The following is a 113,390-nucleotide window of genomic DNA, read 5'->3' on the forward strand; positions in this document are numbered from 1 at the left end:
GTCCACGATGCGTCACCGGCGGGGGCCGGACTCGGTGCTCGGGCTGCCCGACGGGCAGGCGTGGCTGTTCGTGGACCTCGACGGGGACGACCCGGATTCGGTCAGCGCTCAGGCGGACCGGCTGCTGGAGCGGCTCGGCGAGAACGGCCGACTCGTGCAGGGCCGCAAGGCCGCCGACCCCGCGGAACGTGCGTCGCTGTGGCGGGTTCGCGAGGACGGCGCCGGGCTTTCCTCCCGGCTGGCGTCCGGCGGCGAGTCGTGGCCGGGATGGGAGGACGCGGCCGTCGCACCGGAAGGGCTCGCCGACTACCTGGCCGATCTGCGCGAGTTGCTGGACTCCCACGGGCTGACCGGGGTGATGTACGGGCACTTCGGCGCCGGCTGCATGCACATCCGCATCACCTACGACCTGCGCACCGAAGAGGGCCGCGCGGTGTTCCGGGAGTTCACCCGGCAGGCCGCGGAACTCGTGGTGCGGCACGGCGGTTCGCTCTCCGGTGAGCACGGCGACGGACGCGCTCGATCGGAGATGCTGTCCATCATGTACTCGCCGGAGGTGCTGGCCGCCTTCGCCGAGTGCCGCCGGTTGTGGGACCCCGCAGGCATTTTGAACCCGGGGTCGGTGACGGACCCGGATCCGATCGACGCGCATCTCGCGCTCGCGGGCGTGCCGGATCGGGAGTGGCGCACGAGTTTCGACCTGAGCCCTGCGTCGTCGGAGCGGGATCCGTGGGTGCACGCGGTGCAGGGGTGCATCGGCGTGGGCCGGTGCCGCGCGGACAGCGGTGGCGTGATGTGCCCGAGCTACCGGGCCACGCGCGATGAGAAGGACTCGACGCGGGGACGCGCCCGGGTGTTGCAGGACGTGGTCCGGGGTGCGCGCACGGTCGAGGAGGGCTGGCGGTCCGAGGAGGTCCGAGAAGCGCTGGACCTGTGCCTGTCGTGCAAGGCGTGCGCGACGGATTGCCCGACCGGCGTGGACATGGCCACCTACAAGTCGGAGTTCTTCGACCACTACTACCGCGGCAGGATCCGGCCGCGGTCGCACTACTCGCTCGGCTGGCTGCCGCGCGTGCTGAAGCTGACCGGACGTCTGTCGGGCGTGGTCAACGCCGTGCTGGCGACCAAGGTGGGCAAGGTCGCTGCGGCCGCGGGCGGCCTCACGACCAAGCGCGCGCTGCCGCGCTTCGCCGGTGCGGGGGAGTGGCGCCGCGAGGTCGCGGCCGAGGACCGCGCGGACGGCTCGGCGGTGCTGTTCGTGGACACCTTCACGCGCGGCTTCCGGCCCGAGGTCGCGGGCGCGGCCTCCCGCGTCCTGCGTGATGCGGGCGACACCGTCTCCTGCACGGCCGACGCCTGCTGCGGCCTGACCTGGATCTCCACCGGTCAGCTCGGCACCGCCAAGCGCCTGCTGGCGAAGGCGGCCGAGACCCTGGACGACGGGACGGATCGGCCGATCGTCGTGGTCGAGCCGAGCTGCGCCGCCGCGCTGCGCAAGGACCTGCCCGAGCTCGTGCACACCGAGCAGGCCAAGCGCGTCGCCTCCCGCGTGCGCAGCTTCGCCTCGCACGTCGCCGACCGCGTCTCGGCGGGCTGGAAGCCGTCCCCGGCCGAGCCCGCTCCCGCACGCGCCGTCCTGCAGACGCACTGCCACGAGCACTCGGTGTTCGGCGCGTCGGCGCAGCGCAAGGCGCTGGAAGCAGCCGGCGTCCGCGACGTCGTGGACGCCACCGGGTGCTGCGGTGTCGCGGGCAACTTCGGCTTCGAAGCCGAGCACTACGACGTGAGCATGCAGGTGGCGGAGAACGCCCTGGCCCCGGCCTTGCGCTCCACCGGGCACAAGGAGGCCGTGCTCACCGACGGCTTCTCCTGCGCCAGGCAGGTCGACCAGCTCGCCCCTTCCAGGCCGGGCCTGCACCTCGCTCAGCTCCTCGACCCGGGAACCGCTGGGCGGGAACGGGGTTCGCGCGGCTGAGAACCGGCCTCAGGACGTGGTGTCGGCGACGCGGCAGGCGGTCATGCGCCTGCCGCGGTCGATGGGTTCGGTGCTGCGGGTGAACCTCGAGTGGGCGACCGCTCCGTCCCAGATGAGCTGGAACTGGCGCTGAGGTGATCCGGCGTCAGGACGCGGGTGGTCGCGGGTAGTGGGCCGCGGTCGTCCCGCCGAGCGGAGTGGGGTCGAGACCGAGCTTGCGGTGGTCCCAGGAGCGGGTGCGCTGCACGTCCAGGCGGACCGCCACGCGCTTGTGGAGCATGTACTCCACGAGCGGCTTCACCTCGTCGGTGTAGGGGCCGTGGTAGCGCTCCCACATGTTGACGCCTACGGCCCACAGCGCGTCCGGGTCCTCGACGATCTCCGCGCGTCCTTCCAAGGAGACGCCGCGCAGCGTGTCGTAGGTGAGTCCGTCCTCGATCAGGACCGTGACCCGCGGATCGCGGCGGATGTTGACCGCCTTCTGCGCCTTCGCCTTGGTCTCGAACCAGATGACGCCGTCGAGGAGCGCGAACCACATCGCGACGGTGTGCGGGTGCCCGGTGCCGCTCAGCGACGTCAGCGTCGCGGTGCGGCGGGTGGCCATGAACTCCGAGATCTCCTCGGACGTCATCTCGACCTGTGCTCGTTGCTTCGCCATCGACCTTCCTTCTCGTGCTGGAGCGGTGACACCGCGTGCTGATGCCGGGGCGGGGGAGGGCCGGGCGCCGGGCTCCCCCGCGACCGGAAGCTCACTTGATCAGCGGATCGCGGGGGAGTCCGAGGATGCGCTCACCGATCTGGTTGCGCTTGATCTCGCTGGTGCCGCCCGCGATGGACAGGCCGCGGTGCAGCAGCGCCAGAGCGCCGCTGAACGCGCCCGGACCGTCCAGGTAGACGGAGTCCGCTCCGCCCAGCGCGTTCATGATGACCGCGGCCTCGTGCCCCAGCTCGGAGAGCACGAGCTTGGTGATCGCCCCTTCCGGCCCGGGTTCGGCGCCCTCGACGGCGCGGTGCGCCGAGCGCACGTTGAGCATCTCCATGGCGTGGTGTTCAGCGGCGTACCGGCCGATCCTGGCGGCTCCGCCGGTGAGCCTGCCGGGGTGGGCGTCCAGCTGCGGCACCATCGCCGAGGCCGGGGTGGACATCGTCCCCTGACCGCCCCCGATGCTGACGCTCTCGTTGCCGAGCGTGGCGCGCGCGACGGTCCAGCCGCCGTTGATCGGCCCGACCACGTCGTCATCGGGCACGAAGACGTCCTCGAAGAAGACCTCGTTGAACTCCGATGCGCCCGAGGGCATCTTGATGGGGCGGACTTCGACGCCCTCGGCCTGCATGTCGATGACCATCATCGTGATGCCCTGGTGCTTGGGCACTTCCGGGTCGGTCCGCACGGTCGCGAAGCCCTTCCCCGCCTTGTGCGCACCGCTCGTCCACACCTTCTGGCCGTTGACGAGCCAGCCGCCGTCGACGCGGGTGGCCTTCGTCTTCACGCCCGCGGCATCCGATCCCGCGGCGGGCTCGCTGAACAGCTGGCACCAGATCACGTCCTGGCGCAGTGCCGGTCCGACCCAGCGCGACACCTGCTCCTCGGTCCCGTGCTGGATGAGGGTCAGGATGACCCAGCCGGTGATCCCGTACGAAGGACGTTTCACCTCTGCCGCGGCGAACTCCTGCTCGACGACCAGCTGCTCGATGGCTCCGGCCGCCCGGCCGTAGGGCTTCGGCCAGTGCGGCATCACGTAGCCGGTCTCGATCAACCGCGCCTTCTGCTGGTCTTCGGGCAGCGCGGCCACTTCGTCAGCGATGGCTCGCACTTCCCGGCGCACGTTCTCGGCTTCGGGCGGCAGCTCGACGGTCCGCGCTCTGGCGACCCCGTCGCGGGTCAGGGCCGTGAGCTCCTCGGCCGCGTCATCGCCCGACAGCAGCGTCAGCAGTGTCGTCGCCCGACGCACGTAGAGGTGCGCGTCGTGCTCCCAGGTGATGGCGATACCGCCGTGCACCTGGGTGTTGAGGTTGGCGCACAGGTCCGCGGCCGGGCCGGCGAGGGCCGCGCTCGCAGCAGCGGCGAAGGTGAGCTGATCACCACCGGTGGGAACGGCTCGGGCGGCGTCCCAGACGGCGCTGGTCGCGAGCTCGGTGGCCACGGCCATGTTGGCGCAGTGGTGCTTGACCGCCTGGTACGTGCCGATCACGCGGCCGAACTGCTCGCGCTCCTTGGCGTACGCGGCGGCCTGCTCGGTGCATTCCCGGGCGACTCCGACCGCCTCCGCGGACAGGATCACCCGCGCCAGGTCGATCAGCGCTCGACGGCCGCCGGTGAGCACCGTGGCCGGTGCGCCCTCCAGGGTGAAGCGGGCCGAGCGGCGGGACTGGTCGAGGTTCGGCGGGACCTCGACGGTGGTGCCCTGACCGACCTCGACGATCACGGCGTCGTCACCGCCCGGCAGCACCAGCAGCTGCGCCAGCCCGCCGCCGACCACGGCGGGAGCCGAACCCGACACGGTGCCGCCCGAGACCTCCAGCTCGGCTTCGAGAGCGATGCCCGCGGGCACCGAACCGTCCGCGAGGCCGGGCAGAAGTCGTTTCCTGGTCGCGTCATCACCAGCGGCGTCGATCACCGCCGAAGCGATCACGGTCGGGGCGAACGGTCCCGGTGCCACCGCCCGTCCCAGCTGCTCCGCGACGACCACCGCTTCGGCGAGCCCGAACCCCGCGCCGCCGGACTCCTCGGGCAGGTGGAGTCCCAGCCAGCCCAGATCGGCTGCCTCGCGCCAGAAGGCCGGGAGGGATTCGGCGTCGGAATCCAGCAGTGCCCGGCTGGCGGCGCGGGCTTCGCGCTGCGCGAGGAGATCGGACACGGTCTGGCCGAGAAGCCGGTGATCTTCGTTGATCGCGATCGACATGACCGCAGCGTATGTTCCCAGAGCTGTTCAGCCCAGCGCGGAGAAGACCTGATCTCGCGCGGGCCGGGCCGGTGGGTGCGACCCGACCGGAGCGCGGAGGTGAATCGTCGCAGCCGAGCCCGGGTTCCACCTGCCCGATCCTCCGCCCGCGAAGGCCCGCGGTGATCCAGGTCTCAGTCCGCTCGAACCGCCACGGCGGGCTGATCATCAACGGGAGGCTGGGAGCGACGGGTGTGAGACGCGCGTTCTCCGGGCTGGTGCGAGATGCGGAGGCGTGCGGCTTCGCGGATGCACCGCCTGCGAAGCTCGATCCACGCCGTTGGTTTCTCGTGCCACAGGACCAGCGTTCGTCAGGAGGATCGCATGGACTTCGGCGTCTTCATCCCGATCGGCAACAACGGTTGGCTGATCTCGGAGAACTCACCTCAGTACAAGCCCTCGTTCGAGTTGAACAAGCGCGTCGTGCTGGAGGCGGAACGGCAGGGCTTCGCCTTCGCGCTGTCGATGATCAAGCTCCGCGGATTCGGCGGCAAGACCGAGTTCTGGGACCACAACCTCGAATCGTTCACGCTGATGGCGGGTCTGGCCGCGATCACCGAGCGCATCAAGCTCTACGCCTCCACAGCGGTGCTGACGCTGCCGCCCGCGCTCGTGGCCAGGATGGCCACCACCATCGACTCGATCGCCCCCGGCCGCTTCGGCATCAACATCGTGTCCGGGTGGGCCAAGGCCGAGTACGAGCAGATGGGGTTGTGGCCGGGCGACGACTACTTCGGCCACCGCTACGACTACGCCACCGAGTACGTCCGCGTCATGCGCGATCTGTGGGAGCACGGGACCTCGACGCTGGACGGCCGGTTCTTCCAGATGGACGACTGCCGCCTCGAACCCCGCCCGTCGAGCCCGATCGACATCGTCTGCGCCGGGCAGTCGGATCGCGGGATGCGGTTCTGCGCGGAGGTGGGCGATTACAACTTCGTCCTCAACCCGGGCGTCAACGCGCCGGGGGCCTACGAGGAGCCGGTCCGGCGGCTGGCGGAGCAGTCCGCCCGCACCGGGCGCGACGTCGGCTCGCTGCCGCTGTTCATGCTCATCATGGACGACACCGACGAGGCCGCGCGGGCGAAGTGGGAGTCCTACCACGCGGGCGCGGACGTCGCGGCGCTCGGATACATGTCGGACCAGGGAGCCCAGGACACCACCGCGGACTCGACCGGCACCGCGCGCACCATCACCCTGCCCGAGGGCGCGGTCAACCTGAACATGGCGACGCTGGTGGGCTCCTACGAGACCGTCGCCCGCCACCTCGACGAGGTCGCGAGGATTCCCGGTGTGGAGGGCCTGATGTTCACCTTCGACGACTTCGAGCGCGGAGTCCACGACTTCGGCGAGAAGGTCAAGCCCCTCCTGGGATGAACGCCGGTGCGGCGGGGGCGGTTTCGCCGAGTTCGCCCGTTGAGCGTTCCGTTCGTGGGGTGGGAAGTTTTCATGAAAACGTCCCACCCCACGACGTCACCCCGCCGAGTCGGTCAGAGCCGTTCGATGAGCGTCGCGTTGGCCATCCCGCCGCCTTCGCACATGGTCTGCAGCCCGTAGCGGCCCCCGGTGGTGGTCAGGTGGTTGACCAGCGTCGTGAGCAGGCGCGTGCCGGAGGCGCCGAGCGGGTGTCCCAGCGCGATCGCGCCGCCGCGCGGGTTGAGCCGGGCCGGGTCCGCGTCGAACTCGCGCTGCCACAGCAGCGGCACCGGCGCGAACGCCTCGTTGACCTCGTAGGCGTCGATGTCGTCGATGGACACGCCGGAGCGCTCCAGCAGCTTGCGGGTGGCGGGAAGGACGCCGGTGAGCATGAGCAGCGGATCGCTGCCGGTGACGGCGAAGCTGTGGAACCGGGCCTTCGGCCGCAGTCCGAGCGCGCGAGCCTTGGCCTCGCTCATGATCAGCACGGCCGAGGCGCCGTCGGTCAGCGGCGAGGAGTTGCCCGGCGTGATCCGCCAGTCGATCTCCGGGAACCGCTCGGCCAGCGCCTCGTCGGCGAACGACGCGCGCAGTCCCGCGAGCCCTTCGGCGGTGGTGGACGCGCGCACGGTCTCGTCGGTGGTGGCCGCGCGCTCGGCGCCGTCCTCGCCGGTGACCGCGATCGGCAGGATCTCGTCGTCGAAGGCGCCGCCCGCGGCGCTCAGCGCGGCGCGGGCGTGGGAGCGGGCGGAGAACTCGTCGAGCTCGTCGCGGCCGAACTTCCACCTCGCGGCGATCAGCTCCGCCGAAACGCCTTGGTTGATCAGCCCTTCGGGATAGCGGGCGGCCACCGAAGGGCCGCCGGGGCTGGTGCCCATGGGTGCTGTTCCCATCGGAACCCGGCTCATCGATTCCACGCCGCAGGCGATCACCGCGTCGTAGGCGCCCGCGAGGACGCCCTGCGCGGCGAAGTGCGCGGCCTGCTGGCTCGAACCGCACTGCCGGTCGATGGTCGTGGCGGGCACCGATTCCGGGAAACCGGCTCCCAGCACCGCGTTCCGGGCGATGTTGCGCGCCTGCTCCCCGGCTTGGCCGACGCATCCGCCGATGACGTCGTCCACCTCGCCCGGGTCGATGCCGGTCCGCTCGACGAGTCCGCGCAGCGTGCGCGCGAGCAGCTCGGCGGGATGGACCCCGGACAGCTGCCCTCCTGGTTTTCCCTTGCCCGACGGGGTTCTGATCGCGTCGACGATGACGGCGTCCATTGCTCCTCCTTCGACGGCGTACTGAACGATCGCTAAGCGACGCCGGGGTGTCAACACGGTGACGAGCGACGTGCGGGTCTTGGTTACTTATCGCTCGCTCAGTATGCTGCGACGCGGTCGATATCTGAGGAGGCGGAAGTGGACATCAAGGGTGCTGTCGCGCTCGTGACCGGGGGTGCGTCCGGGCTGGGCCTGGCGACGGTGAAGGAGCTCCACGGGCAGGGCGCGCAGGTCGTCATCGTGGACCTGCCGTCGTCGCAGGGTGAGGCCGTGGCCGACGAACTCGGCGACGGTGTCGTGTTCGCCGGCGCCGACGTCACCGACGAGGAGCAGGTCACCGCAGCTCTCGACGCCGCCGAGGCGCTGGGGCCGCTCCGGATCGCGGTGAACTGCGCCGGCATCGGCAACGCCGCCAAGACCGTGGGCAAGCAGGGCGCTTTCCCGCTCGCGGACTTCACGAAGGTCATCAACATCAACCTCATCGGCACGTTCAACGTGCTGCGGCTGGCGGCCGAGCGGATCTCCCAGACCGAACCGGTCGGCGAGGAGTGCGGCGTCATCGTCAACACGGCGTCGGTCGCCGCGTTCGACGGCCAGGTCGGGCAGGCCGCGTACTCGGCGTCCAAGGGCGGCATCGTCGGCATGACGCTGCCGATCGCCCGCGACCTGGCGAACCTGAAGATCCGGGTCTCGACCATCGCGCCCGGCCTGTTCCACACCCCGCTCTTCGCCACGCTGCCCGAGGAGGCGATCGACTCGCTGGGCGCGCAGGTCCCGCACCCGTCGCGGCTCGGCGACCCCACCGAGTACGGCTCGCTGGTGCGGCACATCGTCGAGAACCCGATGCTCAACGGGGAGACCATCAGGCTGGACGGCGCCATTCGGATGGCGCCTCGCTGAGGCGATCACCGAACCGGCCGGCGCGCGGCGCCGGCCGGTATGGTCGCCGCAGGCGGGGAGAGGAAGAGACGTGATGGCTCAGGCGAGCGCGGCGGAGCCGGACACCGAGTCCGGGTGGCGGGAGTTCGGTCCGCTCGGACTGACGCCCATCCTCGACGCTGCGCTGGACGAGTTCCGCGAGAGCGGGTTCCACGGTGCGACCGTGCGGCAGATCGCCCGGCGCGTCGGCATGACCGTTCCCGCGCTGTACTACCACCACGAGAACAAGGAGGGGCTGCTCGTCGCGCTCCTAGAGCTGGGCACCGGTGAGGTCGCGTGGCGCGTGCGCGCCGCCGCTCGCGAGGCCCAGGGGAATCCGCGCGAGCAGTTCGTGAGCGTCATCGAGGCCGTCGTGCTGCACATGGCCTACCGGTTCCGGCTGGCCGTGATCGACAGCGAGATGCGCTACCTGTCGCCGAGCAACCGCCGCCGCTACGGCGCGCGCCGCAAGACCGTCGAGAACGTGCTCACCGAGGTGATCGAAACCGGGAGCGCCGACGGCACTTTCCGCATCGCCGACGCTGCCGAGACCTCGCGCGCGCTGCTCGGGATGTGCCAGTCCGTCGCCCGCTGGTACCACCCGGACGGGCCGTTGAGTCCCGAGGACCTCGCGGCCCGCTACGTCGACATCACCCTGATGGCCGTCGGCGCCCACCCGCGCCTGCGTCGCTGATCCAGCCCGCCCTGTTCGGCACGAGTTCCGCCGAGTGCCGTTGCGGCGCAGTGCGATTCCGCTCCCACCGCGCGCCCGGTGAGCCACGCTGAAACCTTCTTTCACTAATTGGCTAGTGTTTTGTGCTAGGGTTCGGGCTGGGTCGCGGACGAGAGGGTGGCAGATGTTCTGGGTGGCGTGGCGGCAGCAGTGGGTTCAACTGCTGGTCCTGGCATCCCTGCTGGTGGTGGGGGCGATCGCGATGGTGCTGCTGCGCCTCGACGCCGAAGCGGCGATCGTCGAGCGCGGAATCGCGCATTGCCTGGTCGACAAGTGGTTCGTCGAACCCGGTTGCCGGCAGTCGGTTCAGGACTTCCAGGAAGTGCACTACGACCGGATCAAGTACGCCGAGCTGGTGCTGAGCTCGATGCCCCTGCTGCTCGGCGTCTTCTGCGCCGCGCCGCTGCTGGCGCGCGAGCTGGAGAGCGGCACGCACGTGCTGGCGCTGAGCCAGTCGGTCGGCCGGATGCGGTGGCTGGCCGTCAAGCTCGCGGTCGCGCTGGTCCCCGCCGTCGCGGTGCTCGCCGGGTTGAGCGCGGTGCTGCAGCAGTGGCTCGCCTCCGTCGGCTGGCTCGGGCCCGCCAAGGAAGGCCTCTACGCCGCGCTGAACTTCGACAACAACGGCGTTCTCCCGGTCGTCTACACCGTTTTCGCGTACCTGCTGGGGGTGTGGGCGGGAGTCGCCACGCGGCGCACCGTGCCGGCGATGCTGATCGCCGGAGCCGGCTACGTCGTCTTGCGCTTCGCCGGGGTGGTGCTGCTGCGCCGGCAGCTCGCGACCGGGCTGGGTGGCGAGGAGGGCCATTCGTACACGACGTTGCTCGCGCCCGAGCACTTCTGGTCCATGCAGTCGGTCGAGGCGGTCGTGTTCGTCGTGGTCGCCGGAGCTCTCCTGGCGGACGCGGTTCGGCGGCTCCGCGGCAACGCGATGATGCGCTAGGGGAGGGTCGTGACGTGATCGAGTTCCGGATCGACCGCCGCTCGGGTGTCGCCACCTACGTGCAGATCGTCCAGCAGACCAAGCAGGCCCTGCGGCTGGGCCTGCTGTCCGAGGGCGATCGGTTGCCGACCGCGCGGGAAGTCGTCGAAGCCACCGCGATCAACCCCAACACGGTCCTCAAGGCCTACCGCGAGCTGGAGCGGGAAGGGCTGGTGGAGGGCAAGCGCGGCCAGGGCACGTTCGTGCGCAAGTCGCTGGCCAACAGTCAGACCACCAGCGATTCACCGCTGAGGCTGGAGCTCTCGGCGTGGATGGACCGGGCGATCGAGGCCGGCCTCGGGGCCGATGACGTCGACGCCCTCCTCAACGACGTCCGCAACGCGAAGTTTCCGCACACCGACTCCCCGGGGCAGGGATGATGACCACGCAGATCCAGACGACCGCGTTGAGCGTGAACGGACTGACCAAGACCTATCGGACCGGTCGGGCTCTCGACGACGCCTCCTTCTCGCTCCCGCAGGGCGCCATCGCGGCGCTCGTCGGAGCCAACGGTTCGGGCAAGTCCACACTGCTGTCGCTGCTCGCCGGCCTGCTCGCACCGGATGCCGGGACGGTGTCGGTCTTCGGCGACGACCTCGGCGCGGGTACCCACACCCACCCGCGTGTGGCGTTCCTGGCGCAGCGGCGCCCTCTCTACGCCGACATGACGGTGCGGGACAACCTGCGCATCGTCGGAGCGCTCAACGACCGCTGGAACGACGATCGGGCACGCGAGGTCCTCGACAAGGGGCGCATCCGGCTCGACGCCAAGGTGCGGACCCTCTCGGAGGGACAGCGGGCCCTGGTCGGCGCCGCGCTGGCGCTCTCGCGCGAACCCGACCTGCTGCTGCTCGACGAGCCCCTGGCCGGCCTCGACCCGCTCGCCCGCGAGGACCTGCTGCGGATCCTGATGGCCGACGTCGCCGACCGCGGCACGACGCTGCTGATGTCCGCGCACGTGCTCAGCGACCTCGAAGCCATCTGCGATCACCTGGTCCTGCTGGAGGACGGCTGCGTGCGGCTGTGCGGGGGGATCGACGACCTCCTCGCCGACCACCAGTTCCTAGTCGGGGCCAACGACGTGACCGGCCCGGTGCCCGCGGAGGCGGTCGTCGACGAACGCCGGACCGATCGTCAGGCCACGCTGCTGGTCAGGGGAGAGACCGACGCCGCGGGTTGGGACGTCGAGCGCCCGAGCTTGGAAGCCTTGGTGATCGGCTACCTGCGCGCGGGTCGCGAACGCTCCTGAGACAGCGATGAGATGGCGGTGCGGGAAGGCGGTGGAGTAAGTTAGGCTGACCTAACTACCTGTGAACGTGTTGAGGAGTTCGATGGCGACCTACCTGACCGTGACCGATGCGGAGATGGTGACTCCCCGGGTGCGGCGCCTGTGGTTCCGGAGTGACGACCTGTCGGCCTTCGCCGAGAGCGTGCACACCGACCGCTACGTGAAGCTGGTGTTCCCCAAGGCGGGCGTGCACTACCCGGAACCGCTGGACGTCAAGGCGATGCGCGGCAGCTTCCCGGCTGAGGACATGCCCACCGTGCGCACGTTCACGGCGCTGTTCCCGGACGTCGAGCGCGGCACCATGGCGATCGACTTCGTCATGCACGGCGACCGGGGGGTCGCCGGCCCGTGGGCCGCGAACGCCGCGCCGGGAGACCGGCTGATCGTCAACGGTCCCGGCGGTGCGTACCGGCCTGATCCGGAGGCCGACTGGCACCTGCTCGCCGGGGACGAGTCGGCGCTGCCCGCGATCTCCGCGGCGCTGGCCGCGATGCCCGCCGACGCCGTGGTGCGCGTGGCCATGCTCTTCGACTCCCCGGCCGAGGCTCCGGAGCTGACGCTGCCCGCGGGCGGCGAGGCCACCTTCGCCTACCGGTCGGAGGTCGGCGAGGACGGTGCCCTGGAGAAGGTGGTGCGCGAGCTGGAGTGGCTCCCGGGCCGCGTGCACGCGTTCGTCCACGGCGAGGCCCAGGAGGTCATGCGCCGGATCCGCCCGTACCTGTTCCGCGAGTGCGGAGTGGCGCGCGACCAGGTGTCGGTCTCCGGCTACTGGCGGCACGGCCGCACCGAGGAGTCCTTCCGCGAGTGGAAGGCCGAGTTCGCCAAGGCCGAGGCCGCAACTCGCTGAGACGGGTTGCCGTCACGCGGCGTTGGCGCTGCGCAGCGTCCGCATCGCCTCGGCGAGCCGCTGCGACTGCTGCTCGCCGAGCGGCTCCAGGATGCGGCTGCGCAGGATCTCGGCGCAGACCGCGCGAGCCTTCGCGGCGACCTCCAGTCCGTGCTCGGTGAGCACCGCGTAGACGACGCGGCGGTCTTCGGCGGAGGGTTCCCTGCGGATGAGGTCGGCCTTGGCCAGCCGGTCCGCGACCTTGGTGAACCCGCCGCTGCTGAGCGCGGCCTCCACGGCCAGCCGGGTCATCGGCAGCCGGTGACCGGGGGAGCGCAGGAGCCTGATCAGGATGTCGAACGAGCCGGGGGCCAGCTCCACGTGCTTGCTGATCTCGCTCATCAGCAGGTTGTGGGTGCTGTGGTAGCCCTCGATGACCAGACCCCACCAGGTCACGGTCTCGTCATCGTCGGGCAGGTTCCCCTCGCGGGGCACGGTGTCGGTTCCCTTCTCAGGACTCATCGGGTCTCCCGTTCTCGCCGACGTGGTGACGGCTCCGGCCCACAATCTTACACGCAATCATCTTGTGCGAGAGATATTCATCCGGTGGCCTTCCCGAGGCCGCGCCCGGGGCCCCGAGCGCCGCCGGTTCGCTCTCCAGGGGCGGGGCGGTGTGCACTGTGGAGTGATCACCGCGCTCTGACCTGCCGTTAGCGGCGTCACAAACTCGCCACCCGGGTGCGTGCGGAGTGATCTGCGTGCGAGCATCCTCCGAACCCAACATCGCGTCGCGCCCGGCAGCGGCGGTTCGAGGAAAGGCTGATTCCTGGTGCAGGTCTTGTGGGGCATCGGCGGCATGATCGTCGTACTGCTGCTGGCGTTCGCGATGTCGACCAACCGGCGCGCGATCAACCTCCGCACCGTGCTCGGCGCGCTGGCCATCCAGCTCGTCTTCGCGGTCGTGGTGCTTCGCTGGCCGCTCGGCCAGCAGGCGCTGACGGCGCTGGCCGCCGGCGTCACCAAGGTCATCGAGTCGTCCAAGGAGGGCATCGACTTCCTGGTGGGGCCGATCATGCCCTCCGAAGGCACGGTCGTGGCGTTCCAGGTCCTGCCGATCATCATCTTCGTGTCGTCGCTGACCGCGGTGCTCTACCACCTGCACGTCCTGCAGTGGGTGGTGCGCATCATCGGTGGCGCGCTGCAGAAGGCCCTGGGCACCACGCGAGCGGAATCGCTCAACGCCACCGGCAACATCTTCCTGGGGCAGACCGAAGCGCCGCTGCTGGTGCGCCCCTACCTGTCGAGCATGAGCCGCTCCGAGTTCTTCGCGGTCATGGTCGGCGGCCTGGCCACCGTGGCGGGCACCGTGATGGTCGGCTACGCGATGCTCGGCGCGAAGCTGGAGAACCTGATCGCCGCGAGCTTCATGGCCGCTCCCGCCGGTCTGCTGATGGCCAAGCTGATCATGCCCGCGACCGCCGACGAGCCGGGTTCCGACGCCGGCTCCGCGGCCGAGGACGACAAGGCGGCCGAGGAGGAAGCGACCCAGAAGGTGGCGCCGGGAACGGCGGCACCCGCGCTGGACGAGAAGCCGCGCAACGTCATCGACGCGGCCGCCACCGGGGCATCCGACGGTCTGAAGCTGGCGCTCAACGTCGGCGCCATGCTCTTCGCGTTCGTCTCGCTGATCGCGCTGCTGAACCTCATCGTCGGCGCGCTCGGCGGCCTCGTCGGCCTGCCGGACCTGACCCTGCAGCAGATCCTCGGCTACGTCTTCTCGCCGCTGATGTGGGTGATCGGCGTGCCGTGGCACGAGGCGGTCGCCGCGGGCGGCTTCGTCGGCGAGAAGCTGGTGATCAACGAGTTCGTGGCGTTCACCGACTTCGGCCCCCAGGCGGGCAGCTTCAGCGAGAAGACCACCACGATCGTCACCTTCGCGCTGACCGGTTTCGCCAACCTCGGTTCGCTGGCGATCCTGCTGGGCGGGCTCGGCGGCTTGGTGCCCAGCCGGCGCGGCTGGATCGCCAAGGACGGCATCCGCGCGGTGCTGGCTGCCACCCTGGCCAACCTCCTGAGCGCGACCATCGCGGGCATGTTCGTCTGATCCCGCAAGGGCTGCGGTGCGCAGCCCTTCGATTTCGGTGCGGGACGTCCCGTGCGGCCACGGCCACGATCGCCATCCCGGTGGCGATCGTGGCCGTAGTCGTTGTTCGGGGTGTGGTGGCGGGCGAGATCGGCTCGTGCCTGACCAAGCGATTGTTTGGTACGGTGCCTCTGCTGTCCGAGGTGGGGCGCGGGAGGCGCGATGCTGATCAGCGACGTGGTGGGTCTGGCCGCGGGGCGCGAGCCCGAAGCGCCCGCCTTGGTCTTCGGGGGCGCGACCTGGACGTTCGGTCAAGTGCACGCCGAGGTCTGCCAACTCGCCCACGGGCTGCGGGAGATCGCGCGCGCTGGTGACCGGATCGCGGTGCTCACCGAGAACAGCCACGAGTACGTCCTGAGCTACTACGCGGTCCCGCTCGCCGGGATGGTGCTGCTCCCGCTGAACTACCGGCTCACGCCCCGCGAGATCGCCGACCTGCTCACCGATGCGGCGCCGACGGTGCTGATCACCGAGGCGAAGTACCTCGACACCGCGCGGCACGCCGCGGACACCGTTCCGTCGGTCCGCACGGTCATCACCATCGATGACGTCGCGGGCACCACGCCGTTCCGCGAGGTGGTCGAGGGCCGGCCGGAGACCGAACCCGAGCGTCCCGACGAGAACGCGGCGGGCTGGCTGATCTACACCTCCGGCACCACCGGCCGGGCGAAGGGCGCCGTTCTCACCCACCGCAACGTGGTCGCCGGTGCGCTCAACGCGGCGCTGAGCTGGCCGCGCGCGGTGGAGGACCGCCCGGTCTCGCTGATCCCGTGGCCGCTGTGCCACATCGCCGGGTACAACGTGCTCGTCGCCCACCTGGCGGCCGAGACCGTGGTGCTGCTGCGCCGCTACAGCGCGGAGCGCTTCTTGGAAGCCGTGCAGCACCACGGCGTCACCACCACCACGGTCGCGCCGACGATGCTGGCGATGCTGCTGCGGCATCCCGCGCTCGACTCGTGCGACACCTCCTCGATCACCCGCATCGGGTACGGCTCGGCGCCGATGCCGGTGGAAACCCTGCGCGAGGCCATGACGCGGTTCCCCAACGCCGGGTTCCGCGCCGGGTTCGGCATGACCGAGCTCGCCGGGAACGCCCTCGCGCACGGTCCCGACGGGCATCGCGAGGCGGCGGCCGGGCGCCCGGAACTGCTGGCGTCGGCGGGCAAGCCGATGCTGCTGTCCTCCGCGCGCATCGTCGACGACGGCGGAGCTGAGCTCGGCCCGGATCAGGTGGGCGAGCTGGAGATTCGCGGCGACCAGGTCTTCTCCGAGTACTGGAAGCGTCCGGAGGCGACTGCGGAGGCCTTCCGAGAGGGGTGGTTCCGCACCGGCGACCTCGCCCGGCGGGATGCGGAAGGCCGGTTCGCGATCGTCGACCGGCGCAAGGACATGATCTTGACCGGCGGCGAGAACGTCTACTCCCGCGAGGTCGAGGACGTCCTGCACCAGCACCCGGCCGTGGCGGCAGCGGCCGTCGTCGGGACTCCCGACGAGCTGTGGGGAGAGCGCGTCGTCGCCGTCGTCGAACCGGTCGGCGACCGGCATCCCACCGAGGACGAGATCCGCGAGTTCTGCGCCGATCGCCTAGCGGGCTACAAGTGCCCGAGGCAGCTGCTGGTCGTGGACGAACTGCCGCGCAACACCGCGGGCAAGGTCCTCAAGCGCGAGATCCGGGAACGGGTTCGCTGACCCCAACGAGGAGGAACACCAGTGGAGATCAACGGCAAGAGGGCGGTCGTGTTCGGCGGAGCGTCGGGCATGGGCCGGGCGAGCGCGGAACTGCTGGCGGCGCAGGGCGCTTCGGTCGCGATCGCCGACCTCGCCGGCTCGGCAGGCAAGGACGTCGCCGAGCAGCTGGGCGGCACGTTCCACGAGGTCGACGTCACCGACTTCGACGGAGTGGAGCGCGTGCTGGACGCGGCCGTGGCCGAGCTGGGCGGGCTGCACATCACCGTCACCACCGCCGGTGGCGGTCTCGCCCAGCGCACGCTCGGCAAGAAGGGCCCGCACGATCTCGACGCGTTCCGCCGAATCCTCGACCTCAACACGGTCGGCACGTTCAACATCAGCCGGCTGGCGGCGGCGCACATGAACAACAACGAGCCCGAGGACGGAGAGCGCGGGGTCATCATCAACACCTCGTCGATCGCCGCGTTCGAGGGCCAGATCGGCCAGGTGGCCTACACCGCGGCCAAGTCCGCGATCGCCGGGATGTGCCTGACCATGGCTCGTGACCTCGGCTCGATGGGCATCCGGGTGCTGGCCATCGCGCCGAGCCTGTTCGAAACCGGCCTGCTGAAGGGCGCACCGGAGGACATGAAGGAGGCGCTGGTCAAGGACGCGGCGTTCCCGCGCCGGATGGGGCGTCCGGAGGAGTACGCGAAGCTCGTGCGCGCCATCGTGGACAACCCCATGCTCAACGGCCAGTGCCTGCGCCTGGACGCGGGCCAGCGTTTCGCTCCGAAGTGAGCCTTGGCAGCGTGAGCTGATCGGGTAGCCTGCCCGAGTTGATGAAGGTGAAGTCACTTCACATTCTCGGAGGAGCAGGTCATGCCCGTAGCCAGGAGGCAGGTGCTGGCCGCGGCCGCTGCCGCGCCGCTCGCCGCCACGATGTTCGGCGCCACCCCCGCGTCGGCTCAGGGATCGACCGGGCACCTGGTCGGGCGCGGGGTCGCCGACGTGACCGGCCCTGCCGCGGAGAACGGCATGATGGGCTACTCCATGCCGCAGCAGCAGACGGCCGGCATCCACCTGCGCACCCTCGCCCGAGCGTTCGTCGTCGACGACGGCGCCCACCGCGTGGTGTTCGTGACCGCCGAGCTGGGCGCCTTGTTCCAGTCGGTCCACCAAGAAGTGCTGCGTCGCCTGGGCGAGACCTACGGCGAGCTGTACGCCGAGCACAACGTCCTGCTCAACGCCACGCACACGCACGCGGCCTGCGGCGGCGACTCGCACCACGCCGCCTACGACCTGGCGACCATGGGGTTCCAGGAGCAGACCTTCAACGCCGTGGTCGAGGGGATCGTCGAGGCGATCGGCCGGGCGCACGACGACCTCAAGCCCGGCAGCCTCTCGCTCGGGCGGGCTGAGCTCACCGACGCCAGCGTGAACCGCTCGCGCAGCGCCTTCGACCTCAACCCGGCCCAGGACACCGAGCACTTCCCGCAGGCCATCGACCCCGCGGTCACGGTGTTGCGCTTCTCCCAGGGCGGTCGCGACGTCGGCGCGATCACCTGGTTCGCCACTCACGGCACGTCGATGACCAACGGCAACCACCTGATCAGCTCCGACAACAAGGGGTACGCGGCGTTCGCCTGGGAGCGCGACGACGCCGAGTTCGTCGCCTGCTTCTCGCAGACCAACTCCGGTGACATGTCGCCGAACCTGAACCTGGAGCCCGGTTCCGGTCCGACCGACGACGAGTTCGACAACACCGAGATCATCGGCCGGCGCCAGTTCGACGCCGCCAAGCGGGCTTTCGGCTCCGCCCGCGCTCCGATGAACGGCCCGGTCGACTCCCGGCTGTGCTACGTCGACCTGTCCGACGTCACAGTGGACGGACGATTCACCCCGGACGGGCGGGAACATCGCACGTGCACCGGCGCCATCGGACTGTCCATGTTGGCCGGGAGCACAGAGGACGGTCCGGGAATCCCGATCGGTGAGGGGATCCGCAACCCGCTGCTCGACTGGCTCGGTGGGGCGGACGTCCCGATCCCGCCGGAGCTCGCCGACGAGCAGGCGCCCAAGCCCGTGGCGGTGCCCTTCGGCGCCATGAAACCCCACCCGTGGTGCCCGCAGATCCTGCCGTTGCAGCTGATGCGCATCGGCGAGCTGTACCTGGTCGCAGGGCCCGCGGAGTTCACGATCGTCGCCGGCCTGCGGATCCGGCGCAGCGTCGCGGCCGAGCTCGGCGTACCGCTGGAGAACGTGCTGATGCAGGGCTACTCGAACGCCTACAGCCAGTACGTCACCACGCCCGAGGAATACGACGCGCAGCAGTACGAAGGCGCATCGACGCTGTTCGGCCGCTACACCCAGCCCGCCTACCAGCAGGAGTTCACCAGGCTGGCCGCCGCGATGCGGGCAGGGCGTCCGGTCCCGCACGGGCCGACGCCGCCGGACCTGAGCGGCACGCTGCCGAACTTCCAGCCGGGCGTGGTCTTCGACGCCCCGCCGCCCGGCCGCGCCTTCGGCGACGTGATCGCCGAGCCCGCGAGCGGCTATCGGCGGGGTGAGCAGGTCGCGGTGGAGTTCGTCACCGGGCACCCGAAGAACGACCTCCGCCGCGGAGGCACCTATGTCGAGGTCCAGCGCCTGCTGGACGGCCGCTGGGTGCCGGTGGCCGACGACCGCCACTGGTCGACCAAGTACCATTGGAAGCGCAGTGGTGTCGCCTCGTCCACGGCGACCATCACGTGGGACGTCCCGGCAGGTTCGCCGACCGGTCGTTATCGGATCGTCCACAACGGAGATTGGAAAGCGCCCGGATCGGGCGAAATCACGCCGTTCACCGGATCGAGTCGTGACTTCCTGGTGGCCTAGAACGGCGGAGATCCTTCGCGTGGTCGAATCGTAATGTCGGAGCGTGGGAAAAACGCCTTCGGGAGTTCGACACGGGTGGAACTCAACGGCGTGGTCGCGTACACCTGGGGACAGCACTTGACAAGTCCGAACCAGGAAGGTGTTCATGACCTCTTCGCCGAACGAGCCCGGCCAGAGCGGCTCCGAGAAGAAGCCCGCTGAGGAGCCTGAGGCCTCGGCAGCGGAGCAGTCGGAGAGCTCGAGCGCCGCCGGCCACGGCGACGCCGAGACCGGCGCGGAAAAGTCGGGTGCCGAGCAGACTGGTGCCGGGCAGGACGAGTCCGGGACGAAGCCGGCCGAGGCCGAGCAGGCCGAAAAGGTCCAGCCGGTGGCCGAAACGCCTGAGACCGCTGACGCTTCCGGGACCGCCGAGACGTCCGGGGCGGACGCGACGTCGGAAACCGCTGCGCCTGCTGGGGCTTCCGAGCCCGATGCGTCCTCTGAGGCCGCTGGGACTTCTGAGGCCGGTGAGCAGCCCGCCAAGAAGAAGAGCAAGGTCGGCATGATCATCGCGGTGGCCGCCTCGGTGCTGGTCCTCGCCGCAGTGGCCGTCGGTGCCTACTTGTTCTTCAGCGCAGGCACCGCTCAGTCGGCCGCCGATGATTACGCGGCGCTGTCGAGCAAGGAGACGCAGGACCCGCGCAGCGTGAGCGTCGACGACTACCGCGAGGTCGTCTGCAGCAAGGCGATGCCGCAGATCGAGGAACTGCAGAAGCAGAAGGAGGAGTTCCTCAAGGTCGCGAAGCCGCAGGACTTCGAACAGCTCAAGCAGGTCAAGACCTCGGTCAAGTCCGTGCAGGAGCAGGGCGAGTCGGGCACCGTGCAGATGGAGTCCTCGGTTCCCGGTTCGCCGCCGGAGACCGCGCAGCTCCAGCTGGTCAAGGAAGACGGCAAGTGGAAGGTCTGCGCCTGAGCGGTTTCGCTCGGCCCACCTGAGCTCATCTCGCTGGGGGTGGCGGTTTCAGCCGAAACCGCCACCCCCAGCGACGTTCAGGCCACGGCCAGCTGAGGCTGACGGCGCAGCGCTCGACCGAGGGCCAAGGCGCCGGGCCCGGTGCAGGCGAGCAGGAGGAACGACCAGGCGAACAGCGCTGCCTGCTCGCCCTGGTTCTGCAGGGGCAGCAGGCCGTCGGGCTGGTGCACCGCGAAGTAGGCGTAGGCCATCGAGCCGGAGGCCAGCACGGCGGCTCCGCGGTGCAGCACGCCGAAGGCCACGAGCAGGCCGCAGACGAGCTGGATGACGGCGGCCCACCAGGAGGGCCACGCGCCGAGGGTCACGGTGCCGCCCGACCCCGGTGCCCCGCCGAACACCCCGAACAGCGATGCCACGCCGTGGCTGGCGAACAGAGCTCCCACGACGATGCGGAACACGCCGAGGGCGTAGGGCGCGAGGGTGGCTTCTTTCCTGTCAAGACTGGACATTCGCGACTCCCTGGGTGCAAGTGGACACCCTCGAGCTTTGAATTAGGGTAGCCTAATGTCAAGGTGATGATCCTGACTGTCCAGAAGGCGAAACGGCCCTGACTGCGAACGGCCGACCCGGTGCGAGCCGCTGGCCCTGCCGCGATTCCGCTGGTCAGAGGCTCACCGCAAGCTGGTAAACGGCAACGGGTCAGCCGGTGTACTTCCGGCCGATGTACTCCTCGCCCGCGAGGGTCGGCAGCCGCGTCCACCCGGCCCGGTCGTGGTGCCGGTACCCGATGTCGAACCTGCCCGGTTCCAGTCCGTAGAGGACGCGGTCCACCGTTCCCCAGGGCGGCGTCTCCGGGCCGCCCGGCAGCGCTGAGGCGACGCGCACGAAGGTGGCGGTGTGCGTGCTGGTGCCGAAGTTGCCGCCCCAGTCGGTGAAGGTCGAGTTGGACAGCACGCCCTGATCGATGTTCTCGGCCGCGCTGACCCGCACCGTCGGCGGGGTGGTGATGCCGTGCGCGACGGTCGCCTGCTCGACGTCCGGCCACAGCATCGCGGAGAGCTGGTCGGCGAACACCGTCTCGCCGTCGGTGATCGTCGTGACGGGCCGGATCTTCGTGAGGCGCGGTTCGCCGACCGCCAGCCAGGTTCCCCGCTGCGCCGCGACGACGCGGATGGCCCGTGCGGACGGCGGCAGGCCGACCGCGAGCTCCTGCCAGTGGCGGGCGCCCAAGGCGGCGTCGGGGCTCAGCGGGAGCTCGACGACGCCTGAGGCCGTGTCGGCCTGCACCGCGAGCCGGTGAGCGGTCAGCGCTTCACCGAGCACGGGAACCGTCACGTGGGTGCCGTCGCCGTGGGCGGGCACGGAGTACCAGCCGGTGACCAGCGTGCCGCGTCCGGTCGGCGTGGAGGTGTAGCTGTGCCACACCGGCCCCGGCGCCGAGGGCGGTACGGGGAGCGGCCGGGCGGAGGCGAAGTCGCCGCGCACCACGGCCGGCTGCGCCGGAGCCGCCGGTTGCGCCTCGGCGTTGCCGAGCACCTGGACGTGATCGGCGAGCCCGGCCGTGGTGCCGCTGGTGGCGAACTCGAAGCCGCCGCTGGCGACCGTCCAGCCCGGTGCCTGCCGGAACGGGGCGTAGGCGAAGACCGCGAACATGCCGGTGACCAGGAGCAGCGCGGTGGCGATCAGCACTCCGCGCTCCGGGCGGAGCAGGACGCCCAGGTGGTTGCGGCGGCGCCAGAGGCCGAACGCGGCGATGACCACCGCCAGGCCGACCCACAGCTTCGCGTCGCGCAGGAACACGTCCCCGACGTGCGGCGCGGTCATGCTCAACTCGATCTTCGACAGCGACGCGGGCAGGTGGTTGCCGAAGGACTGGCCGCGATCGCTGAAGGGCTTCCAGATGTTCGGCCCGGAGAACCCGGCCGCGGCCACCGCGATCAGCACGCCGGTGCCCGCGATGCTCGCGATCGCACCGGTGGTGCGGGGGAGCGGCGAGCGCAGCAGGGCGGTGGTGAGCAGCACGATGGCCGGAGCGGCCAGCGCGCCGAAGTGCAGCACCCACTTCGTGGGGCTCAGCGCCAGGAACGCCATGGCCAGCGCGGTGATCACGGCGCTGGTGAGCATGAGCCAGCGGACGGTGTCCGGTGCGGTGCGCCGCCCGCGGCCCAGCGCCACCAGCAGGCCCACGCCGAGGGTCATCAGCACCGGCAGGCGCAGCGCCCAAGGGCCGGCCATCAGGGTGTCGATGTGCCGCCACTCCTCGTACCAGGCGAACGCGCCGTAGTACCAGCGGTGCACCTTCGTCGCCTCGATCACGTCGCCGAAGGTCGCGTCGGCGAAAGCGACCGGAACGAGGGCGGTTCCAGCCGCCACCAGCACTGAAGCCGCCGCCGCGCGCGACTTCCACGTCCGGTCCCGCAGCCATCGCCACAACCACGGCAGGGCCGGGACCAGCGGCGCCCACGCCACCAGGCCCGAGGGTGAGCAGCTCAGGGCGAGCGCTGCGGCCAGGGTCGCCGCTGCGGCCGCCGGGATGCTCTCGCGGCGGCGGGCGGTGTCGGCGAGCAGCATCGACACCGCGGTCAGGCACATGATCAGCGGCTCGGGACGCAGGGACATCCCGTAGGGCAGCCACCAAGCAAGGAACGCCAGTCCCAGCGCCCACGGCACCCACCGGTGGCTCGCGGTGCGGCGGCCGAGCGCGGTGATCAGCAGCGTGCGCAGCGCCCACCAGGTGATCAGCCCGTAGGCGAGGGGCAGCAGCCGCAGCCACCACAGCGAGAACTCGCCGATCTGGCCCCAGAACTGCATCAGGTACTGGCTGAGCACGAACGGGTTCTCGGTGGCGTTGAACATGTAGATGTAGTTGCCGAGGTATCCGGAAGCGCCGGCGTTGCGGGACATCAGGACGTACCAGGCGTCGTCGTACTGCACCGGTCCGAGCAGCACCCACGCCCCGGTGGTGAGGCCGACGAGCAGATCGACCCAGCGCGGCCGTGCTCTCGGGAGCCGGACCGGGCCCCAGAGTCGCCACGCCAGCACGGCGGTGGCCGTCAGAGCGCCCAGATGTGCCAGCAGCAGAAAGGTTTTCAGCCCGTTCGGCTGCGAGTTGTAGCGGTCGTCGGTGTGCAAGGTGACCGCGAGCCCACCGCTCTGCGGCAGTCCCTCGGCCGCGGTGCTTAGCGCCGACACCACGGGCACCGGAGTGCCGGGGAAGGCCGCGAGAGGGGTGGAGTCCCGGGCGATCGAGAGCCCGCCTGCGTTGCCCTCCACGCGGTAGTCGCAGCCTCCGGCGGGGATCGGTTCGTCGAGGAGCCGGGTGTTGCCCGCGAGCACCGAGACCCGGCCCGCGGCGGCGGTCACCGTCAGTCCGGTCGTCGGGTTCGCCCCGGCCGGAACGGTGCGCAGGACGTCGCCGGTGCCGACGGCCCGCAGCGCGGCGCACGGGATCGTCGCCCGCAGCGACAGAGGCCGGGGCGGGCTCAACGGCAGCGCCGTGGAGGCGGGCAAGCTGCCCGCCTGCGGCCACGACACGACCGGATCCGACGCGGTGACCGGAGCGAACGGGATCGCGACGCCCAGCAGCACGGTGACCGCCGCCAGCACGCCGCACCACCACGCGCGCCGATCGGGCGGAAGCGGCCGGGCGGGCGCGCCGCGCGTGGGGGGAGCTTCGCTCAGTTCGAGGGGTGATTGCGAGACGACCACGCGCTAGTAATCGACAGCCTTCGGCGTCCACTGCAGTACCCGATCGAGTGTGTGCGGAAATTCCGAAGTTTCGCCGATGACGATGGTGAGAGCGAGAGTGGCGATGGGAGTTCAGGTTTTCACTCGTCGGCGGATTGTGCGCGAGCGGGCGGTGGACGGACGATCGATCGACTCGCAGAATCCGACGGATTTTCGGGAGTGCGCCGATGACAGCGGAGAATTCGCGGTTCACGATCAGTCGACGACGCGCGTTGCAGGCGGGAACCGGTGCGGCGGCGGCATTCGCGCTCGCACCTCGCGGGCACGTCCGCGCGGCGGGTGCCGAGGTGACGCTGCGGCAGGGGACCAACCTCTGCGCTGCCGCCGCTCCTGACGGGCGCATCGCGTTCGACCTGGTCAGCGCGATCTGGGTGCTCGAACCCGGTGGCGGCGCGGCGCGCAGGCTCACCGATGAGCTGCAGGACGCCACACAACCGGACTTCTCCCCGGACGGCGCGAGCCTGGTGTTCCAGTCGTACCGGGACGGCAACTTCCACCTGTGGACGATGAGCGCCGACGGATCCGGGCTGCGGCAGCTGACCGCGGGTGGGCGCGACCACCGGGAGCCGCGGTTCTCCCCGGACGGCCGGACTCTCGCGTTCACCTCGGACCGGGCCGGCGGCAGTTATCAGGTCTTCGTGATGGACCTCGCGTCCGGCGTCATCACCCAGGTCACCCGCGACCGGCCGGACGTGTCGATGCCCAGCTGGTCACCGGACGGCGGTGCGCTCGTCTACGTCGCCGGGGACACCGCCATCGAGCGGATCGAGCTGTCCTCCGGACGGATCAGCACGATGGTCGACGGAGGAGCCGAGAGCACGCTCTACGGGCCGAGTCTCGGTCCCGATGGCCGGCTCGCGCACGTGCGGCTCGTCGGGTCGCGGCGAGATCTCGTGGTCGGCGAGAGTGCCGTGACCGAAGGTGAGGACGTCTTCGGTTTCGCCCCGCGCTGGACAGCTCCCGCCGAACTGCTTTACACCGCGGACGGCGTCGTGCGCCGACGCAGCCTCGCGGGAGGTCGCAGCGAGGTTCCGTTCGCCGCAGCGGTTCCGGTGCTGGCCCGGCGCGATTTCCCGCAGCGACGACCGGGAGTGCGCGGGCCGGAGGTCACCGGCATCGCGAGCCCGGTGTGCTCCGCGGACGGGCAGCACGTCGCCTTCCGCGCGTTGAACGCGCTGTGGGTGATGCCGATCGGCGGTGAACCCCGGAAGGTGGTCGGTGACGGGTACTTCGCCTCCGACCCCGACTTCTCGCCGGACGGGCGGCAGCTGCTCTACAGCAGCGACCGCGCCGGGACCGCTGATCTCTGGTCGCACGACCTGGAAACCGGCGCGGAGCAGCGCATCACCGACGTGGAGGGCGCGGCGCTCACGGCCCGTTTCGCGCCGGACGGCAGGCGGATCGCCTACCAGGACGAGGACGGCGCGACGTGGATCGCGGACCTCGGCGGGGGAGAGCCGCGCCGGCTGACCTCGCCGATGTTCCAGCCCGGCCGCCCGGACTGGTCGCCGGACGGCAGGACGCTGGTGCTCGCCGCGGTCAAGCCCTACGGCACCCGGTTCCGCGAGGGGACCAGCCAGGTGTTGCGGGTGGACGTGGAGACCGGGGCGCTGCACTACACCGAGGTGCTGCCGTTCCGGTCGCTGGCGACCCGGGGCGACGACGGGCCGGTGTGGTCGCCGGACGGGCGGCACCTCGCGTTCGTCGTGGAGTCGACGGCGTGGGTCGTCCCGGTCGACACCGCAGGCGCGTTCACCGGAGCGCCCCGGCAGGTCACCACCGAGCTGACCGACTCGCCGAGCTGGCGCGACGCCGAGCACCTGCTGTTCCTCAACGGCGGTGAGCTGCGCTCGGTGCACATCGGCACCGGCGAGGTCTCCGCGATCCCGCTGGAGCTGCGCTGGACACCCGCCGAGGTCGTGGAGAACCGAATCGTGCGCGCCGGGGCGATGTGGGACGGGGCGTCCCCGCAGCTGCGCCGCGACGTCGACATCGTGCTGGCGGGGGAACGCATCGCCGCCGTGCTCCCGGCGCAGGACGGCCGCGCGAACCTCGACGCCCGGGAGCTGACCGCGATGCCCGGCCTGATCGATGCCCACGTGCACTGGCACCTGCGCGGCAGGCAGTGGGGCGATCGGCAGGGACGCGCGTGGCTGGCGTACGGGATCACGACCACCCGCTCACCGGGCGACCCGGCGTACCAGATGCAGGAGACGCGGTAGGCGCTGACCTCGGGCGACCGCGTCGGACCGCGCTTGTTCGGCACCGGTGAGGCGATCGACGGCGGGCGCACCTACTACAACTTCATGCGGTGCACCCTCAGCGAGCAGCAGCTGGCGCTGGAGATGCGGCGGGCCTCCGCGCTCGACTACGACATGGTGAAGACCTACGTGCGGCTGCCGGTCGCGTTGCAGCGGGCCGCCATCGCGCAGGCGCACGCGCAGGGCAGACCGCTGAGCTCGCACTACGTCTACCCGGCCGCCAACCTGGGCATGGACGGCATGGAGCACACCGGCGCCACCAACCGCCTCGGCTACTCCCACACCTGCGACGATCTCGGCAACTCCTACGATGACGCGGTGTCGCTGTTCACGGCCAGCGGGATGTCGCTGACCCCGACTCTGTTCAGCTCCTCGGGCATGTACGACGCGGATCGATCGCTGATCGAGGACCGGCGCACGCGGGTGCTGTTCCCGCCGTGGGAGTACCAGCGGTTGCTCGGTGAAGCCGAGGACGCGGCGGGTCCTCATGGCGTGATCAGGCGTGCTCAGCTGGCGGGGCAGGTCGACATGCTGCTGCGCGTGCAGCGCGGCGGCGGGTTCATCATCGCGGGCACGGACTCCCCGCTGGACAACATCGCGGTCTCGCTGCACATGAACCTCCGCGCCATGGTCGCCCACGGCTTCACGCCGCACGAAGCGCTCACCACCGCCACCCGCAATCCCGCTCGCTGGCTGGGGCTGGCCGGGGAGCTCGGCGAGATCCGCGAGGGCGCCTACGCCGATCTCGTGCTGGTGTCCGGCGATCCGCTGTCGGACATCACCGCCGCGGCGGCGGTCCGCACGGTCATCAGGGGCGGCCTCGTGCACACCCCGGACTCGCTGCTGGCCCCGTTCGAATCGCCCCGCTCCGAGGTCGCCGCCGCGGTCACCGGGACCCATCGGGCGAGGCCGGAGAACGACGCGGCGTTCTGGTGGCACGAACCGGAGTGGGCGCATCGGGCCTGCTGCGAGCACCCCCGCTTCGCCTGAGTCGCGGGACGCGGCCGAATGGGCGAATCGGAGCCGACCCGCGGGTAGGTACGCTGGAAAGGTTGCGTTCGTCCGCGTGGGAGGTGCCGTGCTGCCGGAGCCGAAGCCGACGGGCGCCCAGGTCGATGTCGACCGCCCGAACTCGGCGCGGATGTACGACTACTACCTGGGCGGCTCGACCAACTTCGCGGTCGACCGCGAAGCCGCCGAAGCCGGTCTGGAGGCCATGCCCCACGCCCGGGACTACGCGGTCGCCAACCGCGCCTTCCTGCGCCGCGCGGTGAGCTACCTGGTGCGCCAGGGCGTCGACCAGTTCATCGACCTGGGCTCGGGCATCCCGACCGTCGGCAACGTCCACGAGATCGCGCACCAGCACAACCCGCAGGCGCGCATCGCCTACGTGGACCACGAGCCGGTGGCCGTCGCGCACGCCCGGGCGCTGCTCGGCGAGAACCCGATGGTGTCCATCGACGAGGCCGACATCCGCGATCCCGAGGCGGTGCTGGACTCCAACGGCGTCGCCAAGATCGACTTCGACCGGCCGGTGGCCGTGCTGGCGGTGGCGATCCTGCCGTTCGTGCCCGACCAGGACGAGGCCACCGCGCTGACCGCCGCCTACCGGGACATGTGCGGGCCCGGAAGCTACCTGGCCATCACCCACATCTCGCAGCTCGCCGCCAGCGATGAGCAGGTGGTCGCCGCGGAGGAGGTCATGGCCCGCACGCCGACGCCCGTTCGCTGGCGTCCGCCGGAGGAGATCGCGGAGCTGTTCGACGGCTACGAACTCGTTCCGCCGGGCTTGGTCCCCACGCCCTCGTGGCACCCGGACCGCGTGCCGAGCGCGGACGACATCGCGCGCTCCAACGCCTACGCCGGGATCGGCCGCCGGGTTTAACCGGTCGCACCACCTGGGGACCCTCCGGGACACGGCCTTCGCGAAGCGGAGGCGAGTCGTGGAGCAGAACAGGGTGATGTGGCCGTGGAGATGGAATCCCTCCAGCGCGTCTACGAACGTCCCGGGCCCTTCGTGACCGCGTACCTGGACACCTCGGGGGATGCCGAAGACGCCGACAAGGCCATCGAGCTGCGTTGGCGAGCGATCCACGAGAGCCTGCGTGAACAGGGCGCCGACGACGCCACGGTGGAGGCGATCGGAGCGCACGTGCGGGAGCACCGCGCGCAGACCGGCCAGCGCGGGCAGGTGCTCGTCGGCGAAGGCGGGGACGTGGTGCTGCAGGACGAACTGCCCGAGCCGCCCACCGACCTGCCGGCCGAGGACCAGGCCCACGTCGGCCCGCTCCCGCACCTGCTGCCTTACCTGCGGCGATGCCGGACGCGGGTGGCGTTCGTGGCCGCGGACGTGGATCACGAAGGCGCGGACCTGCTGCTCTTCCACGGACCTGGCAAGGCCGAGGAGGTCCGGGTCGACGGCGAAGCGCATCCGGTGCACAAGGCGCATTCGGGCAAGCAGGAGAACCAGCAGCGCGGGCACATGGCCGTCGAGGAGCAGTGGAAGCGCAACGCCGAGGCGGTGGCCGGTGAGATCACCGAGCGGGTCGGCAAGTTGAAGGCCGAGGCCATCGTGCTCACCGGTGAGGACCAGCAGCGCTCCATGGTGCGCTCGCTGCTGGGCGAGGCGCAGCACCTGGTGCTCGATACCGGCTCCCGGACGGAGTCGGCGGAGGACCTGCGGCACGAGGTCACGCTCAGCGTGCACGAGGCGCAGGTGGCCGATGCGGTCGAGGAGTTCCAGCGGGAGAGCGGTCGAGGCGCACGCGCGGTGGAGGGTTGGCCGGACACCGTCGACGCGCTTCGCCAGGGCCAGGTGCAGACCTTGTTGTGGACCGCTGATGACCACGCCGGTGACCTGCGCGTCGGTGCTGGTGCGACCGAACTCTCCGCCGACGAGCGGACTTTGAAGGACCTGGGCGGTGAGGGCGTCGGCGACGCGCCGGCCAGTGCCGCGGTCGTTCGGGCCCTGGCCGGGACCAGCGCGGAGTTGGTGATCACCGATCCCGGCACGGTCGATCTGACCGGCGGCATCGGCGCCGTCCTCCGCTACGCCGCGTGACGCGGGCGAGCTGCGCCCGCCTCGGCGTGCATGTCGCGCCCGCCGGCCGGGTAGGCCGACGGGAGACCCGTGTGGGATTGGAGAACGTCCCGTGTCGAATGCGAATCTGAAGGCGCTCAACGATCTCGGTGTGTCGATCTGGCTGGACGATCTCTCGCGCAGGCGGATCGTCTCCGGTGGGTTCGGCGAGCTCATCGAGGGCTACGGCCTGGTCGGCGCGACCAGCAACCCGACGATCTTCGCCAACGCGCTGTCGAAGGAGTCCGAGTACGACCGGCAGTTCGAGGAGCTCGCGAAGGCGGGCACGAGCGTTGATCGCGCGGTGCGCACGATCACCACCGACGACGTTCGGGATGCTGCGGACGTGTTCCGCAACGTCTACGAGCGGACCGGTGGTGTGGACGGCCGGGTGTCGTTGGAGGTCGACCCGCGCCTGGCGCACGACACCGACAAGTCGGTGGCCGAGGCGATCGATCTGTGGAAGGCCGTGGATCGTCCGAACCTGATGGTCAAGATCCCGGCCACGCTGGCGGGTCTGCCGGCGATCACGAAGGCGTTGGGTGAGGGCATCAGCGTGAACGTGACGCTGATCTTCTCGGTGGAGCGCTACGAGCAGGTCATGGACGCGTTCCTGGCGGGCTTGGAGCTGGCCAAGGCCAACGGCCACGATCTGGCGAGCATCGAGTCGGTGGCGTCGTTCTTCGTCTCCCGCGTGGATGCCGAGATCGACAAGCGGCTGGACGCGATGCAGGAGGGCCATCCGCTGCGCGGCAAGGCCGCGATCGCCAACGCGCGGCTGGCCTACGCCGCCTACGAGCGCGTGTTCGCCACCGACCGCTGGAACGCGCTGAAGGCCGAGGGCGCTCGGGCGCAGCGCCCGCTGTGGGCCTCGACCGGGGTGAAGGACAAGTCCTACTCCGACACCCGCTACGTCGACGAGCTCGCCGCGCCGAACACGGTCAACACCATGCCGGAATCGACGCTGCAGGCCACCGCCGACCACGCCGACGTGCGCGGCGACCTGGTCTCGGGCAAGGCCGCCGAGTCGCAGCAGGTCTTCGACGACCTCGCCGCGGCCGGCATCGACCTCGACGACGTCTTCAAGCACCTGGAGACCGACGGCGTCGACAAGTTCGAGAAGTCCTGGACCGAACTGCTCGACACCGTCGCGGAACGACTCGGATAGCCGAGGAGGATCGGATGTCTGACCCGGTGGACGCGTCCACGCCCAGCCCGAACGAGACCGAACCCGACCCGCAGGACCTGGAGGACCCGGCCAACCTGCAGTCGGCGGAAGACCTCGACGAGGACGAGCTCGGCACCGACCCGCTGGAGCGCGGTGTCGAGCCGCCCGAGAGCTGGTCGGCCACGACGAAGGACCGCCCCACCCCGCGCGAGGAACGCGAGGGCCGCTCGCTGGACGAGCGGATCGCCGAGGAACGCCCGGAAACCGATTGAGCGGACGGCTGTCGGTGCCGCGTGGACAATGGCTGACGTGGGCGAGGACGTGGGGGAGTGGCGGTTCGTCGACGGCGGACGGCTGTTGCCCGAGGCCGTCGTCTCGGCGGTGGGCTACAGCTCGAAGCTCGAACGGCCCTGCACGCACCGGGGTCTGCCGTCGCCGGCACTGACCCTGGTGCTGACCTTCGACGAGCCGGTCATCTCGGGTTTCGAACTCTCGGGGCAGGACTCCAGCACCAGTCACCTGGTGCTCGGCGGCCTGCACACCCGCCCCGCCTACATCTCCCAGCCGAAGGCGCAGAGTGGGATCCAGCTGGCCGTGCGCCCGCTGGCGTTGCGGCAGCTGTTCGGCGTTCCCGCGTCCGAGCTGCGGGAACAGGCGATCGACGCGCGCGACGTGTTCGGCGCGGGTGTCGAGCGGTTGCGCGAGCAGCTGGCCGATCTGCCCACGTGGCCGGAGCGCTTCGCCGCGCTCGGCGCCTACCTCCGCGAGAACACCGCCGAGGTGACCTCGGGCCCACGCCCGGACGTCGTCGAGGCGTGGAAGTGGATCGCCTGGCACCGGGGCACGGGCTCGATGAGCGCCTTGGCCCGCCACGTGCACCTGGGAGAGCGCCAGCTGACGTCGGTGTTCAAGGCCGAGCTCGGTGTGTCGCCGAAGGCGGTGTCGAGGTTGATGCGCTTCGAGCACGCGCGCCAGCGCATCGTTCGTGCCGTGAGCGCGGGTGCTCCGCTGGATCTGGCGGCGGTGGCGCACAGCTCCGGCTACTACGACCACTCGCACCTGGTGCGCGATTTCAGGCAGTACGCGGGATCGAGCCCGAGCAGCTGGATCGCGGAGGAGCTCCGAAATCTCCAAGCCGGTGCGGGGCAGCCGGCGGAAGAATTCCCGGTATGACGACGACGAACACGAGGCCCGCACCCACCGTGTGGGGCACCCTCCAAGCACAGGACGCACCCGGACTCATCGATTTCCTGGTGAACAAGGTCGGTTTCATCAAGACCGCCGCCTATTCCGATGGAGGTCTCATCGCTCACGCCCAGCTCGACTGGCCCGAGGGCGGCGGCATCATGCTCGGCTCGTACAAGCCCGGGCATGACTGGTCCCGCAAGCCGGGCACGGCGGGGATGTACGTGGTGACCGACGATCCCGACGCCCTCCACCAGCGGCTGCGCGCCCACGGCGTCGAGATGATCCGCGACATCGCCGACCAGGAGTACGGCAACCGCGAGTTCACCATCCGCGACCCGGAGGGCAACCTCTGGTCCTTCGGCTACTACCGAGGCGAACCGCGCCCTTGAGAACCCGCGCGGTGTGCGGGGAAAAGGCGTCTCCACCAGCGTGATTCGTTGGTGGAGACGCCTTTTCATGTCCGCGCCCGTCCCGGTCGGGGGAAGGCGGACCGGGCGCGGTGGTCTAGCGGCTCTTGAGGCGGGAGTTGCACTCGGCGCAGGTGGGGAAGTAGATCCAGTCGACCTCGCTGGGCTGCGCCAGCGCGACGTGTTTTCCGCACACGGAATCGGCCGACGGCAGCCCGTCCCAACGCGGTCCCGGGAAGGCGTGGCGCACGCCGCCGGGCACCTTCTCGTTCGGGACGGGTAGCCAGAAGTGCCGTTGTGCCTGCTCGGTTCGCATCCCCAGTCCTCTCGCTCGTGATCGGCTTGACTGCAAGGTAGCGAACTGCAATTGCAATTGGCGATTGCCCAAAAGGGTCATGTGCTTGATCGGCGGGTTCGGGCTGGTGCAAGATCCTGAGTCATGTCGAAGACGTGGCCGGCGGTCCGGCGGGTGCAGGTCGGGTTGATGCTCCGCGCGTTGCGCGACAGGTCGGGCGTGAAGTCCAAGGAGATCAACGAGACGCTCGACTGGTACGTCGGCAAGATCCAGAAGGTCGAGTCCGGGAACCTCACGGTCTCCGCGGCCGAGGTCAACGAGCTCATCCGCCTGTTCGGGGTCGAAGACCAGGACGAGGCCGACCGCCTCCGCGCCCTCGCCAAGGAGGCCCGCCGCCGAGACCAACCTGCCCGCGTCCCCGACTGGGCAGCAACCTACGTCGCCCTCGAAGGCGCAGCCACGGAGATCAAGTACTACGACCCCGAAGTGATTCCCCCTGTGCTGCAAACTGAACACACGGCGCGTGCTGCATTGTCGAACCCGCTCGACGACACGCAAGATGTCGAACCGGCTGTTGCTGAGCGAGTGCGCCGAGCTGATCGAATGCTCGCTGACGATTCGCCACAGCTGTGGTGCGTGATCGGTGAAGCGTCGCTCTTCCGCCAGGTCGGCGGTCCTAAAGTTCTGAGAGATCAGTTGCAGCACGTGCGCAAGTTGGCGGCGCGGCCGAACATCACCCTGCAAATCCTTCCGTTCGACGTGGGGGAGCATGTTGCGCTCGGATCTGCGTGGACGCTTCTGCACCTTGAAGAACCGTCCGCCACCTTCGTTTACACCGAAGCGCTCACCAGCGGTGACTATCTCGACAAACCCGCCCACACCGACCGCTACGTGAAGGCGTTCGATACGCTGCGGATGGTTTCAGCGTCGGACCGGGTGACGGTCGAGATGCTGGATCGGAGGATCAAAGAGCTGACCTAGGAGTGGTGACCATGCCCGCGTCTCAGTCGGTCACGGGCTGGCGGAAGTCCAGTCGTAGCCAGGGGGCGCAGAACTGCGTCGAGGTCGGCCGGACCTCCGACGCCGGTGCGGCCGTGCGGGACACCAAGGACCGCGCAGCCGGTCACTTCACGACCACAGCTCCGCAGTGGCACGCGTTCGTCGCCGCCCTGAAAACCGGCCACTTCGACCGCTGATCAAACAGGTCGCTCCCGGCCGCTGATCGCGCTTGCCGGAACGCCCGTCCCGAAACCGGGGCGGGCGTTTCCCGTCCGCGTCCGCGCTCCTCGGATGGGTGAATTCGTCGCCCGCTCCCAGTTTTAGTCCAAACTAGGCGGACAAAGCGGACATGATCATGGCTCGGTTTGGACTAAAACTGGGACGTGGCGACCACTCCCGGGACTCGTGCGACGCGCCCGGTCTGCCTCCGCGCTGCTCCTAGCCCTTCTGGACTCCGGGTTTCTGGTCTTCGACGACGTAGGTGGCGCGGGTCGTCATCGGTGCTCCCGGCTCCGTCACGTGGGAGACGACCTGGAAGTCGCTCTGCCACCGCTGCTCGGTGACGTTGACGCGGACGTAGCCGCGCTGTGCGTTGATGAACTTCATGTGCGGGTTGGCCTCCAGCAGCCGCGCGGTCTCCTCGTTGGAATCGTCGCCGTTGCCGCCGCTGGAGATGGACGTCCCGACGAACTCGCTGGCCACCGTCGCCGAATCCGGATCGCTGAAGTCGCGCTTGAGGTCCCACGCGTAGTTCTGGTGCCGGTCACCGGTGATCACCACGAGGTTGCGCACGCCGCTGTCCTGCGCGGCGGCGAGCAGCTGGTCGCGCTCGGCGACGTAACCGTCCCACGGGTCCATGAACACGTCGACCGCCTCGCCCGGGTCTCGGTCGGTCTGGCCCAGCGGTGCCTGGTTGCCCAGCACCTGCCACTGCGCGGCCGAGCCGGAGAACCCGTCGAGCACCCAGTCCCGCTGCTGCGCGCCGAGAAGGGTGCGGTCCGGGTCCAGGCGGTCCGAGCAGTCCGCCGAGTGCCCGTCGCCGCAGGGCTGGTCGTCCCGGTACTGCCGGGTGTCGATCATCGTGAAGTCCGCGAGGCGGCCGTAGGACAACCGGCGGTGCAGCCGCATGTCCGGCCCGGAGGGCGTCTGGGCCTGCCGCAGCGGCAAGTTCTCGTACATGGCCTGGAAAGCGGCGGCCCTGCGCCGGCGGAACTCGGCCGGGTCCTGATCGGGCTCGTCGTCGACCTGGGAGAGGTCGCCGGCCCAGTTGTTCTCGACCTCGTGGTCGTCCATCGTTACGATCCACGGGAAGCGCGCGTGCGCCCGCTGCAGCGGCTCCTCGGCCTTGTAGAGCCCGTACTGCAGGCGGTAGCGCGCGAGGTCGAAGGTCTCGGTGTGGAACTTCGGATCGGTCTCCACGCCGCGCTTGTTGTCCTTGGTGCCGTACTCGTAGATGTAGTCGCCGAGGTGCACCACGAGGTCGAGGTCTTCCTCGGCCATGTGGTCGTAGGCGGTGAAGTAGCCGTCCTGCCACGCCTGGCACGACGCGAACGCGAAGTTCAGCTCGCTCGGGGTGGACGCGGGGTCGGGCGTGGTCCTGGTCCTGCCGACCATCGAGATGTCGTCGCCGACCCGGAAGCGGTAGAAGTACTCCCTGTCCGGTGCGAGCCCGCTGATCTCGGGGTGCACCGAGTGGCCCAGCTCGGGGGTCGCCACGACGCTGTCCCTGCGGACGACGTCGGCGAACCGCTCGTCCGCGGCGACCTCGTACTCGACCCGGACCGGTTGGGCGGGCATCCCGCCGCTGCCGTCCTCGGCGAACGGGTCCGGAGCCAGCCGGGTCCACAGCACGACCCCGTCGGGGACGGGATCGCCGGAGGCCACGCCGAGTGCGAACGGGTTCGCGGCTGCGGCCGGGGCCGCGAACGAACTCGCGGCGCTCCACGTTCCCGTGCCCAGCAGCACGGCCGCTGAACCTGCCGCGCCGTAGCCGAGGAACCGGCGTCGGGAAACGTTATGCGCACGCGAGCTCATGGTGCCTCCACCGTTCGAGGATCGATCAACGAAGACGCATTGTTGATCCCCAACATAGATGACGAGGTTCGCGTTGGTAACCCACAGCTGAACGGCTGGTGCGTCTTGCCAGTTGCCAGATCACCCTCGAGCGGGGGTGAGGCGTTGGACGGTGCCTTCTCCGTTGGCGGCGAGCAGCAGGGAACCGTCGGGTCCCGTCGTCAGGCCCGCGAAGGGGCGTGGTCTGGCCGGCGGGAAGAGGGTGGGGGCAGGGTCTTCCCGGTGCAGGCCCGGAGGGAGACCGACCGGGAGGGATTCGGCTTCGATCCGGGAGTCCCCAGTGGTGAGGTCCACCGCGATGAGGCGCTTGGTGCCGGCGTCGACGACGTGCAGCGAGCTCTCGCGGATCGTGATGCCCTGGGGCTGCTCCAGTCCGTCCACTGTGGTCACGGGGTGCTCGTCCAGCCGGAGCACGGCGCCGAGGGTGTCGTCCGAGGCGTAGTACCGGCCCTGGTCGTCGAGCGCGACGTCGATCGGGTGCGGCAGCTCGGCGATCACGGTGACCGCGTCGGCGTCATCGATGTGGATGACCCGTCCCGCACCGGTTTCCGCGACGAGCAGGCCCGAGTCGGTGATGGCGATGCCGGTGGGCTCGGCGAGTCCCTTCGCCCGCAACCGCACTGCCCGGGTGGCAGGGTCGAAGGTCCGGACGTCGCCGTGCATCGAGGTGATGTGCACGAGCCCGCCGGCTGCGGCCACGCCGTGGCAAGCGCCGCCGGTCACCGGCTGGATCAGCTCGCCGGTCACCAGATCGCCGTCGGCCAGCCGGAAGTGGTCGCCCGCGTAGACCCGCCCGGCCTCGTCGGCGGTCACGCCGAACGGGCCGTTGAGCCCGCGGCCCACGACGGTGCGGGTGCCGAGGGCTTCGACCTCGGTGACCCCGCCGCTGCCGTAGCTGGACACCAGCATCCGGTTCTCCCGGTCGAAGGCCGCGTTGTCCATCCCGGCGACACCGGTCTCGATGATGCTGCGGCGGCCGGTGTCCGGATCGATGCGCGTGACGACGCCCTCGACGCCGCGCGAGAGCACCACGAGCGCTCCGTCGTGGTCGAAGCGCACCGCCACCGGCTCGTGCACGTCGTCGGCCACCTCCTGCGGCGGGCCTCCCTCGGGGGACACCCGCCACACCTGGCGGGTCATCATGTGCGGGTAGTACAGCGATCCGTCCGGGCCCTGCTGCATCGCGTTGCCCATCGCCAGGCCTTCGGCCAGCACCAGCACCTCGCCGGTGGCGGGCAGCAGTTCCACGAGACGGCCGTTCGGTCTCATCTCGTTGACGAACAGCCGGTCGCCGACGCAGGTGATCCCGTTCGGCACGCGGATGTCCTGCGACAGCACCGTGAACTCGCCGTCGGGGGAGCGGCGCCACACCCGCTGCGGGGTGATGTCGGCGATGTACATCGAACCGTCCGCGCCGAAAGCGAGGTCGTCCGGCGCCTGGACCGGCCCGTCGGCGGGGACGACGACCTCGACCGCACCGGTGCGCACGTCGACGGCGCTGATCTGCCCGGCCAGGAACTGCGCGACGTAGAGCCTGCCGTCCGGGCCGAAGGTGATGCCGTTGGAACCCCACAGCGGGCTCGGCCGGTTGAGCCGTCGCATCTGCCAGATCTCGCTGCGCGCGGTGCCGAACGCGCTGAATCGCGTGCTCACCATGCGACCGGCAGCTCCTCGAGTCCGTAGATGGCGTGGTCGCTCGCCCAGGCCACCTCGTCCTCGGGCACCGCCAGCCGCAGGGCCGGGAATCGGCGGAGCAGAGCCGGGAACGCGATGCGCATCTCCATCCGCGCCAGCGGTGCGCCCAGGCAGTGGTGCAGGCCGTGACCGAATCCCAGGTGCGGTCCAGCGGAACGGCTGATGTCGAAGCGCTCCGGGTGCTCGACCAGCGCCGAATCCCGGTTCGCGGCAGGCAGGTTGAACGAGACCAGATCACCGCGCCGGATCGTCACCGCGCCCAGCTCGACGTCGCGCGTGGCCATCCGGGGCGAGCCGGAGTTCACCACGCTGAGCCAGCGCATCAGCTCCTCGACCGCGCCCTCCACCGACTCGGGATCGTCGCGCACCGCCGCGAGCTGATCGGGATGGCGCAGCAGCGCGAGCGTGCCGAGACCGAGCATGTTGGAGGTCGTCTCGTGCCCGGCGACCAGCAGCAGGTTCGCCACCCCGATGAGCTCGGCGTTGCTGAGCTTCTCGTCGTGCTCGCGGATCAGCATGCCGATGAGGTCGTCGCCGGGGGCGTGGCGGGCGCGCCGCACCAGGTCGGCCATGTAGGCCTGAGCTTCGCGACCGAGCTCGGCCTTCTCCTCGACCGAGGCGGTGAGGTCGAGCTGCCTGCGGGTGCGCTCCTGGAACTCGTCGCGGTCGGCGCCGGGAACTCCCAGCAGCTCGCAGATCACCAGCGACGGGATCGGCAGCGCGTACTGCGAGACCAGGTCCGCCGGGCTGCCGCGGCGTTCGAGCTCGTCCAGGTGCTGCTCGACGATCTCGACGATGCGCGGTTCCAGCCGCCGCATCCGGCGCACGGTGAACTCCGGGGTGAGCATCCGCCGCAGCCGGTTGTGATCCGGCGGGTCCATCGACAGCAGGTTCCCGCTGCCGTCGCCGGAGAGCTGGCGGGGGTCCCTCGCGGCACCTCCGGAGAGATCGGCGGTCGTCCAGCCGTTGCGGAAACCGGTGGTGTCGCCGAGCATCCGGCGCACGTCCTCGTGCCGGGTCAGCAACCAGGCGGGCGGGCCGAACGGCGTGGGCACCCGCGCGATCCCGGTGCCGTCGCGCAGGGCCTCCACATCAGGTGCCGGTCCGAATCCGGTCCGGCGGCGGCTGACCTCGACGACGGCGGGCTCGATGGCGTCGCGCACGAGCGATCCCCCTTGGGTTAAGTCGTGTGACTTAACCCAAGGTACCGGAACGGCTCAGGCCGGAACCGCGCCCCGCTGCTTCACCCGGGTCGCGGTCTCCTGAACGGCCTCCACCAGCCGCGCGGTCTCCCGGGCTCCGCGCAGCCACGACCGCTCGATCTCCGGGGTGCGCCCGTCGCGCACCGCCCCGGCGAACGAGGCCAGCGAATCGCGGAACTGGTGCGAGGCGTCGAGCACGAACTCCTCGTGGTGGTCCTGCTCTTCGAGCCGCAGCAGCGGTCGGTGCTCGGCGGGCGGCGTGAACGCGCGCTCCAGGCTCAGGTGCCCGGCATCGCCCCACAGCGCGTAGCGGGACCGGTAGCTGTGCTGGAACCCGAACTCCAGATCGGCGAAGATCCCGTTCTCCGACACCAGCAGCGCGTGACCGGCCATGTCCACGCCGGTGTCGGCGTCGACCCGCAGCGTCGCGCCCGCCACGGTCAACCCGCTGCCGAGCATGAGCTGGGCCGCCCGGATCGGGTACACCCCGACGTCGAGCAGACATCCGGCCCCCAGCGCGGGGTCGTAGCGGATGTCGCCGACGGGTGGGGACGGCACCCCGAACGCCGAGCTGAAGGTGCGCAGCCTCCCCAGCCGCCCGCGCTCCACGAGCTCGCGCACCACCTCGTGCTGCGGGTGGTGCAGGAAGGCGAAGTTCTCGCGCAGCACGAGCCCGCGGTCGGCGGCCAGCGCGGTGAGGGAGTCGGTCCGCTCGGCCGAGACGGTCATCGGCTTCTCGCACAGCACGTGCTTGCCCGCGCGCAGAGCGCGTTCGGCCCACTCGAAGTGCAGCGAGTTCGGCAACGACAGGTACACGGCGTCGATGTCCGGGGAGTCGATCAGCTGCTCGTAGCTCATCGCCGTTCCGCCGTGCCGGGCGGCGAACCGCTCGGCCCTGTCCGGGGTCCGGCTGGCCATGCCCACCACCGAGGAACCCTCGATCTCGTCGAGCGCGGGCAGCATTCGTCGTTCGGCGATCCCGGAGCAGCCGAGCACGCCCCACGCCACCTGCTGGTCCATCCCCACTCCTCCGCAGAATCGTGTCTTCGTCCGCAGCGTAGGGGTTTCGGGACGCTCAGGCGGCTCGGCCGCGCCGTGCGAGCAGGACGGCGAAGGCCGGAACACCGACCAGCGCGGTCATCACACCGACCGGGACCTCCTGCGGCGCGGCGATGGTGGTCGCCAGGACGTCCACCCACACCAGCAGGATCGCGCCCAGCACCGCGGTGACCGGCATCAGCGCGCGGTGACGCGGTCCCACCAGCAGCCGCGCGGCCTGCGGCAGGACCAGGCCGACGAACCCGATGGCGCCCGCCGAGGCGACCAGCGTCGCGGTCAGCAGCGCGGTGGCCACCAGCAGACCGATCCGCAATCGGGCGACGTGGACACCCAGCGCGGCGGCGGTGTCCTGGCCCAGCGCGAACGCGTCCAGAGCTCCGGCCCGGGCCAGGCACAGCAGCAGGCAGACCGCGCACACCGCGCCCGAGACCACCACGTCGTTCCAGCGAGCGCCCGACAGCGAGCCCAGCAGCCAGAACAGCACGCCGCGGGTCTGCTCGGCGTCGGCCGAGGTGATCACGACGAACGACGTCAGGGCCGAGAACAGCTGCGTGCCGGCGACACCGGCCAGCACCAGGTGCGTGGTCGTGCCGCCCGCCAGCGTCCCCAGCATGATCACCAGCGCGAACGCCACCAGCGCGCCGGCGAAGGCGCCCGCGGTCAGCCCGATCGCGCCCGCGCCCAACCCGAGGATCACCACCAGGACGGCACCGGTGGAAGCACCTGCCGACACGCCCAGCAGGAACGGGTCGGCGAGCGGGTTGCGCAGCAAGGACTGCAGCACCGCGCCGCACATCCCCAGCCCCGCACCACAGATCGCCGCGAGCACCGCGCGCGGTAATCGCAGCTGCCAGACGATTCCCTGGCCGATCCGCGACACCTCGGTCTCACCGAGGCCCAGCCGCGCTCCCACGACCCCGGCGACGTCGGCGACCGACAGCGGTGCCGGGCCGAGCGTGACGGCCACGGCGATCGACAGGAGCAGCAGCGGGATGCCGCCGAGCACGATCAGCGGAGCGGGCAGGCGTCCCGTCCTCACCGCCGCTCCAGCTCGGCGAGCCGGTCGGCGAGCCGTTCGATGCCGGTGATGGTGCGCATGCTGACGTTCATCTCGGTGCCGGTCATGCCCATCCAGCGGCCCTCGGCCACGGCGGGCAGCCGCGACACCGCGGGATCGGTGCGCAGGAACTGCTGCTTGGCGGCGAGGGAATCGCCTTCGCCGTCGCGGGTCAGGTCGCCGAGCACCAGCAGATCGGGATCGCGCGCGAGCACGTCCTCCCACGAGACCTGCGGCCACATCGAGCGCACGTCGTCGTAGGCGTTGCGCACTCCCAGAGTGCGGGTCATGATCGCCGGAGAGCCGGTCGATCCTGCCATGTAAGGGGATTCGGTCCGGGCGAACCAGAACAGGACCGAGGTGTCCTGGCTGGGCGTGGCTTTGCGCCGCGCGGCCTCGACGCGCTGCCGCAGCTCCGACACGAGGGCCTCACCGCGTTGCGGGACGTCGAAGATCATGGCGATCTCGTGCACCTCGCGGTAGATGTCGTCGAGCTCGACCGGCTCGGCGAGCGGCGCTTCCTCGGGCATGCAGTTGGAGGGGGAGAGGTAGGTGGGAACGCCGAGCTCGCCGAAGCGCTCGCGCGAGGCGACGCCCTCGTCGGTGAACACCGCCTGGTAGGCGCCGAGCACCAGGTCCGGCTCGGTGGCCAGCACCGATTCGAACGACGGGTTGTTGTTGGAGAGCCTCGGGACCCGGACGTTCTCGGCGGCCAACGCCGGGTCCACCGGGTCGGTCCAGGTCGCGGTGCCGACCATGCGATCGGCCAGGCCGAGGGCGAGCATGATCTCGGTCGTCGACTGGTTGAGGCTCACGGCCCGGCGCGGCGGCTCGGCCACGGAGACCTGCCCGTCGCAGTTGGGCAACGACACCCGGGGCGGAGCGGACTCCGTGGAAGGTGCGGAGCAGGCGGTGATGGCGGTGGCGCAGAGCAGGGTCAAGCCCGTGCGCTTCCAACGGCGGAACACGTCGTGCGGAAATCCTCACCCCAGATCCGTGCGCGAGACCTGGTCGGCCGATTCCCGGAACCGGGTGCGGTACCGGGGAGCCGGCAGGTCTTCGGGCTCGGGCTCCACCGAGCGAGCCGCCTTCCCGGATCGCGTGCGATCCAGTGGCTCGGGCTCGCTCGTCACCCCTACCGCTGCGCGTCAGCTCCGGCTTCCGACCGGATTCCCATCGGCCACACGTGGCACGACCGGCTCGGCGGCGAGTCTAACCGGGCGCACCTCGGCGGATCCGGGGGCCGGTCACTGGTGGGTGCCTCCGTCGACGCGGATCTCGGTGCCGGTGATGAACGCGCCGTCGTCGGAGGCGAGCATCGCGACCACACCGGCCACGTGCTCCGGGGGAGCGAATCCGCTGCCCAGCGCGGGGGAGAGCTTGGTGAACAGGTCCCAGTCGGTGTCCGCGGGCAGCTTGTCGGCGGTGGTCTCGGTGATGCCGCTGCGAATCCCGCCGGGCACCAGGGAAACCGCGCGCAACCCCTGCTTGGCGTACTCCAGGGCGATGCTGTGGGTGAAGGACTGGATCCCGCCCTTGCTCGCCGCGTAGGCGGCCATGTACGGGTGGGCGAAGTTCGCCGAGGTCGAGCTGAAGTTGATCACGACGCCGCTCCCGGTGGCCAGCAGCGCAGGCAGGGCCGCGCGGGTCACCAGGAACGTGCCGGTGAGGTTCACCGCGAGGATCCGGTTCCACAGCTCCAGCGAGCACTCGTGCGTGCGCGCGCTGTGCAACGTCCCGGCGGCGTTGACCAGCACGTCCAGTCCGCCCAGCTGCTCGGCCGCCGCGGGGACCGTCGCGTCGACCGCGTCCTCCTCGGAGATGTCCAGCGGCAGGGTTCCCAGCCGGTCGCAGGTGCCCGCTTCGGCGGCGCGCCGCGTCGTCTCCTTCAGGCCGGGTTCGTCGATGTCCGTGGTCAGCACCCGGGCGCCTTCGTCGAGCAGGCGCAGCACGCTCGCCTGACCGATCCCCGAAGCTCCGCCCGTGACGAGCACGCGCTTGCCGTTGAGCCTGTCCATCACCATCGGGTCCTCCCGCACGTCGAACGCCCCCGCCGGGGCTCGTGAGGATCAACGCGCGACCACGGCGGGAAGTTGCTCATGAGCGCGGCCGAAAACCGGCTCGGTTCCGGACGAATGTGACGAACGTCGGTGACGCTGGGGTGGGCAGCGGGCTGGACTCCGCACGGAGGGTTAGTTAGGTTAGGCGCACTTTACTCGCTGCGAGGTGTGGAAATGCGCTGGATGCGGACCCTGGGGCTGATCATGGCAGTCCTGCTGGGAATCGCCCTGACCGGTTGCGGTGCGGCCGGTCCCGAGGACAAGCCCGCTGCTGGATCGGCCGACGGGCAGTTCCCGGTGACCATCAAGACCGCGTTCGGTGACGTGACCGTTCCGGAGCGTCCGCAGCGCGTCGTCGCGCTCGGCTGGGGCGACGCGGAAACCGCGCTGGCCCTCGGAGTTCAGCCCGTCGGTGCCGCGGACTGGCTGCCGGTCGGGGGTGACGGAGTTCCGCCGTGGATTCCCGCCGACAAGCGCTACAGCGCGCCGCCGAAGATGCTCGGCACCATGGAGGTCGACATGGAGGCCGTCGCCGCGCTGGAGCCGGACCTCATCCTCGACACCCGCGCCAGCGGCGACAAGGAGCGCTACAACCTGCTCAACCGGCTCGGCGTGCCGGTGGTGAGCATCCCGCCGGGTGGGGAGTCGTACCTGACCACGTGGGACCAGCAGCTCGACATGGTCGGCAAGGCGCTGGGCAAGAGCACCGAAGCCGCGCAGCAGAAGGCCGATCTGGAGGCCAAGTTCCAGCAGGCGGCCGCCGCGAACCCGCAGTTCGCGGGCAAGACCGTGTCGGTCGGGGCGAAGATGGTCGGCTCCTACGGCGCTTACGTCAACGGCGGGTCGCGGCTGGAATTCATGGAGCGCCTGGGATTCCGGCAGTCACCTGCGGTCCAGGCGTTGGCGGGCGGGAACTTCTTCATCCCCGTCTCGCCTGAACGCATGGACCTGTTCAACGCCGACCTGACGGTGATGTTCCCGATCGGCATCGACGCCGGGGAGATCGACAAGGACCAGATGTTCCAGTCGGTCCCCTCGGTCCGCGAGAAGCGTGCCGTGGTGCTGCACGACGAGCAGGCGACGCAGGCGTTCTCCGCGGGGACGGCCGCGGGCATGTCCTTCGCGATCGACAAGGTCGTGCCGTTGATCGCGCAGAGCCAGGCGGGCTGAGGAGAACGACGCGTGCCCTCGTGGGATCCGAGTGCGGCTGAGCAGGTCACCTCCGAAGCGCAGCTCCGCGAGATCGTCGAACCGCCGCACCCGGTGGTCGCCGAGAAGGTGGTTGCCGGGATCGACGAGGTCAGCCGCCGGTTCATCGAGGAGTCGCGGTTGTTCGTCGTGGCGACCACGGGCGCGGGCGGGATGGTCGACGTCTCGCCGCGAGGGGACACCACCCGCAGCGTCGTGGTCTTCGACGACGGCAAGACCCTGGCCTACGCCGAACGTCCCGGCAACCGGCGGATGGACGGGCTGCACAACCTGCTGCGGAACCCGCAGATCGGGATGCTGTTCATGATCCCGGGCGTCAACCACGTGCTCCGCGTGAACGGCACGGCGACGATCGTCTCCTCCGCGCCGTTCATGGCGGATCTCGCGCTGAAGGGGGTGCCTCCGGAGCTCGGGGTGGTCGTCAGCGTCGAGGAGCTGTTCGTGCACTGCGGACGAGCCCTGCTCAAGTCCGGCGCGTGGCGGCCCGGCACCTGGCCGGTCGGCGTCGAGCAGCTCGGCGTCAGCGCGCTCTACGAGTCCCAGCAGGCGCTGAAGCCGCGGGTGTGACGCTCCGGGTCGGCACCAGCGGTACCGCGAGCAGCGCGCAGCACCCCGCCACCGCGAAGGCGACCGGGTAGCCGGCCGTGGCGATGAGGGCTCCCATGACGGGCGGGACGGCGGTGGCGGTGAGGGACTGGCCGGTGTTCTGCGCTCCCATCGCCCGTCCGCTCCAATGCGGACCGGCGATCTCGGCCACCGCGGTGAACGCCAGGCCGTTGTGGGCCACCGCGACGATGGAGACGACGACCATGAAGGTCAGCGCCAGGGGAGTGCCGGAGAAGGCCGCCAAACCGCCCATCGCGATCGCCGAACCGAACGCGAAGTAGCGGATCGGCCGCAGCCTGCTGCCGATCCGGTCCGACCAGATCCCCGCGCCCACCCGGCTCAGCGCGCTGCACAGCTGCGTCGTGCCGACCAGTGCGCTGGCCGCGGCCGTGGTCCAGTGCTGGGTCGCGATCAGCCAGACCAGCATGTAGGTCCAGGCGGTCTGCTGCGGCACCGTCAGCGCGATCGAGACGCCGTGGATGCGCACCAGGTCCCGGTCGCCGCGATAGGGGTTGTCGCTGCTGCCGTTCCGGCGGGACTCGGCCACCGGCGGTCTCGGCGGGTCCACGATCAACGCTGCGACCAGCACCGCGGCCACCGCGCACACGGCTGCGACGGTCAGCATGGTGATCGCGAGCCCATGAGACTCGACCAGGTTGGGCACCAGCACCGCGGTCAGTCCCACGCCGAGGGGTTGCGCGGTCTGCCGGATGCCCATCGCCATGCCTCGGCGGTGCGGCGGGAACCAGCCCGAGACCACCCGGCCGCTGGCCGAGTTCGAGCTGGCTCCGGCCGCACCGCCGAGGAACAGCAGCACCGCCAGCAGCACCAGCGAACCGGCCAGCGCTGCCGCGGCGGCGCTGAGGGCGAGCATGCTCAACCCGATCAGCAGCGACACCCGCTCACCGATCCGGTCGACGACCGCGCCCCAGATGATCAGCGTGCACATCGTCCCGGCCAGCGGGGCCGCGGCGATCAACCCCGCTTGCGACAACGACAGCCCGCGCTCGAAGTGCAGGTTCGGGATCAGCGCGGGTGCGGCGTTGGTGAACACCGTCGCCGCCAGCTGCGCGAACATCGAGATCGTCAGCATCAGCCAGCGATTCGGGGTGCGCGTGATCGGCGGAGCGGGCATGACCCCGACCGTAGGCCATTAGCCGAGGCAACGATCCGGGTTGTCGAGGGGATGTGCCGGGGGACACCCCCTCGAACCGGTCAGCCCACCGACATCTCGCCGAGCTCGGACCAGCCGTCCTGGTCGAGCTTGGCGTTGATGATGCGCGGGGTCTCCGCCAGGTAGGGCGGCAGCTCCCCGCGGGCCTTCTGGAAGTGCTCCGAGGTGACGTGAGCCGAGCCGGCCTCGTCATCGCGGAACGCCTCGACCAGCACGTACTCGTCGTGGTCGTCGAGGCTGCGCGACCAGTCGAACCACAGGCACCCCGGCTCGGCGCGGGTGGCCTCGGTGAACCACCGGGAGATCTCCGGCCAGCGGTCGGCGTGCTCCGGCTTGATCCGCCACTTCGCCACGATGAAGATCATGATCGTTCCTCCTGGTCAGGGGGTCAGGATCGCGCGCCCGCGGATGCGGCCGGCGTCGAGGTCGTCGAGGGCGTCCTGGAACCGCTCCAGCGGGTACTTGCTGGTGTGCAGCCGGACCTTCCCCTGCGCGGCCAGCACCATCAGCTCGCACAGGTCGTTGTAGGAGCCGACGAGATTGCCGATGAAGTTGATCTCGGCGGAGATGATGTCGATCGTCGGCACGTTGATGTTCTCGCCGTAGCCGACCACGTGGTAATCCCCGGCGCGGCGCAGCATCCGCACGCCCTCGGAGGTCGCGCCGCCCTCACCGACGAAGTCGATGACGGCTTCCGCGCCGTGCCCGCCGGTGAGCTCCTGCACCTGCTCGACGTGCGTGCCGTCGGCCACCACGCCGTGATCGGCGCCGATGTCCACCGCCAGCTCCACCGCCTCCGGGTTGCGGTCGAGCACCACCAGCTCGGCCGCCGAGATGGCCTTGAGCACCTGGATCCCGATGTGCCCGAGCCCTCCCGCGCCGACCACCACGCAGCGGTCGCCGGGACGCAGCGTGCGCGCCGCCTTCGCCGCCGCGTGGTAGGCCGTCAGACCTGCGTCGGCCAGCGCCGCCACGTCCGCGGGTTCCAGCGAGTCGTCGATGCGCACCACGCTGCGCGCCGAGGTCTTGAGGTAGTCGGCGTAGCCGCCCGCGGTGTCGATGCCCGGGAACAGCGACTGCTCGCAGTGCACGTCGTCGCCGAACCGGCAGGCCCGGCACAGGCCGCAGGTCGCCAGCGGGTGCACGATCACCTTGTCGCCCTCGGAAACATGGGTGACCGCGCTGCCGACCGCGTGCACCCAGCCCGCGTTCTCGTGCCCGATCGTGTAAGGCAGTGCGACACCGGACTTCTCGGCCCACTGGCCTTCGAGGATGTGGATGTCGGTGCGGCACACGCCCGCCCCGCCGATCTTCACGACCACGTCGTAGGGGCCCGTCGGTTCCGGGACCGGAACCTCGGTCAACCGCATCGGCTCGTGGTAGCCGACCACCTGAACCGCTCTCATCCTGCTCGTCCTTCCGAAATCGTGGCCCGCGGCGTCTGGTCCGCCTCCGAGCCGGGGTAGCGGGTGCGCAGCAACCCGCGGCAGAAGTGGGAGTTGCCCTCCACGGAGATGCGCGTGGCCCGGGCGAACCGCAGGCGGAACGGCACCTGCTCCGGGGTGCACGGCCGGCCCTCGTCGTCGACCAGCACCAGCGACGACGGTGAGTTGTCGAAGCCCACCGCCGCACGACGGTTCAGCAGCGAGCGCGTCGCCCGGTCGGACGGCAGGTCCGCCACGGTGATCGCGTGTAGATCCGGCTCGGCCAGCTCCGGCCGGTCCTTGAGCAGCTTGGTCAGCGCCCGCTCCATCGCGGCCGCGTGCGCCTTGCGGCGGAACGTCGCGCGCAGCTCCTCCAGGTCCTCGTCCGCCTCGCCGGGGAAGGTGTCCCGGTAACCGGCATCGGCGGCCAGCCCGGTGTTGATCAGGTGCGAGTCGTGGTGGTCGTCGAGCTCCACCACCACACCCGTGACACCCGGGAGCGCGCGCAGCACGTCCTTGGCGTCGGAGGCCATCAGGTAGGCGAAGTTCGGCGCGCAGAAGGACGTCGGCAACCGCAGGTGGGCCTCGACCTCGCCGGACTCGCCGACGTCCAGGGAACGCACGAACCCCAGGTCGGTGATGGGCTCGTCCAGCTCCGGGTCGATGACCTGGTGCAGCGCCTCCCACGCGGCTGTGCCCAGTTCGGCGGCCATCTCACACACCCGCCTTCTCGGCCACGTTCAGTCCCGCGGGCACCGCGATGTCGTACATGCGGGCGGCGTTGAGGCCGAGGATCTTGCGCTTCTGATCCACCGTCAGCGGCGCGTACTCGGTCATGTCCGCCGGGATCTGGAAGTCCACGAAACGCTCTACGAGCCACTTCGGCGTCCAGATCGCGTAGTCGCTGGAGAACTGGATGCGGTCCTCGTCCAGCCAGTACAGCAGCTCGCCGATGATCTGGGCGAAGTAGCGCGGCCGGGAGTGGATGAAGGGCATTGCCACCGCCAGTCCCGCGTGCACGTTGGGCTCCTGCGTGGCGATCCAGCAGAAGTCCTCCAGGCGCGGCAGACCGCAGTGCTCCACCACGAAGTTCATCTCGGTGAACTCCGTGGCCACCCTGTCCACGTCGGCGACGTCGAAGGCGTCGCGGTCCAGCGGGCGGATCGTCGGGCCCTTGTGGACGTGGACGTTGCGGATGCCCATCTCCTGGCATGCCTCCAGGTAGCGATAGGTCCACGGGTCGTCGAGCTTGTACCCGCGCGAATCGCCCTGCCACTCAGCGGTGTAGAGCTTGACGCCCTTGAGGTCGAAGCGCTCGGCGTCGCGGCGCAGCTGGTCCAACCCGGCCTGCTCGAAGCGCGGGTCCCAGCAGTGGTTGTAGGTGAGCTTGTCCGGGTGCTTCTGCGTGAGAGCGAAAGCCTCCTCGGTCTGGCCGAAGCCGTTGCCGTAGAAGGCGCTCAGCAGTGCGGGCTGGAAGATCGCGTGGTCGACGTAGCCCTCCTCGAACAGGTCCCGCATCAGGCGCTCGCCGCCCTGGTACAGGAAGTCCTCGTAGGGCCAGACCTCGGACTCCGGACTGAGGTTGCGGTGGTAGTCGTAGAAGCAGTCGATGAACTGCTTGCCGTGGATGTTGCGCTGGTTCTCGGCCCGCGCATCCCAGAGCGCGACATGGGCGTCGACGATGAAGTAGTCCTCGCCGTCCTTGCTGTACATCTCAAACCTCCGCTACGTGGCAGCCGTGGCACGTCGGGAGGGAACGTTAAGAGCGCGGGACGCTCTCGGGAGCGCTCTGCTGTCTCACTTTGAGACAGCGAGGCGGGCGGGACGGTTGCGCGGTTCGCCTACTCTTGGTGCACCGGCGCAAGGACGCGTCACCTGGAGGTTCGAGATGCACGTTCACCGGAGCGCGCCAGACTCCGCCGCCTGCGCGGCGACCATCACGCCCAGGGTTCGCGCGTCCTGGCGGCGCAGCGCCCGCTACGGGCTGACGGCCGAGGAGATGCGCCCGGTGTTCACCGGCTCGGTCGACACCGGGTCGCTGCTCTACGAGTGCGGGAGCGCCGTGCTGCGGGGACTGCAGGCCACGCTGGCCAACGAACCGGTCAGCATGATGATCACCGATCCGGAAGGGCTGGTGCTCAGCCGCATTTGCGAGGACGGCACGATCAACCGCTCGTTGGACCGCGTCAACCTGGCCCCGGGCTTCTACTTCGCCGAGGAGAACGCCGGCACCAACGGCCTCGGCCTCGCGCTGGCCGATCGCGCTCCATCGCTGGTGCGCGCCGAGGAGCACTACTGCGCCGGGCTGCGCGGCTACACCTGCGCCGCGGCCCCGGTGCTGGATCCGGTCAGCGGCGGTGTGGCAGGCAGCATCAACCTCACGACCTGGTCCGAGTCGGCCTCGGAGCTGCTGCTGGCGCTCGCCCAGTCGGCGGCGGGCAACACGACGGCGCTGATGCTGGCCCGAGGCGCCGGGCACAGCTCGCACCCGATGCCGCGCGGCGAGGTCTTCCGCGTCTACGCCGACCGGATGCGCGCACCGGACGCCTCGGTGCTCACGCCGGGCTGGCGCACTGCCTTCGCCGAGGCGCGTTCGGCGTTCCGCGGTGGCCGCGCGGTCGCGGTGGTCGGCGAACCGGGGACCGGCAAGACCGCTCTGGCATCCCTGGCCCGGCGCGAGCTGCGCCGCGAACGGGTCCTCAACGTGCGACCGCCCGCGCCCGACGACGTCGAGGCGTGGCTGGAGCTGTGGACGCCCGAGCTGGGCAAGGACAGCACCTGCGTGATCATCTCCGGGGTGGACCGGCTGCCCGCGTGGGTGATCAGCGAGTTGGCCGCGCGGCTGGCGGAGGTCCGCGTCCACGACGGCATGCAGCCCTACGTCCTGACCGCCGAATCGGCCGAGGACATGCCGGAGGAACTGCGCAGGCTGGTCGACGCGGTCGTGGAGGTGCCCGCCTTGCGGTTCCGCCCCGACGACGTCCAGCCGCTCGCCCAGCACTTCGCGCGGCAGCGCCGCCGCCGCGATGTCGGGTTCACGCCGCAGGCCGCGCGAGCTCTCGAATCGTTCGACTGGCCGGAGAACGTGCGCCAGCTGCGCCAGGTGGTCCGCGAGGCGGCCAGCCGCACCGACCTGATCGACCTCAACCACCTGCCACCGGAGGTCTTCACCGGGCCGGGAAGGCCGCTGACCAGGCTGGAGTCGGTGGAGCGAGACGAGATCGTCCGCTGCCTCGCCGAGCCCGGCACGACCGTCGGCGAAGCGGCCCGCGAGCTCGGCGTCAGCCGCGCCACGATCTACCGGAAGATGGCGCAGTACCGAATCACCGTCCCCGGACGCGCCTCCCGCTCCTGACCGACCGGTGGGTGCTGGACTCCTGAGCAAGATCGAGGCCGTTGGCGGTGCCTGCTGCGTGCCGGCCGGGCTCAAACGGTTACGGTTCAGCTCCGTGGGTGACCAGTACCGTTCTGCCGGTGTGACCGTGGTGCGCGCCGCGACGTCACTGGTCGTGCTGGTCGTGGGGGTCACCGCGCTCGGGTGGTTGTACGGTACCGAGAATCTTGCCGGACAGTTGCTGGTCGCTGTGGCCTCCTTGCCGTTCATCGGCTTCTACCTGGTGTATTGCAGCGAGCACCTGACGCCGCGACGTTGGACCTGGACAGTCCAGTTCCTGGTGGCGCTGGCGATTCCGGCGTCGGCGTTCGGTGTTCCCTCGTGGTTGTTGATGATCATCGGCGAACGCCTCCCCGGCTGTCGTCTGCAGTCGGTGACGGAGACGGAGGACAACCGCGGGCTGCGGTACGAGAACGACTTCTCCTGCGCACCGCACGGCGAACTGACCTACACCTCGCGCGGAGACCCAGCCGGCGTTCCTGGCCAGCGCTTGGACGTGCTGACCGACCCCCACGGCCTGCTGGCTGCGATGCCGGTCCACGCCGCGCCGAACGGGTTCGCCTGGGTCGCACTGGTCGCCGTGACCGGTGCCCTGGTCGTCGCGGTGGTCGAGTCGCTGTGGAGTCTTGCCAGGACCCGCAGCTCCTGACCCCGGATCGGTGGGACTGGACAGCGCGCGTTTCGTTGAGCAGTCTCGACGTCGGAGGCATCGGAGCGAGGAAGGGACACGGCCGAGGATGGTGCGCGCGGTTCGGATCGACTCGCCCCACGAGCTCCGCGTGATCGCGGCCGAGCCCGAGCCTCCCGGCGACGGCGAAGTCCTGGTCGAGGTGGCCTGGTCCGGGATCTGCGGGTCCGACCTGGAGGTGTTCGACGGAACCCGGCCGCGGGAGTTCGTCCGCTACCCGGTGATCCCCGGCCACGAGTGGTCCGGGACGGTCGTTCAGGCGGGCCCCGGGGTGGACCCGGAACTGGTGGGCCGCAAGGTCGTGGGCGAGGGGTTCCGGAACTGCGGCCGGTGCACGGCGTGCCGCGAGGGAGACACGACCCTGTGCTCGGCCGACTACGACGAAACCGGCTTCACCCAGCCCGGGGCGTGGGCCGAGCGGCTGCGCCTCCCGGCGCGCCTGCTGCACCCGTTGCCGGACCAGGCGGACCTGCGCGCCGCCGCACTGCTGGAACCCGCCGCGTGCATGGCATCGGCGGTGCTCAAAGCGCAGGTGCAGGTGGGGGAGAGCGTTGCCGTGATCGGCGGCGGAACGCTGGGCATGCTCGCCACCCAGCTGTTCGCGGCCGCCGGCGCGGGCAGGCTCGTGGTGATCGACCCGCGGTCGGAGCGCGCCGAGGTGGCGAAGGCGTGCGGCGCGACGGAGTTCCGGACGCCCGAGGACGTCGGTGGTGGCCACGACGTCGTGCTGGAGGCGGCGGGTGCGTCCGGTGCCGGGCTGCTCGCGGTGCGGGCGACCCGGCGCGGCGGGCGCACCGTGCTGACCGGGATCGCCCCCGAGGAGCGTGAACCGCTCGTCCCGGCGGACCTGGTGGGCGCGGCGGTCACCGTGCACACCGTGTTCGGGGCGTCCTCGCGGGCGTGGGCGCACGCGGTGCGGGCCTTCGCGACGGGACGGCTCGACCCGGCCCCGCTGATCACCCACGAGTTCCCGATCGAGGAGGCGGGGCGGGCGCTGCAGACCCTCGCCGATCCGTCCGTCCCGACCGGGAAGGTGTTGCTGCACCCGTGATCGCTCGTCGTCGCGCTGCGGAATTGGAACAGATCACCGGCCCGCTGGCCGGGCACGGTGAAGGTCCGGTGTGGTCCCCGCGCTGGCCGGGTCTGCGCTGGGTGGACATGCTCGCCGGAGACGTCCTCACCCTCGATCCCACCGGTGAGGTGCACCGCCGCCACGTCGGTTCGGTCGCGGCGGCGCTGCGTCCGAGGGAGGCGGGAGGCGCGGTGCTGGCGCTGGAACGCGGGTTCGCGCTGGCCGACGACTCGTTGCAGGAGATCCGGCCGCTGCCCGAGCTGTGGAGCGGTACCGACGTCCGGATGAACGAGGGAGCCTGCGGGCCGGACGGCGCGTTCTACTGCGGTTCCATGGCCTACGACGAGAGAGCCGGCGCCGGATCCGTGTACCGGCTCACCCCGCACGGCCGGGTCGACGTGGTGCTGAACGAGGTCGGCATCTCCAACGGTCTCATGTGGACAGAAGGCGGATCGCGCGCCTACTACGCCGACACCCCCACCCAGCGCGTCGACGTCTTCGACTTCGCGGCGGGGGAGCTGGTCGGGAGGCGGCCGTTCGCGCACATCGATCCCGCCGACGGCTCTCCGGACGGGCTCACCGTCGACGCCGAGGGCGGGGTCTGGGTGGCCCTGTGGGGTGGCGGCGCGATCCACCACTACGCGGCGGACGGGACGCTGGCCGAGATCGTCGAGGTACCCGCTCCGAAGGTCACCGCGTGCACCTTCGGCGGGCCGGACCTCGACCGGCTGTTCATCACCACGTCGCAGGTCGGCACCGACCTGCGCGAGCACCCCGGAGCCGGAGCGGTGTTCGCCACCAGCCCCGGGGTCCGGGGGCTCCCCGTGCGCACCTACGCGGGTTGACAGGTCACTTCAGATCGCTGCGGCAGCCGAGTTTCCACCACCGGCACCGCTGAGCGAGGGTCTCAGGCGTTGGGGTCGAAGGCGATCCCCTCGGGCTTGGCCTTCTCCAGGTTGCCGTTGAGGGCGCCGTCGGAGATCGCCAGGCTGGCGCTGCCGAAGTCGGCCGAGGTGAGCTTGTCGCGCAGGCCGGTGTCGGACCAGTTGTCCCAGCTCACCAGCGCGGGGAACTGCCACGTGCCGTAGTGGTTCTCCGGCTGCTCGTCACCGCCCGCCAGCCGGAAGCAGTGCGTGCCGACGCCGTCCTTGTGGTAGACGACTTTGGCGTGGGTGCCGTCCCACTGGACCTCGTTGGCCGGGAAGGTCGAGTAGTCGCCGTGCGCCGAGGTCGAGACGTACTTCGCCTCGTCGTTCTCCACCCACACGATGACGTGCTCGAGGTCGTGGCGGTGCCCGCCCAGACCGCTGCCGTCGACGGCCTGGTCCTTCTCGAAGTACATGTCGTAGACGTAGGCGCACCAGTCGTTGTTGCACTTGGAGCGCGAGTAGGAGTTGGTGTTGTCCAGGTCCGACTGGTCGTGGCAGCTGCCGTTGATGGCGCCGGTGGTGTCCAGGCCGGGAGCGATCGTGCCGTCCGAGCCGATCGCCGGGGTCGGGTAGCAGCCGTCGCCGTCGTAGTCGTACGCCGGCTGCCACTTGGCGTCCGCCTCGGCGGCGCTGGTGGGCAGGGCGGCGGGCGGATCGGCGGCGGCGATCGCCGGCGGGAGCGCGAGGAGCAGGACCGCGGCACCCGCGACGCCGGCCGCCAACCTCCCGGCCTTGACGCGGGGCTTTCTGTCCACAGTGTTCATGGGGCGAGGGGTTCCTCTCGTCCGAATCCGAAAGTGGTTCGATCATAAACAGATCCGGATCCGAACAGGAGAAATCCACTTGAACAGAAACCCATTTGCACGCATCCCGACCTGCGAATTTCCCAGTTCCGCACGCCATGTGGGGAATTCCGGCGACACGAACGGCAAAACTGCGAATCAGGCCGTGCGGTGATCAGCCCTGGAGGTGAGGTGTCGCGTGCCGGTTGATCAGGTCCCGGTCCTCCGGGCTGATCGGGTGGGTGTCGTGGGCGTTGGTCCAGACGTAGGCGTCGTGCTCGGTGAGCCGCACCCGCTCGCCCGCCACGGTCACCGCCCAGGTGTGCTGCCGGACGGAGCGCCCCTTGCGGCTGGTGTAGTCGAACGCGGCCAGGTAGCGGGTGACACCGGTGACGTCGAGACCGGTTTCCTCGCGGACCTCGCGCCGGAGCGCTTCCAGCAGGTCGCAGTCGTGCGGTTCGACCTTGCCCCCGGGCATCTCCCACACGCCACCGCGGAACCCGTGGTCCGGCCGGCGCAGCATGAGCGCCCGGTCGGAGCGCAGGATGAGCGCGCGGACCACCTGCTGCCCGACGCCGTCGGCGGCATCCCTGGCGACGAGTTCGGCGAGTTGTGCACTGTTCATGAGTCGCGGCCCCCTTGATCCGTGCGGCTCATCGACCAGTTTGACGCGGCGTCGGCGAGAACGCCGCTCGATGTGCGGAAATCGTCACCGCGGATTCGCGAGGTTCGCTCGGGTTCTCCGATCGCCGCGGGAAGCGGCTACCGGCTCCGCTTCCGCGTCTTGCGCTCGCGCAGGGAGTCCGCACACCTTCGCGATCACCGGATTCCAGCAGGTCGTCACAGGTCCAGCGTGAGTCGAGGTGACAGGCTGCGGGACACGCACGGGTAGATCCGGCCTTCGGCGGCGCCGATCTCGTCGCGGTGCTCCGGCCTGCCGTCTAGGTAGCGGAGCTCGCAGCTGCCGCAGACCCCTTCCCGGCAGCCGGGCGCGACCGGCAGGCCGGCGAACCGCAGCGCGTCGAGCAGCGACTCGTCGGCTTCGACCGGGACGGTCCGTCCCGAGCGAGCGCAGACCGCCTCGAAGGCGGTGTCCGGTTCGAAGGTCCTGGCGCGCGGTCGGAACCGCTCCACGTGCAGTCGATCGGCCGGGAACACCTCCTCGGCCTCGGCGAGCATCGGCTCGGGCCCGCAGCAGTACACCAGCGCGGCCGGGTCCAGCGCGGCTGCCAGAGCCGGGAGATCCGGACGGCCGAACCGGACCCGCTCGCCGTGCGCGCGACGGAGTTCGTCGGCGAACGGCGTCGACCGGCCCGCGAAGGCCAGCGTCGTCGTGGCTCCCGAGGCCGCCGCCGCGCGCAGCATCGGCAGCACGGGCGTGATCCCGATCCCTCCGGCCACGAACAGGTACTCGGGTGCGGGAAGCAGCGGGAAGGTGTTGCGCGGCGCGGAGATGTCCAGCACCTTGCCGGGGCGGAGGTGGTCGTGGACGTACTCCGATCCTCCTCGGCTCAGCCTCTCGCGGCGTACCGCGATCCGGTAGCCCGCGCTTCCCGGTTCGCCGCAGAGCGAGTACTGGCGCGTGAGCCAGTTCGGCAGCGTCACGTCGATGTGCGCACCCGGTTCCCACGGCGCCAGCGGTCCGGTCGTCCCGCGCAGGGTGAGCGCGGCGACGCCGTCGGCGATGGGGGAGATGTCGTCGATGATGGCCTTTTGCACGGTCGTGCCTCTCAGTAGAGCCGCTGGTAGCCGCGTTGCAGCACGGAGTTGAGGGTTTCGGGGTCGACGTCGATGCCGAACTGGTCGGCGGCGATCTCCCCGGGCGAGGGGATCTCCTCGGCCAGCGCCTGGCTGGCCGGGTCCCACAGCCGCGAGCGCAGCAGAGCCCGGCCGCAGTGCAGGAACGCCTCCTCGACGCGGACCACGATCGCCAGCGCCGGTGTCCGGCCCTGCGCCGGCGTCCGCGCCAGCACCTCGGGGTCGTCGGTCGCGTAGCCAGAACCGTTGACCCGAGCGGTTTCCCGCAGGCCCGGGATGAGGAACAGCAACCCCACTCCGGGATTCGAGTCGAGGTTGGTGAAGGAGTCGGCGATCTGGTTCCCCGGCCGGTCGGGGATCGCCAGGGTGACGTCGTCGAGGACGCGCACGAACCCGGGGTGGTCGCCGCGCGGCGAGCAGTCCACCCCGCCGTCCGCGCCGACGGTCGCCATCGTCAAGAACGGCGAGTGCGCGATGAAGCGGCGGAGGTGCCGGTCCAGCCTGCGCTGCTTCTTGACCTCCATCATCGCGTCCGGTTCGCCGATGCGAGCCCGGAGCTCCTCGAACGGGACCTTTCTGGGTGCTTCCGGGGTCATGCCGCCTCCTGTTTCGCACTGGGTGAGGCCGACAGTAGGGTGGCCGGTGTGCGGCAGGTGGCCATCCATGACCGTGATTCGGCCAATCCGATGCTGGTGGTGATCGGGCAACCCGAGGTCGACCCGGGTTCGATCGGTGAGCACCGGCACCGGCGGAACATGCTGTGCTGGTCGGAGTCCGGCACGATCGCCCTGCACGTCGGCGACCGCGAATGGCTCGTGCCGCCCAACCAGGGGCTGTGGGTGCCCGCCGGGGTCCTGCACTCGGTCGAGGTCCGCCGTCCCGGACGGGGACGGGTCGTGGTCTTCGTCGACGACCACGGGCCCACCGACTGGCACGAGCCGACCGGTGTTGCGATCACCCCGCTGGTCGCCGAGCTGATCGTCCACCTCGACGAGAACCGGCAGCGCGGCGCGCTGCGCCAGCACGCCGAATCCTTGCTGCTGGGGCTCCTGGAAGCCGTTCCGAACGCGGTCTTCGACGTCCCGATCCCCGCGGACGAGCGCATCCGCAGCATCGCCGAAGCGCTCGTCGACAACCCCGCCGACCCGCGCGACCTGGACGAGTGGGCCTTCGCGGTGAAGGCGGGCGTGCGCACGATCAGCCGCCTGTTCGTCGCGGAAACCGGCATGACCTTCGCCCGGTGGCGCACCAGGGTCCGGGTCCGCGCCGCCATCGAGCACCTGGCCGCAGGCGCCTCGGTCGGCGCCGCCGCCCGGGCCGTCGGCTACCGGAAACCGGCCGCCTTCGCCGAAACCTTCCGCCGCCTCACCGGCCAGCACCCGAGCATCTACCGCGGTTGACGAAGTACGAGGGGCGGTCCCGGCCGGGACCGCCCCCACGATCAGGTGCCTGACCGGTGCGGAATCTTCTGCGGTCGTCGGACCGGAAGTCGATGCCGCTTTCGCGCGACCGCCAGGCACGTCACGGCAGTCGTGACCGGAAGGACGGTCAGGACGACCAGCGGCAGGGGATGGGCAGCGGCTGCGCGAGGCGTGACCAACCATCCGACGATCAAGGCGATGACCACCAGCACCAGGACACCCGCTCCCGTGCAGATCACCGGATGCCGTGCGGGCCGGCGACGAAGCGGTTTCCTCGCGGACCCGGCTTCCGGTGGGCGCGGCTGCTGTTCCGCGCGGGCAAAGGTCTTCCACGTCGGCGGGGGTTCGCCGGCTGCTACGCGACGGCGGTTCCACCTCCAGAGCACGCACCGCTGAGAGTCTTCACCGCACGCGCTGGCCAGGCGCTCGACCCGGTCCTCGTCCGGCAGGCAGCCATCCTTGGAGAGCCGGTGCAACGTGCTCTTGGAGATGCCGGACTTGGTTTCCGCATCACGCAGCGAGAACCCGCGCTCGACGCGGAGTGAGTCGAGCGCTCGGTTGAACTCCGCACTGCTCGTCGCGTGGAGGGCGCTGTGGAGAGGCTTGGGCGGCTCCGCGTCGGTGTGCTCGGCGAGAACGTGCAACCAGATCGCACCGGCGGACAGCGTCTGTTCTTGCAGCAGGGGATGCTCGGAACGGGTCGGTTTCGCCGGGGTGGGTTCGTCGGCGACTCGGTTGTCCGGACTCCGGTGCTTGGGGACGTGGTCCGAGCGTGCCCAGGGCGAGCGAGGCTGGGGGCGCAGCGAATCGATCTTCGCCCAGGCGTCCTGCCATCGCGGGAGCTGCTCATGCTCCCCGGTGGCGTCGAGGAAGGCGACGAATGCGCACCGTTCGGGCAGGCTCCGGCATTCCAGGACCGAGCGGAACCAGGACTCCGGCCGTCGGGTCTTGCGGGCCAGTTCCTCGGGCGGAAGGGCGCCGGCCCGACGCCACACTCGGTGGAGTTCGGTGCGCAGGGCGTTGAGCCGCCGGCTGAACTCCTGACTGACGTCGCCGTTCGCTGCGTTGCGGGGTGGGTTGACCATCGAGTGCTCCGGCTCAAGCGCGTCCGACCTGGGGCTGATTCCCGGACAGCAGTTGAGCGCTCAGCATCAGCGCCGCCCCGCCGCCCACGACGACGACTTCGATTCCGGCATCGACGGGGAGCCCGAGAAGGACGAGCACGATGAGCACGACGTAAACCAGGGACAGCACCACGATGCGTGCCACCGCGTGATGGGAAGACGGCTGCGGGCACGCGGAGATCGCGTTCTGCGGCATTGAAGAAATCCTCTCGGGGATGGTCCTCGCGGACCCTTACCTGATCTGGACCAGCGTCAAGGTCCCTGCATTGCGGGATCTTGGATGGATTGCGCCCATCGATGCTGGTGATGATCGGACTGACAACGATCACCGTTGAATCCAATCTCTAGCGGATTTTCCGCTGTCCCACCGCTTCCGAGGTGTCCCGGACGCTGTCCCATCGGTGCGCCGGACGGATGGAGGAAGGTGCTGGAGTCGGCACAACGTGGCTCATGGGGAATGATTTGCCGAGGTGACCGTGTCCCGATGTCGTCCCACACTGGTTGTCCCGTGTGGTGTGGCTACGATGTGGGAGGACCGGGCGAATTTCGGGGCGTCCGGTTCCGAGCTCAACGGTCTGATCTGGACAAGCTCGTCGCGGTGGTGGAGCCGGATTGCGCCCGGCTTCCACCACCTCCAGGTGCGCTGGAACCCCCCGGCGCTCGGTCGATCACTACATCTGCGGTCGCAAGGTGAACCGATTCGTCGTCGGACGGGTAGCCGCACGCTCGCGCTGTCGGGCCATCTGATGGTCGATGCGCGCCATCAACTCTTCGATCGAACGCGCTGCGCGGCGACGAAGATCCTCGCGGTGGTGGTCGGGTCGATATTCGGACATCTACCTGCCCTCGTGTCTCGTGTGATCAGCTCTCCCCGACAGGATCACTCAATCACGAATAGTCATATCAGTCCAACGCTCTCCGCCGAACGGTCACTCGACTGGGTTAAACGGAACTGACCATTTAGCTCTACCGATCACGAAGGGTCATTTCAAAATGCTACTTTTGAGTAGAATTCATAGATTGGCTTGTTTCGTATACCGCCGAGTCGATTCTGATGGCGACCAAGCGCCCGGGTCGTGCTGACTTCTGAGGCGCCGGTCCAACGCGGGCGATCTGCGACGCGTGAGTCCCGGTCGGCGCGGGTCTGCGTAGGGTCCCTTCTGGACGGTCATCATCGGGAGGGATCACATGGCAGCCGCGCAGGGGTTCGCTCGCGCGAAGGACGGCACGGCGTTGGCCTACCAGGTCGCGGGCAGCGGTCCGCCGCTGGTGCTGCTGGCGGGGCAGGCCAACGACCACCACTGGTGGGACGGCGTGCGCGAGGACTTCCAGGCCGGTCACCGCACCATCACCGTGGACTACCGGGGGACCGGCGCGAGTGACAAGCCCGACGATCCCTGCTCCACACCGGGTTTCGCCGACGACGTCGCCGCGGTGCTCGACGAGCTCGGCATCGACTCCGCGGATGTCTACGGCACGTCGATGGGCGGGCGGACCGCGCAGTGGCTGGCGATCAACGACCCCGGCCGAGTGCGTCGCCTGGTGCTCGGCTGCACCTCGCCGGGCGGTGCGCGAGCGGTGGAACGCGACGCCGAGGTCCGGCGTTCCCTCGCGCAGGCCGACCCGAGCGCCGTCGGGCGGACCCTGCTCGACCTGATGTACAGCCCGTCCTTCCTGGCCGCGCACGACGCTCCGCGCACGGTCCTCGGCGACCGGGCCATGTCGGCGCACGCACGTCGGCACCACCTCGCCGCGAGCAACGGGCACGATGCCTGGGGTCGGCTGGGCGAGATCCGCTCGCGGACTCTCGTGCTGCACGGCGCCGACGACCGGATGACCCCGGCGGTCAACGCCGAGCTCCTGGCCGAGCGCATCCCCGAGGCCGAGGCGCGCGTGCTGCCCGGACTCCGGCACGCCTACTTCATCGAGGGTCGTCCCGAGGTGAGCGAGCTGGTCGTGGACTTCCTCGCGGACTGAACCCATGCCTGGTCGGGCGGGTGCGGACCGGGGTGGAGCCGGGCGGCTAGACTTGGTGGACAAAATTGTCACCAATCTGGGGCAGGCGACGTGACCACAGCCAATCGGGACGACATCGGCCAGGACTCTCCGGTCGTGGACGCCATCCGCGAGGCCATCACCAGCGGAGACTTCGCCCCGAACCAGCGGCTGGTGGAGGCCGAGCTCTCCGAGCAGTTCGGCGTCAGCCGCGCGGCGGTCCGCAACGCGCTCGTGCAGCTGACCACCGAGGGCCTCGTGGAGCGCATCCAGAACCGGGGCGCCCGGGTGCGCGCGGTGTCGCTGCAGGAAGCCATCGAGATCACCGAGGTGCGGATGGTCGTCGAAGGCCTGTGCGCGGCACGAGCCGCCGACCGCGTCACCGAGGGCGAGCGCAGCGAGATGCGCGAGATCGGCGAGCAGATGCAGCAGGCCGTCGCGTCCGGCGACGTGCTCGGCTACTCCGAGATCAACAAGCGGCTGCACGCGCTGATCATGCGGATCAGCGGCCAGGAGACCGCGTGCGCGGTGCTCGGGAGGCTGCGCGGCCAGAACGTCCGGCACCAGTTCCGCCTCGCCATGCACCCCGGACGCCCCTCGGTGTCGCTGCCGCAGCACCTGGCCATCATCGAGGCCATCTGCGCGGGCGACTCCGAAGCAGCGGAAGCCGCGATGCGCGCCCACCTCGGCAGCGTCATCGACACGCTGCCGGAGATCGGCAAGAGTCAGTCACCGCGCTTCACCACCCCGTGAGACGAGGCCGCCCCGTGAGACGCGGCGGCTGCGGTCGAGGTCAGACCACCGCCCGACGCCATCGGGCGACCAGCGGGAGGTTCCCCGACCGGCGCAGTGTGTGCACCATGGAGTGACACCGCGCCGGGATGGCCTTCGCCGCTCTCCCGGCGCAGTTCCCGAGGAGGCTGGCATGGCCGAGTTCCCACCCATCGCGCACGTGGCGATCACCGTGACCGACCTCGAACGCAGCACCCGCTGGTACCGGGCGCTGCTCGGCGCCGAACCGGTTCTCGACGAGGACGAGACCCGCGGCGGCTTCCACCACACGGTGTTCGCGCTGCCCAACGGACAGCTGCTCGGTCTGCACACGCACCCGGGAGGGGCCAGGGGCGGCGCGTTCGACGAGCACCGGGCCGGACTGGACCACGTGGCGTTCGCCTGCCGCGACCGGGTCGAACTGGAGAGCTGGTGCCACCACCTGGACGACCTCGACATCCAGCACGGCGGCATCATCGACGCCCACTACGGATCCGGAGTCCAGTTCCGCGACCCCGACCACATCGCCCTCGAGTTCTTCGCCGCTCCGACGTGAGTGGGGCAAGTGGGAGGAAAGCGCGCGTTCCCACCATCCCGTCATGATGGAGAACAGAGGAGCGCCGATCCCTGCGGAGGCCTTCGCCCTCGACGAGGAGGACCCCGCCTTCGCTGGTCAGGCGCTGTATTCGACGAAGGTCCTGCGCGTCTACGACGCCGTCGTGGTGCACGCGTCGAACGCGCTCGTGTGGCGATGCCCGGCGCGGGCCATCCGCGCGCTCTACGCGCACCACGTCAGCGACGCCCACCTCGACGTCGGGCCGGGGACCGGGTATTACGTGGACCGCAGCGGGTTGCCCGGGGAGCACCCGAGGCTGGCCCTGCTGGACGCCAACCTCGACGTGCTGAGATTCGCGGCTCACCGCCTTCGCCGGTTCCGCCCGCAACTCCACGCCGCAGACGTGCTCAAGCCGCTGCCCCTGGCACCGGGCACCTACGGCTCGATCGGGCTGAGCTACGTGCTGCACTGCCTGCCCGGTGACATCGACAGCAAGGCGGTGGTGTTCGACAACCTCAAGGCGTTGCTGCGACCCGGCGGAGTCCTGTTCGGCAGCACGCTCGTCAACGCAGGTTGCCGCCACAACCGAGCGGCCCGCGCGATGATGCGCGCCTACAACGGAAAGGGCGTCTTCAGCAACCTCGACGACGACTTCGAGGGTCTCGAACGCGCCCTCGCCCAGCGGTTCTCGCGATTCGAGGTCCACCGCCGGGGCAGCGCCGCCCTCTTCGCGGCCATGCCCTGAGCCCGCCCCCGATCGTCAGGGGCGGGCCGCGGTCCCGGCTCGAAGCGCGGCGAGCTGATCAGGACGGGAGGGCGGAGTACGCGGATGCGTCACCGACGCGGACCTCGCTGCGTTGGCCGTGGACGGGCTGCACGCCGTAGATCTGAGCACCGGAGAAGCCGGTGCGGCGCAGGTAGATTCGCAGGGCGTCCTGGTGGTGTGCGCCGGCGGTGTTCATCCCGACCGATGCGCCGCGCAGGTATCCCCAGGAGCGGGAGAGAAGACCCAATTTGCCGACCCGGCAAAGAATGTTGCCGGAATGTGGAGGGGTCGGGCACCGTGGTACCTGGAGGTGGTCACTGATGGAGAACGAGGTTCTGACCAGGTACGACGTTGTCGTCGTCGGGGGCGGCGCGGCAGGGCTGAACGCCGCGCTGATGCTCGGCAGAGCACGGCGCAGCGTTCTGGTGGTCGACGGCGGGGAGCCCCGCAACGCTCCGGCCGCCCACATGCACGGGTTCCTCTCGCGCGACGGCGCTGCGCCCGCGGAGCTGCTCGCGGCCGGACGAGGCGAGGTCGAGTCCTACGGGGGAGAGATCGTTGCCGCGCAGGTGATCTCGGCGCGGCGAGAGGGTTCGGGGTTCGTCGTGGAGTTGAGCGGTGGTCGGTGGGCGGGCGCCCGCCGCCTGCTGCTGGCCACCGGACTGCGCGATGAGCTGCCCGGTGTGCCGGGACTTGCCGAGCGGTGGGGGCGGGACGTGCTGCACTGCCCGTACTGCCACGGCTGGGAGTTCCGCGACGAAGCGATCGGCGTCCTCGCGACCGGTCCGATGAGCGTGCACCAGGCCTTGCTGTTCCGGCAGTGGAGCGAGCGGATCACGTTGCTGCTCAACGGGTCCGAACCGCCGTCGGAGGAGGAGTCGGAGAAGCTCGCCGCTCGGGGGATCGAGGTCGTCGCAGACCCGGTCGAGCGGGTGGAGGTCGCGGGAGACGAGCTGGCGGGTGTCCGGCTTCAGAGCGGGCGCGTCGTGGGGCTGCGCGCCGTGGCCGTGGCCTCGCGGATGGTCGCGCGCACCGAGCTCGCCGCCGGGCTGGGGCTCGAACCGGCTCCGCACCCGAGCGGCGGGGAGTACCTGCCCGCCGACGAGAACGGGCGGACCGCCGCGCACGGCGTGTGGGTGGCCGGCAACACCACCGACCTGCGCGCGACCGTCGTCGCCGCAGCGGCGGCGGGGGCGAACACCGGAGCGATGCTCAACATGGATCTGATCGAGGAGGAGACCGGCCGTGCCGTCGCGGCCGCTCGGGACGCCTTCAGCGCGGCGGCGGAGAGCAGGACTTGCGAGGTGGCCATGGGCGACAGCAGGCACGGCATGAACCACGGAGGAGGGGACCGCACGAGCGCGGCGGAATGGGACGAGCGCTACGGCGAGCAGGACCGGCTGTTCAGCGGCAACCCCAACGACGTCCTGGTCGCGGAGGTCACCGGTGTGCAGCCGGGGCAGGCTCTCGACGTGGGCTGCGGTGAGGGTGGCGACGCGATCTGGCTGGCCGCGCAGGGGTGGAAGGTCACCGCGACCGACATCTCCCGGGTCGCGGTCGAGCGCGGTGCGGCGGCCGCCGCCGAGCACGCACCCGACGTGGCCGCCGGCATCGCGTGGGTCCGGGCGGATCTGGGCTCCGAGCATCCCCCGACGAGCTCGTTCGACCTGGTCACCGCGCAGTACTTCGCGCTGAAGAAGGAACGCGGAGAACAACCGGTGCGCGCCCTGCTGGAGGCGGTCGCCCCGGGCGGCGTGCTGCTCTTCGTCGGTCACGACCCGGCGGCGTTCCCGCCGGACGCCGAGTTCGACCCGGACGAGTACGTCCAGCCCACCGACGTCGCCAAGCTCCTCGACGACGACTGGGCGGTCGAGACGGACGAGACCCGGCCGCGGACCGGGCCGGGCAAGGAGGACCACCCGCACGACGTGGTGCTCAAGGCGCGGCGCCTGCGCTGAGGGTCGCCGAGGCGCTGCGCAGGCTCGATGCGCCGCGCCAGACCTCGGCGACCTCGTGCACCGGCAGGTCCAGGGCATCGCACAGGCCCACCACGGTGCCGAAGGCCGGAGTCGGCAGGCGGCCGGACTCGATCTTGCGCAGCGTCTCCGGGGAGATCCCGGCTGCACGGGCGATCTCGGCGGCGTCCCGGCCCGCCCGGGCGTCCCGCAACACCTTGCCCACGCGGGCGCCGGAGGAGACTTGATCGGGGGTGAGGGGGAGGCGTACCACGAGTCGAAGGTTACGGTGGTATTTAAATACCTGCAAGGTGCTATCGTGGTATTTAAATACCGGCGCTGTGAGTCGTAGGAGTGCGCGTGATCGAGTTGAAGACCCCGGCCGAGATCGACAAGATGCGCGTCACCGGCGCGTTCGTCGCCGAGATCCTCGCCGAGGTCGGGGACATGGCGGCGGTCGGGGTGAACCTGATGGAGATCGAGCACCACGTGCGCCGGCGGATCGAGGAACGCGGTGCGAAGTCCTGCTACTGGGACTACGCGCCGTCCTTCGGCGAGGGCCCGTTCGGCAACGTCATCTGCCTGTCGGTCAATGACGCCGTGCTGCACGGGCTTCCGCACGACTACGCGCTGCGCGACGGCGACGTCCTCACGGCGGACTTCGCGGTGGGCATCGACGGGTGGGTCGCCGACGCCGCTCGCACCGTCATCGTGGGTGCCGAGGACGCGGAGGACCGGAGGCTGGTGAGCTGCACGGAAGAGGCTCTGCGAGCGGCCATCGACGTCGCGAAGCCGGGCAACCGGCTCGGCGACATCTCGGCGGCGATCGAGGAGGTGGCCACCGGGCACGGCTACCCGATCAACACCGAGTTCGGCGGGCACGGGCTGGGTCGCACGATGCACGAGGCGCCGCACGTGGCCAACCGGGGCAAGCCCGGGCGCGGGCTCAAGCTGCAGCCCGGGCTGACGATCGCCATCGAGCCCTGGTTCGCGCGCACCACCGCCCGCATCGTCACCGACCCGGACGGCTGGACGTTGCGCTCGGCCGACGGTTCGCACACGGCGCACTCCGAGCACACCATCGCGATCACGCCGGAGGGGCCGCGAATCCTGACCCTGCCCTGACCGCGTGCCACGACCTTCCGGGCGATGACGGCGCGTGATTGCCGCAGCGTCCGGTATAGCCGAAATGTACGATCAATCCGATTCTAAAAACGTGAAAGTGTCACGGCGAGTGGTGGTCTCGGTTGGTCTCTCGTGCTTGCGGGGCGGTCAACTACTCCGAACGGGTTGCGTGTGATCGCTCGTTGTTCGGGTAGCGTTCAAGATCGTGACGAGCGTGTTCGAGTTGACCGGGGGCGGCCGGCCGGGCCTCGGACTGCGTTCGCGCGAAGCGGTGGTCTGATGTACCGCCCCCACCCGTTCAGCTGGGTTCCCGCCGATGGCCAGCGGCACGCGACCACCGATCCCAAGCCTCGCCACGGCTACCACGGCGTCGCCGTGCGCACCTTGTGCTCGAAGAAGGTCACGGTCGACAGCTCCGAGCTCGGCTGGCTCTGGCCGACCTGCCCGTCCTGCAACACCGGGGCGCACGAGCTCGCCGGAGTCCCGGAAGCAGCAGACTCCGAGGACTGAGAACGCCGGCCCCGCCACAACGCGTGGCGAGACCGGCGGCCGCGTTGCTCAGCGCAGGTTGCGGTGGAACAGCTCGAGCAGTGCGTCCCAGTGGCGTTCCGCTCCGGCCTCGTCGTAGGCGGCGGTGTCGGCCTGGGTGTACCCGTGCGGCGCGCCCTCGTAGACCTCGGTCCGGAAGCGGACGCCGGAATCGGTCAGCGCTTCGTCGAGCCGCTCGATCTGCTCGGGCGGCAGCGCGTGGTCCTGATCGGCGTGGCCGAAGTACAGCTCGGCGGTCACGTGCGGGGCGACCAGGTGCGGGCTGTCGGGCTCCTCGGTCGCCAGGTTGCCACCGTGGAAGCCGCCCATCGCCGCGACGCGCTCCGGGTAGGCCCCGGCCGTCCGCAGGGCCATCACCGCACCCATGCAGTACCCGGTGACGCCGACCGGCTCGTCCGTGGTCAGCGGGCTGCGGGCGAGCCACTCCAGGTAGGCGCCCGCGTCGCGCATCGCGAGTTCGGGCGTGAGCTGCTGCATGAGCGGGCCGATGGTCTGGAACAGCTCCGGGCGCTCACCCGGATCGATGAACTCGGGGAGCTCGAAGACCGGAGTCCGGCCCGCCCGGTAGAACAGGTTCGGCACGAGCACGGTGAAGCCCTCGGCGGCGAGCCGGTCGGCCATCGCGCGCAGGTGCGGGCGGAGGCCGAAGGCGTCCATGTACAACAGCACCCCGGGGTGCTTCCCGTCGCCTTCCGGGTGCGCGAGGTACGCATCGGCAACGCCATCCGGTGTGGTGATGTCCACCTCTGCCCCTGGTGCGGAAGTCATGGGCGCATTTCCTCCTCGTGGTCGTCGCTCGCCCGATCTAAGCATTCGCGGAACACCGGCGTTCACCGGGGAGAAGCGGCTGAGCGCTATGCCGGGAGTGCCGCGATCGCCTCGCGCGCTGGCGGGTTGCGCGCCCGCTCGGTGAGCGCTAACCAGATTAGGAGGACCAGTGGAGAGGGGAGTGGCCATGCCCGCGCTCGAGGTCATCACCGACGCCGAGGAGCTCACCCTGACGGTCACCGCGGACTTCGACGCCGCGCCGCGTCAGGTCTGGGAGGTGTGGGCCGACCGCCGGAAGCTCGAACGGTGGTGGGCCCGCTCGGGAGGGCTCGCCGAGTTCCAGGACCACGACCTGCGGCCCGGCGGACGCGCCCGCTACCGGGTCGTCGGCCCCGACGGCGCGGAATCCCGGGGGTGGTGGCAGATCTGCGCGGTGGACGCCCCGCACCGGTTGGAGTTCGAGGACGGCCCCGTCGACGAGAACGGCCACCGCGCCACGGAGTTCGGCGTCAGCCACGTGCAGATGACGCTGGCCGAGCGGGGAACCGGCGCGCGGATGGTGTTGTTGACCACGTTCGCCTCGGTCGACCAGATCGATCAGATGATGTCGACCGGCCTGGCCGAGCGCGCTCGCCGGGCGGTCGACCGGATCGCTGACCTCCTGCGGGCATGACTCAGTCCACACCGGACGGCGCGGTGCGACTGGAATTGTCGCCCGCTCTCGGGCACTCTGTGCTGGTTGCACGTCCGAGCATGGGGAGCACTGGGGTAGTGAGCGGCGACGAGCTCGCATTAGAGCAGGAGTACCTGACCGAGCTGTACGCCCACGTCGACGCCTTGCGCGAGCAGGCGGCGGCACGGGTCGAATCCGGCGGCGACCCCGACACGGTCGCGGTGTGGCAGTCCGAGCTCTCCCGCCTGGACGGGATCGAGCACGGGTTGTGCTTCGGCCGACTGGACATGAACGACGGGACGTGCGCCTACATCGGCCGCACCGGGGTGTTCCGCGAATCCGACGACGAGCAGCTGCTGGTCGACTGGCGAGCCCCGCTGGCCCGCGCTTTCTACACCGCCACCGCCGCGGATCCGCAGGGCGTGCGCCGCAGGCGCCGCATCACCACCCGGGGACGAACCGTCGTGGCCGTCGACGACGAGTTGCTGGACTCGGACGGTTCCGAAGGGCACCTCGTCGGCGAAGCCGCGCTGCTGGCGGCCGTCACCGCGGAGCGAACCGGTCGGATGCGCGAGATCGTCACGACCTTGCAGGCCGAGCAGGACTCCATCATCCGCTCGGCGGAGCGCGGTGTGCTGGTCGTGCAGGGAGGGCCGGGCACCGGGAAGACGGCCGTCGCGCTGCACCGGGTCGCCTACCTGCTCTACACCCACGAGCACCTGCGCAACCGCGGCGTGCTCGTGGTCGGCCCGAGCCGGATCTTCCTCGACTACATCGGGCAGGTCCTGCCGGGACTGGGCGAGAACCGGGTCGTCGCCTCCACGATCGCCGAACTCGGCGACGGCTTGGGATTCGGCGAACTCGACCCGGAAGCCGAGCGCAAGGGATCCGCCCGGATGGCCGAGGAGATCGCGCACGCGGTCCGCTCGCGCGTGCGCGTGCCGGAGGAGCCGGTCGAGGTGTTCTTCGAGGATCAGCCGCTCACCCTGGCCACCGAGTCGTGCCACCGAGCCGTGAGCAAAGCGCGTGAGGCGGGGCTGCCCCACAACCAGGCGCGGCTCGTCTTCCAGAACGAGCTCGTGGGGTCGCTCGCCGATCTGCTCGTCGAGCGGATGGAATCGGTCGTGCTCGACGACGACGGCCGGGCGCTGGACGGGGGCAGTGCGGACGGCAGCCTCGGTGCCGCCGACCTCAGGGCGCTCTCAGCGGCAGGCGTGGTCGTGGATCCCGACGATGCCGCGCCGCACGAGATGATCGACGCCGCGGACCGAGACGGCCTGCGGGCGTCGCTGCTGGCCGACGACGGGATCGTCGCCGCGCTCGACGAGGTGTGGCCGGAGCTCGCCGCCGACGACGTCGTGACCGAACTGATCGGCTCCGCTCCGCGAACGTCGGCCGACGTGGCGCTGCTCGACGAAGCCGCCGCTGTGCTCGGAACCGGTTCCGGCAAGGGGGTGTTCGGGCACATCGTCATCGACGAGGCCCAGGAGCTCTCGGAGATGCAGTGGCGAATGCTGATGCGCCGCTGCCCGTCCCGGTCCATGACTCTCGTCGGCGATCTGGCCCAGACCGGAACGTCCTCCGGCGCCCGGTCGTGGGGGCAGATGCTGGCGCCGCACGTGGCCGACCGGTGGAGACTGGCCGAGTTGACGGTGAACTACCGGACTCCCTCGGAGATCATGGAGGCGACGGTCGACCTGCTCGCGGGAACCGGGTTGCGACCGCCGAAGTCGGTGCGGTCCTCGGGTGAGGTGCCGTGGCTGGAGCGCGTGTCCCGGGAAGCACTGGGAGAGCTGGTCGGGGAGATCGCCGCGAAGCACGAGACGGGCCAGCTCGCGGTGATCGCGCCACCTCACCTGGTGCCCGAACTGGCCGCAGTGCTCGAGGTCCCGCACCCGGTCGAGCTGACCGAGTCGATCGTCGTGCTGGAACCGAACCAGGCCAAGGGGCTGGAGTTCGACTCGGTGCTGATCGTGGAGCCCGCCGAGATCCTCGGGGCCGGAGGGTTCGGGCGCAGCGATCTCTACGTGTCGATGACCAGGGCGACCCGGAGGCTGGGGGTCGCGTGCGTGCAGGAGGTCCCCGAACCGCTGGCGGGGATGGCACCACGCGAGGGCTCAGCGGCACGTCCCTGAACTGAGGGGTCATCGCAGAATCACGTTGCTCGGCGGTGCGGGTTGAGTCCCACACCTGAGACAACGGCTCCGCCGCATTCTGAAACGACTCCTCAAAGAGCGCGGGAGGGTGTCAGGTTCGGCCCCACGCCCGGTTCACCGAGTCGACGATGTGCTGGTATCCGGTGCATCGGCAGAGGTTGCCGCCGAGCAGTTCTCGGATCGCGGCGTCGTCGGGATGGTCCTCAGGTGACGCTGCGGCGAGCGTCACGAGCAACCCCGGCGTGCAGAAGCCGCACTGGAGGCCGTGGCATTCCTTGAACGCCTGCTGCATCGGGCTCAGGCCGCTCTCGGGCGTGAGACCTTCGACGGTGGTGATCTCGCATCCGTCCGCCTGCACGGCCAGCGTGATGCAGGCCCGCGCGGGGTCTCCGTCGATGAGCACCGTGCACGCTCCGCAGATCCCGTGCTCGCAACCCGCGTGGGTGCCGGTGAGCGCGAGCTCGTCGCGCAGGAAGTCGACCAGCAGACGCCTGGCGGCCACCGAGCGGCGGATCTCCCGCCCGTTGACCGTCAAGGTGATGTCCCTGTTCGCGGACGGGAATTCAGCCATGCGGGATCAGCTCCAGAGCTCGCCGGGTGGACACGCGCAGGGCGGCCCGGCGGGTCGCCGGATCGGCGTGCACGTCCTGCGGTGGATCGGCCGACTCGGCGGCGGCCTCGGCGGCCTCGTGGATCGACCCGGTCGTGAGCGGACGTCCTCGCAGGACGTTCTCGGCCTCGGGGAGGCGACGCACCGCCCCGGCGATGCCCAGGCCCGCGAGCTGGACGTCGGTGACCTCGAACCCGTCGAGCTCGACGACCGCAGCGGCCCCGGCGAGGGCGAAATCGCCGGCCCGGTGGGCGATCTCGGCGAAGCCGTGATGCGCTCGCGGACGAATCGGCCACCGGATCTCGGTGATGATCTCGTCGGGCCGGAGCGTCGTCTGGTACGGGGCGAGGAACAGTTCCGCGGCCGGGACGCAGCGCCTGCCGTCCGGCCCGATGGCGATGACCTCAGCATCGAGGGCGAGAGCCGCGGCGCAGATCTCGGCCGCCGGGTCGGCGTGGGCGAGGGAGCCGCCGAGGGTTCCCCGGGTGCGGATCTGGTGGTGCCCGACGTGGCGCAGGGCATCGGCCAGCAGCCGACAGGACTCAGCGACCAGCGGCGAGGTCTCGACCGCGCGCTGCCGGGTGGCGGCGCCGATCACCAGAACCTCGCCCTCCCGGTGCAGTCCCGCCATGCCGGGCAGGTGGGCGATGTCCACCAGGGTGCTGGGCCGGGCCAGCCGGAAGTTCATCATCGGCACCAGGCTCTGACCGCCGGCGAGCGCCTTCGCGTCCTCGTCGGCCGCCAGGAGCGCGACGGCCTCGTCCAGCGTCGTGGGGCGGGCGTAGTCGAACGGCGGCGGTTTCATGCTCGCGCCTCCTCGATCAGCCCGCGCACCACCGGGGGAGTGAGCGGAACGGTGTCGATTTCGGTGACGCCGAGCGGTGCCAGGGCGTGCTCGACCGCACCGGCGATCGCCGCCGGTGCTCCGATGATGCCGGCCTCGCCCGCTCCCTTGACGCCGAACGGGGTCTCCGGTGCGGGACCGCCCAGCTCCTCGACCTCCATCACGGGGATCTCCCGCGCGCTCGGCAGCAAGTACTCCATGAACGTCGTTGCCAGCGGCTGGCCGTCGTCGTAGGGGAGTTGCTCGTAGAGCGTTCCGCCGATGCCCTGCGCCACTCCGCCGTGGATCTGACCGGCGACGGTCAGCGGGTTGATGACGCGGCCGCAGTCGTGCACGACCGCGTAGCGGACGACCTCGACCACACCGGTCTCGGGGTCGACGCGCACGACGGCTGTGTGGGTGGCGTTGGTGTAGCTGGCGCAGGCGTTCATCTTGCCGTCGGGGCGCGGCACGTGATCGAGGCCGGTGGACTCGTAGACGGCGCGGGCTTCCAGACCCGGCTCGACCCCGGGCGGCAGCTCGAAGGTCCGGTTCAGCGCCGACTGGGCGACCTGGGTCCAGGAGATCGCGCTGCCCGGGCTCCCGCGGACCTGGAAGCTGCCGTCGGCCAGCTCCAGGTCGTCGGGGGAGGCCTCCAGGAGGTGGGCGGCGATGGCGGTTCCCTTGCGCCGCAACACCTCCGCGGCCCGATCGATCGCGCCTCCGGCGACCAGGGCGCTGCGGCTCGCCCAGCTGCCGAGGCCGAACGGCGCGGTGTCGGTGTCGCCCATGACGACTCGCACCTGCTCGATCGGGAGCGTGAGCGCTTCCGCGACGAGCGTGGCCACCATGGTGTGCGCGCCCTGGCCCATCGCCGAGATGCCGACCGCGACCGTGACCCCGCCGTCGGCGTCGAACCGGACGTCCGCGGAGTCCTGGCTGCTCCAGGTTCCGGTGATGGAGAAGGTGGTGGAGGCGATCCCCTCGACGTACGTGGCGAACCCGAGGCCCAGGTAGGTGCCGGGGGCGGCGGATCCCTGCTCCTCGGCCAGCATCCGCTCGCCCAGCTCCACGGCGCGCTCGAACGCCTCGCGGTGCGTGCCCGATTCCAGCCGCGCCCCCGAGGCCGTCTCGTAGGGCAGGTCGTCTGGGGCGAGGATCATCCGGCGGCGCAGCTCCAGCGGATCGATGCTCAGCTCACGCCCGATCTTGTCGACGAGCCGCTCGATCGCGAAGGTGCCCTCCGGGCCGCCGAAACCGCGGTACCCGCCGGTGGGCGTCTTGTTGGTGACCACGCCCTGCACCGCGATCGCCTGGTGCGGGATCCGGTAGGGCCCGCACAGCGACCCGACCGCCACGAGGCTGGGCCCGTACCCGGCCGGGAAGATCTCGCCGGAGCCGAGGTCGGTCCGCACCCGGCCGCGCAGCGCGGCGATGGTCCCGTCCTCGCGCACCGCCGCGGACAGATCGATCGTGGTGTCCCGGGCGTGGGTCGCGGCGATCAGGTGCTCGTGCCGGTCCTCGATCCACCGGACCGGACGGCGCAGCCGCATCGCCAGCCACGGGACGACGTACTCCTCGGGGTAGATCTCGTTCTTCTGCCCGAAACCACCACCGACGTCGGGCGTGACGACCCGGATGTCGCGCTCCGGTAGCCCCAGCACCGCGGAGAGCATGGCTCGCACGACGTACGCGGCCTGGGTCGAGGTCCACACCGTGAGGCGGTCGTCGCGGTACTCGGCCACCACCCCGCGGCCCTCGAGGGGGACGGCTGAGTGGCGATGCGTGGTGAACGTGCCGCTGACGGCGCGGAAGCGCTCGAACGCCGCGTCCACCTCGGCGCTGTCGGCGTCCACGGACAGCAGCAGGTTGTCGCCCCACTCCGGGTACAGCAGCGCGGCGTCCGGCGACAGGGCTTGCTCAGCGGTGTCCACCGTGGACACCGGCTCCAGGTCCGCTGCGACGAGTTCGGTCGCGTCCTCGGCCAGGTAGCGGTCGTCGGCGACGACGACCGCGAGCGGGCAGCCGACGTAGCGCACCCGGTCTCGTGCGAGCGGGAAGTGCCGCACCGGGCGAACCCACGGCATCCGGTCGGGCACGGCGTCGAGATCCAGATCCGCTCCGGTGAAAACCGCGTGCACGCCGGGTGATTCGAGCGCTGCGGAGGTGTCCACCTCCCGGATGCGTGCGTGCGGAACGTCGCTTCGCACGAACGCGGCCTCGACCATGCCCGGCAGCACGACGTCGGCGATGTAGCGACCGCGTCCGGCGAGCAACCGGTCGTCCTCGACACGTGGTGTGCGCACGCCCAGCAGCGTCGGCCGGCCGCCCTGCATCGACTGCATCAGCCCTCCCAGTGGCTTCCGCCGGACGGCACTGGTGAGGGTCGTCACAGCGGATGGCTCAGAGTAGCCTGCTGGAGCTCCGCCGACGTGCGCAATCCACCGGACGGACGGCGCGGTGAACGCCCCGATCAGCCCAGGGCTTTCGCCAGCCTGCGCAGCCCTTCGCCGATGACCTCGGGGGAGAACGTGGTGAACGACAGCCGCATCGTGGCGCGGTCGGGATCGCTCACCTGGAACGCGGCACCCGGCACGAACGCGACGTCGTGGTGCAGCGCTTCGCGGAGCACCTCCGCCGTGTCCACCGCGCCGGGAAGCCGCGCCCAGACGAACATCCCACCCTCGGGCTCGGTCCACGTGGTGCCCGGCGGGGTGATCGCGCGCAGACCGGTCAGCATCGCGTCGCGGCGCTCGCGATAGGTCTCGCACAGCAGGCGCACCTGGGCGGCGAGGTCGGCGGTCGCCAGGTATTCGGCTGCGGCGGCCTGATCGATGGTCGAGGTGTGCAGGTCAGCCGCCTGCTTGAGGATGGTCAGCTGCTGCCGGAGCTCGGCGGGCGCGCGGAGCCATCCCACGCGCATGCCGGGGGCGACGATCTTGGAGAAGCTGCCCAGGTAGATCGACCGGTCCGGCACCCGCGCGGACAACGGCGTCAGCGGTCGGCCCGAGTAGCGCAGTTCGTGGTACGGGTCGTCTTCGACGAGCCAGAAGTTGTGCCGGGCGGCGACCTCGGCAATGCGATCGCGCCGGGCGTCCGGGACCGTGCGACCGGTGGGGTTGGAGAACGTCGGCACCAGGTAGAGCAAGGACGGCTGCTCCTGCGCGGCGATGCGTTCCAGCGCCTCGGGATCGATGCCGTCGTCGTCGGCGGGAACCGGCACGATCCGGGCCTGCGCGAGCTGGAAGCACTGCACCGCCGAGAGGTAGACGGGTTCCTCGACCAGCACCACGGATCCGGGGTCCAGCAGCGCCGAGGCGACCAGGTTCAGGCCCTGCTGCGAACCGGTGGTGACCAGCAGATCGTCGCTCGTCGTGGGGAGTCCTTGGCCGGTGAGCCGGTCGGCCACGATCTCCCGCAACGCGGGGTCGCCCTCGGTCGGCGAGTACTGCAGGGCGGAGGCGACGTCGGGCTCGGCCAGCGCCCGGGCGTAGGCGGCGCGCAGACCTTCGGAGTCGAACAGCTCCGGTGCGGGCAGCCCACCGGCGAACGAGATCACGCCCGGCCGGCGGGTCAGCGCGAGCAGATCGCGCACGGGAGAGCTGGTGACCCCGGCCATCCGGGCAGCACGGGGGAGGGAAGGCATGGACGCTCCTGGAACGAAGAGGCGAGTGCGAGATGCGGGGCGTCGGGCCGCAGTGTTGCCGCTGGCGCGCCTCACGGATCGGCTTCGCTGTTCGAGGAGCCTGCGGAACACCCTAGGACACCGGAGCTGGGCAGGCACCCGAATTTGGTGCGGCTCACGCCGCGAGCTCCGGACGGTTGCGTAACGAAACGAATCCACGTCGTCCTGAAACCGCTCGGGCGGTGCGATCATGCGAGCAGGCGAGCGATTCCGGAGGAGCGCCAGTGCCAGAACCCGTCCAGGCAGGGATCGGAACCCGCACCAGACTCGGCTACTCGTTCGGCTCGCTGGTCACCGGCTCCTTCTCCACGGTGCCCGGCCTGCTCCTGCTCCCGTACCTGACCGACACCATGGCCGTGCCCGGGGCGATCGCCGGAGCCATCGTGCTCGTGCCGAAGATCTGGGACGTGGTGTTCAACCCGATCGCCGGCCGGCTCTCCGACGCCGGGCTGGTGCGCCACGGAAGCAGGCGGCCGTTCCTGCTGTTCGGGGGCATCGGCGTCGCGGTGCTGTTCGCGGGCATCTTCGCCCACCCGGGATTCGGCGACACCGCGCTGGACGCCGGGTACGTGATGCTGCTGTACCTGCTGTGCGCCACCGCGTTCGGGCTCTTCCAGGTGCCGTTCAACGCGTTGCCCGCCGAGCTCACCGACTCGCGCGGCGAGCGCACCCGGCTCACCAGCTGGCGGATGGGTTTCCTGGCGGTGGCCGTGCTCGTCTCCGGCGGCGGCGCCCCTGGCATCGCCAACGGCATCGGCGGTGTGGCCGGTTACCGGGTGATGGGCGTGGTGATCGGCGTGATCATCCTGCTCGGCGTGGTGCTGATGCTGCTGGGGCTTCGCGATGCGCCGGTGGGTCGCTTGCGGCCGGGCGCGCAGAGATGGCGCGAGCTGGTGAGCACGATGCGCGGATGGCGATCGTTCCGCCGCCTGGTCCTGGTGTACACGGTGCAGGCCCTCGGGCTGGCGACGCTCCTGGCCGGGGTCAGCTACGCGTCGCGGTACGTCTTCGGCGACCCGGCGGTGCAGACCTGGCTGTTCGTCGGATTCGTGCTCCCGGCGCTGGTGACGATGCCGCTGTGGCCGAGGATCGGCGAGCGGTGGGGCAAGCTCTGGGGCTTCCGCGCCGCCTGCATCGCATTCGGCCTGGCCAGTGCGGGACTGTCGGCAGCGCTGGTGCTCCCGGTGGCGGTGTCGTTCGTGTTCGTCGCGCTCGCCGGGGTCGGCTACGCGGGCATCCAGGTCTTCCCGCTGGCGATCATGCCGGACCTGATCACGGCGGAGGAGGAACGCACCGGTGAGACCCGGGCCGGTGTGGCGGCGGGCGTGTGGACCGGCTCGGAAACCCTGGGAATGGCGCTGGGGCCGGGCCTGTTCGGGCTCGTGCTCGGGATGGGCGGCTACGTGTCCAGCGTCGAAGGGGTCGCGCAGCAGCCGGACAGCGCGGTCACCGCGATCCTGCTCGGTTTCTCGCTGTTGCCGGGCTTGCTGGTGATGCTGGGCCTGCCGCTGCTGCGGCGCGATGTGCTGGAGGAACGATGAGCTCCGCGGACGACGTCCTGGCCGAGCTGCGCGCGTTGCGCGCCGCCGACCTGCCGACCCACGGCGGCCGCACCCTCGCCTACGTCTACGACAGCGGCCTCGACGGGCTCGACGAGCTCTCGGCCGCCGCGCACGCGCTCGCGGCGAGCGCCAACGGCCTTGACCCGACGGCGTTTCCGAGTCTCCTGCGGATGGAGAACGACTTGGTCTCCGCCGCGTCCGAGCTGCTGGGCGGGACTGCGCGCACGGTCGGTTCGGTCACCTCGGGCGGTACCGAGTCCTGCATGCTCGCGGTGCTGGCGGCACGCGAGGGCAACCCCGGCATCGCGGAACCGACCGTGGTGCTGCCCTCGACCGCGCACGCCGCGTTCCACAAGGCCGCCCACCTGTTCCGGGTGCGACCGGTGGTGGTTCCCGTGGACCCGGTGACCTTCCGCGCGGACCCCGCCTCGATGGCCGGGGCGATCGACGACGACACGGTGCTGGTGGTCGCCAGCGCCCCCTCGTACGCGCACGGAGTCCTGGACCCGATCGCCGAGATCGCAGCAGGCGCGGCGGCGCGCGGAGTGCGGATGCACGTCGACGCCTGCATCGGCGGCTGGATCCTGCCCTACTTCCGGCGGCTGGGCAGGGACGTCCCCGAGTTCGGGTTCGCCGTCGACGGGGTCACCAGCGTGTCGGTCGACCTGCACAAGTACGCCTACTGCCCGAAGGGCGCGTCGGTGCTGCTGCACGCCGACTCCGAGCTGCGCCGCGGGCACTTCTTCGCCGGCGCGGGGTGGCCCGGCTACACGATGCTGAACTCGACGCTGCAGTCCACCCGCTCCGGTGGCCCGCTCGCCGCGGCGTGGGCGGTGCTGCGTCACGTCGGCGACGACGGCTACCTGGGCCTGGCGCGGGCAGCGCTGGAGGCGGTCGAGGAGATGCGCGCGGAGATCACCGCGATCAGCGGCCTGCGGTTGGTCGCCGAACCGGATTCGACGCTGCTCGCGCTGACCACCGACGACGACGGGATCGACCTGTTCACCGTGGCCGACGAGATGGGCACCCGAGGCTGGTACGTGCAACCGCAGTTCGCCCACGGTGATTCGCCGGTCAACCTGCACCTGACGATCACCGCGGCGAACCGGGGGAGCGAAGCGGAATTCGCGTCAGCCCTGCACGCCTCGGTGGCCGCCGCGCGGACGGCGGGGCCGGTCGTGGTCGACGAGGGCATCGCCGCGTTCCTCGCCGACCTCGACCCCGACTCGCTCTCCGAGGAGGAGTTCGGTCAGCTGCTGGCCGCCGCGGGCATGGGCGGCGGCGCAGGGCTGCCGGACCGGATGGCCGAGATCAACGCGATGCTCGCGATCGCCCGCCCGCGCCTGCGAGAACGACTCCTGCAGGAATTCCTCGGCATCCTCTACCGCCCGGGGTAGGCGTCGCACGCCCGCAGACCGGTTCTAGCGGCTGAAGTGCGCGCGGCGGAGGTGTTCGGCGATCAGGTCGTAGGTCTCGCGGATCAGGGAGCCGGCGCCGCCGAGCTGGTCGTAGCCGTGATCGGCGGCGGGCACGTCGTGGTGCTCCAGGAGAACGCCTGCGCGGCGCAGCGATTCGACGTAGCGCACTCCCTCGGCGCGCAGCAGGTCCAGCTCGGTGGTGATCACCAGTGCCGGTGCTGTCCCGCTCAGGTCCTCGTCGTTCGCGCCGTGCGCCGGGGAGGCGAGCGGATCGGTGCCCAGGGTCCGGTCGGGCAGGTAGGAGTCGTGGAAGACCGCCGCCATCCAGGGCTTGAGGAACGGTGGTTCGTCGCGGCCGCGGGCGCGCATCTTCTCCTGCGTCGAGGTCACGAGGTCCAGCGCGGGGTAGTGCAGGACCTGCAGCGCCAGGTGCGGGCCTCCGGCGTCGCGGGCCTGCCGGGCCACGGCGGTGGCGAGCGATCCGCCCGCGCTCGCGCCGCCGACGCTGAGCCGGGCCGGGTCCACCCCGAGCTCCCCCGCGTGATCGGCGGCCCAGCGCACCACCTCGAAGCACGCCTTCGGCGGAACCGGGAAGGGATGACGAGGTGCCACCGGGTAGTCGACGTTGAGCACCGCGACGCCGGAGCGGGCCGCGAGGTAGCGGCACAGCGGGTCGTCCTGCTCGGGGTAGCGGATGATGAAGCCCCCGCCGTGCATGTTGACGTGCAGGGGCGGTGCGTCCCCCTCCTGCGGCAGGTACAGCGTCGCGGGTACCGGGCCGTAGGTCGTGGGCACCTCGATCCGGCGGGTCGTTCCCGGGATCTCGGGGAACCGGTGGTGTCGGCGGCTGTGCGAGGCGAGCGACGAGACGCGCTGGATCACCGTGGCGGCGATCCGCGAGACGGTGGGATTTCCGAGCAGGGGCATGGCGATCAAGGTAGTCACTGGCGATCGGGGACGGGAGGGGGCCGTTCTCGCGGCGAGTTCTTGTCAGCCCTCCGCTCACCTGCGTAACGTCGAGCCACCGGGGGGATGACGTGCGCAGGGGGAACTCTCACGTGAACATCGACGACGCCGGGCTGACGCTGGCCGATCCGGACGCCTACGCCGACGAGGATCGGTTGCACACCGCGCTGCGGGTGCTGCGCGAGCAGGACCCGGTCCACTGGGTCGACCCGCGGCCGGACTTCAACCCGTTCTGGGCGGTGACCCGGCACTCCGATCTCCTCGAGGTGGAGCGGCAGAACGAGAAGTTCATCAACGAACCGCGCCCGATCCTGGTGAAGGCCGAGCAGGACCGGCACACCGCCGAGAACGGGCAGATGCTCCGGACGCTCGTGCACATCGACGATCCGGAGCACAAGCGGATGCGGTCGGTGGTGGCCGACTGGTTCCGGCCCCGCGCGTTGCGCGAGCTCGACGTGGACATCCGCAGACTCGCCAAGCGCTACGTGGACAAGATGGCCGACCTGGGCGGCGAGTGCGACTTCGTCCGGGAGGTGACGGTCGACTACCCGCTCTACGTGATCTTGTCGCTGCTGGGGCTGCCCGAATCGGACTTCCCCCGGATCTTGCAGCTGACGCAGGAGCTGTTCGGCATCGACGACGAGGAGCTGCAGCGCGGCCGGTCACCGGAGGAGCTGATGCAAGTCCTGCTCGACTTCTTCGACTACTTCAAGCAGATCACCGCGGACCGCCGAGCCAACCCGACCGGTGACCTGGCGTCGACGATCGCCAACGCGCGCATCGACGGGGAGCACCTGTCGGACCTCGACACCGCCTCGCACTACGTCATCATCGCGACCGCCGGCCACGACACCACCAGCTCTACCATCGCCGGTGGTCTGCACGCGCTCGTGGCGCACCCGGAGGAGAGGGAGCGGCTGCGACGAGATCCGGAGCTGATCCCCACGGCCGTGGAGGAGATGATCCGCTGGGTCACCCCGGTCAAGGAGTTCATGCGGACCGCCACGACCGACTGCGAGCTGGGCGGCAAGCGCATCGGCGCGGGGGAGTCGCTGCTGCTGTGCTACCCGTCGGCGAACCGCGACGAGGCGGTGTTCGACGATCCGTTCCGGTTCGACGTCGGACGTGACCCGAATCGGCACCTGTCGTTCGGCTTCGGCGCTCACGTCTGCCTCGGCGCGACCCTGGCGAGGATGGAGGCGCGGGCGTTCTTCGCCGAGCTGCTGCCCCGGCTCGACTGGGCCGAAGCGGCGGGAGAGCCGCAGTGGAGCTCCACCACGTTCGTCGGCGGCCTCAAGCACCTGCCGCTGCGCTACCGCATCCGATGAGCCGGCGCAGAGTGGCGGACGAGGTGCGGGTGGCAGGACACTGAGGGCGCGGGCGCACGAAGTGGTGGCGGCCTCTCCCGGTGCTGTCCGGGTCGTGCGAGTGGGGTAGCGAGATGGTGTGAAGTCCCGCCGCTGCAACGTTTTTGATCAGAACGCGGTCGTGAGAGCTGCCGTACTTTTCGGACCATGACCCCGAAGACGACGCTCTGCGTAGTGGCCGGCGTGCTGCTGATCGGTGGCGGGATGAGCACCGCTGCGGTGTCCATGGCGGCCGATCCGAAACCCCCGGCTCAAGATCAGGTCGTGTCCCTGGTGAACGAGGCTCGGGCCGAGGCGGGCTGCGCCCCGCTCACGGTCGACGGCCGGCTGACCAAGGCGGCTACCGCGCACAGCGCGGACATGGCCTCGCGCGGCTACTTCAGCCACACCACCCCCGAAGGTGTCACGTTCGGGGATCGGCTGCGCGACGCCGGCTACGCCTCGCCCGGTGCTGAGAACATCGCCCGCGGCCACACCAGCGCCGACCAGGTGGTCGGGGACTGGATGAAGTCCCGCGGCCACCGCAAGAACATCATGGACTGCTCGTTGCGCACGATCGGTGTGGGCGTCGAGTACAACGGCCACTACTGGACCCAGGACTTCGGGCGCTGACGTCGATCACCTGCACCGGGCGGCGTCGGTGCTTCCCTCCCGGCCACGAGGTCCATTCAGGACAGCGGCGTGATCGAGATCAACAGCGGGCGGGCGGTTCTCGTGGAGCTGCTGGGCTCGTACCGGTGCAGAGCGCTCACAGCTCGTGCGGCGTTTCGCGGTTGCCCGTGACCACGCCGACGATCACGAGCCGGTCCGCTCCGCCGCGCGGTGCCGGGTGCCTGGCCAGCCAGACGCGTTCGTCGACGCGAGGAGTCCCGCGCGCGTGCGCGGTCAGGTCCAGAACCAGCAGCTGCCCGAACGGGACGTTCGCACAGCCGTACTCGGCGGCCTGCGCCAGGTGCGCGGCCTCGATGCCGCTGCGGGAGGAGTCGCGCAGCTCGCGCTTGACCTCGGTGACGTAGCGAACCGAACCGAACGTGGTGGTGACGTCGGCTCGGCCCATCGCCACGTCGTTGGCCTCAACGGACACCAGGCCGCCGAGCTGCCCGGTGGCCAACCACTGGTGGTAGTCGCGCTGCAGGTCCGACTCGCGCGGGCGGCGGCCGCCCTTGCCCAGCGCGCGCCGGTAGTCGCCGTCCTTCCGCCCCCAGGTCGCCGTGGTCAGATCGGCGCGGCTGAGCAGGAATCGCAGCGTCTGCTCCAGCAGCAGCCCGAACGTGGCCCGGACATCGCCGGTGAACTCGGGCGATTCGGCGAGCTGTTCCAGCAGGGTCTCCAGCAGTGGATCGAGGACCGGGTGCGCGGTGCGGGAGCGGGATATCTCGCTGTTGTGCACCACCCCGTCCAGCAGCAGCAGATCGTCGTCGCACAACTCCGCGGTCAGCCCGGAGGCGTGGCGCTCGCCGAGTACCCGCACCAGCGCGGGTGCGAGTCGGTGGGCGCGCGAGACCGAGGCCTCGGAATCGGCCTCGGAATCGGCCTCGGACGGGGTCCAGGGCTGCGGAGGATCGGGCCGACGGCCGGTTCCGGTGCGCTCGATGCGGTCCAGCAGCAGTTGCGCGGTCCGGGGCGGCAACCGCGGGTTCTGCGCAGCCGAAGCCTCCACGACGGTCCGGCGCAGCGCGGCGAGCCGGCTCTGGCTGCGCACGATCGCGTTCTCGATGGTCGGTTCGATCACGACGGCGAGCCCCGGGGCGTTCCGCGCACCGGGGAGCGGTTGCAGGGACCGCACCTGGGTGTAGGTGTCGAGCACGGCCCCGAGCGCTTCCCAGACGTCCATCCAGATCGTCTCCGCCAGTCGATCCGCTGCGGCGCGCAGCAGCAGGACGAGCCGCCGCCACGCGTGCTCGGCCGCGTGCCGCGGGCGCGACCACGGCGATCGGTGAGTGCCGTGCAACCAGGCCGAACGCTGGTCCAGCGCCGCGGTGAGCCGATCCGCCGCGTCCGCCAGCCTGCTCCGGTGCTGCGCGGCGAACGCCAGGACCGCGTCGCACGCGGCCGCGTGGGCGCGTGCGTCGTGCCGCGCCTGCTCGGCGGAATCGACCGTGGCGAATCGGGACCGGGCCGCGCTCAGCGCCCGGAGCACGGTGGTCATCTCGGTCGCGGTCAAGGCGGTCCGGAGGTCGTCGCAGCCCAGCTCGAAGGCCGCGTCGACCGCTGCGGAGTCCTCGTGCCGCAACCGGTCGAGGGCGTCCCGCAGCGGTGCGGTGATCGACGGTTCACCTGCCCACCGGTCCATCGCCGCTCCCAGGAGGCGGGGCAGCGCCTCGGTGAACTCCTCTGGTCTCCCCGGAGCGAAAGCGGTGAGCCGGCCCAGCACGGTGAACGGCGACACCGCATCGGCGATCGCCAGCCGCAGGGCACCTTCCAGGCGGCTCGCGGCGAGCAGCGGGTGGCTGTCGACGAGAGGGTCGAGATGGCGCAGCAGCGCGTGGTGCAGCTGCCCGCCGTGGGCCTCGACCACCGGCGGCCAGGCTAGGAGTTCGTCGACGGTCGCTGCCAGTGCCAGCAGGCTGCGCTGCTCCGGCAGGCCGTCGATGAACTCGGTGAGCTCGGCTCGCCTTCCGTCGGGGTCGCGGACCGCAGCGCCGGTCAGGGCTTTGGCCAGGACCGGCGCGAGCGGTCCGGCCGCGACCGCTCCCGGCGGTCGCCGCGACATCACCGGCGCCCGTCCGAGGTGGGGGAACCGCTCCAGTCGTCTCCCCGTCGGGGTCGGGGCGGTTCGGCGAGCTCGGCGATCAGCTCGGCCAGGACGACCTCGGCGCTGCGCAACCCGGCCAGCGCCGCGGTCTCGGCCGCCTCGCTCGCGGCCAGCCGCAGTCGCGCGGAGATCTCCGGCTTGTCGGCTGCCGGCGCGGCGGTCGACAGATCGCTGGTGCACACCGCGCACCGGTGGCGCTCGCGTTCCTCGCGGCGCCGCCGTTCGGAGATCGGGGTGTCGCAGCGCGGACAGGAATGCGGTTCCAGGCCGTGGAACAACACCTGCGCGACCCCGTTCTCCGCGATGTCGTTGAGCGAGCGCTCGTCGGCCTGGCGGCGGTTCCTGGCCAACCGGTGGACCTGTTCGCGTCGCTGCCACTCGTGCTCGGCCTCGGTGATGCGGCGCCGCACCTCCGGGTGGGGGGAATTCCCGCCCGATGCCAGCAATCCGGCAACCGCGCGGGCGGCGACGCCGGTGACCGCCGAGATCCGTTCGTGCATCGGTGAAGTCCCGGTGCTCATCATCCCACCTCCTACGCCACGGCCGGTTCTGCCCGCAGTCGTGCCAACCGGTCGCGGACTCGCTCGGTGATGGTGGCGATCGGTGCACCGCGACGGGTGCTCGCGTATTCGGCCTGGAGGTATTGGCGGTCGCGGAGCTGGTTGCCACCGCGCCCGTCGGCGAGGTCGAGCACCAACCGCACCCGGTCGACGTAGTAGCGGAAGGTCGGGGCCCGGGCGATGATCGTGCGAGCCACCCGCCTGCCTCGCGCGAGCAGGAAGTAGTCGTGGCGCCGGGTGTGGCCCACCCGGCCGCGACGGCGCCGCACGATCAGACCGGCGCTGCGCAGCACCGCGAGCGCGTCGTCGAGCGGTTCGTAGGCGCCGAAGTGGTGGCGGAGCATCGGGTAGCGGCGGACTTCGGGTTCTTCGGAGTCGAGGATCCTGCCTGCGAGCTCCAGCAGTTCGCCCTCCGCCGTCCGCTCGTACTCGTTGAGCAGTTCGTCGGCGAGGAAATCCGGGCTGCGGAGCCAGAAGTCGAGCTTCTGCAACCTGGTCTGGCCGGTGAGCACGCCGACCGCTTCGGCCAGCGCGGGTTCCGGGGCGGGGGAGGGCAGGGGTTCGGCGGCACCGTCGATCAGCAGCAACAACCGAACCGCGTCCTGCTCCCGGCTGGTCGCGGGCGTGCCGACCTGGTGGTCTGGCTGGAAACCCTCAACGTTGCGCACGTTGAACGAGCGTGCGGTCCGGGGGGATGGTTCAGCTGTACTGCGAGCCAATGCGAAGTGTCATCTTCGGAACCACTCGGTGCTCCGGCTAGCCGACCTGCCGCCGCACAACCCGAATGGCCCAGGGGCCAACGGTTTCGACATCCGATCGGCGCAACGGCGTGACGCAGCGGCCACGACCCGTGCGTGCACGCTATCGGGACCCACTGGGCGGCGCAAGCGATTCCCAGCTCCCGCACGCGAGTCCGCGGTCGGATCGCGCACGTTCCCGGCGGAGGTGCGGGTCGCTCAGTTCACGCAGGGGATTCCAGCCGCGCTGATCGGGTTCTGCGCCGGGGCCTCGGAGCCCTGCTGCCGCGCGGTCCCGTCCAGGGCCAGCGCGCCACCGGGGGCGAAGCGCGGGCCGACCGGCGGGTCGTAGTCCGAGCCGATGATCACCTGGACGCGTCCGGAGGACAGCGACGTGTTGGATTCCGTCTGCATTCCGCCCAGCTGGGAGGCCACCTCCTGCGCGGCTGCTTCTCCGCCCGGTCCGTAGCGGATCACCGAGGAGCTGCGCTTGCTGGTGTTGCCGACGGTGCCGACCTCGAGCCCTTCGGCGCTGAGCTGGTCCTGGACCCTGGAGGCCAGCCCGGAGGTGCGGGTGCCGTTGAGGACGTCGACGCGGGCCGACACCGGCTCCTCGGCGTTCGAGGTCGGCGGAGGTTCCGGAGTCGGCGAGCCCGCGGCCCCGGGTGGGAGCGTCGCGGAGCGCACGGCGGCCTTGACGTCGCTCGGGTTGACCTTGAGGGCCTCGCCATCGGGCGTGTCGTAGGCGGCGTCTTCGATCGGGATGGTGTTGAACTTGATCGCGCCGCCCGCGAGCCCGCGCAGCCTTTCGGCGAACGACAGCACGTCGGAGTCGTCGCCCAGGTCCAGCACGACGGAGTCCTGCACCGAATTGATCAGTTCTCGAAGCTTGGCCGGGTTCGCCAGCACTCCGCCGGACAGGGCGGTCTGCGCGAGGCCGGCCAGGAACGCCTGTTGGCGCACCACTCGGTCCAGGTCACCGCGCGGCAGGCCGTGGCGCTGCCGGACGAAGGCCAGCGCGTCCGGCCCCGCGATCGTCTGCTGACCGGCCTGGAAGTCCGCGCCCGAGAACGAGTCGCTGGTCGCGGAGTTCAGGCACACCGGCACACCGCCGACGGCCTCGGTGATCTTGGCGAAGCCCAGCAGGTTGACCTCGGCGTAGTGGTCGATGGAGGACCCGGTGAGGTTCTCCACGGTGCGCAGCAACGTCTTGCGGCCTGCTTCGTTGCCCGCCCGGTCCAGCGCCGCCGGGTCGGACACGCCGCTCTTCTGCTGGCTGAGGATCTCGGTCCCCTTGCCGCGCCCGTACGCCGAGTTGATCTTGTGGTTGCCCTGTCCGGGGATCGAGACGTAGGAGTCCCGGGGGAAGGAGAAGCCGACCGCGCTGGTCCCGTCGTTGGGGATGTGCAGCATGATCACCGTGTCGGTCAACGCCGCCTCGTTGGACCCGGCGTGCAGTTCGCGCAGCACGTCCTCGGGCAGCGGGTTGCCGTGGGCGTCGGTGCGGCTGTCCATTCCGACGAGCAGGATGTCGATCGCGCCGTCGGCTCCGCCGCCTTCGGCGACGTCGCTGGTGGCGAGACCGTTGAGCAGGTGCCGGTAGTTGCTCCAGCCGTACCCGGTGACCAGCAGGATCACCAGGGACATGATGGTGGCGACGGCCCGGGGCCCGAGGGGTTTGCTGCGCCGGCGCGGCGGGAGCGGTCCGACAGGCGGTCGCCCCCTGGGGCGCCGCGGCGGGACCGGATTCCTGGCGGGTGGCGTTGGCAAGGTTCCTCCGTCGGGTGCGCCCCTTGGTTCGGCGCTCGAGCGACTACTCAAGGATTACATCCCGGAACCGCCAACCGGGCCTGTTGTGATCACCCGATAGCGGTCGATTTCACCACGGTACGTGATCTTGCCTGGTCAATCTTCGGTTTTGCCACGACTCGCGAATTCCGGCAGATCGCTCTGCCTGACGCGGTAGACCTGCAGCGAGGTCTCGTAGTACTTGGTCGTCTCACCGACCCAGTCCATCCCGATGCGCTGGGACGTGGCGATCGCGCGGGTGTTGTCCGGTCGGGTGAGCGCGAAGATCTCGTCGATGTCGAAGGTGAACGCCCAGTGCAGCAGGGCGATCGCCGCCTCGGTGGCGTAGCCGTTCCCCCATTCCTCGGGACGCAGCTGCCAGGTCAGCTCGAGGTCGTGGTCGTAGGGCGGGAGCGTCCGCAGCACCAGCCCGCCCACCACCTGCGAATTCTGGCGGTGCTGCATCGCGAAGCGGCCGGTCGGCGGGACGAGGTTGGGCTGCGACTCGGTCCAGGAGTGCACGACGGCGCGCATCGCGGCCAGGTCGGCGACGTTGGAGATCACCGGTGTCAGCCATTCGGTGACCTCGGGACGGCCGTAGAGGTCCAGCGCCGCCTGCACGTCGGCGTCGTCGGTGGTCCAGTCCCGGACCAGGAGCCGGTCGGTGGCCAGCGGGAGGTCCATCGTCTTCCCTCGCCTTCCGGGGGCCGGCGGCGCCCGCGGGGCCCCGTGCTGTGGGAGAGCCTTCGCGAATTCTATCCGCCCGAGGAACGCGGTATCCAATTCTTATTTAACACTGTGGCTTCAGTGTGGATCGAAATTAATCAGAACCGGTGCGCGCGGACCCCGGCCGAGACGTGATGAAGGCCCCGGTCAGTGCACTGGCGGCAGCTTCGGCAGGCGACCGTCGGCGTCGAACTCCCAGGGGCGCGCTTCGCCCAGAGCCCGCATGTCCGGGTGCTCGGAGACCTCCTGCGCGTAGGCCTCCGACACCTCCACCTGCGGCATCGAGAGGGTGTTGCGGATGCGCACCACCTTCGCCGGGCGTTCGTGAGGCCCGCGGGTGAGGTGCAGCGCTGCCAGGAGCGCGTCCCGGTCGTTGGCCAGCGCCATCGGGATTCGCGCGCCGTCGGGAACGCCCGAGGTCAGCGAGTTGGTGTAGAACGAGCCGAACTCGATCTGGTCCACGCAGCTCTGAGTGGTCAGGTCGGCCAGTCCCAGCCCGCAGGCGTTGCCGTTGGTGTGCTCGGTCAAGCCCAGGACCACGATCCGCTTCACCGGTGTCGCGTGGAACTTGTCGGCGTTGACCGGCGCCCGGCCGGTGATGTTCGGATCCATCCCCGCCCCGCTGATGTCCTTGCCGATCTCGTCGACCACCAGCACGTCGATGTCGGACATCAGCAGCTTCGGCATCAACGACTTGGCCTCCGCGAGGAGTTCCGCCTCGCGGTCCAGGATCCGCTCGGGCGTCACGAGCTCCAGCCGGGCGACGTCCTCGTACGCGTTCTCCACCACCGCCACGGCGAACTCGAAGGACATCACCTCCAGCGCTGCCCTCGCGGCGTCGGGGATCAAGGTGTCGAACTTCTCGAACCCGTGGCGGTGCAGCGTCGCAGCGCCCTTGTGCTTGCCCAGCCCGATGGCGATCATCTTCGCCAGGCCGCTCTCGTGGCTGCCGCGGAAATCGGTGTGCGGCTTCACCCTTCCGAGCACGACCACGCTGTCGGCTTGGGCGGCCTCGGCGTCGAAGTGCACCGGGGTGCCGTCGTGGAGCTCGGTGATCACCACCGTCTCCATCGACGAGATCACCGGTGCGCCGACGCTGTCCTCGGTGACCCCGTACTCGGCGAGCACCTGGCGCTGGCCCTCGGCGGTGCCTCCGCCGTGGCTGCCCATCGCGGGCACCACGAACGGCTTCGCGCCGTGCTCGGCCAGCGCCCCGACGAGGGCGATCACGATCCGGTCCAGCTGGGCGATGCCCCTGCTGCCGACCGTCACGGCGATGCGCTTGCCGCTGATCGGGTGGGAACGATCGTGCTCGGCGACCTGCGAGCGGAGGGAGCCTTCCAGGTCGTCCACCGACTCGGCGGCGAACCGCTGCTCGATGGGCAGCATCGGGGGCAGCTCGACGTCCGTGCCGGCCAGCCGGACCTTCTCTACGTTGAACATGTTCTTCTCCGCGCGCCGCGACCAGGGGTTCTGCCTCACCTTGGCACTTCGAACGGGAACGTTCACCACTCAACGGCCTGTTCACCGACGGGCGGGTGGCGGTGGCCGGTCACGACCTCTGGTCGCGGCCTTATCGTGAGGGCATGATTCGTCCCGGTCCCGTGCGGTGGCTGCGCTACCAGTTCGGCGGCACGCTGCCCGATCGGTACCGCGACTGGGTCCTGCACGACGCGACCTGCCGGACCTGGGTGCTGCGGGTGCTGATCCGCGGACTGCTGCAGATCGCGCCGATCGGGCTGGTGCTGTTCCTCGGGCTCGGCTTCCTGGGTGGGGCGTGGCCGATCGCCGCAGGGGCGTTGCTGCTGGGGCTGCTGGTGGTCGCCCGGATCGTGCTGACCAGTTCGGTCGACAGCGTGGACAGCAGGCTCACCAAGTACGGGTTCCCGCCGGGCCACGGGTCCGCGGTGCGCAGGCAGCGGGACGCCGCGGCGGCCGAGCGGTACCGGGCGGTGTGGCGGCAGGACACGCCTGAGAGCTGAGCCACCCGAGCGCCGAGGGATTCACCAGCGGCTTTACCATCTCCTGGTGTCCGTTGAGCTCAATCCCGCAGCGATCTTCCGGGCCGGCACCCGCTTGCGACAGGTGGTCCGGCGCACGCCGCTGGAGTCCAGCGGCCGCCTGAGCGCGGAGCTCGGCGTACCGGTCCGCCTCAAGCGCGAGGACCTCCAGGTCTGCCGCTCCTACAAGGTTCGAGGCGCCTACAACCTGATCTCCGGGCTCAACGCCGACGAGCGCGAGCGCGGTGTCGTGTGCGCCAGCGCGGGCAACCACGCGCAGGGCTTGGCCTTCGCCTGCCGGGAGCTGCAGATCAAGGGCCGGGTGTACCTGCCGGGGAACACGCCTCGTCAGAAGCGCAAGCGGATCGCGATCATCGGCGGCGAGTGGGTCGAGCCGGTGATCGTGGGTTCCTCGTTCGACGAGGCCAGCGCCGCGTCCAAGGAGGACGCCGAGCGCACCGGCGCGGTCTACGTGCACCCGTTCGACGACCCGCGCACGATCGCGGGGCAGGGGACCGTCGGCTTGGAGATCGCCGAGCAGCACGACGGCCCCATCGACACCGTGATCGTGCCCGTCGGCGGTGGCGGTCTGGTGGCCGGCATCGTGCTGTGGCTCAAGGAGCACTTCCCGGAGACGCGGGTCGTGGGTGCTGAGCCCGCCGGTGCCGCGAGCATGCGCGCGGCCTTCGACGAAGGCGCGCCGGTGAAGCTGCCGGCGGTGGACACCTTCGTGGACGGCGCCGCTGTGGGCCGGGTCGGCGATCTCGGCTACGAGGTGGCTCGCGAGCTGGTCGACGAGCTGGTGGCGGTTCCCGAGGGCGCGGTCTGCACCGAGATGATCGAGCTCTACCAGACCGAGGGCATCATCGCCGAGCCCGCGGGTGCGCTGGCCAGCGCGGCGTCCCGGATGCTCGAGCGGCCGCCGCGCGGTCCGGTGGTGTGCGTGGTGTCCGGGGGCAACAACGATCTGAGCCGCTACGGCGAGGTGGTGGAGCGGTCCCTGCTGCACGAGGGGTTGCGGCACTACTTCCTGGTCACCTTCTCGCAGGAGCCGGGCGCGCTGCGGCACTTCCTCGACGACGTGCTCGTCGAGGGGCAGGACATCGTCGCCTTCGAGTACGTCAAGAAGAACAACCGCGAGACCGGTCCGGCGCTGGTCGGGATCGAACTCGACAAGGCCGACGACCTGGACGACCTGCTGACGCGGATGAAGGAATCGCCGCTCCAGATCGAGCAGGTCTCACCGGGCTCCCCGCTGTTCTCCTTCCTGGTCTGACCGGGCATCGCGGTATCGCGCCGCTCGGCGGTGCGTGTGGCGGAACCTCACCCCCGGCCTGGACTCCGTGCGCCTGTGCCTTCCGCAGGTCCCAGTTTTAGTCCAAACCGAGCCATGATCATGTCCGAAATGTCGGCTCAGTTTGGACTAAAACTGGGACCTGCCCACCAGCGCATCACCGCCAGCGGCATGCGCTCGGCCTGATCGGGCGTCAGGTGAGTTGGCGGACGCAGGATTTCTCGAGGGTGTCGTCGGTGGTCGCTTCCCAGAGGGTCACCTGGGCGCGGGGGCCGTGGAACTCCAGCTCGGCGATGGCGTTGCCGAAGAACGGCCCGTCGGTCCGGCGCCAGTTCAGCGGCAGCGGTGCGACTCCGGCACGGTGCGACAGCCGGTCCAGCAGGCGGGCCGGGGTGCGCGACCAGGCGGCGCGCAGCGGGGCGCGCAGGTACGTGGGCGCCTGGTTGTGCAGCGGTGAGCAGGTCAGCTGGGTGACGCGGGAGTTCAGCGGGCGCGGGTAGTCGGCCTCGGCGAAGTAGCTGTGGTGGACGTCCCCGGAGAGCACGCTGATCGTCGCGGGCGCGTCGGGACGTGCCGCGCGGTCGCCGATGAGCTGGGCGAGCCGGTCGAAGGAGTCGCGGAACGCCGCCCAGTGCTCGAGATCGCCTGCCTGGCGGAGCTTCTCCGCTCGGTCCGCGTGCGGTCCGGAGCAGGCTCGCTCGTTCCACGACTGCAGGTGGTGCACGGCGTGCGGCAGCAGCCACGGCAGCGATGACGCCAGCACCAGGTGTGCGCGGTCGGCGGCCGCGACCTCTCGCAGCCAGGCGAACTCGCCGTCCGAGAGCATGGCTCGGTCACCGGTTTCCAGGATGCGGCCGCATCGGGTGTCGAGCACGACCAGTCGCACACCGCCGAGGTCGCGTGCGTAGCTCCAGCGGACCCCCTTCTCGCCGTCCCGCTCGCGGTCGGCGCGGGCCGCCATGTCGCGCAGCACCGGGAGGGCGTCGCCGTGCCTGCCGACCTCGAGGACTTCGCGGTACACGGGGTCGGCGGCGAGGTCGTCCGGGTCGAGGTTGCCGATGTGCTGGTAGATCCAGTAGGCGATGAGCCCGCCCAGTAGGCGTTCGCGCCACCACGCTTCGCCGGACATCGCGGTGCGCCAGGCGCGCGAGGTGTTCCAGTCGTCGCGCACGTCGTGGTCATCGAAGATCATCATGGTCGGCAGCGTCGACAGCAGCCACCGCACCGGTGGGTCCTGCCAGGCGCGCCGGTAGAGCAGCGCGTACTCCTCGAAGTTCGCGATCTCCTCGCCGGGAGGCCGGCGGAGGTCGCGGTGTTCGGCGAGTTCGCGACGCACCTGCGGAGTGGGCTGGTCCGCGTAGACCTGGTCGCCGAGCAGGGCCAGCAGGTCCGGCCGCTCGTTCTCCGGTGTCCCGGCGAGGCGGGCGGCGGTGGCGGTCAGCGCGTCGGGGCCGTGCCGGTCGCGGCCCTCGGCCGGCCGGTCGAAGTGGCAGGAGCCGAACAGCGCGGTGAGCCGGTCCGGGCTGGTGATCGGGCGGATGATGCTGGGGGAGGCGTCGGCCTCGGGCCAGACGACGCGGTCGTCGAGCCGGACCTGGTAGGGCGTCGGGCCGCTGAGGTGCACGGTGAGCAGCGCGTAGTGGTGACCGCCGACCTGGAAGGTGTGCTCGGTGGTGTCGAGCACCTGCACGGTGCAGGGGTTTTCGGTCTCCACCCACACCGTGGCTCGGCTCCGGTCGACGTAGCGCAGCAGCGGGCCCAGCACCAACTCGGTCACCGGTCCTGGATACACCACCGGCCGGGCCGGGGAAACTCGGCCGGTGGTGTCCACAGTGGTCTGCGGGTGGCGGGCCCGGTGCTCGGGGACCGGGCCCGCCGGTGACGACGTGCGGGCGCGTCGTCGGTGATGACCTACTTGGCAGCGCCGACGTTGACGTCGATGCAGGCGTAGAAGGCGTTGGCGGTGTCGGCGACGTTCCACACCGCGAGCACCTTCTGCGGGCCGCTGAAGCCCGACAGGTCGACGTCGTGCGAGAGCTGCTGCGGCGGCTGCTCACCGCCCTGGTCGAACGAGCCGACCAGCTTGTCGCCGACGTAGTACTCCCAGGTGGTGGTCTTGTGCGCGGCGGTCAGCTTCCAGTTGAACGTGGCCTGGTTGCCGACCGGGGTGGCGGCCCAGCCCTTGGAGTCGTCGTCGAGCTCGGCGTAGCTCTCGTTGCCGCCGCTGCAGCTCTTCAGGCCCTTCGGGCCTTCGACGCTCTGGGGCTCCCAGGTGATCGAGCCGCACTGCACGGTGCCTGCGGCGCACTGGGCCTGTCGGCTCGGCGGCGCTTCGACGTACCCGTGGGCGCTGGCGGTCCCGGCGGGGATCGCGATCAGGAACGGCGCGACGGCGGCGCCGACCATGGCTGCGGAGATCTTGCGGTTGGGCATGTCAGCTCCTTCGGGGGAGTCCCCGCAGGGTGAATCGATTCCGAACAGCAGTCTCCGCGGAACGGGACGCTGTTCGAGAATTCCTGCGGGGAAAGGGATTCGCTGAATTTCTCAGTGGTCTGGACCATAAAGCGGACTACACGCCCAGTCAAGGACGAATGTACCGCGAATCAGCGGCGAAATCCGGGTCGTGGTCTTCTGACCTGAGGCAACAACGGTTTTTGTCGTTTGCCCCGAAAATTCCCAGCCGATTTACCGTTTTTCTTGGCGGATGACACGAAATGATCTACGCGGTGATCGATTTTGGCGCTTCCGGAGGACGAAAAGCCGCCGGGCAGAGCGGGTTTCCGCTGCCCATCAAGATCGTCGAAACGGGACTGTGAACGAGTTGTGATCCGTCGCGGCCACTTTCGTGAAAGAGGGGTGGCCAGTGCGAGATGATGCGACGACGGTGGGTCAGCGAATCCGCTTGAGGACGGCATTCGCCGCCGCGTACCCGGAACCGCCGCCCATTCCCGGGCCCGGGTGGGTCGAGGCACCGATGTGCCAGAGGCCGGGGATCGGCGGGGTGCTGCTTCCCGTCGCCGGAACGGGTCGCCAGAGGTAGTTCTGGTCGAGTTCGGTGCTCCCGCCGTAGGGGTCGCCCTCGGCGGCGTTGGGGTTGTGCGCGGTGAGCTCGGGAGGGGTGATGATGTCCACCCCGCACACCTGGTCGTGCAGGCCGGGGGCGTGCGCGTTGAGCCGGTCGAACACCCGTCGCGCGTAGCCCTCGGCGAGTTCCCGGGTCCAGCCCTGGCTGGTGTCGAGCTCTCCGGCCGAGTCGCCGACCGGGTGGTGCGGAAGCTCCTGGAGCTGCAGCCACAGCGACGCCGCGCCGCGGGGGACCCGCGTCTCGTCGATCAGGTACTGGCTGCCCACCACCACGGTGGGCCGGCGCGGCAGGAGACCGGCCTCGGCCTCCGCGCAGGCGATGCCGGTGCTCGCCGAGCCGTCGGTGAGGTGGACGATCGGGAAGTTCCCCAACCGCTCGTCGCGCCACTTCAGCGGGCCGGACAGCGCGACGTGGATCTGCATCGCGGCCCGGCCGTAGCGGAACCGCTCGGCCTGCCGCACCAGGTTCGGCGCGACGGCGCTGGGCGGCAGCAGCCGGCCGTAGAGCACCGAGGGCGCCACCGAGGCCAGCACGCCCCGCCGGGCGTGGAAGACGCGTTCACCGGCGACGACCCCGATCGCGCGGCCGTGGTCGACGAGGATCCGCTCGACCTCGGTGCCGGTGCGCACCTGCACGCCCAGGGCATCGAGAAGTCGGGCGAACGCGGTCACGAAGTTGCCCGCGCCGCCCTCCACCACGGGCAAGCCGGCCCCGTGCAGCCCCGCGGCGAGCAGGCCGGTCATCAGTCCGCCGGAGGCGTGATCAGGCCCCAGCCCGGCGTGCAGCAGCCAGGGCGCGTAGAGGTGGTCGACCTCCGGGCCGCGGAATCGGCGGTGCAGGGCGCGGCCGCTGGTGGCGAGTTGTCGCAACCAGCCGTCCGGGTCGCGCACACCGCCGGCGTTGAGCAGCTTCGCGGCGTGCCGCAGCCTGGACCAGGGCGCGCCGCCGAGGACACCGTCGATGGCGGCGAGGTTCTCGCCCGCGGCGTCCAGCATGGACAGGTAGTCGTGGCGGTCGATGTCGTGCTCGAAGGCCTCCACCGTCGTGGCCGGGTCGCGGTGGCTCGTGGTCACCCGGCCGTCGTCGGCGACGCTCGCCGCGGCCCAGGACTCGGTGTTGCGGTAGACCAGCCCGTGCTCGTGCAGCAGCGGGCCGAGGGAGGCGTAGGCCGGGCCGGTCAGGAACAACGAGTGCCACGAGGAGTAGGTGTCGTGGACGTAGCCGGGCACCGTGCGCTGATCGGACGCGATGAAGCCGCCCAGCTGGTCGTTGCGCTCCAGCAGCAGGACCGATCGGCCTCGCCTGGCCAGCTCGGCGGCGGCGACCATGCCGTTGACGCCGGATCCGACGACGATGACCTCGATTTCGGTGCTCATCAGGCCGCCCTTCCCCGAGGCCGGGGGCCGTGATCGTCCCCATCCGACCGAGGAGGATCATGGCACTTGATCCTAGACCGATCAAGGTGCGGCGCTGGGAAGGGTTTTCGGGAACCCGGGGCGTTGCACCAGTCCGGCCAGCACCGCGGATCCCAAGGACAGCACCGCGGCGAGCGTCAGCGCGACCGGGGCACCCCACGCGAACAGCGCGGTCCAGCCGAGCCCGATGCCCACCACGCCGCTGATCGCCTTCGCGCTGTAGACCACCCCGTGCACCTCGATGCTGCGGCGTTGCCCGAAGCACTCCCGCGCGAGCGCGGCGAACAGCGGGTAGAACGCGCCACCGCCGGCACCCGCGACCGTCGCGCCCGCCAGCACCCACCCGGCGGAGGCGTTGTCGACGCCGATGAGCAGCAGCACCTGGCCCGCGGCCTGGATCGTCATCACCCAGCGCAGGGTGCGGCGCCGTCCGAGGCGCGTGGCCACCGGCAAAGCCACCGCGCGACCTGCGCCGTTGGTGGCCACGAACAGCGCGATCGCGGCCACCGGGGACACCGGTGCGGCCAGCAGCGCCAGGAACGCCGCGTCGAACAGCGAGACCGCGGCCGCGCAGAACAAGCACGCCGCCAGGACGGGAAGCGCCGGTGTCCGCACGGCCTCGGCGGCTGAGAACTCCCGCGCGGCAGGTGGGTTCGACCGCGCCCATTGCCGGTGGTCGACGTGCGCGGGCCACCAGTCGCGCGGTGGGTCGCTGACGACCAGGGCGCATCCGGCGACGGCGATCAGCAGCGCCGGGCTGAAGGCGGCCAACCCGGTTTCCACGTGCTCGGGAGCGAGGGTGAGGGCGACGACGAACGGGGTGGAGCCGTAGGCGAACGCGCCGGTGACCAGGCCGACCCGGGCCGCGGCGTTGTCCGGGAACCACTTCTCGGTGGTGGAGGCGCAGACGGCGTAGACCAGCCCGGCACCGGTGCCGCCGAGCACCGCGTACCCGGCGGTCATCCCGTGGGCGAGGCTGAGAACTCCGGCCGCGCAGAGCGTTCCGCCGATGACCAGCAGGCTCTTGGGGCCTTTCCGGTCGTGCTGGCGCAGGTGAGCGCAGGGGAGTCCGGCGCCCGCCTGCAGCACCGTCCACGCGGCCAGCGTCCAGCACAGGTTCGCCAGGTCGTGCCCGGCGGCGAGCAGTCCCGGGATCGCGGCTCCGAAGGCGTACTGCATGGTCCCGACCAGCAGCATCGGCAACCAGCACGCCCACAGCATCGCCGCCCGGGGCAGGCCGGTGAGCTCGTGCGGCCGTTCTCCGATCCGGTAGCGGCGGCCGTGGTGGTCGCGCGCCTCCAGCTTCGGCGTGTGGAGCCCGATCATCGCCCACTGCTCGGGCATGGGATTCACCGTCCGCTCAGCTGGTCTGATCGGTCCCGGTCACGGGTGTCGCTGCTCACAAGGACTTCGCGAACCGGACAGGAGATCGGCATACTGTATGCAAGGAGTGAGGACGGGAGGAGGTGAGGGCTCATGCGGATCATCGGAGCCATCCTGCGTCATCTCGAACGCATGCCGCGCGGATTCGCGGCGGACGGGCGAGTGCTGGGACTGGCCACGTCCGCCGCCACCCGATCGGCTCGGCAGCAGGGTGACCGCGGCGGTGCGCGGCCGGAGCCGGCGCGCGACGACGAGCGGCGGCTCGCCGACGCGCGCGGCTGATCGCCGGTGGTGGTGACCGGTGCGCTCACGTCCCGGCACCACCCCGGACCAGCCTCTCCTGCACCCACACGAACCCGATCGCGAACCCGACGCTGATGAGCGCTTGGTAGACCAGGAACGACACGGGCTGCGGCGGCAGGGAGAAGCTGTCGCCGACCACCACCCTGGTCCCCACGTCCTGCACCAGGCGTGCCATCGGGAACGCGATCAACCAGTACAGCGCGATGGGGGCGAACGCCCCGCCGCGGAACACGCCGCGCAAGCGCAGCGCGCTGCAGCCGGCGCCGAACACCGCCAGCGGCACCGCCAGCATGAGACCGCCCGTCACGGCCCACGCCGGCGGTGCGCCGGCGACCAGCGTGAACAGCGCCGCGAACGCTCCGGCCACGGTGCCGATGACCAACCCCGGTGCGGTGATCCTCGTCGACTCGGTCATGTCAGCTCACGACCACGCCGAAACGCACGAGGCTGTAGAACAGCATGCCGAGGTAGAACACCGCGCCCGCCCCGATGATCAGGTTGCTCCACCACCGCGGGCGGATCGGCTTGGGCAGCATCCGGTTGTTCACCAGCAGCAGCACCACGCAGTAGGCGCCCATCGCGAACGTGGACAGGAACGCGAGGACGTCCAGGATCGCGCTCGGGCCATCTGCCGGCCCGAACAGCAGGATCAGGATCCCGAACAGGATCACGCCCCACAGGAACGCGGCGTAGAGGCGCGACATGCCGAACCGCTTGGCACCCGGCACGAAGTGGTAGGTCATGTCGGCCTGGCCCCGGGAGAACGAGTCGAACAGGCCCAGCGTCGCGTTGAGCCCGATCAAGGCGATGAAACCGAGGAAGACCGTGCCCAGCACGGGAGAACCCGCCGAGGAGAACGCGTCGGCCATCGCCGACAGCGCTGCCTCCCGCTCACCGGTCTCGATCAGCGACTTCACGTCGGGGTTCTCCCGCGAGGCCGACTGGGCGAGCACGGTGAAGGAGATCGTCACCAGCATCGTCACGCCCCAGAACAGCAGCAGCGCGTCGAAGGTGACCCACCGCCGCCAGCCCTTCCACTTGGCCATCTCGGCCGGGTCGTCGGTGTCGAACATGAACCCGCGCGAGGGCATGACCTCCTCCTCGCCCGCGTGCCGGAGGCCGCGGATGCGCGGGATGTGCGCGCCCATGCCGGCGCCGGAATCGCGCAGGTGCAGCGTGTACCACATCTGCTGCATGCCCGAGGGTCCGGCGAAGGCGATCGCGCCCACCACGACCGGGAACCACTCCGGCGACATCGCGGCCTCCGGGAAGTACCCGAAGTGGAACATGCCCGCGATCGTGCTCGTGAGGTCCTGCAGGTTGCCCACCAGCGAGGCGATGACAGCGGTGCCGACCACCAGCAGGCCGATCAGGATCGACAGCACGTTCTCCAGCAGGCTGTAGATCACCTTGGCCATCGTGAAGATGACCCCGACCAGCAGCAGGCCCGCGCAACCCGAGACGTACCAGGGTATTCCGGTGATCTGCTCCAGCGCCGCCGCGCCGGCCGAGAGGTGGCCGGGCCAGATGTAGACGGCCATCGCGGTGATGAAGAAGAACCACATGAACGGTTTCGCCACGCGCGCCGCACCCGAGAAGATGCTCTCCCCGGTGGCCATCGCGTAGCGCGCCATTTCGAGCATGACCACGGCCTGCAGCGTGACCCCGATCAGGAACAGCCAGCGGATCTCCGGCCCGAAGATCAGCACGAGCCTCGGCCACATGTAGGACTCGCCCATGCCCACACCGAGTGCCACGAGGAACACGGTGGGGCCCAGCAGGTGGATGGACGGCGGTGCGTCGGGAAGCTTGCGGATGGGCATGGGCTCCAGCCCACCCGCCGGCCAGACCCTGCCGTCCGCTTCTAATACCGGTTCTTGATCGTCCCTCCCAGGCGCCTGATCAGCATCCACATCGGACCTCCTTGTCCTCGGGATTTTCCTCGGGAGCTCTGTTCGGCGGTGTGAGTTGCTCTGGTGGGGTGGGTGAGGAAGCGGCTACGTCGCTCGCGTGACGGCGGCGGGGTGTTGCGCCTTCATCCGTCGAGCTTTCCCGCTGCTCTGGCCCACCGGTACTTGGCCGCGAGGACCTCCACGGGCTTTTCGGTGGTGTAGGGGAAGGCGACGATGCCGTGGTCGAAGAGGTAGTCCGCGGCCTTCTCGACCTCCGTGTCGCCTGCCAGCGAGACCACGATGGGCTTGTCGATCCCTTTCTCGCGGGCCTCCTCGGCCACGCGGGACGCCAGTTCGGCGAACACCATCGGCGGGGTGACGATGGTGTGCCAGTACCCCAGGATCAGCGAGTGGATCCGCGGGTCCCGCAACCCGAGCCGGAGGGTGGCCTCGTAGGTGCTCGGCGGCTCACCGCCGGTGATGTCGACCGGGTTGCCCGCCGCGCCGAACGGCGGGATGTAGCGCCGGAACTCCTCGTCGAGGTCCGGCGGGATGTCCATCAGGCTCAGCCCGTTGGCCACGCACGCGTCCGACAGCAGCACGCCGGAGCCGCCGGCGCCGGTGATGATGACGACGTTCTCGCCCTGCGGGGTCGGCAGGACCGGCAAACCCCGCGCGTACTCCAGCATCTCGTTGAGACCGGGCGCCCGCACCACGCCCGCCTGGCGCAGCACGTCGTCGTAGACCTTGTCGTTGCCCGCCAGCGCTCCCGTGTGCGAGCTCGCCGCCCGCGCGCCCATGTCGGTGCGGCCGGCCTTGAGCACCACCACGGGCTTCTTCTGGGTGATGCTCTTGGCGGCCCGCACGAACGCCCGCCCGTCCTTGAGATCCTCCAGGTGCATGGCCACGACGTTGGTGTTGTCGTCGTGCTCGAAGAACGTCAGCAGGTCGTCCTCGTCCACATCGGACTTGTTGCCCAGCCCGACGATCGCCGACACGCCCATCTTCGTGGTGCGGGAGAAGCCGAGGATGGCCATCCCGATGCCGCCGCTCTGCGAGGTCAACGCCACGCCGCCGCGCACGTCGTAGGGTGTGCAGAACGTCGCGCACAGGTTCTGCGGGGTGTAGTAGTAGCCGTAGATGTTGGGTCCCAGCAGCCGGATCCCGTGCTCGCGGGCGACCGCCACGACCTCCTCCTGCAGCTCGTGGTTGCCGGTCTCGGCGAACCCGGACGGGATCAGGACCGCCGCCGCGACTCCCTTCGCGCCGCACTCCCGCAGCGCCGAGGACACGAACTTCGCGGGAACCGCGAACACCGCGACGTCCACCGGCCCCGGAACATCGGTGATGCTGGCGAAGGCTTTGCGCCCCATGATCTCGTCGGACTTGGGGTTGATCGGGTGGATCTCGCCCGAGTACCCGCCGTTGATGAGGTTCTTCATCACCGAATTGCCGATCTTGCCGTCCTCGTTGGACGCACCGATGACCGCGACGCTGCCGGGCATCATCAGCCGCCGCATCGATTCCAGGATCTCCTCCGTCGAGCGCTGCGGCGCTGCCACCGGTTCCTCGGTCTGGAGCACGATCCGCACGTCGGCAGCCGTGGCGCCCGACGGCGTCGCGAAGACCGGGTTGAGGTCCAGTTCGGAGATCTCGGGGAAGTCGTCGACCAGCTCCGACACCCGGCGCAGCACCTCCGCGAGCGCCCGGGCGTCCACCGGTTCGGCACCACGAGCACCGCGCAGCACCTCGGCCGCGGCGATGTCGTCGAGCATCGCCGCAGCCTCGTCGGAGCTCAGCGGCGCCAATCGGAAGGTGACGTCCTTGAGGACTTCGACCAGCACCCCGCCGAGCCCGAAGGCGACGACCTTGCCGAAGGTGGGATCGGTGGTGGCCCCGACGATCACCTCCTGGCCGCTGACCATCTGCTGCACCTGCACCCCGGAGATCGCGGGGTTCTCCACGTGGGCGTGGGCGTTGGAGAGGATGCGCTGGTAGCCGGCTCGCACGTCCTGCTCGCCGCTGACGTCGATCAGCACGCAACCGGCGTCGGTCTTGTGCAGGATGTCCGGTGAGACGATCTTCAACGCCACCGGTCCGCCGAACTCGGCGGCGAGCGCCACCGCCTCGTCCGGGCTGGTGGCCAGGCCTTCCCCGGCCGTGGGGATGCCGTAGGCGTCGCACAGCAGCTTGGCCTCCGGCGCGGTCAGCGCGGTCCGACCCTCGGACCGCACCGCGTCGAGCACCTCGCGCACTCGGGCACCGTCGTATGCCACTTCAGATCACTCCGTTCGCCTTGAGCTCGGCCAGTTCGGACTCGTCGATGCCCAGCTGATCCCGGAAGACCTCGGCCGTGTGCTCGCCGAGCAGGGGGGAGCGCTGGACGTGCACGGGGGAGTCGGAGAGCTTGATGGGGCAGCCGACCGTCTTGAACTCGCCGCGATCGGGGTGATCGACGCTGACGATCATGTCGTTGTCGGCGAGCGAGGAGTCCTCGATGATCTCCTTGGTCGACAGGATCGGACCGCACGGAACGTTGTGCTCGTTGAGCGCCGCCAGCACCGTCCACTTGTCGTGACCGAGCGACCACTCCTCGATCAGGCCGAACATCTTGTCCAGCTTGGACAGACGCGCTTCGGGAGTGGCCCAGTCCGGGTCCTCGGTCAGTTCCGGCCGGCCGATCAGGTTCGCGATCGGTGCCCATCCCTGGGGCTGGACGATCACGTAGATGTAGTCGTTGGGGCCGCCCGGTTTGCAGCGCACCGCCCAGCCGGGCTGACCGCCGCCAGAGGCGTTGCCCGAACGCGGGACCTCGTCGCCGAAGTCGCCGTTGGGGTACTCGCGCAGCGGTCCGTGCGCCAGCCGCTGCTGGTCGCGCAGCTTCACCCGGCACAGGTTGAGCACCGCGTGCTGCATGGCCACCGACACCCGCTGGCCCTCCCCGGTGCGCTCGCGCTGCAGGAGCGCGGCGAGGATGCCCGCCACGGTGTGGATCCCGGTTCCGGAATCACCGATCTGCGCGCCGGTGGCCATCGGCGGCCCGTCCTCCGAGCCGGTCGTGGACATCGACCCGCCCATCGCCTGGGCGACGACCTCGTATGCCTTGAAGTGCGTGTAGGGCCCGTCGCCGAATCCTTTGATGGAGGCGTAGATCAGCTTCGGGTTGATCTCCCGCAGCTTCTCCCACGTGAAGCCCATCCGGTCGACCGTCCCGGGCCCGAAGTTCTCCACCAGCACGTCGGATTCCGCCACGAGCCGGGTGAAGATCTCCTTGCCCGCATCGGACTTCATGTTCAGCGTGATGCTGCGCTTGTTGCAGTTGAGCATCGTGAAGTAGAGGCTGTCGGCGTCGTCGACGTCGCGCAGCTGCTTGCGGGTGATGTCGCCGGTCGGGGCCTCCAGCTTCACCACGTCGGCCCCGAGCCAGGCCAGGATCTGCGTCGCCGACGGCCCGGACTGCACGTGGGTCATGTCCAGGATTCGCACGCCTTCCAATGCGCTCATGACTGGAAACCCCTCACTTGTACATGGTTTGGTTCATGGTCCCGGGGGCGTAGACCTCGGGATCCACCCAGACGTTGATCAGCGACGGCTTGCCGGACTCGCGAGCGCGGCGCAGCGCCGGAGCGATCTCGGCGGGGTCGCGGACCTCTTCGCCGTATCCCCCGAGCATCTGGGCGAACCGGCTGTAGGGGATGTCGCCGAGGGTGTTGCCGACGCGGCCGCGGTCCTCGCCGTACTTGGCGATCTGGCCGTAGCGGATCTGGTTCATCGAGGAGTTGTTGCCGACGATGCCGACGAACGGCAGGTCGAAGCGCACCATCGTCTCGAAGTCCCACCCGGTGAGGCTGAACGCGCCGTCGCCGAACAGGCACACGACTTCCTTGTCGGGGCAGGCCTTCTTGGCGGCCATCGCGAAGGGCACGCCGACGCCGAGGGTGCCCAGCGGCCCGGGGTCCATCCAGTGGCCGGGCGCCTTGGGCTGGATGACCTGGCCGGAGAAGGTGACGATGTCGCCGCCGTCGCCGATGTAGATGGAGTCCTCGGTGAGGAACTCGTTGATCTCGTGCACGAGCCGGTAGGGATCGATGGGGGAGGAGTCGGAGTGCTGGCGGCCGAGCCGCTTCTGCAGCGCGGCGTTCTCCACCTCGCGCAGCTCCTGCACCCACGCCCGGCGGCCGGCGGCGCCGTTGTCGTCGCGCCCGGAGGCGGCCTGCGACAGCGCGGTGAGCACCGCGTCGGCGTCGCCGACGATGCCCAGGTCGACGTCGCGGTTGCGGCCGACGGTGCGGTAGTCCAGGTCGATCTGCACCACCGTCGCGTCGGGGGACAGGCGCTTGCCGTAGCCCATCCGGAAGTCGAACGGCGTGCCCAGGATGATGATCAGGTCGGCCTCGGAGAACGCGTGGCGGCGGGCGAGCTGGAAGTGCAGGGGGTCCCCGGGCGGGAGCGTGCCCCGGCCGGCGCCGTTGCAGAAGGCGGGCAGGTTCAGCTCGCGCACGAGCTTGACCGCCGAGTCCGTCGCGCGGCAGGTCCAGGTCTGGCTTCCCAGCAGGATGCACGGCTTCTCGGCCTCGACCAGCAGATCGGCCAGCTTCTGCACGGCGTCGGGGTCACCTGCCGAGCGGGTGGTGGCCCGGTAACCGCCCGCCTGCGGGATTCTCGCCCGGTCCACCGGGACCTTGGCGTCGAGCACGTCGCGCGGGATCTCCAGGAACGACGGGCCGGGGGAGCCGTGGAAGCACTCGCGGAAGGCCATCGACACCATGTCCGCGGCGCGTTCGGTGTGCGGGACCGTGGCGGCGAACTTGGTGATCGGGTTCATCATGTCCACGTGCGGGAGGTCCTGCAGCGACCCCATCTTGTGCTGTGACAGTGCGCCCTGGCCGCCGATGAGCAGCATCGGGCTCTCGGCGCGGAAGGCGTTGGCCACGCCCGTGACCGCGTCCGTGGTGCCGGGTCCGGCGGTGACCACGGCGCAGCCGGGCTTGCCGGTGATGCGGGAGTAGCCGTCGGCGGCGTGCGCGGCGACCTGCTCGTGGCGCACGTCGATGACGTCGATGCCCTCGTCGACGCATCCGTCGTAGATGTCGATGATGTGGCCTCCGCAGAGCGTGAAGATCGTGTCCACGCCTTCGGCTTTGAGCGCCTTGGCGACGAGGTGGCCGCCGGAGATCTGATCGGGTTCGCCTGCGTTGTCGGGTGCCGTCTGGGCCATGCGCTCATCCCCTTTGAAAGGCGCGGCTGCGGTCGTCTCCATACTGCATACCGTATGAGGTTCCTAACAGGGATACCGCAGCGAATCGCGGGTGTCCATAGCCGGAGACGGGCGGCGGCAGCGACTTCGATCTGTCCGAAGTGGATTCTCGGCGGGATGTTATGCCTGTTCAGAGCTGCGGTGAGGTGGTCAGGCGAGAGCAGGGGAGAGGCGCTGAATCTTGCCGGACTGGAGCCATACTGTATACTGAATGCACCGACACCCGCGTCTGGCCGCACGACCAGAGCGGAGATCCATCGTGAGAGTCGCTGTTGTCGGCGCCGGTGCCATCGGCGCTTATGTGGGCGCCTGCCTGCACAGGGCGGGCGCGGAGGTGAGCCTGCTGGCTCGCGGGAACAACCTGAACGCGCTGCGCGCCGGCGGAGTTCAGGTGCTCAGTCCGCGCGGGGACTTCCGGGTCGCACCGCGCGCCACCGACGATCCGGCCGAGATCGGTCCGGTGGACCACGTCGTCCTCGGTCTGAAGGCCTATTCCTACGCCGAGTGCGGGCCGCTCGTCCACCCCCTGCTGAAGGAGGACACCACGATCATCGCCGCGCAGAACGGAATTCCGTGGTGGTACTTCCACGGACTGCGCGGTCCATTCGAAGGGCACCGCATCGACGCCGTCGATCCCGGCGGCGCCGTCAGCGCCGTCCTGCCGCCACGCCGCGCCCTCGGCTGCGTGGTCTACGCCGCCACCGAGCTCGACGCCCCCGGAGTGGTGCGGCACAGGGAAGGCACCCGCTTCTCCCTCGGTGAACCCGACGGCAGCGACTCCCGGCGGTGCCGCGAGTTCAGCAAGGCCATGACCGCCGGTGGCCTGAAATGCCCCGTCGAGCAGGACATCCGCAACGACGTCTGGATCAAGCTGATGGGCAACGTCGCGTTCAACCCGATCAGCGCGCTGACCGGTGCGACCCTCGCCGGGATGTGCGGGCACCCCGGTGTGCGGGAGCTGGTGGCGACGGTGATGCGCGAATCGCTGGAGATCGCGGCTGCGCTCGGCTGCCACCCCGACATCGCCGTCGAGCGGCGGCTGGCCGGGGCCGAGCGCACCGGCGAGCACAAGACCTCCACGCTGCAGGACCTGGAGCGGGGAAAACCGCTGGAACTGGCGGCAATGCTCACCGCGGTCGTCGAACTGGCCGACCTGGTGGGCGCCGAAGCCCCGGTGCTGCGGACCGTCAACGCGCTGGGCGACCTGCTCGGGCAGCGCGTCGCACCGCGCGAAACCGCCACCGCCGGGCCGATCTCACGGGAGTGAGCATGCTCGACCGCACGTCGCCGGTCCGTCACGCACCCGTGGCGGGCCGGTCCGGGTGGTGGTCGCGATGACCGCCCGCAACCACCGCGACGCGCTGGACCGCGTCGTGCGCACGACCGTGCAACCGAGCGCCCGCGAAGTCGACGACGGAGGGCGCTTCCCGCGCGAGAGCGTCGAGGCGCTCGGCCGGGCCGGATCGCTGGGGCTGATCCTGCCGACCTGCCACGGCGGTTCCGGTCACGGACTCGGCGAAGCCGTGGAGGCGACCACGCGGGTCGCCCGCGTCTGCGGCTCGACCGCAGCGGTGCTCGCCACCCACTACGCGGCCACCGCCGTGCTGGCCCGGCACGCCCGAGCGGACCTGCTGCGCGCGATCGCCGCCGGGGAGCACCTGTGCGCGCTGGCGCTCGCCGAACCGGACCGCGGACTGGTCCCGTCCGGGCGCGCGGACGCAGCCGGGGGAGTGGTGGCGCTCTCGGCACGCAAGAACTGGGTGACCGCGGCGGGCGAAGCCGACAGCTACCTCTGGTCGAGCCCACCGGCGGGTGATCGGGGCGGGATGTCGTTGTGGTTGGTCCCCGCCGAGGCGCCCGGGTTGTGCGTGCCCGAGGTCGCCGACGCGGTGGGCCTGCGCGGCAGTTCCACCGCCACCATCGTCGCGGACCCGGTGCGCGTCCCGGAGTCCGCGGTGCTCGCGGGAGACGGCGGGGGAGCGCAGCCGCTGCTGGAGGTGATCCTGCCCTGGCTGTGCGCGCTGCAGGCGGCGCTGGCGCTCGGGCTGATGGAAGCCGTGCTGGCCCGCAGCATCGAGTGCGTCACCGGGCCGCAGCCCTCGTGGTCGCGCTGGCAGGACCCGCCGTCCCGGCGGCCCGAGGTCCGGGCGGACCTCGCTCGCATGAGGACGAAGGTGGACACCGCGAGGCTCGTGCTCACCGACGCCGTTCACCACGGCCGGCACGGCGAAGGGCCCGAACGCCTCCTGCAGGCCCGCGCGCTCAGCGGCGAGAACGCCATGCGGGTGGCGGAACTCGGCATCAAGGTGTGCGGGCAGTACGCCTTCCGCGCGGATTACGGGGTCGAGCGCCGGTTCCGCGACGCCCACGCGGCGACCCACGGTCAGCTGCCGACCGAAGCGGCGTTCGACCAGCTGGCGAAGCTCACCTGCCGCGCGCCGGTCCTCGGCGGGATGGCCTGGGGCGAGTGATGAGTCGGAGTCGGCACTCGACGGGAGAAAAGGAAAAGAGCGGCCGCTCCCCACAAGCAGCCGCTCTTCGGTCCCCCTCCCTGAACGGTGACGCCGGCGCCGGTGCGATGAATCCCCCATCACCCATCGAACCGGCGCCCGGCCACCCGAGCGACCGTCGAACGGAGTCAAACGGACGCTCATGTGCCCCAGGCAGGCGACATGAATACTGCCCGAGTCAGCTTTCTCGGGCCTTTCACAGCCGGAAAGTCCGAGCGTGTGGATTGATCTACCGCCCCCGGGGAGAGCAGGCGGGGTCTGGACCCTGATCTCACCTCGGCCGCTGCGAAGGCAGCGGCTCAGTCCTCGGTGGTCTGGGCGAGGTAGCTCTCGCGGGTGTGCTCGGTGTGCTCGCGCATGAGCCGGGCCGCCGTGTCGGCGTCCTTGGCGGTGATGGCCTCGATGAGCGCGGCGTGCTCGTCCCAGGCCTGCTTGCCCCGGCTCTTGGCGACGGGCGTGTGGTACCAGCGGACCCTGCGGTTGATCTGGGCCGCGAGTTCGTTGAGGACCTTGTTGCCCGACATCTCGGTGATCGTGGCGTGCAGCTCGGCGTTGGCGGCGACGACGGCTTCCACGTCGTCGGCCTTGATGGCGGCGAGGCCGGACTTGTAGATCCGCTTGAGCTCGGCGACCCCGTCCTTGGTGGAGTTCAGCGCGGCCAGACGCGCGGATTCGGCCTCCAGCAGCGTGCGCACGCCCAGGAGCTGGTCCGCTTCCTCCGGCGTGGGGCTGTGCACGAAGGCGCCGTAACCGGGCCGCAGGTCGACCCACTCGTCTTTCTTGAGCCACTGGAGCGCCTCGCGGACCGGCTGGCGGGACACTCCGAGCGCTTCGGCGAGCTCCTTCTCGACCAGGTGCTGCCCGGGCTTGAGCTCGCCGGTGATGATCAGTTCGAGGATGGCCTCGTAGACCGTCTCGCGCAGCGGCACCGGTCGCGTCACCTGGCGGGCGGCGATGCCCTCGGACAGTTTCGAGGTCAGGGACATGCGCCTCAGCTCCGGTTGCTCGTACCGACGGTGGCCACGGGACTGAGCCCGTGGCTTTAGCATACAGTATCCCAACAGTCAGGTCTGGCTTCGACGCGCGCGGTGGAACCGGTTCGTCCAGTGTGGACCAGCTGCTGGGCCGAACGGATGGATAACCGGTGTGGTCCTGGACACCACCGCGTCGCCGGGCTACAACCACCGATGCCAGGCCCGAGAGCCGAGGCCTGCGGGGAGCGTTCCCCACTGCCGGAGGCGCCGATGAGCGTGCCCGCGTTACTCCCGTCCGCAGCCCTGGTCGTCCTGCTCGCCGCGGTGGCCGCCGATCTGCTCAGCTGCGCCAGGGGACGTGCCCCTGCCCGGCACGACCTGCCCGTGGCGGGCGCCGGCGTCATCGCGGCGTTGCTGGTCGCAGCCGGTCTGGGGCTGGCCGCACCGACGCAGGCCGTGCCGTTCCTGGCGGCCTGGGGATCGGCGATCGGGATGACCGTGGACCTGGTCGTCGTGCTGGTGGTGTTGAGCTTCCGGGTGCCGGAGGCGAAGCGGCTGGTGGTGCTCGCGGTCGCGGCGACGGCGTGCGCGCGGGTCGTGCTGGTGGCCACGGGGGTCGGTCCCACGGCGGGGCTCTCGTGGGTGTTCGGGCTGCTCGTGCTGTGGCTGGCGTGGCGGCTGGTCCAGCACGGCGACTCCGGACTCCCCGAAGCGGGCGTGCTGACCGTCGGCATGATCCCCGCTGCGGTGGTGTTCGCCGCGTTCGCCGTCTCGGCCACCGGCGGGGGCTCGGTGCTGGTGCTGTGCGCGAACCTGCTGGCGTTGATCGGAGCGGTCCGGTTGGTGCGGTTGACCGCTCGGCTGTGCGGGTCGGTGCCGGACGCGTCCGTCGGGTTCTCCGTGGTGCTGGTGTTCATCGGGGTCAGGTCCGTGCTGGCGGGCGTGGCAGGGCGCGGGCCTGCGCAGGACCTGGAGGGGATGCTCCTGTCGCTGGCGATGACCGCACTGGTGGCGGTGCTGCTGACGATCACCGCTGTGCGCGAACGGCGTTGACGGATCGTCGTTCGCACGCCGAAGATGAGCCCTTCGCTGATCAGCCTGGCGGGAGGCGCCGTGAGCACGGGGACGCAGCAGACGGCGGGGTTCTTCCGCGGCCGCACCATCGGGGAGCTGGGCGAGCAGCTGCGCACCGAGGAGTTGCGCTGCGTCGACCTCGTCGAGGCGGCGCTCACCGCCATCGACGCGCTCGACGGCGAGGTCAACGCCTTCGTCACCGTCGATGCCGCAGGGGCCCGGCGCGCGGCGGAGAAGGCCGACGCGGAGCTCGCCGACGGCCTCGATCGAGGCCCTCTGCACGGCATCCCGGTGGCGGTCAAGGACATCATCGACGTCGCAGGGGCGCGCACCACGATGGGATCGGCGCACTTCGCCGAGAACGTGTCCACATCGGACGCCGCGTGCGTGCAGCGGCTCCGGGAGGCCGGTGCGGTGATCATCGGCAAGACCACGACCCACGAGTTCGCCTTCGGCCCCACCGGGGACCGCGCCCACAACGGTGCCTCGCGCAATCCGCATGACACCGGGCGGATGTCGGGAGGATCCAGCGGCGGCAGCGGGGCAGCGGTGGCCGCCGGGATGGTGCCGTTGGCACTGGGCACCGACACCGGCGGCTCGGTGCGCATCCCCGCGTCGCTGTGCGGTGTCGCCGGGTTCAAGCCGGCCCACGGAGCGGTGCCCACCGACGGCGTCTTCCCGCTGTCGCGGACGCTCGACCACATCGGCGTGCTGGCGGGCACCGCGTCCGATTGCAGGCTGGGTTACCGGGTTCTGGCCGGGTTGCGGCCGATGCCTCGCCGCGAGCGCGGGTCCGAGGTCGACATCGGCTGGATTCCGCCGGAGCTGCTGCACCCCACCGATGCTCGGGTCGCCGAACTCGCTCGTGAAGCGCTGCGCGCCGACGGTCTCGACGTGCGCGAGGTCCGGCCGCGGGGCCTGGACGGCATGGTGCGCGCCTTCGGCGCGATCCAGTTCAGCGAGGCGCACGCCGTGCACGCCGAGCGCGTCGCCGACTCGCCGGAGCTGTTCACCGATGACGTGCTGGCGATCCTGCGGTTGGCGGGGGAGACGGCGGGCTGGCAGTACGTGCGGGCGCTGACCGAACGAGACGACTGGCGCGCCGCGGTCTCCGACCTGCTCGCGGAGGTGGAGCTGCTCGCCATGCCCACGACCTGCGTCGTCGCGCCCGAGGTCGACCAGCGCGAGGTCGACGTCAACGGTGCGCCGACCTCGGTGCGAAGTCCGCTGATCGGCCTCACCCGGCCCTGGAACCTCGCCGGAGCCCCGGCGGTCTCGGTGCCCGCCGGAACGGTCGACGGGCTGCCCGTCGGACTGCAGCTGGTCGGCCGACCTGGCCAGGAGGACCTGCTGTTCGCCGTGGCCGAGCGCGTCAGCCGCTGATCGCCCGGCTCGTCTCACCGCGGCCACCGGTCGCGCGGCGGTGGCGAACGCGCGGCTCACCGGATACCAATGACGGGTGGCTGATGACGCTGCGGTCTCGGCGCTGCGCGAGATCGCCTTCTGGCTGGAGAAGCAGAACGCGCCCACGTACCGGGTGCGGGCGTTCCGGCGCGCGGTCGCGGTCATCTCCGAGTTGTCCGATCTCGACCGGCGCGTGGAGTCCGGGAGGCTGACGGACCTGGACGGCATCGGTCGCACTACCGCAGCGGTGATCACCGAGGCCCACGCCGGTGACACGCCCGGCTACTTGCAGAAGCTGCGCGACGAGGCCGAGACCCCGGAGCACGGCGAAGCGGTGAGAGCAGCGCTGCGCGGCGACTGCCACGCCCATTCCGACTGGTCCGACGGAGGCAGCCCGATCGCCGAGATGGCCGCTGCCGCGCGGTGGCTGGGACACGAGTGGATGGCGCTGACCGACCACTCGCCGCGGCTGACGATCGCGCGCGGGCTGTCGGCCGAACGGCTGCGCGAGCAGCTCGAGGTGGTCGCCGCGCTCAACCGGCACATGGCGCCGTTCCGCATCCTCACCGGCATCGAGGTCGACATCCTCAGCGACGGCGGCCTCGACCAGGACGAGGACCTGCTGGCCTCGCTCGACGTGGTGGTGGCCAGCGTGCACTCGGAACTGCGGATGGAGGCGGCTCCGATGACCCGTCGCATGGTCGCCGCCGTGCGCAACCCGCACGTCGACGTGCTGGGGCACTGCACCGGGCGGCTCGTCGGCGGCCGCAGGCGACCTCAGTCGACCTTCGACGCCAGGGAGGTCTTCACCGCTTGCCGGGACCACGACGTCGCCGTGGAGATCAACTCGCGGCCCGATCGGCTCGACCCGCCTCGCGAACTGCTGGGCCTGGCACGGGATCTGGGCTGCGTCTTCAGCATCGACTCCGACGCCCACGCCCCGGGTCAGCTGGACTGGCTCGACCACGGCTGCAGTCGAGCGGAGGAGTGCGGGATCGGGCCGGACCGGATCATCAACACCCGCTCGGCGGAAGAGATGTCGGCCTGACCGCGGTCGGGGTCGTGCCGGAGAACTCCTTGAAGCTTGAACTGCTGTTAGGCTCGGCCGCGTGACTGACACGCGCTGGCTGAGCGATCACGAGCAGCGCGCCTGGCGGAAGCTGGCCGCCCTGATGAGCGTGGTGCCGACCGCTCTGGACGGGCAGCTGCAGCGCGACTCCGGACTGACGATGTTCGGCTACTGGGTGCTGGCGATGCTCTCCGAGGCGCCCGGCAGGCAGCTCCGGATGAGTCACCTCGCTCAGCAGTCCAACGCCTCGGCCTCCCGCGTGTCGCACGTGGTGTCCCGGTTGGAGCAGCAGGGCTTCGTCGCCCGCCGCAAGGCCGAGGACGACGCGCGCGGCAGCATCGCCGAGCTCACCGAGGACGGGATGGCCAAGGTCGTCGCCTCGGCTCCGGGGCACGTCGAGCAGGTCCGCTCGCTGATCATGGACGGTCTCGGCCCCGGGCAGGTCGAGCTCCTCGACGAGCTGTGCACCGCGCTGCTCGCCCAGGTCGATCCGGACGGGACCCTCTCGGTGGCCCCGCCCGGCTGACCTGCGTCAGGCCGCTTCGTCGGCGTCGGACTGCGCCGCGAACTGCGTCCGGTACAGCTCCGCGTAGTGGCCGCCGCGGGCCAGCAGCTCCTCGTGCGTGCCCTCCTCGACGATCGTGCCCTCGTCGATGACCAGGATCCGGTCGGCCTCCCGGATGGTGGCCAGGCGGTGGGCGATGACCAGCGCGGTGCGACCGGACAACGCCCCGGCCAGCGCCCGCTGCACGGCCGCCTCGGACTCCGAGTCCAGGTGCGCGGTCGCCTCGTCGAGGACGACGATCGGCGGGGCCTTGAGCAGCAGGCGCGCGAGGGCGAGCCGCTGCTTCTCGCCGCCGGAGAGCCGGTGGCCGCGGTCGCCGACGACCGTGTCCAGTCCGTCCGGCAGCGAGTCGATCAGGTGTCCCAGCTGCGCGGTGCGCAGGGCTTCGATCAGCTCGTGCTCCTCGGCTTCCGGACGGGCGAAGGCGAGGTTCTCCCGGATGGTGTCGTGGAACAGGTGCGCTTCCTGGGTGACCACGCCGACGTGCTCGTAGAGCGAGGTCAGCGAGGCGTCCCGGACGTCCACACCGCCGATGCGCACCGAACCGGTGTCGACGTCGTAGAGCCGCCCGGCCAGGTTGGTGATGGTCGTCTTGCCGGCACCGGAGTGGCCGACCAGGGCGATCGTGTGGCCCGGTTCGGCGTGGAAGCTGATGTCGTGCAGCACCGGGTGTGCGGGGGAGTTGTCCGGTCGGGCCACGGACTCCAACGAGGCCAGCGACACCTCGCTGGACGCGGGGTAGCGGAACGAGACGTGGTCGAACTCAACGTCGGAGGCACCGGCGGGAAGCTCCCGGGCGTCGGGCTTCTCGGTGATCATCGGCTTGAGGTCGAGGACTTCGAAGACCCGGTCGAAGCTCACCAGCGCCGTCATCACGTCCACGTGCACGTTCGACAGCGCGGTCAACGGCCCGTAGAGCCGGTTGAGCAGCGTGGCCAGCGCGACGAGGGTGCCCAGCTGGAAGGCGCCGGCCAGCACCAGGCCACCTCCGAACCCGTAGACCACCGCGGTGGCCAGTGCCGCCAGCAGCGTCAGCGCCACCACGAACACCCGGCTGTACATGGCCGAGACGATGCCCATGTCGCGGACCTTCTCGGCTCGACGGGCGAAGCGGTCGGACTCTTCGTCGGCGCGGCCGTAGAGCTTGGCGAGCATCGCTCCGGCGACGCCGAAGCGCTCGGTCATCAGCGAGCTCATCTCCGCGTCGAGCTTCATCTGCTCGCGAGTGATGCGCTGCAGCCTGCGGCCCACCCAGCGCACCGGCAGGATGAACAGCGGTAGCAGGACCAGCGAGATCACCGTGATCTGCCAGGACAGCGTGAACATGGTGGCCAGCACCAGCACGAGGCTCAGGACGTTGGACACCACCGACGAGAGCGTCGAGGTGAGCGCTCGCTGGGCGCCGATGACGTCGTTGTTGAGCCTGCTGACCAGCGCTCCGGTCTGGGCGCGCACGAAGAAGGCCACCGGCATCCGCTGCACGTGGTCGAAGACCTCGCTGCGGAGGTCGTAGATCAGGCCTTCGCCGAGGCGGGCGGAGTACCAGCGCTGGGCGAGGCTCATGACGGCCTCCGCCACCGCGACCCCGGCGACCGCCACCGCCAGCCACACCACCAGCGAGAAGTTCCGCGGCACGATGCCGTCGTCGATGATGGCCTTGAATAGCAGCGGGTTGACCACCCCGAGCACGGCGGCCAGCGCTACCAGCACCAGGAACGGCACGATGTCGCGCAGGTAGGGGCGGGCGTAGCCGGCGATCCGGCGCAGCAAGCCCGCTGACAGGCGTTGCCGGGTGACTGACTTGTCGCTCGCGAACGAGCGCATCATCGACCAGTTGGAGGCGTCCACTTGGCGGTCCTTCGTGACGTGGTGGTGTCGAGCAGGTTCGGTCCCCTACATCCTCGGACTTCGTGTTAGGTGGAAGTCAATGCGCCTGCCGGATGTTCCCGCGCGCGGGCAAGCGGACGGTTGATCGCCACAACGATTCGGCCACATCACACCTCGGGCCGATGCGCGGAACGAGGTTGATCTTGAACTATGAGCGGGCACTGCGCGGCAGGGCCCGCCGTCGGCGCTCATCCGAGCGGTGCGGCGGTCGTGGCGAAGACGTTCTGGCTGGTGGAGGAGCGACCACGTGTTGAAGGGCGCGACCCGGATCGTTCCGGATCACCACGGCACGCGACTGCCGCTGCGGATCGCCGACAGGTTCTTCCTCATCGCGCACGGCGGCGAGGGCCGCATCTCGCCGCGGATCGACCTGGACCTGCTCGCGCTGGGATGCGCCGGAGGCCTCCTGGCCGAGCTCATCGTGGAGGAGGAGATCGCTCTCACCCCCGACGTGCGGCCCAGCGGCAACGGGCGCTGCCCCGATTTCCTGTCGTGGACGGTGCTGCGCGAGGTCCGCCGCGAATCGGGCCACGACCTGCGCACCTGGCTGGAGTACCTGGCCCAGCACGCGGTGGAGAAGGTGCGCTCCCGGCTGGTGCTGGTCGACGTTCTGCGGGAGGTCCCGGTCTCCGGCGGACTGCGCGGAGGTTCGGCAGCGGCCTGGCGCGTCGACGACGTGCAGCACGGGGACGCCACCGCGGTCCTCGAAGAGCTCTTCACCGGCACCGAGACCGCGACGCGCAACGGCGTGATCACCGTGCCCGAACGGCTCGCCGAGATCACCTTCGCGCTGCTGGCGCGCGAGACCGGCGCGCTGCGCCAGGCCCGGTTCTCCAAGCAGGTCCTGCGCCAGGGGGAGTTCCGGATGGAGTCCTGGGAGTCCCTGCTGCCCGGCACGTTGCGCAACCTGATCTACGAGATCGCCGCCGCGCGGGGGAAATCCGCGATCACACCTCGGCACTGAGGAGTCGTTTCAGGACGTGCCGGAGCCGTTGTTCCAGGGTGAGAACCCGCTACCCGCACCGCTGAGCGACGTGATTCGGCAATGCCCCCCACAACACCACGAGGAGCGTGAAGTTGCCACCTTCGAAGGTGTCGGCGGCACTGGCCGGAT

At 70.5% G+C, this 113,390-nt stretch carries 104 protein-coding genes and 1 riboswitch (2 of these 105 only partly in view); of the genes, 54 read left to right on the plus strand and 50 right to left on the minus strand.

Annotated features, from left to right (window positions below; genetic code table 11):
* Nucleotides 1-1,975: the 3' portion of an FAD-binding and (Fe-S)-binding domain-containing protein gene (locus tag FHU35_RS12195; protein WP_145738688.1), read on the plus strand. Its footprint begins 977 nt before the window's first position; the window shows 1,975 of its 2,952 coding nt (coding positions 978-2,952); its start codon lies beyond the left edge, outside the window; its stop codon occupies nt 1,973-1,975.
* Between the two features lie 145 nt (nt 1,976-2,120).
* Here FHU35_RS12195 and FHU35_RS12200 read toward each other — a convergent pair whose 3' ends face one another.
* Nucleotides 2,121-2,633 carry a pyridoxamine 5'-phosphate oxidase family protein gene (locus FHU35_RS12200; protein ID WP_186459391.1) on the minus strand — a complete coding sequence of 171 codons (513 nt, stop codon included), beginning with the start codon at nt 2,631-2,633 and terminating at the stop codon, nt 2,121-2,123.
* 91 nt (nt 2,634-2,724) lie between these two features.
* Entirely contained in the window at nt 2,725-4,878 is a 2,154-nt protein-coding gene (locus FHU35_RS12205) for an acyl-CoA dehydrogenase family protein (protein WP_145738690.1), read from the minus strand.
* A gap of 363 nt (nt 4,879-5,241) precedes the next feature.
* Here FHU35_RS12205 and rutA point away from each other — a divergent pair, with 363 nt between their 5' ends.
* Entirely contained in the window at nt 5,242-6,294 is a 1,053-nt protein-coding gene (gene rutA / locus FHU35_RS12210; protein WP_145738692.1) for a pyrimidine utilization protein A, read from the plus strand.
* Between the two features lie 113 nt (nt 6,295-6,407).
* Here rutA and FHU35_RS12215 read toward each other — a convergent pair whose 3' ends face one another.
* Nucleotides 6,408-7,598: a thiolase family protein gene (locus FHU35_RS12215; RefSeq protein WP_145738694.1), complete on the minus strand. Its 1,191-nt coding sequence runs from the start codon at nt 7,596-7,598 to the stop codon at nt 6,408-6,410.
* Between the two features lie 138 nt (nt 7,599-7,736).
* On the opposite strand from FHU35_RS12215, the gene FHU35_RS12220 reads away from it, so the two are divergent.
* From FHU35_RS12220 to FHU35_RS12245, 6 genes are all read left to right on the plus strand, one after another.
* The gene (locus tag FHU35_RS12220; RefSeq protein WP_145738696.1) at nt 7,737-8,498 is read left to right on the plus strand and encodes a 3-hydroxyacyl-CoA dehydrogenase; all 762 of its coding nucleotides are present in this window, start codon (nt 7,737-7,739) and stop codon (nt 8,496-8,498) included.
* Nucleotides 8,499-8,571: 73 nt separating this feature from the next.
* On the plus strand, nt 8,572-9,210 hold the full coding sequence (locus FHU35_RS12225) for a TetR/AcrR family transcriptional regulator (protein WP_145738698.1): 639 nt from the start codon (nt 8,572-8,574) through the stop codon (nt 9,208-9,210).
* A 163-nt stretch (nt 9,211-9,373) separates the two neighbouring features.
* Entirely contained in the window at nt 9,374-10,189 is an 816-nt protein-coding gene (locus tag FHU35_RS12230) for a hypothetical protein (RefSeq protein WP_145738701.1), read from the plus strand.
* Between the two features lie 14 nt (nt 10,190-10,203).
* Nucleotides 10,204-10,608 (plus strand): GntR family transcriptional regulator, encoded by a 405-nt coding sequence (locus tag FHU35_RS12235; RefSeq protein ID WP_145738703.1) that lies wholly within the window; start codon nt 10,204-10,206, stop codon nt 10,606-10,608.
* On the plus strand, nt 10,608-11,477 hold the full coding sequence (locus FHU35_RS12240; protein ID WP_145738705.1) for an ATP-binding cassette domain-containing protein: 870 nt from the start codon (nt 10,608-10,610) through the stop codon (nt 11,475-11,477). Before FHU35_RS12235 ends, FHU35_RS12240 begins: the two co-directional genes overlap by 1 nt.
* Nucleotides 11,478-11,559: 82 nt before the next feature.
* The gene (locus tag FHU35_RS12245; protein ID WP_186459392.1) at nt 11,560-12,363 is read left to right on the plus strand and encodes a siderophore-interacting protein; all 804 of its coding nucleotides are present in this window, start codon (nt 11,560-11,562) and stop codon (nt 12,361-12,363) included.
* Nucleotides 12,364-12,375: 12 nt separating this feature from the next.
* Here the strand turns inward: FHU35_RS12245 and FHU35_RS12250 are convergent, their stop codons facing one another.
* Nucleotides 12,376-12,864 (minus strand): MarR family winged helix-turn-helix transcriptional regulator, encoded by a 489-nt coding sequence (locus FHU35_RS12250; protein WP_145738709.1) that lies wholly within the window; start codon nt 12,862-12,864, stop codon nt 12,376-12,378.
* A gap of 307 nt (nt 12,865-13,171) precedes the next feature.
* Here FHU35_RS12250 and FHU35_RS12255 point away from each other — a divergent pair, with 307 nt between their 5' ends.
* The 5 genes from FHU35_RS12255 (at nt 13,172) to FHU35_RS12275 (ending at nt 19,982) form a co-directional block, all read left to right on the plus strand.
* On the plus strand, nt 13,172-14,446 hold the full coding sequence (locus tag FHU35_RS12255; protein ID WP_222429353.1) for a NupC/NupG family nucleoside CNT transporter: 1,275 nt from the start codon (nt 13,172-13,174) through the stop codon (nt 14,444-14,446).
* Nucleotides 14,447-14,647: 201 nt separating this feature from the next.
* Nucleotides 14,648-16,174, plus strand: a complete 1,527-nt coding sequence (locus FHU35_RS12260) for an AMP-binding protein (protein ID WP_145738711.1) — start codon at nt 14,648-14,650, stop codon at nt 16,172-16,174.
* Between the two features lie 21 nt (nt 16,175-16,195).
* A complete protein-coding gene (locus FHU35_RS12265) occupies nt 16,196-16,954 on the plus strand; it encodes an SDR family NAD(P)-dependent oxidoreductase (protein WP_145738713.1) in 759 nt (252 codons plus the stop codon).
* A gap of 81 nt (nt 16,955-17,035) precedes the next feature.
* Nucleotides 17,036-19,030 (plus strand): neutral/alkaline ceramidase, encoded by a 1,995-nt coding sequence (locus tag FHU35_RS12270; RefSeq protein ID WP_145738715.1) that lies wholly within the window; start codon nt 17,036-17,038, stop codon nt 19,028-19,030.
* Nucleotides 19,031-19,175: 145 nt separating this feature from the next.
* Nucleotides 19,176-19,982: an Rv0361 family membrane protein gene (locus FHU35_RS12275; protein WP_145738718.1), complete on the plus strand. Its 807-nt coding sequence runs from the start codon at nt 19,176-19,178 to the stop codon at nt 19,980-19,982.
* A gap of 77 nt (nt 19,983-20,059) precedes the next feature.
* Here the strand turns inward: FHU35_RS12275 and FHU35_RS12280 are convergent, their stop codons facing one another.
* The gene (locus FHU35_RS12280) at nt 20,060-20,491 is read right to left on the minus strand and encodes a DoxX family protein (RefSeq protein ID WP_145738720.1); all 432 of its coding nucleotides are present in this window, start codon (nt 20,489-20,491) and stop codon (nt 20,060-20,062) included.
* A 190-nt stretch (nt 20,492-20,681) separates the two neighbouring features.
* Nucleotides 20,682-23,588, minus strand: a complete 2,907-nt coding sequence (locus FHU35_RS12285; protein WP_186459393.1) for an arabinosyltransferase domain-containing protein — start codon at nt 23,586-23,588, stop codon at nt 20,682-20,684.
* A 308-nt stretch (nt 23,589-23,896) separates the two neighbouring features.
* Here FHU35_RS12285 and FHU35_RS12290 point away from each other — a divergent pair, with 308 nt between their 5' ends.
* From FHU35_RS12290 to FHU35_RS12325, 8 genes are all read left to right on the plus strand, one after another.
* Nucleotides 23,897-25,951, plus strand: a complete 2,055-nt coding sequence (locus tag FHU35_RS12290; RefSeq protein WP_145738724.1) for a PD40 domain-containing protein — start codon at nt 23,897-23,899, stop codon at nt 25,949-25,951.
* 33 nt (nt 25,952-25,984) lie between these two features.
* Nucleotides 25,985-26,980, plus strand: a complete 996-nt coding sequence (locus tag FHU35_RS12295) for an amidohydrolase family protein (protein ID WP_145738726.1) — start codon at nt 25,985-25,987, stop codon at nt 26,978-26,980.
* 76 nt (nt 26,981-27,056) lie between these two features.
* A complete protein-coding gene (locus FHU35_RS12300) occupies nt 27,057-27,875 on the plus strand; it encodes an SAM-dependent methyltransferase (RefSeq protein ID WP_246110256.1) in 819 nt (272 codons plus the stop codon).
* Between the two features lie 90 nt (nt 27,876-27,965).
* Nucleotides 27,966-29,051, plus strand: coding sequence for a baeRF2 domain-containing protein (locus FHU35_RS12305; RefSeq protein WP_246110314.1), 1,086 nt, complete (start codon nt 27,966-27,968; stop codon nt 29,049-29,051).
* A gap of 91 nt (nt 29,052-29,142) precedes the next feature.
* Nucleotides 29,143-30,237 carry a transaldolase gene (gene tal, locus FHU35_RS12310; RefSeq protein ID WP_145738732.1) on the plus strand — a complete coding sequence of 365 codons (1,095 nt, stop codon included), beginning with the start codon at nt 29,143-29,145 and terminating at the stop codon, nt 30,235-30,237.
* A gap of 14 nt (nt 30,238-30,251) precedes the next feature.
* On the plus strand, nt 30,252-30,509 hold the full coding sequence (locus tag FHU35_RS12315; RefSeq protein ID WP_145738734.1) for a hypothetical protein: 258 nt from the start codon (nt 30,252-30,254) through the stop codon (nt 30,507-30,509).
* A gap of 37 nt (nt 30,510-30,546) precedes the next feature.
* Nucleotides 30,547-31,410: an AraC family transcriptional regulator gene (locus FHU35_RS12320; RefSeq protein WP_222429354.1), complete on the plus strand. Its 864-nt coding sequence runs from the start codon at nt 30,547-30,549 to the stop codon at nt 31,408-31,410.
* The gene (locus FHU35_RS12325; protein ID WP_145738739.1) at nt 31,407-31,814 is read left to right on the plus strand and encodes a VOC family protein; all 408 of its coding nucleotides are present in this window, start codon (nt 31,407-31,409) and stop codon (nt 31,812-31,814) included. Before FHU35_RS12320 ends, FHU35_RS12325 begins: the two co-directional genes overlap by 4 nt.
* 115 nt (nt 31,815-31,929) lie before the next feature.
* On the opposite strand, the gene FHU35_RS12330 is transcribed toward FHU35_RS12325, so the two are convergent.
* On the minus strand, nt 31,930-32,148 hold the full coding sequence (locus FHU35_RS12330) for a hypothetical protein (RefSeq protein WP_145738741.1): 219 nt from the start codon (nt 32,146-32,148) through the stop codon (nt 31,930-31,932).
* A gap of 123 nt (nt 32,149-32,271) precedes the next feature.
* Between FHU35_RS12330 and FHU35_RS12335 the strand changes: the two genes are divergently transcribed.
* A complete protein-coding gene (locus tag FHU35_RS12335; protein WP_145738743.1) occupies nt 32,272-33,108 on the plus strand; it encodes a helix-turn-helix domain-containing protein in 837 nt (278 codons plus the stop codon).
* 11 nt (nt 33,109-33,119) lie between these two features.
* On the plus strand, nt 33,120-33,323 hold the full coding sequence (locus tag FHU35_RS12340; protein ID WP_145738745.1) for a DUF397 domain-containing protein: 204 nt from the start codon (nt 33,120-33,122) through the stop codon (nt 33,321-33,323).
* A gap of 241 nt (nt 33,324-33,564) precedes the next feature.
* Here FHU35_RS12340 and FHU35_RS12345 read toward each other — a convergent pair whose 3' ends face one another.
* From FHU35_RS12345 to FHU35_RS12375, 7 genes are all read right to left on the minus strand, one after another.
* The gene (locus FHU35_RS12345; protein ID WP_145738747.1) at nt 33,565-35,160 is read right to left on the minus strand and encodes an alkaline phosphatase D family protein; all 1,596 of its coding nucleotides are present in this window, start codon (nt 35,158-35,160) and stop codon (nt 33,565-33,567) included.
* A 120-nt stretch (nt 35,161-35,280) separates the two neighbouring features.
* Entirely contained in the window at nt 35,281-36,855 is a 1,575-nt protein-coding gene (locus FHU35_RS12350) for an outer membrane protein assembly factor BamB family protein (RefSeq protein WP_145738750.1), read from the minus strand.
* Nucleotides 36,849-38,057, minus strand: a complete 1,209-nt coding sequence (locus FHU35_RS12355) for a cytochrome P450 (RefSeq protein WP_222429355.1) — start codon at nt 38,055-38,057, stop codon at nt 36,849-36,851. Before FHU35_RS12355 ends, FHU35_RS12350 begins: the two co-directional genes overlap by 7 nt.
* A gap of 54 nt (nt 38,058-38,111) precedes the next feature.
* Nucleotides 38,112-39,116 (minus strand): Gfo/Idh/MocA family protein, encoded by a 1,005-nt coding sequence (locus FHU35_RS12360; protein ID WP_145738752.1) that lies wholly within the window; start codon nt 39,114-39,116, stop codon nt 38,112-38,114.
* A gap of 55 nt (nt 39,117-39,171) precedes the next feature.
* On the minus strand, nt 39,172-40,194 hold the full coding sequence (locus FHU35_RS12365; protein WP_246110257.1) for a FecCD family ABC transporter permease: 1,023 nt from the start codon (nt 40,192-40,194) through the stop codon (nt 39,172-39,174).
* Complete coding sequence (locus tag FHU35_RS12370) at nt 40,191-41,180, minus strand: ABC transporter substrate-binding protein (RefSeq protein WP_246110258.1); 990 nt, start codon at nt 41,178-41,180, stop codon at nt 40,191-40,193. Before FHU35_RS12370 ends, FHU35_RS12365 begins: the two co-directional genes overlap by 4 nt.
* Before the next feature lie 65 nt (nt 41,181-41,245).
* Nucleotides 41,246-41,427: riboswitch (cobalamin riboswitch) on the minus strand.
* A 32-nt stretch (nt 41,428-41,459) separates the two neighbouring features.
* Nucleotides 41,460-42,230, minus strand: a complete 771-nt coding sequence (locus tag FHU35_RS12375) for an SDR family NAD(P)-dependent oxidoreductase (protein ID WP_145739962.1) — start codon at nt 42,228-42,230, stop codon at nt 41,460-41,462.
* Nucleotides 42,231-42,446: 216 nt separating this feature from the next.
* On the opposite strand from FHU35_RS12375, the gene FHU35_RS12380 reads away from it, so the two are divergent.
* Together FHU35_RS12380 and FHU35_RS12385 are read left to right on the plus strand one after the other, a co-directional pair.
* Nucleotides 42,447-43,442: an iron-siderophore ABC transporter substrate-binding protein gene (locus FHU35_RS12380; protein ID WP_145738754.1), complete on the plus strand. Its 996-nt coding sequence runs from the start codon at nt 42,447-42,449 to the stop codon at nt 43,440-43,442.
* A gap of 12 nt (nt 43,443-43,454) precedes the next feature.
* Nucleotides 43,455-44,048 (plus strand): MSMEG_1061 family FMN-dependent PPOX-type flavoprotein, encoded by a 594-nt coding sequence (locus FHU35_RS12385; RefSeq protein WP_145738756.1) that lies wholly within the window; start codon nt 43,455-43,457, stop codon nt 44,046-44,048.
* Here FHU35_RS12385 and FHU35_RS12390 read toward each other — a convergent pair.
* From FHU35_RS12390 to FHU35_RS12410, 5 genes are all read right to left on the minus strand, one after another.
* The gene (locus FHU35_RS12390; RefSeq protein ID WP_145738758.1) at nt 44,002-45,222 is read right to left on the minus strand and encodes an MFS transporter; all 1,221 of its coding nucleotides are present in this window, start codon (nt 45,220-45,222) and stop codon (nt 44,002-44,004) included. The two genes, FHU35_RS12385 and FHU35_RS12390, sit on opposite strands and share 47 nt — an antisense overlap.
* Nucleotides 45,223-45,302: 80 nt before the next feature.
* Nucleotides 45,303-45,626 carry a putative quinol monooxygenase gene (locus FHU35_RS12395; protein ID WP_145738760.1) on the minus strand — a complete coding sequence of 108 codons (324 nt, stop codon included), beginning with the start codon at nt 45,624-45,626 and terminating at the stop codon, nt 45,303-45,305.
* Between the two features lie 15 nt (nt 45,627-45,641).
* On the minus strand, nt 45,642-46,667 hold the full coding sequence (locus FHU35_RS12400; RefSeq protein WP_145738762.1) for an NAD(P)-dependent alcohol dehydrogenase: 1,026 nt from the start codon (nt 46,665-46,667) through the stop codon (nt 45,642-45,644).
* Nucleotides 46,664-47,398: a metal-sulfur cluster assembly factor gene (locus tag FHU35_RS12405; RefSeq protein WP_145738764.1), complete on the minus strand. Its 735-nt coding sequence runs from the start codon at nt 47,396-47,398 to the stop codon at nt 46,664-46,666. Before FHU35_RS12405 ends, FHU35_RS12400 begins: the two co-directional genes overlap by 4 nt.
* Before the next feature lies 1 nt (nt 47,399).
* Nucleotides 47,400-48,398: an amidohydrolase family protein gene (locus FHU35_RS12410; RefSeq protein WP_145738766.1), complete on the minus strand. Its 999-nt coding sequence runs from the start codon at nt 48,396-48,398 to the stop codon at nt 47,400-47,402.
* Between the two features lie 175 nt (nt 48,399-48,573).
* On the opposite strand from FHU35_RS12410, the gene FHU35_RS12415 reads away from it, so the two are divergent.
* The 4 genes from FHU35_RS12415 (at nt 48,574) to FHU35_RS12430 (ending at nt 52,684) form a co-directional block, all read left to right on the plus strand.
* Entirely contained in the window at nt 48,574-50,040 is a 1,467-nt protein-coding gene (locus tag FHU35_RS12415; RefSeq protein ID WP_145738768.1) for an AAA-type ATPase lid domain-containing protein, read from the plus strand.
* Nucleotides 50,041-50,134: 94 nt separating this feature from the next.
* Nucleotides 50,135-50,728: a hypothetical protein gene (locus tag FHU35_RS12420; protein WP_145738770.1), complete on the plus strand. Its 594-nt coding sequence runs from the start codon at nt 50,135-50,137 to the stop codon at nt 50,726-50,728.
* 88 nt (nt 50,729-50,816) lie between these two features.
* A complete protein-coding gene (locus FHU35_RS12425) occupies nt 50,817-51,818 on the plus strand; it encodes a zinc-dependent alcohol dehydrogenase (protein ID WP_145738772.1) in 1,002 nt (333 codons plus the stop codon).
* A complete protein-coding gene (locus FHU35_RS12430; RefSeq protein WP_246110259.1) occupies nt 51,815-52,684 on the plus strand; it encodes an SMP-30/gluconolactonase/LRE family protein in 870 nt (289 codons plus the stop codon). The genes FHU35_RS12425 and FHU35_RS12430 overlap by 4 nt, the downstream gene beginning before the upstream one ends.
* 62 nt (nt 52,685-52,746) lie before the next feature.
* Here the strand turns inward: FHU35_RS12430 and FHU35_RS12435 are convergent, their stop codons facing one another.
* The 4 genes from FHU35_RS12435 to FHU35_RS12450 all read right to left on the minus strand — a co-directional run bounded on the left by FHU35_RS12435 (nt 52,747) and on the right by FHU35_RS12450 (nt 55,904).
* Nucleotides 52,747-53,532, minus strand: a complete 786-nt coding sequence (locus FHU35_RS12435) for an NPP1 family protein (protein WP_145738774.1) — start codon at nt 53,530-53,532, stop codon at nt 52,747-52,749.
* A 193-nt stretch (nt 53,533-53,725) separates the two neighbouring features.
* Nucleotides 53,726-54,175: an NUDIX domain-containing protein gene (locus FHU35_RS12440; RefSeq protein ID WP_145738776.1), complete on the minus strand. Its 450-nt coding sequence runs from the start codon at nt 54,173-54,175 to the stop codon at nt 53,726-53,728.
* Nucleotides 54,176-54,390: 215 nt separating this feature from the next.
* Nucleotides 54,391-55,269, minus strand: a complete 879-nt coding sequence (locus FHU35_RS12445; RefSeq protein WP_145738778.1) for a PDR/VanB family oxidoreductase — start codon at nt 55,267-55,269, stop codon at nt 54,391-54,393.
* A gap of 11 nt (nt 55,270-55,280) precedes the next feature.
* Nucleotides 55,281-55,904, minus strand: coding sequence for an MSMEG_1061 family FMN-dependent PPOX-type flavoprotein (locus FHU35_RS12450; RefSeq protein ID WP_145738781.1), 624 nt, complete (start codon nt 55,902-55,904; stop codon nt 55,281-55,283).
* 57 nt (nt 55,905-55,961) lie between these two features.
* Here FHU35_RS12450 and FHU35_RS12455 point away from each other — a divergent pair, with 57 nt between their 5' ends.
* Complete coding sequence (locus FHU35_RS12455) at nt 55,962-56,708, plus strand: AraC family transcriptional regulator (protein ID WP_145738783.1); 747 nt, start codon at nt 55,962-55,964, stop codon at nt 56,706-56,708.
* A gap of 41 nt (nt 56,709-56,749) precedes the next feature.
* Here the strand turns inward: FHU35_RS12455 and FHU35_RS12460 are convergent, their stop codons facing one another.
* Both FHU35_RS12460 and FHU35_RS12465 read right to left on the minus strand, forming a co-directional pair.
* The gene (locus tag FHU35_RS12460; protein WP_145738785.1) at nt 56,750-57,814 is read right to left on the minus strand and encodes a helix-turn-helix domain-containing protein; all 1,065 of its coding nucleotides are present in this window, start codon (nt 57,812-57,814) and stop codon (nt 56,750-56,752) included.
* Nucleotides 57,815-57,827: 13 nt separating this feature from the next.
* Nucleotides 57,828-58,049 (minus strand): hypothetical protein, encoded by a 222-nt coding sequence (locus tag FHU35_RS12465; RefSeq protein ID WP_145738788.1) that lies wholly within the window; start codon nt 58,047-58,049, stop codon nt 57,828-57,830.
* Nucleotides 58,050-59,041: 992 nt separating this feature from the next.
* Between FHU35_RS12465 and FHU35_RS12470 the strand changes: the two genes are divergently transcribed.
* The 4 genes from FHU35_RS12470 (at nt 59,042) to FHU35_RS12485 (ending at nt 61,920) form a co-directional block, all read left to right on the plus strand.
* Complete coding sequence (locus FHU35_RS12470; RefSeq protein ID WP_145738789.1) at nt 59,042-59,830, plus strand: alpha/beta fold hydrolase; 789 nt, start codon at nt 59,042-59,044, stop codon at nt 59,828-59,830.
* Nucleotides 59,831-59,920: 90 nt separating this feature from the next.
* Nucleotides 59,921-60,601: a GntR family transcriptional regulator gene (locus FHU35_RS12475; protein WP_246110260.1), complete on the plus strand. Its 681-nt coding sequence runs from the start codon at nt 59,921-59,923 to the stop codon at nt 60,599-60,601.
* A 172-nt stretch (nt 60,602-60,773) separates the two neighbouring features.
* Nucleotides 60,774-61,175: a VOC family protein gene (locus tag FHU35_RS12480; protein ID WP_145738791.1), complete on the plus strand. Its 402-nt coding sequence runs from the start codon at nt 60,774-60,776 to the stop codon at nt 61,173-61,175.
* A gap of 43 nt (nt 61,176-61,218) precedes the next feature.
* The gene (locus tag FHU35_RS12485) at nt 61,219-61,920 is read left to right on the plus strand and encodes a class I SAM-dependent methyltransferase (RefSeq protein ID WP_222429356.1); all 702 of its coding nucleotides are present in this window, start codon (nt 61,219-61,221) and stop codon (nt 61,918-61,920) included.
* 58 nt (nt 61,921-61,978) lie between these two features.
* Here the strand turns inward: FHU35_RS12485 and FHU35_RS29265 are convergent, their stop codons facing one another.
* The gene (locus FHU35_RS29265) at nt 61,979-62,188 is read right to left on the minus strand and encodes a hypothetical protein (RefSeq protein ID WP_186459394.1); all 210 of its coding nucleotides are present in this window, start codon (nt 62,186-62,188) and stop codon (nt 61,979-61,981) included.
* A gap of 73 nt (nt 62,189-62,261) precedes the next feature.
* Here FHU35_RS29265 and FHU35_RS30320 point away from each other — a divergent pair, with 73 nt between their 5' ends.
* Complete coding sequence (locus FHU35_RS30320; protein ID WP_145738793.1) at nt 62,262-63,899, plus strand: bifunctional NAD(P)/FAD-dependent oxidoreductase/class I SAM-dependent methyltransferase; 1,638 nt, start codon at nt 62,262-62,264, stop codon at nt 63,897-63,899.
* On the opposite strand, the gene FHU35_RS12495 is transcribed toward FHU35_RS30320, so the two are convergent.
* Nucleotides 63,877-64,170, minus strand: a complete 294-nt coding sequence (locus FHU35_RS12495; protein WP_145738795.1) for a helix-turn-helix transcriptional regulator — start codon at nt 64,168-64,170, stop codon at nt 63,877-63,879. The two genes, FHU35_RS30320 and FHU35_RS12495, sit on opposite strands and share 23 nt — an antisense overlap.
* Before the next feature lie 86 nt (nt 64,171-64,256).
* Here FHU35_RS12495 and map point away from each other — a divergent pair, with 86 nt between their 5' ends.
* Nucleotides 64,257-65,021 (plus strand): type I methionyl aminopeptidase, encoded by a 765-nt coding sequence (gene map / locus FHU35_RS12500; RefSeq protein ID WP_145738798.1) that lies wholly within the window; start codon nt 64,257-64,259, stop codon nt 65,019-65,021.
* Nucleotides 65,022-65,300: 279 nt separating this feature from the next.
* The gene (locus tag FHU35_RS12505) at nt 65,301-65,531 is read left to right on the plus strand and encodes an HC3 family zinc finger protein (RefSeq protein WP_145738800.1); all 231 of its coding nucleotides are present in this window, start codon (nt 65,301-65,303) and stop codon (nt 65,529-65,531) included.
* Nucleotides 65,532-65,579: 48 nt separating this feature from the next.
* Here the strand turns inward: FHU35_RS12505 and FHU35_RS12510 are convergent, their stop codons facing one another.
* Nucleotides 65,580-66,338: a dienelactone hydrolase family protein gene (locus tag FHU35_RS12510; protein ID WP_145738802.1), complete on the minus strand. Its 759-nt coding sequence runs from the start codon at nt 66,336-66,338 to the stop codon at nt 65,580-65,582.
* 187 nt (nt 66,339-66,525) lie between these two features.
* Between FHU35_RS12510 and FHU35_RS12515 the strand changes: the two genes are divergently transcribed.
* On the plus strand, nt 66,526-67,011 hold the full coding sequence (locus FHU35_RS12515) for an SRPBCC family protein (protein WP_145738804.1): 486 nt from the start codon (nt 66,526-66,528) through the stop codon (nt 67,009-67,011).
* 98 nt (nt 67,012-67,109) lie between these two features.
* Entirely contained in the window at nt 67,110-69,146 is a 2,037-nt protein-coding gene (locus FHU35_RS12520; protein WP_246110261.1) for a HelD family protein, read from the plus strand.
* A 112-nt stretch (nt 69,147-69,258) separates the two neighbouring features.
* Here the strand turns inward: FHU35_RS12520 and FHU35_RS12525 are convergent, their stop codons facing one another.
* From FHU35_RS12525 to FHU35_RS12540, 4 genes are all read right to left on the minus strand, one after another.
* On the minus strand, nt 69,259-69,738 hold the full coding sequence (locus tag FHU35_RS12525) for a (2Fe-2S)-binding protein (RefSeq protein ID WP_145738808.1): 480 nt from the start codon (nt 69,736-69,738) through the stop codon (nt 69,259-69,261).
* On the minus strand, nt 69,731-70,582 hold the full coding sequence (locus FHU35_RS12530) for an FAD binding domain-containing protein (RefSeq protein ID WP_145738811.1): 852 nt from the start codon (nt 70,580-70,582) through the stop codon (nt 69,731-69,733). Before FHU35_RS12530 ends, FHU35_RS12525 begins: the two co-directional genes overlap by 8 nt.
* Nucleotides 70,579-72,945: a xanthine dehydrogenase family protein molybdopterin-binding subunit gene (locus FHU35_RS12535; RefSeq protein ID WP_145738813.1), complete on the minus strand. Its 2,367-nt coding sequence runs from the start codon at nt 72,943-72,945 to the stop codon at nt 70,579-70,581. The genes FHU35_RS12530 and FHU35_RS12535 overlap by 4 nt, the downstream gene beginning before the upstream one ends.
* A gap of 128 nt (nt 72,946-73,073) precedes the next feature.
* Nucleotides 73,074-74,246 carry an aminotransferase-like domain-containing protein gene (locus FHU35_RS12540; protein ID WP_246110262.1) on the minus strand — a complete coding sequence of 391 codons (1,173 nt, stop codon included), beginning with the start codon at nt 74,244-74,246 and terminating at the stop codon, nt 73,074-73,076.
* Nucleotides 74,247-74,509: 263 nt separating this feature from the next.
* Here FHU35_RS12540 and FHU35_RS12545 point away from each other — a divergent pair, with 263 nt between their 5' ends.
* Together FHU35_RS12545 and FHU35_RS12550 are read left to right on the plus strand one after the other, a co-directional pair.
* Entirely contained in the window at nt 74,510-75,826 is a 1,317-nt protein-coding gene (locus FHU35_RS12545) for an MFS transporter (RefSeq protein ID WP_246110263.1), read from the plus strand.
* Nucleotides 75,823-77,244 (plus strand): pyridoxal phosphate-dependent decarboxylase family protein, encoded by a 1,422-nt coding sequence (locus FHU35_RS12550; protein WP_145738815.1) that lies wholly within the window; start codon nt 75,823-75,825, stop codon nt 77,242-77,244. The genes FHU35_RS12545 and FHU35_RS12550 overlap by 4 nt, the downstream gene beginning before the upstream one ends.
* Nucleotides 77,245-77,268: 24 nt before the next feature.
* On the opposite strand, the gene FHU35_RS12555 is transcribed toward FHU35_RS12550, so the two are convergent.
* Nucleotides 77,269-78,192, minus strand: coding sequence for an alpha/beta hydrolase (locus FHU35_RS12555; protein ID WP_145738817.1), 924 nt, complete (start codon nt 78,190-78,192; stop codon nt 77,269-77,271).
* 131 nt (nt 78,193-78,323) lie between these two features.
* On the opposite strand from FHU35_RS12555, the gene FHU35_RS12560 reads away from it, so the two are divergent.
* Nucleotides 78,324-79,559, plus strand: coding sequence for a cytochrome P450 (locus FHU35_RS12560; protein ID WP_145738819.1), 1,236 nt, complete (start codon nt 78,324-78,326; stop codon nt 79,557-79,559).
* Between the two features lie 186 nt (nt 79,560-79,745).
* A complete protein-coding gene (locus tag FHU35_RS12565) occupies nt 79,746-80,210 on the plus strand; it encodes a CAP domain-containing protein (protein WP_145738821.1) in 465 nt (154 codons plus the stop codon).
* Between the two features lie 136 nt (nt 80,211-80,346).
* On the opposite strand, the gene FHU35_RS12570 is transcribed toward FHU35_RS12565, so the two are convergent.
* The 6 genes from FHU35_RS12570 to FHU35_RS12595 all read right to left on the minus strand — a co-directional run bounded on the left by FHU35_RS12570 (nt 80,347) and on the right by FHU35_RS12595 (nt 87,607).
* The gene (locus FHU35_RS12570) at nt 80,347-82,311 is read right to left on the minus strand and encodes a hypothetical protein (RefSeq protein ID WP_145738823.1); all 1,965 of its coding nucleotides are present in this window, start codon (nt 82,309-82,311) and stop codon (nt 80,347-80,349) included.
* The gene (locus FHU35_RS12575) at nt 82,311-82,874 is read right to left on the minus strand and encodes a hypothetical protein (RefSeq protein ID WP_145738825.1); all 564 of its coding nucleotides are present in this window, start codon (nt 82,872-82,874) and stop codon (nt 82,311-82,313) included. The genes FHU35_RS12570 and FHU35_RS12575 overlap by 1 nt, the downstream gene beginning before the upstream one ends.
* An 11-nt stretch (nt 82,875-82,885) precedes the next feature.
* The gene (locus FHU35_RS12580) at nt 82,886-83,581 is read right to left on the minus strand and encodes a hypothetical protein (protein ID WP_246110264.1); all 696 of its coding nucleotides are present in this window, start codon (nt 83,579-83,581) and stop codon (nt 82,886-82,888) included.
* Nucleotides 83,582-83,869: 288 nt separating this feature from the next.
* Nucleotides 83,870-85,297 (minus strand): LCP family protein, encoded by a 1,428-nt coding sequence (locus FHU35_RS12585; protein WP_145738827.1) that lies wholly within the window; start codon nt 85,295-85,297, stop codon nt 83,870-83,872.
* Nucleotides 85,298-85,555: 258 nt separating this feature from the next.
* On the minus strand, nt 85,556-86,122 hold the full coding sequence (locus FHU35_RS12590) for a GNAT family N-acetyltransferase (RefSeq protein WP_145738828.1): 567 nt from the start codon (nt 86,120-86,122) through the stop codon (nt 85,556-85,558).
* Between the two features lie 189 nt (nt 86,123-86,311).
* The gene (locus FHU35_RS12595; RefSeq protein WP_145738830.1) at nt 86,312-87,607 is read right to left on the minus strand and encodes a nickel pincer cofactor-dependent isomerase, group 22; all 1,296 of its coding nucleotides are present in this window, start codon (nt 87,605-87,607) and stop codon (nt 86,312-86,314) included.
* A 143-nt stretch (nt 87,608-87,750) separates the two neighbouring features.
* Here FHU35_RS12595 and FHU35_RS12600 point away from each other — a divergent pair, with 143 nt between their 5' ends.
* Together FHU35_RS12600 and ilvA are read left to right on the plus strand one after the other, a co-directional pair.
* Nucleotides 87,751-88,146 (plus strand): DUF5313 family protein, encoded by a 396-nt coding sequence (locus tag FHU35_RS12600; RefSeq protein ID WP_145738832.1) that lies wholly within the window; start codon nt 87,751-87,753, stop codon nt 88,144-88,146.
* A gap of 43 nt (nt 88,147-88,189) precedes the next feature.
* Nucleotides 88,190-89,440 (plus strand): threonine ammonia-lyase IlvA, encoded by a 1,251-nt coding sequence (gene ilvA / locus FHU35_RS12605; RefSeq protein ID WP_145738834.1) that lies wholly within the window; start codon nt 88,190-88,192, stop codon nt 89,438-89,440.
* Between the two features lie 211 nt (nt 89,441-89,651).
* On the opposite strand, the gene FHU35_RS12610 is transcribed toward ilvA, so the two are convergent.
* The 4 genes from FHU35_RS12610 to FHU35_RS12625 form a co-directional block, all read right to left on the minus strand.
* Nucleotides 89,652-91,235, minus strand: a complete 1,584-nt coding sequence (locus FHU35_RS12610; protein ID WP_246110265.1) for an alkaline phosphatase D family protein — start codon at nt 91,233-91,235, stop codon at nt 89,652-89,654.
* A 134-nt stretch (nt 91,236-91,369) separates the two neighbouring features.
* Nucleotides 91,370-91,891 carry a lytic polysaccharide monooxygenase auxiliary activity family 9 protein gene (locus tag FHU35_RS12615; protein WP_145738836.1) on the minus strand — a complete coding sequence of 174 codons (522 nt, stop codon included), beginning with the start codon at nt 91,889-91,891 and terminating at the stop codon, nt 91,370-91,372.
* Between the two features lie 456 nt (nt 91,892-92,347).
* Nucleotides 92,348-93,919 carry a phytoene desaturase family protein gene (locus FHU35_RS12620; protein WP_145738838.1) on the minus strand — a complete coding sequence of 524 codons (1,572 nt, stop codon included), beginning with the start codon at nt 93,917-93,919 and terminating at the stop codon, nt 92,348-92,350.
* Nucleotides 93,920-94,000: 81 nt separating this feature from the next.
* Nucleotides 94,001-95,302, minus strand: coding sequence for an MFS transporter (locus FHU35_RS12625; protein WP_145738841.1), 1,302 nt, complete (start codon nt 95,300-95,302; stop codon nt 94,001-94,003).
* 132 nt (nt 95,303-95,434) lie between these two features.
* Here FHU35_RS12625 and FHU35_RS12630 point away from each other — a divergent pair, with 132 nt between their 5' ends.
* Nucleotides 95,435-95,623, plus strand: a complete 189-nt coding sequence (locus FHU35_RS12630) for a hypothetical protein (RefSeq protein WP_145738843.1) — start codon at nt 95,435-95,437, stop codon at nt 95,621-95,623.
* Nucleotides 95,624-95,648: 25 nt separating this feature from the next.
* On the opposite strand, the gene FHU35_RS12635 is transcribed toward FHU35_RS12630, so the two are convergent.
* The 5 genes from FHU35_RS12635 to FHU35_RS12655 all read right to left on the minus strand — a co-directional run bounded on the left by FHU35_RS12635 (nt 95,649) and on the right by FHU35_RS12655 (nt 102,754).
* A complete protein-coding gene (locus FHU35_RS12635) occupies nt 95,649-96,059 on the minus strand; it encodes a hypothetical protein (RefSeq protein ID WP_145738846.1) in 411 nt (136 codons plus the stop codon).
* 1 nt (nt 96,060) lies between these two features.
* Nucleotides 96,061-97,467, minus strand: coding sequence for an Nramp family divalent metal transporter (locus tag FHU35_RS12640; RefSeq protein ID WP_145738848.1), 1,407 nt, complete (start codon nt 97,465-97,467; stop codon nt 96,061-96,063).
* A 212-nt stretch (nt 97,468-97,679) separates the two neighbouring features.
* Entirely contained in the window at nt 97,680-99,812 is a 2,133-nt protein-coding gene (locus FHU35_RS12645) for an acetate--CoA ligase family protein (protein ID WP_145738850.1), read from the minus strand.
* 1 nt (nt 99,813) lies between these two features.
* A complete protein-coding gene (gene frc / locus FHU35_RS12650) occupies nt 99,814-101,040 on the minus strand; it encodes a formyl-CoA transferase (protein WP_145738851.1) in 1,227 nt (408 codons plus the stop codon).
* Nucleotides 101,041-101,053: 13 nt separating this feature from the next.
* Nucleotides 101,054-102,754, minus strand: a complete 1,701-nt coding sequence (locus FHU35_RS12655) for a thiamine pyrophosphate-binding protein (protein ID WP_145738854.1) — start codon at nt 102,752-102,754, stop codon at nt 101,054-101,056.
* Between the two features lie 298 nt (nt 102,755-103,052).
* Between FHU35_RS12655 and FHU35_RS12660 the strand changes: the two genes are divergently transcribed.
* Both FHU35_RS12660 and FHU35_RS12665 read left to right on the plus strand, forming a co-directional pair.
* Nucleotides 103,053-104,060, plus strand: coding sequence for a 2-dehydropantoate 2-reductase (locus tag FHU35_RS12660; RefSeq protein WP_145738857.1), 1,008 nt, complete (start codon nt 103,053-103,055; stop codon nt 104,058-104,060).
* Nucleotides 104,061-104,127: 67 nt separating this feature from the next.
* Nucleotides 104,128-105,264 (plus strand): acyl-CoA dehydrogenase family protein, encoded by a 1,137-nt coding sequence (locus FHU35_RS12665; protein ID WP_145738860.1) that lies wholly within the window; start codon nt 104,128-104,130, stop codon nt 105,262-105,264.
* Nucleotides 105,265-105,602: 338 nt separating this feature from the next.
* Here FHU35_RS12665 and FHU35_RS12670 read toward each other — a convergent pair whose 3' ends face one another.
* Nucleotides 105,603-106,289: a GntR family transcriptional regulator gene (locus tag FHU35_RS12670; protein WP_145738862.1), complete on the minus strand. Its 687-nt coding sequence runs from the start codon at nt 106,287-106,289 to the stop codon at nt 105,603-105,605.
* A gap of 258 nt (nt 106,290-106,547) precedes the next feature.
* Here FHU35_RS12670 and FHU35_RS12675 point away from each other — a divergent pair, with 258 nt between their 5' ends.
* The 4 genes from FHU35_RS12675 to FHU35_RS12690 all read left to right on the plus strand — a co-directional run bounded on the left by FHU35_RS12675 (nt 106,548) and on the right by FHU35_RS12690 (nt 110,350).
* On the plus strand, nt 106,548-107,330 hold the full coding sequence (locus FHU35_RS12675) for a hypothetical protein (protein ID WP_145738864.1): 783 nt from the start codon (nt 106,548-106,550) through the stop codon (nt 107,328-107,330).
* A 60-nt stretch (nt 107,331-107,390) separates the two neighbouring features.
* On the plus strand, nt 107,391-108,734 hold the full coding sequence (locus FHU35_RS12680; protein ID WP_246110266.1) for an amidase: 1,344 nt from the start codon (nt 107,391-107,393) through the stop codon (nt 108,732-108,734).
* A 76-nt stretch (nt 108,735-108,810) separates the two neighbouring features.
* Nucleotides 108,811-109,803, plus strand: coding sequence for a PHP domain-containing protein (locus FHU35_RS12685; protein ID WP_246110267.1), 993 nt, complete (start codon nt 108,811-108,813; stop codon nt 109,801-109,803).
* Between the two features lie 61 nt (nt 109,804-109,864).
* On the plus strand, nt 109,865-110,350 hold the full coding sequence (locus tag FHU35_RS12690) for a MarR family winged helix-turn-helix transcriptional regulator (RefSeq protein WP_222429357.1): 486 nt from the start codon (nt 109,865-109,867) through the stop codon (nt 110,348-110,350).
* Nucleotides 110,351-110,356: 6 nt separating this feature from the next.
* On the opposite strand, the gene FHU35_RS12695 is transcribed toward FHU35_RS12690, so the two are convergent.
* The gene (locus FHU35_RS12695) at nt 110,357-112,216 is read right to left on the minus strand and encodes an ABC transporter ATP-binding protein (protein ID WP_145739984.1); all 1,860 of its coding nucleotides are present in this window, start codon (nt 112,214-112,216) and stop codon (nt 110,357-110,359) included.
* 307 nt (nt 112,217-112,523) lie between these two features.
* Between FHU35_RS12695 and FHU35_RS12700 the strand changes: the two genes are divergently transcribed.
* Entirely contained in the window at nt 112,524-113,240 is a 717-nt protein-coding gene (locus FHU35_RS12700; protein ID WP_246110268.1) for a GPP34 family phosphoprotein, read from the plus strand.
* Between the two features lie 113 nt (nt 113,241-113,353).
* Nucleotides 113,354-113,390 carry the start of a hypothetical protein gene (locus FHU35_RS29895; protein ID WP_246110269.1) on the plus strand. 167 nt of this gene lie beyond the right edge of the window, so the window shows 37 of its 204 coding nt (coding positions 1-37); its start codon is at nt 113,354-113,356; its stop codon lies beyond the right edge, outside the window.

Source organism: Saccharopolyspora dendranthemae (assembly GCF_007829955.1).
GTDB lineage: Bacteria > Actinomycetota > Actinomycetes > Mycobacteriales > Pseudonocardiaceae > Saccharopolyspora > Saccharopolyspora dendranthemae.

Coding starts and splice junctions, on each gene's coding strand:
- FHU35_RS12200 (WP_186459391.1), bottom strand. CDS start 2,633: ATGGCGAAGCAACGAGCACAGGTCGAGATGACGTCCGAGGAGATCTCG.
- FHU35_RS12205 (WP_145738690.1), bottom strand. CDS start 4,878: ATGTCGATCGCGATCAACGAAGATCACCGGCTTCTCGGCCAGACCGTG.
- rutA (WP_145738692.1), top strand. CDS start 5,242: ATGGACTTCGGCGTCTTCATCCCGATCGGCAACAACGGTTGGCTGATC.
- FHU35_RS12215 (WP_145738694.1), bottom strand. CDS start 7,598: ATGGACGCCGTCATCGTCGACGCGATCAGAACCCCGTCGGGCAAGGGA.
- FHU35_RS12225 (WP_145738698.1), top strand. CDS start 8,572: ATGGCTCAGGCGAGCGCGGCGGAGCCGGACACCGAGTCCGGGTGGCGG.
- FHU35_RS12230 (WP_145738701.1), top strand. CDS start 9,374: ATGTTCTGGGTGGCGTGGCGGCAGCAGTGGGTTCAACTGCTGGTCCTG.
- FHU35_RS12240 (WP_145738705.1), top strand. CDS start 10,608: ATGACCACGCAGATCCAGACGACCGCGTTGAGCGTGAACGGACTGACC.
- FHU35_RS12245 (WP_186459392.1), top strand. CDS start 11,560: ATGGCGACCTACCTGACCGTGACCGATGCGGAGATGGTGACTCCCCGG.
- FHU35_RS12250 (WP_145738709.1), bottom strand. CDS start 12,864: ATGAGTCCTGAGAAGGGAACCGACACCGTGCCCCGCGAGGGGAACCTG.
- FHU35_RS12260 (WP_145738711.1), top strand. CDS start 14,648: ATGCTGATCAGCGACGTGGTGGGTCTGGCCGCGGGGCGCGAGCCCGAA.
- FHU35_RS12270 (WP_145738715.1), top strand. CDS start 17,036: ATGCCCGTAGCCAGGAGGCAGGTGCTGGCCGCGGCCGCTGCCGCGCCG.
- FHU35_RS12275 (WP_145738718.1), top strand. CDS start 19,176: ATGACCTCTTCGCCGAACGAGCCCGGCCAGAGCGGCTCCGAGAAGAAG.
- FHU35_RS12280 (WP_145738720.1), bottom strand. CDS start 20,491: ATGTCCAGTCTTGACAGGAAAGAAGCCACCCTCGCGCCCTACGCCCTC.
- FHU35_RS12290 (WP_145738724.1), top strand. CDS start 23,897: ATGACAGCGGAGAATTCGCGGTTCACGATCAGTCGACGACGCGCGTTG.
- FHU35_RS12305 (WP_246110314.1), top strand. CDS start 27,966: ATGGAATCCCTCCAGCGCGTCTACGAACGTCCCGGGCCCTTCGTGACC.
- FHU35_RS12315 (WP_145738734.1), top strand. CDS start 30,252: ATGTCTGACCCGGTGGACGCGTCCACGCCCAGCCCGAACGAGACCGAA.
- FHU35_RS12325 (WP_145738739.1), top strand. CDS start 31,407: ATGACGACGACGAACACGAGGCCCGCACCCACCGTGTGGGGCACCCTC.
- FHU35_RS12330 (WP_145738741.1), bottom strand. CDS start 32,148: ATGCGAACCGAGCAGGCACAACGGCACTTCTGGCTACCCGTCCCGAAC.
- FHU35_RS12335 (WP_145738743.1), top strand. CDS start 32,272: ATGTCGAAGACGTGGCCGGCGGTCCGGCGGGTGCAGGTCGGGTTGATG.
- FHU35_RS12340 (WP_145738745.1), top strand. CDS start 33,120: ATGCCCGCGTCTCAGTCGGTCACGGGCTGGCGGAAGTCCAGTCGTAGC.
- FHU35_RS12345 (WP_145738747.1), bottom strand. CDS start 35,160: ATGAGCTCGCGTGCGCATAACGTTTCCCGACGCCGGTTCCTCGGCTAC.
- FHU35_RS12350 (WP_145738750.1), bottom strand. CDS start 36,855: ATGGTGAGCACGCGATTCAGCGCGTTCGGCACCGCGCGCAGCGAGATC.
- FHU35_RS12360 (WP_145738752.1), bottom strand. CDS start 39,116: ATGGACCAGCAGGTGGCGTGGGGCGTGCTCGGCTGCTCCGGGATCGCC.
- FHU35_RS12375 (WP_145739962.1), bottom strand. CDS start 42,230: ATGGACAGGCTCAACGGCAAGCGCGTGCTCGTCACGGGCGGAGCTTCG.
- FHU35_RS12380 (WP_145738754.1), top strand. CDS start 42,447: ATGCGCTGGATGCGGACCCTGGGGCTGATCATGGCAGTCCTGCTGGGA.
- FHU35_RS12390 (WP_145738758.1), bottom strand. CDS start 45,222: ATGCCCGCTCCGCCGATCACGCGCACCCCGAATCGCTGGCTGATGCTG.
- FHU35_RS12395 (WP_145738760.1), bottom strand. CDS start 45,626: ATGATCTTCATCGTGGCGAAGTGGCGGATCAAGCCGGAGCACGCCGAC.
- FHU35_RS12400 (WP_145738762.1), bottom strand. CDS start 46,667: ATGAGAGCGGTTCAGGTGGTCGGCTACCACGAGCCGATGCGGTTGACC.
- FHU35_RS12405 (WP_145738764.1), bottom strand. CDS start 47,398: ATGGCCGCCGAACTGGGCACAGCCGCGTGGGAGGCGCTGCACCAGGTC.
- FHU35_RS12410 (WP_145738766.1), bottom strand. CDS start 48,398: ATGTACAGCAAGGACGGCGAGGACTACTTCATCGTCGACGCCCATGTC.
- FHU35_RS12415 (WP_145738768.1), top strand. CDS start 48,574: ATGCACGTTCACCGGAGCGCGCCAGACTCCGCCGCCTGCGCGGCGACC.
- FHU35_RS12425 (WP_145738772.1), top strand. CDS start 50,817: ATGGTGCGCGCGGTTCGGATCGACTCGCCCCACGAGCTCCGCGTGATC.
- FHU35_RS12435 (WP_145738774.1), bottom strand. CDS start 53,532: ATGAACACTGTGGACAGAAAGCCCCGCGTCAAGGCCGGGAGGTTGGCG.
- FHU35_RS12440 (WP_145738776.1), bottom strand. CDS start 54,175: ATGAACAGTGCACAACTCGCCGAACTCGTCGCCAGGGATGCCGCCGAC.
- FHU35_RS12450 (WP_145738781.1), bottom strand. CDS start 55,904: ATGACCCCGGAAGCACCCAGAAAGGTCCCGTTCGAGGAGCTCCGGGCT.
- FHU35_RS12460 (WP_145738785.1), bottom strand. CDS start 57,814: ATGGTCAACCCACCCCGCAACGCAGCGAACGGCGACGTCAGTCAGGAG.
- FHU35_RS12465 (WP_145738788.1), bottom strand. CDS start 58,049: ATGCCGCAGAACGCGATCTCCGCGTGCCCGCAGCCGTCTTCCCATCAC.
- FHU35_RS12470 (WP_145738789.1), top strand. CDS start 59,042: ATGGCAGCCGCGCAGGGGTTCGCTCGCGCGAAGGACGGCACGGCGTTG.
- FHU35_RS12480 (WP_145738791.1), top strand. CDS start 60,774: ATGGCCGAGTTCCCACCCATCGCGCACGTGGCGATCACCGTGACCGAC.
- FHU35_RS12485 (WP_222429356.1), top strand. CDS start 61,219: ATGATGGAGAACAGAGGAGCGCCGATCCCTGCGGAGGCCTTCGCCCTC.
- FHU35_RS30320 (WP_145738793.1), top strand. CDS start 62,262: ATGGAGAACGAGGTTCTGACCAGGTACGACGTTGTCGTCGTCGGGGGC.
- FHU35_RS12505 (WP_145738800.1), top strand. CDS start 65,301: ATGTACCGCCCCCACCCGTTCAGCTGGGTTCCCGCCGATGGCCAGCGG.
- FHU35_RS12510 (WP_145738802.1), bottom strand. CDS start 66,338: ATGACTTCCGCACCAGGGGCAGAGGTGGACATCACCACACCGGATGGC.
- FHU35_RS12515 (WP_145738804.1), top strand. CDS start 66,526: ATGCCCGCGCTCGAGGTCATCACCGACGCCGAGGAGCTCACCCTGACG.
- FHU35_RS12525 (WP_145738808.1), bottom strand. CDS start 69,738: ATGGCTGAATTCCCGTCCGCGAACAGGGACATCACCTTGACGGTCAAC.
- FHU35_RS12530 (WP_145738811.1), bottom strand. CDS start 70,582: ATGAAACCGCCGCCGTTCGACTACGCCCGCCCCACGACGCTGGACGAG.
- FHU35_RS12535 (WP_145738813.1), bottom strand. CDS start 72,945: ATGCAGTCGATGCAGGGCGGCCGGCCGACGCTGCTGGGCGTGCGCACA.
- FHU35_RS12540 (WP_246110262.1), bottom strand. CDS start 74,246: ATGCCTTCCCTCCCCCGTGCTGCCCGGATGGCCGGGGTCACCAGCTCT.
- FHU35_RS12550 (WP_145738815.1), top strand. CDS start 75,823: ATGAGCTCCGCGGACGACGTCCTGGCCGAGCTGCGCGCGTTGCGCGCC.
- FHU35_RS12555 (WP_145738817.1), bottom strand. CDS start 78,192: ATGCCCCTGCTCGGAAATCCCACCGTCTCGCGGATCGCCGCCACGGTG.
- FHU35_RS12565 (WP_145738821.1), top strand. CDS start 79,746: ATGACCCCGAAGACGACGCTCTGCGTAGTGGCCGGCGTGCTGCTGATC.
- FHU35_RS12570 (WP_145738823.1), bottom strand. CDS start 82,311: ATGTCGCGGCGACCGCCGGGAGCGGTCGCGGCCGGACCGCTCGCGCCG.
- FHU35_RS12575 (WP_145738825.1), bottom strand. CDS start 82,874: ATGAGCACCGGGACTTCACCGATGCACGAACGGATCTCGGCGGTCACC.
- FHU35_RS12585 (WP_145738827.1), bottom strand. CDS start 85,297: ATGTCCCTGGTGATCCTGCTGGTCACCGGGTACGGCTGGAGCAACTAC.
- FHU35_RS12590 (WP_145738828.1), bottom strand. CDS start 86,122: ATGGACCTCCCGCTGGCCACCGACCGGCTCCTGGTCCGGGACTGGACC.
- FHU35_RS12595 (WP_145738830.1), bottom strand. CDS start 87,607: ATGTTCAACGTAGAGAAGGTCCGGCTGGCCGGCACGGACGTCGAGCTG.
- FHU35_RS12600 (WP_145738832.1), top strand. CDS start 87,751: ATGATTCGTCCCGGTCCCGTGCGGTGGCTGCGCTACCAGTTCGGCGGC.
- FHU35_RS12615 (WP_145738836.1), bottom strand. CDS start 91,891: ATGCCCAACCGCAAGATCTCCGCAGCCATGGTCGGCGCCGCCGTCGCG.
- FHU35_RS12620 (WP_145738838.1), bottom strand. CDS start 93,919: ATGAGCACCGAAATCGAGGTCATCGTCGTCGGATCCGGCGTCAACGGC.
- FHU35_RS12625 (WP_145738841.1), bottom strand. CDS start 95,302: ATGCCCGAGCAGTGGGCGATGATCGGGCTCCACACGCCGAAGCTGGAG.
- FHU35_RS12630 (WP_145738843.1), top strand. CDS start 95,435: ATGCGGATCATCGGAGCCATCCTGCGTCATCTCGAACGCATGCCGCGC.
- FHU35_RS12635 (WP_145738846.1), bottom strand. CDS start 96,059: ATGACCGAGTCGACGAGGATCACCGCACCGGGGTTGGTCATCGGCACC.
- FHU35_RS12640 (WP_145738848.1), bottom strand. CDS start 97,467: ATGCCCATCCGCAAGCTTCCCGACGCACCGCCGTCCATCCACCTGCTG.
- frc (WP_145738851.1), bottom strand. CDS start 101,040: ATGAGCGCATTGGAAGGCGTGCGAATCCTGGACATGACCCACGTGCAG.
- FHU35_RS12655 (WP_145738854.1), bottom strand. CDS start 102,754: ATGGCCCAGACGGCACCCGACAACGCAGGCGAACCCGATCAGATCTCC.
- FHU35_RS12665 (WP_145738860.1), top strand. CDS start 104,128: ATGACCGCCCGCAACCACCGCGACGCGCTGGACCGCGTCGTGCGCACG.
- FHU35_RS12670 (WP_145738862.1), bottom strand. CDS start 106,289: ATGTCCCTGACCTCGAAACTGTCCGAGGGCATCGCCGCCCGCCAGGTG.
- FHU35_RS12675 (WP_145738864.1), top strand. CDS start 106,548: ATGAGCGTGCCCGCGTTACTCCCGTCCGCAGCCCTGGTCGTCCTGCTC.
- FHU35_RS12695 (WP_145739984.1), bottom strand. CDS start 112,216: ATGATGCGCTCGTTCGCGAGCGACAAGTCAGTCACCCGGCAACGCCTG.